At 44.5% G+C, this 115,343-nt stretch carries 99 protein-coding genes and 3 pseudogenes (1 of these 102 running past the window's edge); 24 read left to right on the top strand and 78 right to left on the bottom strand.

The annotated features are described in order from the left end of the window. From ACQCVE_RS06260 to ACQCVE_RS06225, 8 genes are all read right to left on the bottom strand, one after another. A protein-coding gene (locus ACQCVE_RS06260) for a glycosyltransferase (RefSeq protein WP_426862120.1) crosses the window boundary here: on the bottom strand, positions 1–748 show its 5' portion. It extends 356 nt beyond the left edge of the window; the window shows 748 of its 1,104 coding nt (coding positions 1–748); its start codon is at positions 746–748; the stop codon falls past the left edge of the window. Between the two features lie 12 nt (positions 749–760). Then, positions 761–1,879, bottom strand: coding sequence for a glycosyltransferase (locus ACQCVE_RS06255; protein WP_426862119.1), 1,119 nt, complete (start codon positions 1,877–1,879; stop codon positions 761–763). Positions 1,880–2,009: 130 nt separating this feature from the next. Beyond that, positions 2,010–2,933, bottom strand: coding sequence for an NAD-dependent epimerase/dehydratase family protein (locus ACQCVE_RS06250; RefSeq protein ID WP_426843356.1), 924 nt, complete (start codon positions 2,931–2,933; stop codon positions 2,010–2,012). 24 nt (positions 2,934–2,957) lie between these two features. Then, complete coding sequence (locus ACQCVE_RS06245; protein WP_426862140.1) at positions 2,958–3,662, bottom strand: sugar transferase; 705 nt, start codon at positions 3,660–3,662, stop codon at positions 2,958–2,960. 542 nt (positions 3,663–4,204) lie between these two features. Beyond that, positions 4,205–5,002 (bottom strand): SGNH/GDSL hydrolase family protein, encoded by a 798-nt coding sequence (locus ACQCVE_RS06240; RefSeq protein WP_426862118.1) that lies wholly within the window; start codon positions 5,000–5,002, stop codon positions 4,205–4,207. An 850-nt stretch (positions 5,003–5,852) separates the two neighbouring features. Next, on the bottom strand, positions 5,853–6,803 hold the full coding sequence (locus tag ACQCVE_RS06235) for a hypothetical protein (RefSeq protein WP_426862116.1): 951 nt from the start codon (positions 6,801–6,803) through the stop codon (positions 5,853–5,855). A gap of 226 nt (positions 6,804–7,029) precedes the next feature. Further along, complete coding sequence (locus tag ACQCVE_RS06230; RefSeq protein ID WP_426842941.1) at positions 7,030–7,362, bottom strand: hypothetical protein; 333 nt, start codon at positions 7,360–7,362, stop codon at positions 7,030–7,032. A 210-nt stretch (positions 7,363–7,572) separates the two neighbouring features. Further along, entirely contained in the window at positions 7,573–11,931 is a 4,359-nt protein-coding gene (locus ACQCVE_RS06225; protein ID WP_426862115.1) for a lamin tail domain-containing protein, read from the bottom strand. Between the two features lie 340 nt (positions 11,932–12,271). Here ACQCVE_RS06225 and ACQCVE_RS06220 point away from each other — a divergent pair, with 340 nt between their 5' ends. Next, positions 12,272–13,210: an LCP family protein gene (locus ACQCVE_RS06220; protein ID WP_426862113.1), complete on the top strand. Its 939-nt coding sequence runs from the start codon at positions 12,272–12,274 to the stop codon at positions 13,208–13,210. 891 nt (positions 13,211–14,101) lie between these two features. Then, entirely contained in the window at positions 14,102–16,957 is a 2,856-nt protein-coding gene (locus tag ACQCVE_RS06215) for an EAL domain-containing protein (protein WP_426862112.1), read from the top strand. Between the two features lie 56 nt (positions 16,958–17,013). On the opposite strand, the gene ACQCVE_RS06210 is transcribed toward ACQCVE_RS06215, so the two are convergent. Beyond that, a complete protein-coding gene (locus ACQCVE_RS06210; RefSeq protein ID WP_426842945.1) occupies positions 17,014–17,526 on the bottom strand; it encodes a competence protein ComK in 513 nt (170 codons plus the stop codon). Positions 17,527–19,228: 1,702 nt separating this feature from the next. Between ACQCVE_RS06210 and ACQCVE_RS06205 the strand changes: the two genes are divergently transcribed. Then, a complete protein-coding gene (locus ACQCVE_RS06205) occupies positions 19,229–19,861 on the top strand; it encodes a hypothetical protein (RefSeq protein WP_426862111.1) in 633 nt (210 codons plus the stop codon). A gap of 43 nt (positions 19,862–19,904) precedes the next feature. Here ACQCVE_RS06205 and ACQCVE_RS06200 read toward each other — a convergent pair whose 3' ends face one another. From ACQCVE_RS06200 to ACQCVE_RS06165, 8 genes are all read right to left on the bottom strand, one after another. After that, positions 19,905–20,726 (bottom strand): carbohydrate ABC transporter permease, encoded by an 822-nt coding sequence (locus tag ACQCVE_RS06200; RefSeq protein WP_426862110.1) that lies wholly within the window; start codon positions 20,724–20,726, stop codon positions 19,905–19,907. A gap of 1 nt (position 20,727) precedes the next feature. After that, the gene (locus tag ACQCVE_RS06195; protein WP_426862109.1) at positions 20,728–21,696 is read right to left on the bottom strand and encodes a carbohydrate ABC transporter permease; all 969 of its coding nucleotides are present in this window, start codon (positions 21,694–21,696) and stop codon (positions 20,728–20,730) included. Between the two features lie 56 nt (positions 21,697–21,752). After that, positions 21,753–23,018 carry an ABC transporter substrate-binding protein gene (locus tag ACQCVE_RS06190; RefSeq protein WP_426862107.1) on the bottom strand — a complete coding sequence of 422 codons (1,266 nt, stop codon included), beginning with the start codon at positions 23,016–23,018 and terminating at the stop codon, positions 21,753–21,755. A 96-nt stretch (positions 23,019–23,114) separates the two neighbouring features. Beyond that, positions 23,115–24,539 carry a response regulator transcription factor gene (locus ACQCVE_RS06185; protein WP_426842950.1) on the bottom strand — a complete coding sequence of 475 codons (1,425 nt, stop codon included), beginning with the start codon at positions 24,537–24,539 and terminating at the stop codon, positions 23,115–23,117. Then, positions 24,536–25,960, bottom strand: a complete 1,425-nt coding sequence (locus ACQCVE_RS06180) for a histidine kinase (RefSeq protein WP_426862106.1) — start codon at positions 25,958–25,960, stop codon at positions 24,536–24,538. The genes ACQCVE_RS06185 and ACQCVE_RS06180 overlap by 4 nt, the downstream gene beginning before the upstream one ends. Continuing rightward, positions 25,957–26,955 carry a sugar-binding protein gene (locus ACQCVE_RS06175; protein WP_426862105.1) on the bottom strand — a complete coding sequence of 333 codons (999 nt, stop codon included), beginning with the start codon at positions 26,953–26,955 and terminating at the stop codon, positions 25,957–25,959. Before ACQCVE_RS06175 ends, ACQCVE_RS06180 begins: the two co-directional genes overlap by 4 nt. A gap of 1,524 nt (positions 26,956–28,479) precedes the next feature. Further along, positions 28,480–28,701, bottom strand: coding sequence for a hypothetical protein (locus ACQCVE_RS06170; RefSeq protein ID WP_426842953.1), 222 nt, complete (start codon positions 28,699–28,701; stop codon positions 28,480–28,482). A gap of 59 nt (positions 28,702–28,760) precedes the next feature. Next, on the bottom strand, positions 28,761–28,934 hold the full coding sequence (locus ACQCVE_RS06165; protein ID WP_426862104.1) for a hypothetical protein: 174 nt from the start codon (positions 28,932–28,934) through the stop codon (positions 28,761–28,763). 108 nt (positions 28,935–29,042) lie between these two features. On the opposite strand from ACQCVE_RS06165, the gene ACQCVE_RS06160 reads away from it, so the two are divergent. The 4 genes and pseudogenes from ACQCVE_RS06160 to ACQCVE_RS06145 all read left to right on the top strand — a co-directional run bounded on the left by ACQCVE_RS06160 (position 29,043) and on the right by ACQCVE_RS06145 (position 32,707). After that, positions 29,043–30,320 carry a GTPase gene (locus ACQCVE_RS06160; protein ID WP_426862103.1) on the top strand — a complete coding sequence of 426 codons (1,278 nt, stop codon included), beginning with the start codon at positions 29,043–29,045 and terminating at the stop codon, positions 30,318–30,320. A 117-nt stretch (positions 30,321–30,437) separates the two neighbouring features. After that, positions 30,438–30,767, top strand: coding sequence for a helix-turn-helix domain-containing protein (locus ACQCVE_RS06155; RefSeq protein WP_426842956.1), 330 nt, complete (start codon positions 30,438–30,440; stop codon positions 30,765–30,767). 122 nt (positions 30,768–30,889) lie between these two features. Next, positions 30,890–30,958 (top strand): annotated as a pseudogene (locus tag ACQCVE_RS06150) (SEC-C metal-binding domain-containing protein); the annotation flags it as partial. A 21-nt stretch (positions 30,959–30,979) separates the two neighbouring features. Then, positions 30,980–32,707 (top strand): hypothetical protein, encoded by a 1,728-nt coding sequence (locus ACQCVE_RS06145; RefSeq protein WP_426862144.1) that lies wholly within the window; start codon positions 30,980–30,982, stop codon positions 32,705–32,707. Between the two features lie 390 nt (positions 32,708–33,097). On the opposite strand, the gene ACQCVE_RS06140 is transcribed toward ACQCVE_RS06145, so the two are convergent. Then, positions 33,098–33,484: a DUF2809 domain-containing protein gene (locus ACQCVE_RS06140; RefSeq protein WP_426862102.1), complete on the bottom strand. Its 387-nt coding sequence runs from the start codon at positions 33,482–33,484 to the stop codon at positions 33,098–33,100. A 185-nt stretch (positions 33,485–33,669) separates the two neighbouring features. Between ACQCVE_RS06140 and ACQCVE_RS06135 the strand changes: the two genes are divergently transcribed. Then, the gene (locus ACQCVE_RS06135) at positions 33,670–35,244 is read left to right on the top strand and encodes an L-lactate permease (RefSeq protein ID WP_426862101.1); all 1,575 of its coding nucleotides are present in this window, start codon (positions 33,670–33,672) and stop codon (positions 35,242–35,244) included. A gap of 259 nt (positions 35,245–35,503) precedes the next feature. Then, a complete protein-coding gene (locus ACQCVE_RS06130; protein ID WP_426862099.1) occupies positions 35,504–36,190 on the top strand; it encodes a coiled-coil domain-containing protein in 687 nt (228 codons plus the stop codon). 43 nt (positions 36,191–36,233) lie between these two features. On the opposite strand, the gene ACQCVE_RS06125 is transcribed toward ACQCVE_RS06130, so the two are convergent. Then, entirely contained in the window at positions 36,234–38,648 is a 2,415-nt protein-coding gene (locus tag ACQCVE_RS06125; protein WP_426862098.1) for an EAL domain-containing protein, read from the bottom strand. Between the two features lie 120 nt (positions 38,649–38,768). Between ACQCVE_RS06125 and ACQCVE_RS06120 the strand changes: the two genes are divergently transcribed. Together ACQCVE_RS06120 and ACQCVE_RS06115 are read left to right on the top strand one after the other, a co-directional pair. Further along, positions 38,769–39,092, top strand: coding sequence for a ribonuclease E inhibitor RraB (locus tag ACQCVE_RS06120; RefSeq protein WP_426862096.1), 324 nt, complete (start codon positions 38,769–38,771; stop codon positions 39,090–39,092). 748 nt (positions 39,093–39,840) lie between these two features. Then, positions 39,841–40,026, top strand: coding sequence for a hypothetical protein (locus tag ACQCVE_RS06115; protein WP_426842964.1), 186 nt, complete (start codon positions 39,841–39,843; stop codon positions 40,024–40,026). Between the two features lie 34 nt (positions 40,027–40,060). Here ACQCVE_RS06115 and ACQCVE_RS06110 read toward each other — a convergent pair whose 3' ends face one another. Then, positions 40,061–40,507, bottom strand: coding sequence for a hypothetical protein (locus ACQCVE_RS06110; protein ID WP_426862094.1), 447 nt, complete (start codon positions 40,505–40,507; stop codon positions 40,061–40,063). A 107-nt stretch (positions 40,508–40,614) separates the two neighbouring features. On the opposite strand from ACQCVE_RS06110, the gene ACQCVE_RS06105 reads away from it, so the two are divergent. From ACQCVE_RS06105 to ACQCVE_RS06090, 4 genes are all read left to right on the top strand, one after another. Beyond that, positions 40,615–40,941 (top strand): hypothetical protein, encoded by a 327-nt coding sequence (locus ACQCVE_RS06105; protein ID WP_426842967.1) that lies wholly within the window; start codon positions 40,615–40,617, stop codon positions 40,939–40,941. Next, positions 40,941–42,200: a glutathionylspermidine synthase family protein gene (locus ACQCVE_RS06100; RefSeq protein ID WP_426862092.1), complete on the top strand. Its 1,260-nt coding sequence runs from the start codon at positions 40,941–40,943 to the stop codon at positions 42,198–42,200. Before ACQCVE_RS06105 ends, ACQCVE_RS06100 begins: the two co-directional genes overlap by 1 nt. Continuing rightward, positions 42,200–42,634: a DUF350 domain-containing protein gene (locus ACQCVE_RS06095; protein ID WP_426842969.1), complete on the top strand. Its 435-nt coding sequence runs from the start codon at positions 42,200–42,202 to the stop codon at positions 42,632–42,634. Before ACQCVE_RS06100 ends, ACQCVE_RS06095 begins: the two co-directional genes overlap by 1 nt. A gap of 741 nt (positions 42,635–43,375) precedes the next feature. Beyond that, positions 43,376–43,825 (top strand): hypothetical protein, encoded by a 450-nt coding sequence (locus ACQCVE_RS06090; protein ID WP_426862090.1) that lies wholly within the window; start codon positions 43,376–43,378, stop codon positions 43,823–43,825. A 1,913-nt stretch (positions 43,826–45,738) separates the two neighbouring features. On the opposite strand, the gene ACQCVE_RS06085 is transcribed toward ACQCVE_RS06090, so the two are convergent. From ACQCVE_RS06085 to ACQCVE_RS06055, 7 genes are all read right to left on the bottom strand, one after another. Next, positions 45,739–45,933: a DUF6440 family protein gene (locus ACQCVE_RS06085; protein ID WP_426842972.1), complete on the bottom strand. Its 195-nt coding sequence runs from the start codon at positions 45,931–45,933 to the stop codon at positions 45,739–45,741. 24 nt (positions 45,934–45,957) lie between these two features. Then, positions 45,958–46,704 carry an ABC transporter permease gene (locus tag ACQCVE_RS06080; RefSeq protein ID WP_426862089.1) on the bottom strand — a complete coding sequence of 249 codons (747 nt, stop codon included), beginning with the start codon at positions 46,702–46,704 and terminating at the stop codon, positions 45,958–45,960. Then, positions 46,701–47,555, bottom strand: coding sequence for an ABC transporter ATP-binding protein (locus ACQCVE_RS06075; RefSeq protein ID WP_426862087.1), 855 nt, complete (start codon positions 47,553–47,555; stop codon positions 46,701–46,703). The genes ACQCVE_RS06080 and ACQCVE_RS06075 overlap by 4 nt, the downstream gene beginning before the upstream one ends. Before the next feature lie 173 nt (positions 47,556–47,728). Continuing rightward, the gene (locus ACQCVE_RS06070) at positions 47,729–48,727 is read right to left on the bottom strand and encodes a LytTR family transcriptional regulator DNA-binding domain-containing protein (protein ID WP_426842976.1); all 999 of its coding nucleotides are present in this window, start codon (positions 48,725–48,727) and stop codon (positions 47,729–47,731) included. Between the two features lie 535 nt (positions 48,728–49,262). Continuing rightward, the gene (locus ACQCVE_RS06065; RefSeq protein ID WP_426862085.1) at positions 49,263–49,646 is read right to left on the bottom strand and encodes a pre-toxin TG domain-containing protein; all 384 of its coding nucleotides are present in this window, start codon (positions 49,644–49,646) and stop codon (positions 49,263–49,265) included. Positions 49,647–49,707: 61 nt separating this feature from the next. Beyond that, positions 49,708–49,851: a hypothetical protein gene (locus tag ACQCVE_RS06060; RefSeq protein WP_426862083.1), complete on the bottom strand. Its 144-nt coding sequence runs from the start codon at positions 49,849–49,851 to the stop codon at positions 49,708–49,710. Positions 49,852–50,032: 181 nt separating this feature from the next. Continuing rightward, entirely contained in the window at positions 50,033–50,890 is an 858-nt protein-coding gene (locus ACQCVE_RS06055; protein ID WP_426862082.1) for an alpha/beta fold hydrolase, read from the bottom strand. A gap of 156 nt (positions 50,891–51,046) precedes the next feature. Between ACQCVE_RS06055 and ACQCVE_RS06050 the strand changes: the two genes are divergently transcribed. Further along, positions 51,047–51,631: a CGNR zinc finger domain-containing protein gene (locus ACQCVE_RS06050; protein WP_426862080.1), complete on the top strand. Its 585-nt coding sequence runs from the start codon at positions 51,047–51,049 to the stop codon at positions 51,629–51,631. Positions 51,632–52,281: 650 nt separating this feature from the next. Here ACQCVE_RS06050 and ACQCVE_RS06045 read toward each other — a convergent pair. From ACQCVE_RS06045 to ACQCVE_RS06030, 4 genes and pseudogenes are all read right to left on the bottom strand, one after another. Further along, positions 52,282–52,572, bottom strand: coding sequence for an ADP-ribosylglycohydrolase family protein (locus tag ACQCVE_RS06045; protein ID WP_426862079.1), 291 nt, complete (start codon positions 52,570–52,572; stop codon positions 52,282–52,284). 151 nt (positions 52,573–52,723) lie between these two features. Next, positions 52,724–52,975 carry a hypothetical protein gene (locus ACQCVE_RS06040; RefSeq protein WP_426842994.1) on the bottom strand — a complete coding sequence of 84 codons (252 nt, stop codon included), beginning with the start codon at positions 52,973–52,975 and terminating at the stop codon, positions 52,724–52,726. Between the two features lie 6 nt (positions 52,976–52,981). Beyond that, positions 52,982–54,364, bottom strand: a complete 1,383-nt coding sequence (locus ACQCVE_RS06035) for a pre-toxin TG domain-containing protein (protein ID WP_426862077.1) — start codon at positions 54,362–54,364, stop codon at positions 52,982–52,984. 242 nt (positions 54,365–54,606) lie between these two features. Further along, positions 54,607–55,152 (bottom strand): annotated as a pseudogene (locus tag ACQCVE_RS06030) (T6SS immunity protein Tdi1 domain-containing protein). Between the two features lie 151 nt (positions 55,153–55,303). Here ACQCVE_RS06030 and ACQCVE_RS06025 point away from each other — a divergent pair. From ACQCVE_RS06025 to ACQCVE_RS06015, 3 genes are read left to right on the top strand one after another with little or no spacing between them, the layout of a single operon-like run. Next, complete coding sequence (locus ACQCVE_RS06025) at positions 55,304–56,233, top strand: S8 family serine peptidase (protein ID WP_426862076.1); 930 nt, start codon at positions 55,304–55,306, stop codon at positions 56,231–56,233. A gap of 14 nt (positions 56,234–56,247) precedes the next feature. Next, on the top strand, positions 56,248–57,102 hold the full coding sequence (locus ACQCVE_RS06020) for an SAR2788 family putative toxin (RefSeq protein ID WP_426862074.1): 855 nt from the start codon (positions 56,248–56,250) through the stop codon (positions 57,100–57,102). An 11-nt stretch (positions 57,103–57,113) separates the two neighbouring features. After that, positions 57,114–57,671, top strand: coding sequence for a hypothetical protein (locus ACQCVE_RS06015; RefSeq protein ID WP_426862072.1), 558 nt, complete (start codon positions 57,114–57,116; stop codon positions 57,669–57,671). 448 nt (positions 57,672–58,119) lie between these two features. Here the strand turns inward: ACQCVE_RS06015 and ACQCVE_RS06010 are convergent, their stop codons facing one another. The 26 genes and pseudogenes from ACQCVE_RS06010 to ACQCVE_RS05885 all read right to left on the bottom strand — a co-directional run bounded on the left by ACQCVE_RS06010 (position 58,120) and on the right by ACQCVE_RS05885 (position 82,844). Further along, a complete protein-coding gene (locus tag ACQCVE_RS06010; protein WP_426862070.1) occupies positions 58,120–58,344 on the bottom strand; it encodes a polymorphic toxin type 15 domain-containing protein in 225 nt (74 codons plus the stop codon). After that, positions 58,305–58,997 (bottom strand): polymorphic toxin type 15 domain-containing protein, encoded by a 693-nt coding sequence (locus tag ACQCVE_RS06005; RefSeq protein WP_426862069.1) that lies wholly within the window; start codon positions 58,995–58,997, stop codon positions 58,305–58,307. Before ACQCVE_RS06005 ends, ACQCVE_RS06010 begins: the two co-directional genes overlap by 40 nt. 185 nt (positions 58,998–59,182) lie before the next feature. Further along, on the bottom strand, positions 59,183–60,331 hold the full coding sequence (locus ACQCVE_RS06000; protein ID WP_426862068.1) for a suppressor of fused domain protein: 1,149 nt from the start codon (positions 60,329–60,331) through the stop codon (positions 59,183–59,185). 6 nt (positions 60,332–60,337) lie between these two features. After that, complete coding sequence (locus ACQCVE_RS05995) at positions 60,338–62,314, bottom strand: T7SS effector LXG polymorphic toxin (protein WP_426862066.1); 1,977 nt, start codon at positions 62,312–62,314, stop codon at positions 60,338–60,340. Positions 62,315–62,336: 22 nt separating this feature from the next. Further along, positions 62,337–62,606: a YwqI/YxiC family protein gene (locus ACQCVE_RS05990; protein WP_426862064.1), complete on the bottom strand. Its 270-nt coding sequence runs from the start codon at positions 62,604–62,606 to the stop codon at positions 62,337–62,339. A gap of 531 nt (positions 62,607–63,137) precedes the next feature. Beyond that, positions 63,138–63,692: a hypothetical protein gene (locus ACQCVE_RS05985; protein WP_426862062.1), complete on the bottom strand. Its 555-nt coding sequence runs from the start codon at positions 63,690–63,692 to the stop codon at positions 63,138–63,140. 571 nt (positions 63,693–64,263) lie between these two features. After that, complete coding sequence (gene galE, locus ACQCVE_RS05980) at positions 64,264–65,304, bottom strand: UDP-glucose 4-epimerase GalE (RefSeq protein ID WP_426862060.1); 1,041 nt, start codon at positions 65,302–65,304, stop codon at positions 64,264–64,266. A 321-nt stretch (positions 65,305–65,625) separates the two neighbouring features. Then, a complete protein-coding gene (locus ACQCVE_RS05975) occupies positions 65,626–66,786 on the bottom strand; it encodes a polysaccharide pyruvyl transferase family protein (RefSeq protein WP_426862058.1) in 1,161 nt (386 codons plus the stop codon). Positions 66,787–66,830: 44 nt separating this feature from the next. Continuing rightward, positions 66,831–68,246, bottom strand: coding sequence for a lipopolysaccharide biosynthesis protein (locus ACQCVE_RS05970; protein ID WP_426862056.1), 1,416 nt, complete (start codon positions 68,244–68,246; stop codon positions 66,831–66,833). 123 nt (positions 68,247–68,369) lie between these two features. Continuing rightward, the gene (locus ACQCVE_RS05965; RefSeq protein ID WP_426862054.1) at positions 68,370–69,422 is read right to left on the bottom strand and encodes an N-acetylneuraminate synthase family protein; all 1,053 of its coding nucleotides are present in this window, start codon (positions 69,420–69,422) and stop codon (positions 68,370–68,372) included. A gap of 17 nt (positions 69,423–69,439) precedes the next feature. Continuing rightward, positions 69,440–71,071: a cytidylyltransferase domain-containing protein gene (locus ACQCVE_RS05960; protein WP_426862052.1), complete on the bottom strand. Its 1,632-nt coding sequence runs from the start codon at positions 71,069–71,071 to the stop codon at positions 69,440–69,442. Positions 71,072–71,296: 225 nt separating this feature from the next. Next, positions 71,297–72,667 (bottom strand): hypothetical protein, encoded by a 1,371-nt coding sequence (locus ACQCVE_RS05955; protein WP_426862050.1) that lies wholly within the window; start codon positions 72,665–72,667, stop codon positions 71,297–71,299. Positions 72,668–72,823: 156 nt separating this feature from the next. Further along, on the bottom strand, positions 72,824–73,651 hold the full coding sequence (locus ACQCVE_RS05950) for a glycosyltransferase family 2 protein (protein WP_426862048.1): 828 nt from the start codon (positions 73,649–73,651) through the stop codon (positions 72,824–72,826). A gap of 65 nt (positions 73,652–73,716) precedes the next feature. Further along, entirely contained in the window at positions 73,717–74,838 is a 1,122-nt protein-coding gene (locus ACQCVE_RS05945) for an EpsG family protein (protein ID WP_426862046.1), read from the bottom strand. A gap of 34 nt (positions 74,839–74,872) precedes the next feature. After that, the gene (locus tag ACQCVE_RS05940; RefSeq protein ID WP_426862045.1) at positions 74,873–75,967 is read right to left on the bottom strand and encodes a glycosyltransferase; all 1,095 of its coding nucleotides are present in this window, start codon (positions 75,965–75,967) and stop codon (positions 74,873–74,875) included. A gap of 259 nt (positions 75,968–76,226) precedes the next feature. Then, positions 76,227–76,907: a sugar transferase gene (locus ACQCVE_RS05935; RefSeq protein WP_426862043.1), complete on the bottom strand. Its 681-nt coding sequence runs from the start codon at positions 76,905–76,907 to the stop codon at positions 76,227–76,229. A 15-nt stretch (positions 76,908–76,922) separates the two neighbouring features. Continuing rightward, positions 76,923–77,810 carry a UTP--glucose-1-phosphate uridylyltransferase GalU gene (galU, locus tag ACQCVE_RS05930; protein WP_426862042.1) on the bottom strand — a complete coding sequence of 296 codons (888 nt, stop codon included), beginning with the start codon at positions 77,808–77,810 and terminating at the stop codon, positions 76,923–76,925. Between the two features lie 280 nt (positions 77,811–78,090). Next, the gene (locus tag ACQCVE_RS05925; RefSeq protein ID WP_426862040.1) at positions 78,091–78,189 is read right to left on the bottom strand and encodes a UDP binding domain-containing protein; all 99 of its coding nucleotides are present in this window, start codon (positions 78,187–78,189) and stop codon (positions 78,091–78,093) included. 36 nt (positions 78,190–78,225) lie between these two features. Next, positions 78,226–78,366 carry a hypothetical protein gene (locus ACQCVE_RS05920; protein ID WP_426862139.1) on the bottom strand — a complete coding sequence of 47 codons (141 nt, stop codon included), beginning with the start codon at positions 78,364–78,366 and terminating at the stop codon, positions 78,226–78,228. A 32-nt stretch (positions 78,367–78,398) separates the two neighbouring features. After that, positions 78,399–78,521, bottom strand: a pseudogene (locus ACQCVE_RS05915) (hypothetical protein); the annotation flags it as partial. Between the two features lie 522 nt (positions 78,522–79,043). Further along, positions 79,044–79,808, bottom strand: a complete 765-nt coding sequence (locus ACQCVE_RS05910) for a tyrosine-protein phosphatase (protein WP_426862039.1) — start codon at positions 79,806–79,808, stop codon at positions 79,044–79,046. A gap of 112 nt (positions 79,809–79,920) precedes the next feature. Further along, the gene (locus tag ACQCVE_RS05905; RefSeq protein ID WP_426862037.1) at positions 79,921–80,628 is read right to left on the bottom strand and encodes a CpsD/CapB family tyrosine-protein kinase; all 708 of its coding nucleotides are present in this window, start codon (positions 80,626–80,628) and stop codon (positions 79,921–79,923) included. After that, a complete protein-coding gene (locus tag ACQCVE_RS05900; protein ID WP_426862036.1) occupies positions 80,618–81,358 on the bottom strand; it encodes a YveK family protein in 741 nt (246 codons plus the stop codon). Before ACQCVE_RS05900 ends, ACQCVE_RS05905 begins: the two co-directional genes overlap by 11 nt. A 200-nt stretch (positions 81,359–81,558) precedes the next feature. Further along, positions 81,559–81,693 (bottom strand): hypothetical protein, encoded by a 135-nt coding sequence (locus ACQCVE_RS05895; RefSeq protein WP_426862035.1) that lies wholly within the window; start codon positions 81,691–81,693, stop codon positions 81,559–81,561. Between the two features lie 136 nt (positions 81,694–81,829). Beyond that, the gene (locus ACQCVE_RS05890) at positions 81,830–82,555 is read right to left on the bottom strand and encodes a hypothetical protein (protein ID WP_426862033.1); all 726 of its coding nucleotides are present in this window, start codon (positions 82,553–82,555) and stop codon (positions 81,830–81,832) included. Positions 82,556–82,703: 148 nt separating this feature from the next. Then, the gene (locus tag ACQCVE_RS05885; protein ID WP_426843023.1) at positions 82,704–82,844 is read right to left on the bottom strand and encodes a hypothetical protein; all 141 of its coding nucleotides are present in this window, start codon (positions 82,842–82,844) and stop codon (positions 82,704–82,706) included. A gap of 288 nt (positions 82,845–83,132) precedes the next feature. Between ACQCVE_RS05885 and ACQCVE_RS05880 the strand changes: the two genes are divergently transcribed. Further along, the gene (locus tag ACQCVE_RS05880; protein WP_426862138.1) at positions 83,133–84,722 is read left to right on the top strand and encodes an SWIM zinc finger family protein; all 1,590 of its coding nucleotides are present in this window, start codon (positions 83,133–83,135) and stop codon (positions 84,720–84,722) included. Next, positions 84,715–87,459: a DEAD/DEAH box helicase gene (locus tag ACQCVE_RS05875; protein ID WP_426862032.1), complete on the top strand. Its 2,745-nt coding sequence runs from the start codon at positions 84,715–84,717 to the stop codon at positions 87,457–87,459. The genes ACQCVE_RS05880 and ACQCVE_RS05875 overlap by 8 nt, the downstream gene beginning before the upstream one ends. Positions 87,460–87,975: 516 nt before the next feature. Here the strand turns inward: ACQCVE_RS05875 and ACQCVE_RS05870 are convergent. The 7 genes from ACQCVE_RS05870 to ACQCVE_RS05840 all read right to left on the bottom strand — a co-directional run bounded on the left by ACQCVE_RS05870 (position 87,976) and on the right by ACQCVE_RS05840 (position 99,860). Beyond that, on the bottom strand, positions 87,976–88,539 hold the full coding sequence (locus tag ACQCVE_RS05870; protein ID WP_426843025.1) for an REP-associated tyrosine transposase: 564 nt from the start codon (positions 88,537–88,539) through the stop codon (positions 87,976–87,978). Between the two features lie 809 nt (positions 88,540–89,348). Continuing rightward, complete coding sequence (gene essA, locus ACQCVE_RS05865) at positions 89,349–90,059, bottom strand: type VII secretion protein EssA (protein WP_426862031.1); 711 nt, start codon at positions 90,057–90,059, stop codon at positions 89,349–89,351. 34 nt (positions 90,060–90,093) lie between these two features. Then, a complete protein-coding gene (gene esaA, locus ACQCVE_RS05860) occupies positions 90,094–93,339 on the bottom strand; it encodes a type VII secretion protein EsaA (protein WP_426862029.1) in 3,246 nt (1,081 codons plus the stop codon). Continuing rightward, positions 93,336–97,802 (bottom strand): type VII secretion protein EssC, encoded by a 4,467-nt coding sequence (essC, locus tag ACQCVE_RS05855; RefSeq protein ID WP_426862028.1) that lies wholly within the window; start codon positions 97,800–97,802, stop codon positions 93,336–93,338. Before essC ends, esaA begins: the two co-directional genes overlap by 4 nt. An 81-nt stretch (positions 97,803–97,883) precedes the next feature. Further along, positions 97,884–99,221: a type VII secretion protein EssB gene (gene essB / locus ACQCVE_RS05850; protein ID WP_426843029.1), complete on the bottom strand. Its 1,338-nt coding sequence runs from the start codon at positions 99,219–99,221 to the stop codon at positions 97,884–97,886. Positions 99,222–99,235: 14 nt separating this feature from the next. Next, positions 99,236–99,475 carry an EsaB/YukD family protein gene (locus ACQCVE_RS05845; RefSeq protein ID WP_426843030.1) on the bottom strand — a complete coding sequence of 80 codons (240 nt, stop codon included), beginning with the start codon at positions 99,473–99,475 and terminating at the stop codon, positions 99,236–99,238. Between the two features lie 91 nt (positions 99,476–99,566). Next, entirely contained in the window at positions 99,567–99,860 is a 294-nt protein-coding gene (locus ACQCVE_RS05840) for a WXG100 family type VII secretion target (protein WP_426843031.1), read from the bottom strand. An 869-nt stretch (positions 99,861–100,729) separates the two neighbouring features. Here ACQCVE_RS05840 and ACQCVE_RS05835 point away from each other — a divergent pair. After that, a complete protein-coding gene (locus ACQCVE_RS05835) occupies positions 100,730–100,915 on the top strand; it encodes a hypothetical protein (RefSeq protein WP_426843032.1) in 186 nt (61 codons plus the stop codon). A gap of 72 nt (positions 100,916–100,987) precedes the next feature. Here the strand turns inward: ACQCVE_RS05835 and ACQCVE_RS05830 are convergent, their stop codons facing one another. After that, entirely contained in the window at positions 100,988–101,461 is a 474-nt protein-coding gene (locus ACQCVE_RS05830) for a hypothetical protein (protein WP_426862027.1), read from the bottom strand. 374 nt (positions 101,462–101,835) lie between these two features. On the opposite strand from ACQCVE_RS05830, the gene ACQCVE_RS05825 reads away from it, so the two are divergent. After that, entirely contained in the window at positions 101,836–102,552 is a 717-nt protein-coding gene (locus ACQCVE_RS05825; protein ID WP_426862026.1) for an STAS domain-containing protein, read from the top strand. A gap of 511 nt (positions 102,553–103,063) precedes the next feature. Here ACQCVE_RS05825 and ACQCVE_RS05820 read toward each other — a convergent pair. The 4 genes from ACQCVE_RS05820 to ssb form a co-directional block, all read right to left on the bottom strand. Further along, a complete protein-coding gene (locus ACQCVE_RS05820; protein ID WP_426862025.1) occupies positions 103,064–105,025 on the bottom strand; it encodes a methyl-accepting chemotaxis protein in 1,962 nt (653 codons plus the stop codon). A 124-nt stretch (positions 105,026–105,149) separates the two neighbouring features. Further along, positions 105,150–105,767: a DedA family protein gene (locus ACQCVE_RS05815; RefSeq protein ID WP_426843036.1), complete on the bottom strand. Its 618-nt coding sequence runs from the start codon at positions 105,765–105,767 to the stop codon at positions 105,150–105,152. A 124-nt stretch (positions 105,768–105,891) separates the two neighbouring features. Further along, positions 105,892–107,130 (bottom strand): MFS transporter, encoded by a 1,239-nt coding sequence (locus ACQCVE_RS05810; protein WP_426862024.1) that lies wholly within the window; start codon positions 107,128–107,130, stop codon positions 105,892–105,894. Positions 107,131–107,357: 227 nt separating this feature from the next. After that, positions 107,358–107,705 (bottom strand): single-stranded DNA-binding protein, encoded by a 348-nt coding sequence (gene ssb, locus ACQCVE_RS05805; RefSeq protein ID WP_426843038.1) that lies wholly within the window; start codon positions 107,703–107,705, stop codon positions 107,358–107,360. A gap of 229 nt (positions 107,706–107,934) precedes the next feature. Between ssb and ACQCVE_RS05800 the strand changes: the two genes are divergently transcribed. Next, positions 107,935–108,387, top strand: coding sequence for a YwpF family protein (locus tag ACQCVE_RS05800; RefSeq protein ID WP_426862023.1), 453 nt, complete (start codon positions 107,935–107,937; stop codon positions 108,385–108,387). A gap of 39 nt (positions 108,388–108,426) precedes the next feature. On the opposite strand, the gene ACQCVE_RS05795 is transcribed toward ACQCVE_RS05800, so the two are convergent. The 9 genes from ACQCVE_RS05795 to spoIIID all read right to left on the bottom strand — a co-directional run bounded on the left by ACQCVE_RS05795 (position 108,427) and on the right by spoIIID (position 115,339). Further along, on the bottom strand, positions 108,427–108,687 hold the full coding sequence (locus tag ACQCVE_RS05795) for a hypothetical protein (protein ID WP_426862022.1): 261 nt from the start codon (positions 108,685–108,687) through the stop codon (positions 108,427–108,429). A 231-nt stretch (positions 108,688–108,918) separates the two neighbouring features. Next, positions 108,919–109,353, bottom strand: a complete 435-nt coding sequence (fabZ, locus tag ACQCVE_RS05790) for a 3-hydroxyacyl-ACP dehydratase FabZ (RefSeq protein ID WP_426862021.1) — start codon at positions 109,351–109,353, stop codon at positions 108,919–108,921. An 81-nt stretch (positions 109,354–109,434) separates the two neighbouring features. Then, complete coding sequence (locus ACQCVE_RS05785) at positions 109,435–109,713, bottom strand: DNA-directed RNA polymerase subunit beta (RefSeq protein WP_426843042.1); 279 nt, start codon at positions 109,711–109,713, stop codon at positions 109,435–109,437. 21 nt (positions 109,714–109,734) lie between these two features. Continuing rightward, positions 109,735–110,547 carry a flagellar hook-basal body protein gene (locus tag ACQCVE_RS05780; RefSeq protein ID WP_426843043.1) on the bottom strand — a complete coding sequence of 271 codons (813 nt, stop codon included), beginning with the start codon at positions 110,545–110,547 and terminating at the stop codon, positions 109,735–109,737. A gap of 16 nt (positions 110,548–110,563) precedes the next feature. Then, a complete protein-coding gene (locus tag ACQCVE_RS05775; RefSeq protein WP_426843044.1) occupies positions 110,564–111,397 on the bottom strand; it encodes a flagellar hook-basal body protein in 834 nt (277 codons plus the stop codon). A 1,325-nt stretch (positions 111,398–112,722) separates the two neighbouring features. Then, on the bottom strand, positions 112,723–113,127 hold the full coding sequence (locus ACQCVE_RS05770; RefSeq protein ID WP_426862020.1) for a DUF6188 family protein: 405 nt from the start codon (positions 113,125–113,127) through the stop codon (positions 112,723–112,725). Between the two features lie 66 nt (positions 113,128–113,193). Then, positions 113,194–113,796, bottom strand: a complete 603-nt coding sequence (locus ACQCVE_RS05765) for a TetR/AcrR family transcriptional regulator (RefSeq protein ID WP_426843046.1) — start codon at positions 113,794–113,796, stop codon at positions 113,194–113,196. A 118-nt stretch (positions 113,797–113,914) separates the two neighbouring features. Next, on the bottom strand, positions 113,915–114,916 hold the full coding sequence (locus tag ACQCVE_RS05760; RefSeq protein WP_426843047.1) for a rod shape-determining protein: 1,002 nt from the start codon (positions 114,914–114,916) through the stop codon (positions 113,915–113,917). Positions 114,917–115,063: 147 nt separating this feature from the next. After that, positions 115,064–115,339: a sporulation transcriptional regulator SpoIIID gene (gene spoIIID, locus ACQCVE_RS05755; protein ID WP_426843048.1), complete on the bottom strand. Its 276-nt coding sequence runs from the start codon at positions 115,337–115,339 to the stop codon at positions 115,064–115,066. Between the last annotated feature and the right edge of the window lie 4 nt (positions 115,340–115,343).

The raw sequence follows: 115,343 nt of genomic DNA, 5'->3' as shown, positions 1-115,343 counted from the left end.
CATGCGGAACCCTCCCGTGGAATACGGTCTGACCATCAATTTTTAGAGATTTCGCCAGCTCCTGATATTCCTCAAGCTTTGGGCCGGGTCCGACAATTTCAAGCTTTGTCATTTCAAACGCTTCAGGAGGAACCATCTGTTTCAGCTCTGCATAGCCCTCCAGCAGGTAGCGGATCCCGTACTTTTCAGCCATCGTTTTCACAATTCCGAATGTAACGATCTCATTTGGTTTCCGGTCAGGGAGCGGCTTGAATTTTTCCATATCCACGCCGAATGGGGTGACATCAATAGGCTTGTTTGTATACTGCGCCGTCACTTCTTTCATAACGTGGCTTGTGGACCCGATAACATCCGCTTTGCCGAGCGCATACTTGACCATGTATGTATTCAGCTTTCCTTCTTTCGGAAAATCATAAATATCCATTCCCCATACTGAAATCATATAAGGGTGGAAGTTGGCCATTGCGCCGACAAGGCCATAGCTTGAAACATAATGACTATGAAGAATATCCGGGCGAAAGCTTTTAAGCTGCTGTTTGATTTCAGGCACGGTCAGAAAATAGGAAAGCTTGTTTGAAAACTTCAGCTTTAAATAATGTGTTTGGACATTGGGCCACATGGTACGGTCCTCGTGATCCGTGTGGCTGTCAAAACTGATATTCAGGACTTGATAGCCCTTGCTGTTGTAAAAACCCAGCCACTTTTTTGTATGAACATTATTTGCCGGAGCTAAAATGGCAATCTTCATTTCTTTCACCTCTTATTTGCGGGCCGCTGTCAGATCATGAGCAACCTTCTGAACCCTTGCATCCCAGCTGTTTTTTTCAAATGCATGCTCTTGAATGGAACGAACCAGTTCCTGATGAATTTCAGGCTTTAAGGCCTGCTTAACCGCTTCTGCGAAATCTTCCTTTGTAACGGCGGCAGTCACGCCAAAATGATTGTCCTCAATAAATCGTGATTGTGCGTCGCAATTCGTCGCGACAATCGGGAGGCTGTAGGACAAATATTCAAATAATTTTACCGGCATGGCAAAATCATGATACGTATTTTTTCTGTAAGGAATCAATGCCAAATCTGCCGTTTTGTATACTTCATGGAGCGCATCACCGGACAAGTGCTGAATGCTGATCCAGGGTTCATCCTTAAATTTCTGCACTTCAGGATATTTTTCAAATTCAAAATCCCGGCAGATGAATTGCAGTTTTACGTTTACGGCATCATGATTCAGAATCCTGAAGGCTTCAAGCATATTCAGTATGCCGGCAGTATCCGTGATTCCCCCGACATAAATCGCTGTCGGAACTTCCGGGAGTTCGTGGTTTCTGGATGTTGCATGTCCCATTCCGGGAGGAAGCTCATCAAAATCCTTTTCCCATTGAACAAAGCGGTTCATTTCCAGTGACGGAAGGTACAGCTTCTCTAATACTTTATGATACGTGCTTAACTCTTTTCTGTAAATATTTCTCATGATAGGAGTGAGCGCTTTTTTACGGAATGGCGGCACATACATATCGTCAAACTGCCAGTAAACATCCCGATAAAAGCAGCCAATCGCTACTCCGTTATCTTTTAGTTTTTTCCAAAAAGGATAATCCAATCCAACCGCCCGGGGAACGTGGTCCTTATCTGTCAGCCAGTAGGGCATTGTGCTCGTTTCCATGTAGCAGAATTGTGCATCCTTCACATCGTGATTTTCCAAGTACTCCCGGATTCGTTCTTTCCGGGCACGGGACTGGCCGGAGATGACAACAATTTTAAGGTTTTCCCTTTCTCCAAAGCGCGTAAAGGCCTCTACCATCCGTTTCGGGCGGACACCCGATCCGCTTCTTGGGTTTGTTTGAAGCTCATATGGAAAATAGACAATGGCGTGTTTCATGAGAATCTCCTCTATAGGTTAGTTTAACGGCTTGTTGACCTGCCGGCAGATATTTTTCCATAAAAAAATCTCCCGCTTCGCAATCCATTTAACCTGGTTTATGCGAATGGCAGCGGGAGATTTCGATCCATCATTTTGATGCACTTTTATAAAATTCCAGAGTGTTGGCAAGACCCTGTGGAAGCGTAACCTCAGCATTCCAGTCCAGGGCCAAAATGGTGTCGCTGTTGGATAGCACGCTATCCCTTATATCACCGCTGCGTTCTTCTTTGTAGACCGGATCAAGGCTGTTTCCGGAAATTTCGTTCATAAGGAAAAACAGTTCATTCACCGTAATTTTGTCCGCCGAGGATACATTTAAAATCCTGTTATCCCCGCTCGTTAATGCTTTCACATTCGCTTTTGCAACATCGCCTACATAGACAAAGTCACGCGTCTGTTCTCCATCACCAAAAATAAACGGTGCCTCTCCCCGTCCAAACGCCTCGGCAAAAATGGCAATAACGCCGCCTTCTCCAAGCGCATCCTGGCGCGGTCCGTATACGTTGCCGTAGCGGAGAATCGTAAAATCAATTCCATAAAGGATTTGCGCCATTTGAAGATATTTTTCTACAGCGAATTTGGACACGCCGTATGGAGCCATCGGCTTCGTCTCATGGTTTACGTCAACAGGAAGATACTCCGGATTTCCGTAAACGGCTGCCGAAGAAGCAAATACAATTTTGCGGACCCCGTGCTTCTTAGCACTTTCAATCACATGAAGAGAGCCCCTTATATTGATTTCCTCATCTGTAAAAGGATTTTCAATCGATCTGGGAACACTCACCTGCGCCGCCTGATGAATGATCGCTTCAGGCTGAAACTGTTCGACTGCCGCATCAAATTCCGGAGAATTAATGCTGCCTACAATATACTGTGCTTCTTTATTGACGTTTTGTTCTTTCCCTGTGCTCAGATCATCCACAACCATTACGTCGTGCTGCTCCTGCACCAATAGGTCTACAATATGCGAGCCGATAAATCCGCAGCCGCCTGTTACCAAAACTTTCATAATTGAGGGAATCCTCCTAGACAGATCTTACCTAGCGCCTTCACCAGTAAAGATAACACGTATTGTTTTGAAAATAATTTTCAGATCAAGTACAAGACTCATGTTGGAAATGTAGTACAAATCATGCTGCAGTTTTTCCTTTGGAGTTATATCGTAGCCTCCGTTCACCTGTGCCCACCCGGTTAACCCGGGCTTAACAGCAAGGCGATGAGCGAATCCTGGAATTTCACGTTCAAAAGCCTCTGCAAACATCGGGCGCTCAGGTCTTGGACCGATCAGGCTCATGTCCCCTCTCAGTACATTGTAAAACTGAGGCAGCTCATCGATGCGCGTTTTTCTGATGAAAGCTCCGATTTTCGTCACGCGGGGATCATTTTTAGATGCCCACTGCGCTCCGTTTTTTTCTGCGTCCGTCCTCATGGAACGAAGCTTGATTACGTTAAATTTATGTCCCTTTAATCCGACGCGCTCCTGAAAGAACAGCGCCGCACCCGGGGATTCCAACTTGATTGCAAGCATGGTTATGAGTACGATGGGTGCTGAGAATATAAGACCGATTATTGCTAAAAAAATATCCGTCAAACGTTTGCCATATTCGTTATATGCTGTCTTTTTCGGGTTAATTTCTGCTGTTTGTGCGTAGGCAACGGATTGATACTTACGATACAAATTGGATTCTGCCCGATTAATCGCCACCAAAATCACCTCTAAATTTCTTTCGGCTAACTTTATAATTTTTTGTGTCAAGTTTTAAGCTTGGTTCATGAATTCACTCATAAGAACAATATCACTTGTTAAAAAAAAGGTCAATAAAATTCAGAGTGAGGACATACTGTGCAATGAAACGTTCATAGACTGGACAAAATTAAAGGATCTGTACTGAAATGTGCAGCGCCCATAAAGCATGGACAAACCGCATCCTTTAGCAGTATACCCGGCTTTTGGTACTTGCAGTAATCTGCCTTTATTGTTTGAGTAAATCCAGCACTTAATGCGCCCGTTTTAAAGAGAACTCTGCATTAATCTGGATAACTGAAAGCAAGCGGGCCCAGCCACGCAAACATAAGGCTTCCTTGCCATACATATACATATGACGAACTGTTTCTGAAATGGTTGCATATGCCAGGTAAATTTTTTGTAAAGGAATGTGGGAATTTTCCCTTAAAATGATTCGCCGGTCTATTCGCTTTTGCGAGCACCGTTTTCTAAATTTTTTTTGAGGTGCGCCGCTAAGCTTCTTTACCCATCCTTTCGAATTTCCTAAACCCGCCTGATTATTTTTTGCTAATAAATACTTTCGCCAGGTATTCAGCCCAGGCACTATGCCCCTTAGAAGAAGGTCCATTCCCGTCTTCCTGCAGGTAAGCAGCCATCTCCTCAGAATCACCCGCCGGCCAGTTTTCCCAGTGGTTTAAAAAGGCATATCCTGCTTTATCCGCAAACTCCTGAAGCTGCTCCACTTCTTTTGGATAATAAATGGCATTCTGCAGAGGATAGGAAGGCTGTAGCATAATCACGGCATCCTTGCTTTGACTGCGGATCCCCTCAATCATCACAGAAAGGTTATCGAAGGTATTCCGAATGCCAACCTCTCCATTATCCTCAAGGATGAACGGCTCAAATAACAGAAGATCCGGCTTCGCTTCTGCTGCCTTGCTGTAAAGCTTTTCCCCGATTACCTCTTTGGACGTCTTATCCTTAATAAAAATAGTCTCGATCTCCAATAAGCCTGACGGGTACTCCGCTTTGATCTGTTCTGTAAACTGATTGGCCCAGGAATCCTTCTCGCCATAGGCAGTATCCGAACCGAACAGAACGAGCTTTGCCGGCTTCCCTGTCTTTTCCGCCTGAACGATTGCCTTAGCAGCGGCAGGAGGCAGGTTTTTCGTTAAACCTTCCGCTTCCCCCATCGCGTTTGCAGCCGGCTGATCAGCAGCTGGTGCGGTTTCAGCCAATGCTTTCCCCGAAACAGCCGATGTCTGACTTTCTATTTTTTCATTCCAATATAGTTTTCCTGCTGTAATTCCGCTGATTGATACGAGCGCAGTAAGAACGACCGCTGTCTTTTTCAAAGCATTTCCTCCATAGTCAAAGTAACTTTTGATAGTATACTACAAAACGTGGAAATATTGGGGAATTTGTCGAACATTTTACACGTATTTACAATGGGTGGGGGAGGCGGGTCTGGTGTAGGGGATTGGTTTGGTAGGGGAATGAACTTGGGGGCGGGGTGGTTTACTGGCGGAGGCGGGGGGAGAGAGCTTGGGGGCGGGGATTACTGGCGGGGTCTGTCCCGCACTGTGATAAAGGACTAAAGCTCCGGTACCATCCCGTCTATCCCTTGTGCCACAGAGCTTTCAAAACACTCGCCTCTGGCCCGCACTGCTTTAAAGCGTTAAGGACCAGGCACCGTGCCTGGCCCCACTTTCGCTGCCGTACTAAAGCTCCGGCACCGGATCTGCCGCCCCTTGCTGCATAAGGTCTCGTTACGTCATGTCTCTGTCCCCCACCTCTTTACAGCGGTGAAGCTCCGGCACCCGCCCGCTCTACCTGGTATTAAAAGGTGGCGATGCTGGTGCCTCCGACCCCCGTTACGGTAAAGCATCTGGGGTCAGAGGCAGAAGCTGGTTGTCCTTACTCTCTCAGCTGTTTTGATGGCATGGGGACGGAGAAGGGCTAGTAGACATAATTGGGGTCGGAGGCTGCCTCCGACCCGGATTTTCTGCCATTTCGGGGACAGAGGGGTGATCATGTCATCCCTTGTCGTTTATGAGTTCAACCAGAGCGGGGACAGAGGTTTAGTGCTTTAGCATAGCAAGGGACGGAGGTTTAGTGCTTTAGCATAGCAAGGGACGGAGGCAAGAAGTGCGTTTCAAAATAAAAGTGCTCAGAGCATAAACTCTGAGCACTTTGATCCTGTCCTTATTTCCCGTTGATGATTTCCCTCAATTGGACTTCATCTTCGTTCAAATCATTTAGGATTTGTTCTGGCAGCGGCTTGTACACGCCTGTTTTTTTCAGGTCCTCTGCTTTTTTCTTCAGAGCATCCAATTCAGGCAGCCGGGCTTTTGCTTCATCTTTCTGAGCCTGCTCTGATGACTGGGCCAGTTTGAACAATTCGCTCATGAGACGGTAGCGGGAGATTTCGTACATGGAACGGGCGATTTCTTTTTTGCCGGGCTGAATGTAGGCTTCCAGCAGCTGGTTTCGCGTCGTTCTTCCTGAAACGTAGCCGATTCGCTTGTCTGTTTCACTTATGTGCTTTTTCAGGTAATCATACATATTATTGGCATAATAAATGCTCTTGTCCTGAGCAATTAAAATTCTGTAGCCGTCAATGTAGGTAGAGGTATATTCACCTTCCACTACCGCTTCTTTTTTGAGCAGGGAATTGGTGATTTCCGGGTCGAGGGCTGGCAGGTTTGCTGATTTTTTCACTTCAGCTGTACGTCTTTTCAGCCGGTCCAAAACGCCGAGATCCTGATCAATTTTGTAATCGGGCGTGTAAATTCTCGTCTCCATTTTTTCCAGCAGACGGTATTGAGAGATCTCGTATGTTGTTTTATCCCTTGCAGCTTTAGCAGGGCTGATGTACTTTGTCAAAAGAGCCTGGCGCCTGCTTGCCCCTGAGACTTTTCCAATTAAAATTTCCGTCGATTTGATGGCGTTCAGTACTCCATTGTACTGACTGTCAATGACAGACATTTTTTTCGTTCCAATGGCTTGCTCATAAGCTTTTGTTTTTGCGGCCAAAGCGTTTCCGCTTTTGTCAGCCTGGACATAAGCCTGTGATGCAGCAACGGCGGCCGGGGCGGTATGGAATGCACTGATCAGCATAAACGTTCCGATTCCTGCCAGTAAAACTTTCTTCATTTTGTTCCTCCTATTGTGCTGTTATCTTTCTCACCGTAAGCTTGTTCTACCTTAAAGTATATAGGGGAATCGTCCCTTTTTACAGGGTAGAATTTCCTTTCATGAAAAACTTTACGTATTTTTTACGAAAAGACTGGTTACAGCGTCTGCTACAATCAAAGCCCCCTGTCCTCGCTGCTCTTAGCTCGGAGTCTCAGCCTTCCGCTCAACTCAACAGGTGTAAAAATTAATACTGCGCTTTAATAATTCCATAATTTACCTTACTGTTTTCAAGAGACGTTTTCCCTGAGGGCTTGACGATATAACAGCTCAAACCTGAAACCCTCTGTACGAGCCTTCCCCCCGCCTTTTGATGGGCAGTCGCAGAGATTGGTGTTTTGTATTTGATCATGAGCGTGTGCTGATCAAAGGGTTCTGATTGGTCTTTCGTTTTTACACTCTGGCTGCCGGCAAGCATTTCTTTAAGGGCGGTCTCTGTTTTTGGCCCTTTTTCCGCTGCTGCAGCAGAAGCTCCCGGCAAAGCCCCGATCATCAATACGGCTGCCATTACCATGCTCATGATTTTTCTATGGCTTCTTCACACTGTTACCCCCGGCATCTCATATGTGGAATATAATTCCACTAATGTAAATACGACGGACCCGGTCTATTTCCTTTCCCAAAAAAGCTATTTTTTATGCGACAATATATGAGAAAAATTTCCCGGGGAATGGAGATTGTGGTCACAAAAAGTCGGAGTGCAGGTAATCCTGCACTCCGGTGGCTCGCCTTATTTTTTCTTAAAGCTCCAGATGTCTGAAATGGTTCTGCCCGTATACCGGTCCCGTACTTCCGCATACCAGGAGTACTCTGATCCGGCCCTTAATCCATTCCACTTCACTGATGCCATGCCCCCGCTTTTGATTTTTTGTTTTTTACCGATCCGCTCATCCGTGAAAATGTTTACGGCGAAATAATCGGTTGCTACGCGTTTTTCCATTGGGGACAGATCCAGGTTTAACGTGAATTCATCTTTATTCGGGAAATCTTCAGGGTTATAAAAATTGTAATCATTCAAATAAGGAGAATACGTATTGACGATAATCCGGTTGTCATCTGCATCAAAGTGCAGCAGCCTCATATACCCTTGGCCGCCCTCTGGACCGGATTGATAGTCTGCAAGGATTTGCGGCACAGACCGGTCCGGTTTCCCGTCCCCATTGTCATCAATTTCATCGGTGTAAACCCGGCTCTCATGGTAGTGGCCGCTCAGCACCGCGATCACATTTTGATTTGGAACAACGATTTCCTGGAAAAGCTTTTCTCCCAGAGGGTGTCTGGTTCCGGTTGCCATTAAATACTCATGGAAATTAAGAATGGCTTTCCGGTCTGGATGCTCGCTCAGCACCTTATTCATCCAGGCAATGCTTTCATCATCCACGCCCCAGCCCATATACACCATGATGTAGTCATTTCCATTCGCAGAGATTAAATCATAGTGCCCTTTATTGTTTTGGTAGGATTCACCATAATGCGGCTGGTCTTTAAATCGGTTTTCACCAAAGTATTTCCAGTATTGGCTGTAGTCACTTGTTTTGTGATCAACATCGTGATTGCCTGCCAGGACCCCGTATGGAACGTTCGCATCCTCGAGCGTTTTCATATATTGATCGGCTGCTTTCCACTGGTAATCCTGGTTCGCCATATTGACGAGATCCCCGGTGTGAAAAACGTACTTAATTTTCATTTCTTCTTTTTTGTCTGCAATCCACTTTGTCTGTGAATCGTAAATGTGCGGATAGGTTTCTGAATAATACTGTGTATCCGATATCCAGACAAACGTATAATCATAGTCATCAGAGGAGGCTGGGATTTCATCCTGAATCATCACGTTAATTTTGCTGTCCTTTACGAAATCAGCGGCAGCCGCCTCTCCTTTAAGCTCAAAATCCTCTTTTCCTGCAATGGTCCCGTCAATGACAGACCAATGGGAAATGGAATGGTTCCAGGCGTACATCGTCACTTTACGGCCTTCCAGAGAATGTCCTTCCCACGAAAGCTCAATCCGGTCATTCTCATCGACGCTGCTATCCACTTTCACATCAAAGCGGTGATACGGAAACTCGGTGCTCGAGTCTGTTGTCACATATTGATTGTCATTCTTTTCTGTGAGTGCTCTCTCCTGATCAGTAAACGCTTTTTCCCCTTCCGGTACCTGGGTGGCAGGCGGCTCTGTTTCGGCTGTGTTTTTATAAGCGTTTACTTGCCCCTTGAGGCTCGCGTCATAGCGGAAACCTTTCAAAAAGGACACCGTTAAGTCATCACCTGTTGGATCCGAGGCCTGAACGGTCAGAATCGGATCACTCTTACCTTTTTCATTCATTTTCGGACTGATCAGGCGTGGCTGATTCGGGTTTTCAGCTGCTGTCTCAAAACGGATCGTCTGTTCTGCGGCATTCCCCGCTTTATCAGCTGCTTTTATATACAGGGTATGGTCTCCCGGTTCCATCTTTGAGGCAGATGCCTTTTGAGGAAGCTCAATGATTTTGCCATCCAATTTCACTTCTGTTTTGCTGATGCCGGAAAGCTTGTCTTTGACCCGCGCATCCAATTTAAATGAACCTTTGTATTCTTTTCCTTCTATTATATTAGGTTTTATCTCGGGAGCCGTATTATCCACGATGACGTTTCGCGTAAAGGACTGTTTTTCATACTTTACCGTCAGCTGGTGTTTGCCGTCCTTTACTTCTCCGGTATTCCATATGTAGGAGCTCGCCTGGAGGTGCTCATCCTTCAAATCAAAATGAAAATCCATCATTTTTGAGCCGCCTGCGCCATCTCCAATATTTACATTCTGATCCGGATCGGGGTGGGCAGGGTCATGAATAATTGTTCCGTCTCTAAGAATGAGCCGAGGATGCTTCATATCAAAATCGTCCCTGTTTTCAAGCGAGTCCATATCAAACGGGGTCGCCTTCGTCCCTGAACGGACAGTGATGACGTTGTCTCCGGCCTTAAGACGGCTCGGGTCTACCGGCACATATATGGTCTGCCAGTTCATAATAAAATCATCAAAAATGCGGAGGACATCGTCACCCATCGTAATCCCGTTTTGGAAAAACGTATTAACGTTGTTTACCTCAAAGGCAAAATAAGCTTCATGCTCAAGAGAGGGGGCTGCCTTCGCTGCAAAAGGATTTCCGTCCAACAAAAGCTGTCCACCCCGGGGAGCTGTCCTCAGAACTCGTTCCCCTGCTGCAAATTCCCCTTCTTTCAAGTTCATCCTTAGAGGGGATGAATCTAACGTGCTGGTAATCTTAACTGTGACCGGCCCGGTTTCAATTTCATTTTTCCCATCCGATACAACGAAATAATATTCAAGGGACTTTTTCCCGATTAGATCAGGAGAATAGACGGTATGGTGAAATAATGTATCATTGTAATCCTGCTTGATGATTTTTTCTTTGAATTCGCCGCTGTCTGTTCTCACATACAGCTTTACCGACTTCACTTCCTGGTCATCCAGCGCTTCTGCAGTAATCTTGAAATCCTTTAACTCGTCCGTTTCTGTTCGCTTTGTCAAATCCTCAATGGCCGGATTCTCTTGGTCATCCTTTATTTGCACAGGTGTAGACGGCACCTGGTAGGAACTGACCTTTCCGGGAGTGGCCGCTTCCTTCCCGGCGTTCACCTTAAGCTGTGTTTTAGATCCGTCCTGCGGAAACGTATAATTGATTCCTTTATCCGTCACCGGATCCAGCACATTTGGAACATCGTTGTAATACGCCACATTCACTTCCCTGCCGGCATTCGTGGCCACGACCAGTCCTCTCATTAACGTGTTGGACATGCCGTCGCTGTAAACCTTCACCAGCTCTTCATTTTCTTTAAGCGAACTCCCGTAATTCCGGTTAAAATCCGCTGTGGTTTTATCCCCGTTGGAGGAATTGATGATCCAGAACGTCAGCGTTTTTCCGGAAGGAATGACCACATCATCCGGAATAGACGGCCAGACGACATCTGTCGCCGCTTCGGCACCGGAACGATACTGAAGCTTATAGTTTTTGAAATTCACATCTTCGTTTGTATTGTTATAGACTTCAATGAATTCATAGCCATCTGCCGCTCCCGTATTCGATGAATTCGGGACCGCCTCCGTTATAAGCAGCGGAGGAACATTTTTAGGCTTGCCTTTTACCGGCTCTATCGCAACCGGGAACTCTTTTGTCTTCTCGGTGTTTTGCCCGTCGCTTGCTTCTATGTAGTACGTCATATCCGACACAGCTTCCATTCCCGGGATCTCGCCCTTGTATTCAGCCGGAGAACCCTGAGAGGCTTTCATCGGAACGGTTGAAAAATCAGACTGATCGGTCCGTTTATAATGGAGCTGCACCTGAGCAACCTTTTGGTCATCTGTAACCTCAGCCTGAACCGGCACAGGCGAAAAAGCTTTGCCGCCGGAAACTGGCTCATGCTTAATTTCAGGCGGTACGGAATCACTTTTCGTTTCCTTTAGTGCCTGCTCCTCATCTATTGCACCCGGTGTTGGAGCAGCCAGACGTTTATAGGTTTTCATTGCTGTGCCTGATTCTGGTGCTCTGAAATGGACATCAAGCCCCGCATCACTTATATCATCCATTGTATAAGAAGCGGATACGACTGAATCATCTCCGTCCTTGATTAAAAGGCCTCTGTCTCCTCCATTGTAAAATCCGGCAAATCCTTCTGTGAACGGAATCAGCTCATCCGCCGTGAGACGGACGCCGTACTGCTTATTAAAATCCTCTGCCGTTTTGCCGCCATTGTTGAACCATAGAACAGCGGATTTCCCAGGATCAATAACCTGATCAGGAATAGGAATTTCTTTGTCGCTTGCGGGGGTCTTTGTATACTGATAGATAAAGGTAAATTGAGATAAATCAATCGGAGCGTCTGTCGGATTATGCAGTTCGAAAAATTCATAGGAATCAGCCCCTGCATTATTTGGGGATATTTCTGTAATCAGCAGATGAGACGCCTTAGCCGGCTGGCCCATCGTCCGGTTAAATGCTTCTGCCGTAAGGTTAAAAAAGGAAGAAAGGAAACCAAAGCCGTTTACTAACAGAAAGATCGCTATCGAACCAATCCAGATCGCTGCATGTTTTCTCATACGTGCCTCCCGGTAGAAATAGTTAACATCATTTTACAAAACTGATGCTAAGCCATAACGGGGAGTTCTTTAAGGGTTCATTAATTTTCAGCGAAGGAACTTATTAGAAAAATTTACAATTTTCTTCTTGATTTCTGTTTGATATGTGAAACATTTCCTAGTCTCCATCCGTCTATATATACAGGACGAGAGAATCTGCAAACCTTCCTTTTAAGAATAATATTTTTAAAAAAGATAGACTTTTTCCTCAAATTATGTCAAAATTCTTTCAGTTACACTAACAATTCTATCCATTTATTCTATTGGACTGCATATATTTTAGAAACGAGGGCGAAAGTGATTGAGAACACAACAAAAGAAAAAGAAAAAAACCTGGCTGTGGGTGACGCTTTCTGTAATTGGTGTATTGCTGATCGGTTCAGCGCTGTATTTAGGCTATTTAATCAAACGGACGAACGATACAGTATCCGTCATTCAGGAAAAGGTAGACATCGAAAGTCTCGAGCCTCCTGCAGACCTGGCCAAAAAAGAACCCATTTCCATACTCCTGATGGGAGTGGATGAAAGACAAGGCGATGTCGGCCGCTCGGACTCCCTTATCTATATGACCGTAAACCCAAATAAAAAAGAAATGCACATGGTCAGCATCCCGCGGGATACGCGGACAGAAATCATCGGCCATAATACGACAGACAAAATCAATCACGCTTATGCGTTCGGCGGAACAAAAATGGCCATTGAAACCGTGCAGAACTTCCTCGGCGTCAATGTCGATTATTTTGTAAAAGTAAACATGGAGAGCTTCAAACAAATTGTCGACGCAGTCGGTGGCGTTGAAATTAATAACCACCTCGCATTCGAATACGAAGGCGAATCCTTCCAGGAAGGACCGACTCAGCTGGACGGGGAATCAGCACTCAAATACTCCAGAATGCGTTATGAAGATCCGGCAGGAGACACAGGCCGCCAGCTGCGTCAGCGAAAAATTATTGAAGCGGTCATCGCAAAAGGAGCCAACATTCAATCCATCAATAAATTCAGCGACATGCTTGGAGTTGTCGAAAACAACGTGAAAACGAACCTTTCCTTTGACGACATGTGGAACATGGTCTCAAACTACCGCGAAGCAAGCGGAACAATGGTTCAGCACACAATTGAAGGCAATGGAACGAAAATCGATGGCATCTGGTACCTTGAGGTGCCTGAAGAGAACCGCAACGCCATCACAGACAAACTAAAGGCCAGCCTGGAGATTGCTCCAAGCACAGCCAGCAAATGAGAACCCGGATGAACCGGGTTTTTTTCTTTGGAGCGGGGCAGGCTGCAGGGGGGGAGTTTAAATTTTTTTAGGTTCAATGTCTGACATTGGGGAGCGGCTGCATCGGACACCTTTGAAACATGATGCTGGGAAGCGGCTTAATAAGACATTTCTGAAACATGATACCGGGAAGCGGCTGCCTCCGTCCCCCGCTTTGCTAAAGCACTAAACCTCTGGCACCATATTGTATAAGACTTTGTCGCACAAGGGATGGTAAGGTCTTAGCTCCGTCCCCTCAGAGGCAGAAAATTGGGGACGGAGGATTCCTCCGTCCCCTATTATGTCAACCAATCTTGCTCTGTCCCTTAAGCCTTGAAAACGTTGCGAGAGTAGGTATCAGAGATTTCTGCCTCCTTCCCCCACTGCTTTACTGTGACGGGGGCCGGAGGAGAGCGCTCTGCGTTAAATCTGGAGCTGGCCGGGTCTGGCCCTCACCCTGATAAAGCATTAAAGCTCTGGCACTAACTCTGCATTCCTTTGTGCTGCAAGGGATTCGGAGCATCGGTCTCTGTCCCGCTCTGCATTAAAGCAGTGGGGGACTGGCACCGCGCCTGTCCCCACTTTCGCTGCCGTACTAAAGCTCCGGCACCTGATCTGCAGATCCTTGTCGTATAAGGGATTACGGCATAGTTTCTCTGTCCCCCATCCCTTTAGCGTACTAAATCTCCGGCACCATCACCCCACCACCAGATGAATCAGGCGCCGAATTCTCCTTTTCCAGAAAATAAACTAGGTATTTCGACTCATTTTTCTGGTTTGTATGTTTCTTCCTCTAGCGCAAAATTCCTATCCCCGCTTATAATAGCTTTGCAGACTTCAAAATTCGACAAAATAACCAATATGGTGATCCTATTGACCTTTCAAATTAAGAACCCCCTTAACTGGCTTGGTGTTGCTGTTCTAACTGCTTTGGCCATGCTGGGAAACTATTATTCCATCGAAATCTTTTTTGGCATTGACTTTCTTTTCGGTTCAATTTTTGTCTTTTTAATTGTTTATTGTTATGGCATCAAGCCGGGGCTGGCTGCTTCCGTCCTGGCAGGTGCAGCCACTTATTTTCTTTGGAATCATTTATTCGGTCTCGTTATCTTAACGGCGGAAAGTTTGTCAGTGTACTTGCTTTACCGAAAATACCGGGTGAATGTGGCCATTATGGATGGACTTTTTTGGCTTTTTATCGGAATTCCACTCGTTTTCTGGTTTTATTTCGGATTTCTCGACATGGATTTGCTCGATACAGCTATTGTAAGCCTCAAATATATGGTGAACGGGATTTTCAACTGCCTTGTTTTTTCCATCCTCTATCTTATGTATCAGCAGTACGTCTTAAAGAAAGCCCGGCCAAAAAGGTTTCAGGAGCTTTTGTTTATTACATTTACATCTGTTTTTCTAATTCCGACCGTGTTTCTTTTAGTTTATGAAGGCAGCAAAGAATACAGGGAAGAATTGGATAATATTAGCCAGTCTGCATCTCTTAAAACCCAGATGATCAAAAGCTCTCTGACCAACTGGGAATCGACCCATCGCGCCTCTCTAAATACTCTGCGCCTCTATATAACGAGCAGCAGCAATATGGACAGCCATTTGCGGGAGCTCGGCAGGACAATGCCATATGTGCAGGATATATATGTTTTTAACCAGCGCAAGGATTTGAACCATATCTACTCCGAGACTTCTAATCTGCCTTTTTACGATGTTAAGTTTTTAAAGCTGTCAGAACTGTATCCTTATGTTACCGATGTTTATTTTAATCATTTTACACGCGAGCAGATGACGAGCATCGTTGTCCCGATTCATGAAAAGAGCTATACAGGCTTTGCTGTGGCCACCTACCGCATGAAGGATTTGCTGGTGCTTCTGAACAACATGAAGCCGACGGAGAACATAGAAGTGAGTTTATACAATGAGCATGAGCTTAGCATGTTCCGCATTGGACAACTCAAAAACAATCAATTCGTGAGAACGGATGATTACTCCAAGCCATTTATCATGCAGCCTCTTGAGGATACAGGCTCAAACAAGATCAGCATGTGGAAGCAATCGTACTTAGCAGAAGTGGCTGAGGTGCCCGCCATTCCGTGGCGCCCTATGACAACAGTAAAAGTTGAACCTTACCAGAATGCGCTGTATGCCAGCTACACCCGTCTTTTAGGTATTGTGCTCATGATTATCGGCTTTTCCATTGCCATTGCCTATTACCTGAGCAGCGTGCTGGTCCGATCCATCCGGCAGCTGTCTAACATCACCGAACAGCTTTCCGCTTCAAAGCTGACACACCATAAGGCGTCCTGGCCAAAAACGAGCATTACAGAGGTTTCGCGGCTGATCAGGAGCTTTGAGCAGCTGATTACAGATTTTAACCGCGTGATGCAAGAGCTGCGGCAAAAGCAAAAAAAGCTTGAATACTTTGCTCATTTTGATGTCCTGACGAATATGCACAACCGGTATTCGTTTACAGAGCAGCTGGAAAAAGAGCTCCGTCTCGCCACACAGTTTGACCGCTCTGTAGCAATTATGTTCTGTGATCTGGACCGGTTCAAATTGATTAACGACTCTCTTGGACACGATACCGGAGACGAGCTGCTGAAGGAATTAGCCGATACGATCCGCAGAGTATGCGGAGAGCGGGCTATTCTCTGCAGACACGGCGGGGATGAGTTTTTGATTGCCCTTCCGAACAGCGGGGCGGAAGAAAGAAATCTTGAAGACATCTCAGCCCAGCTTCTGGAGGAAATGGCCAAACCGATTCTGATCGGGGACAATGAGGTGAGCGTAACCTGCAGCATTGGCATCAGTCTTTTTCCGCAGCATGCTGAGACCATCGATGACCTGATTTCTACAGCAGATATTGCCATGTACAGTGCGAAGGAAAAAGGAAAAAACACATATGAATTCTTCACACCCGAGCTAAACAATAATCTGGCCAGAAGAGTCGCCATTGAAAAAGAACTTCAGCGAGCTCTGGAATTAAACGAATTCACCTTATATTACCAGCCTCAGGTTTCCCTTGAAACGATGAAAATAACGGGTCTCGAGGCGCTGATCAGGTGGTATAATCCGAATCTCGGCCATGTCTCTCCCGGCGAATTTATTCCTGTTGCAGAAGAAACAGGAATTGTCCGGAAGCTTGGAGAATGGGTGATTGACCAGGCCGCAAGAGATCTGAAGGGGTTAATGGAATCCGGCATTCACGATATCAACGTGGCTGTAAATATTTCGATTAAACAGTTTTATCATGAATCCCTTCCGGAGTTTATCCTGAGCAAGCTGCAGGAGCATGGCGTACCAAGCTCTCTCTTTAAAATTGAAATAACAGAAAGTGTGGTCATTGATCATTTTGACCTTGTTCTTAATCAGCTTCACACCTTGAAGGAAGCAGGCATTCAAGTCGCACTCGATGATTTTGGAACCGGATTTTCTTCATTGAATTACTTGAAAATCCTGCCTATTGATATTGTTAAAATTGACCGTTCCTTTATCAAGGATATCCTATCCAATGAACAGGATGCCGCAATTGTACAAGCTATCATCCAGATTGCAGACAGCAAAAACCTGACCGTAATCGCAGAAGGCGTGGAAACAGCCGAGCATACTTCTTTCCTCCAATCAGTTGGCTGCCCCCAGGCCCAAGGTTACGTATTCAGCAGACCACAGCCAATCGAACAGCTTCTTGGTCGTCTTCTCCCTCTGCAGGAAGCGGCAAAATAGAAGAAAAGCCGGAGCAAAGAATCCCGGCTTTTCTTTGTGTGCTAACAAGCCTCATCTTAGAATGAATAATGGTCATCCTTCCAGGGCTTGGACTCCATTAAAATTTTTCTTCGCTGCTGATAGGCCAGAGCAAGCTGGGCCGTTTTCCCAACTTTGCTTGTTATGTATTCCTTCAGCAGCGGAATAAACAACGTTTCCCCATTCGAAAAGACAACAACCGACTTATTCTTATATGAGCGGACATCCTTCACATGATCCACTGCAAGCCAGATCACCTGATCACTCTTGGGTGACATCGAAGGGAACATATAAATATCATTAAACTCACAAACACACACAGGCAGAAGCTTTTGCCTCAGCAGAATCTCGCCTGAAGCTCTCAGCCTTCCTTCATAGCTGCTGCCGTAAAATACACAATTATCCTCAATAATAGCTGTAGCTGCTTTCTTATATTCAAGCTTTCCGTCATACTCATGGATAAGGGTAAAAACATTTCCATGCTCATCCCACTTGGATTCCAGAGCCATTGTCTTTCTCTTTATATAGTATTCATCAAAGACTTCCTCCACTCAGCTTCTCCCCTTAAACAATAATTCAATAATTGGTAAGATGACAGCAGTCAGCACAGCTGCTGAACACCACTCTTAACATGCATCCCCCGCACGGTATGTGTGTTAGGAGATTTTTTGAATGGACTTTCTGCTGATCACATCACACATCACCTCTGGAATAGTTTGTGAAAATAGTAAAATTTAACTATTTTCACATATTATTATATAAGACTGAAGAATGAGCATTTGTAATTATTTTGTAAAAATATTATTAAGGAAGGATTCTTATGCAGCCTCCCTATTTAAACGCAGAGGGAGGGAAAAACTCCTGGAAAAGGGCCTTCACTCCTTACTTGTAACCCTGCTTCGCCATATTTGACGGGGGATTATACGGCATCTTTTTATACGCGGAATATAAAAAATCATAAAGCCCAAAATTCTTGCTTTGGATTGAAAGTCAAAGGGATTTGACGGTTCGTTTTGCAGAAGTTTTATAGATATAAAGATTCCGAGCATCCAGCAAGTTATATGGCGTGCAGAAAGACGAATTGGATGGCGGAGAAATACCTATGGAGTGTCCCGGTCTCTGAGTATAAGCAGGAGGTGCACTCACCATGCCGGTACTTAATCTGACAGACTGGCTCATTTTTCAGTGGGAGCTCCCCTTCAACTCCGAATTTTCCCACTCCTAATTTATGCTGCTTAAACTGCTCGTTTGACTTTTTATCGCTCAACCCCCAGTACAATAGCTATTCTTGCGTGTTTTTTCCCTCTAGTGGCTCTGGAAAGGCCTGCGGAGTTCCATTATCATTTCCATAATCACCGCGCCCGTTTTCGGCTCATCCACTTCGCCAACTTGGAAATGAGCCGCTTAGAGATCTATGTCGTCTTCGGTACACGGGCTGCCACCGCGTTGCTCCGCATGCCTTGGTAGGCCGCCTGCCACCGTGTTGATTTGCTTGAACTGACTGCCACCGCGTTGCTCCGCTTGCCTCCGGGTACAACGGCTGAAACTGGAATGATTTGGTTGCCTCCGTCCCCTACTCCGCTAAAGGGCTAAAGCTCCGGCACCTGCTTCGATTACTCTTTGTGGCACAAGGGATTGAAGCGTTGCTGCTCCGGTACCGGTTAGCACAAAAAAAGGGGACGGAGGCTGCCTCCGTCCCCCATTATGTCTACTAAATTCTCTCCGGCACCAATCCATTAAAAGCCTTGCGCGAGACGGAGAGAGAGCTTCCTGCCTCTGGCCCCCAGCGCGGTGAAGAGGCGGGGGTCGGAGCAACGCAACGGTTTTTTTCTAGAACCCATTTCGGGCGGATTGGAGCCACGGGTTTTAACTGGAACCCATCTAGGGCGGCCGGGGGGCGGAGCAGCGGGTTTTAACTAGTATCCATTCCAGGCACCGGCAAGCTTTGGCGGGTTCTGATCTCTGCCCCAGACTTTGGTGGAGGGCTTAATCTCCGGCACTAGACGGTGCTCCGCTTATCCTCCTCCCTCCGGCACCGCCCCGGATGCTGCTCTTCCCGCCGCCCGCTGCTCTTTATCCCAGCTCCACCCGGGCACCCAAAATCACTTCCCAATCCCATGACTTTTCACTAACTACCGTTTGTTCGCCTCTGTGCCTGGATTGGCTAAAGCCTTACGGTACTGGCACCGCCCTCTTCCCTCCTCCATAGGATAACGCATACCAAAATGGGTTTCATTTTGAGGAGGACTCTATTTGAGGAAAGCTTTTGCCTTGCTGATTGCTGTATTTTTTATTTTAGGCGGATGTGTGGTCAATGAAAAGCCGCAGCAGGAGGAGAAACCGGCTGCTGTGGATAGAGAGCCTGCTGCGGATAAACCGGTGCAGGCTGAAGAGCCGGCCCGTGAGCCGGAAGAACCGCCTGCGCTGGAAGAGCCTGTTGTTCCGGAGGAGCCTTCTGCACCTGAAGAACCTGCGGCACCCGATGCGGATACGGAGAGCCTGGCTTATCTGACTGCGATTGAGCCGGTTCTTACCCAGCTTAGTGAGGGGCTTTTGATGTTTGGCCAGCTGAATATAGAGGCGAGCGGGGATCCTTCGCTTCTGACGGATTCGCGCTGGGTGGCTGAGATGGCGGAGTCCCTTTTGATGATGGAGGGGGCGAGTAAGGAGCTGAAGGGCATTGACGCTCCGCCGCAGATGGAGGAGGCTCATCACTACCTGCTTTTGGCGGGTGAGGAGATTGCTTATGTGGTGGAGAATTATCCGGAGGCAATTGATACGATGGACATTGTGGGAATTGAGCAGTGTACGGAAGCGCTTTTGAATGCCGGGGTGTATTTGGATAAGGCTGCTGTCCTGCTTGGCGGGGCACCGCCTTCCTATTAATAGATAACAGAAAAAAGGAGCGGACAGCTCCTTTTTTCATGCTTTAGCCTTTTACGGATCCGGCAAGCAATCCTTTTACGAAGTATTTGCCTAAAAAAATGTAGACGAGCAGGGTTGGCAGGGCGGCGAGCAGGGCGCCGGCCATTTGCACGTTCCATTGGACGATTTGGCTGCCGGATAGATTCTGGAGGGCGACCATGATGGGCTGCTGGCCGGAGGTGGTGATGGTGACGGCGAATAGAAATTCGTTCCAGATGTTGGTGAATTGCCAGATGGCGACGACGACGAAGCCTGTGATGGAGAGTGGAATCATGATGTGGCGGAAGATTCCGAGGAAGCTGGCGCCGTCGATTTTGGCGGATTCGATCATTTCGTCCGGAATGCTGGCGTAAAAGTTCCGGAACATGAGTGTTGTGATTGGAATTCCGTAGATGACGTGGACGAAGATCAGTCCTCCGATTGTGTTGTAAAGGCCGGCGTCACGCAGGAATTGGATTAATGGGATGAGGATGCTCTGATACGGAATAAACATACCGAAAAGGATCATCGTAAAGACGGCGTCTGCGCCGCGGAATTTCCATTTGGACAGGACGTAGCCGTTCATGGCTCCGAGCAGGGCGGACAGCAGGGTAGCTGGAATGACGAGATAAAACGAGTTCAGCAGGTTGGGTGCAAGCTTTTCGAATGCGGTGCCGTAGCTTGAGAAATCCAGAGCGGAGGGCAGGTTCCACATTCCGGCCAATGTGATCTGGTCGAGCGGCTTTAGGCTTGTGATGATCATGACGTAGACCGGCATGAGGAAAAACAGGCTCATTGCAAGGAGCAGCAGGTAAAGGATGGGTTTGCCGATTTGTCTTACTGCCATGTCAGGTCTCTCCTTTCCGGCTTGAAATTAGGTATGGAACGATAAAAATGGCGACGGTCAGGAGCATGATGATGGCGATGGCGGCCCCGTTTGCGTACATATTTCCCCGGAAGGTCGTTTCGAACATGTATACACCCGGTACATCGGTAACGAAGTTGGCTCCGGGACCAGTCATGGCGTAGATCAGGTCAAAAATTTTCAGCGAGATGTGGGCCATGATGATGATGACACTCACAGTAATCGGGCGCAGCAGGGGCAAAATGATTTTCCGGTAAATGGTGAATTCGCTTGCTCCGTCCATCCGTGCCGCTTCTCTTACTTCCTCTGAAATTCCGCGCAGTCCGGCAAGGTACATCGCGAGTGAGAAGCCGGTCATTTGCCAGACCGCTGCAAGGACGACAGCAAATAGGGCGGCAGGCAGCCCAAATTCAATGCTTCCCCACTTGAAGCCGGCGAGAATATCTGTGTCTGTGTACCATTTTGGCTGGATGCCGAAACTTTTCAGGAACAGGTTCACCCCGGTAGACGGATTTAAAATCCATTGCCATACAACTCCTGTTACAACAAACGATAAGGCCATCGGAAAAAAGAAGATGTTGCGGAAGATGGATTCTCCCTTGATTTTCTGATCAAGCAAAATGGCGAGCAGGATGCCCATGACAATCACCAGGCCAATAAAGAGGATGGTGAAGAACAGCGTATTTCTCAAATCTGCCTGAAAGCGGAAATCCTGAAACAGGAACAGATAGTTCTCTAGTCCTGCGAAGCTGAAATCAGGGACGAGGGAGTTCCAGCTGCTGACGGAAACGTATCCTGTCCAGCAGATAAATCCGTAGACAAAGATTAAAATGAGCAAAAATGATGGCAGCAGGAAACCGATGGCGGTCAAATGGTCCGCAGACAGCTTCCGCTTTTTAGCGGATTGCACCTTTACAGAGGGTGCGATCGGTGTTTCTTTGACTGTTTCCAAACCTTGCACCTCCAAAAATAAGGGCGACCCCCGGTTTGACCGGAGGCCTCACCCCGTTATTTGACTGCGTTGATAAATTGATCGGCGTCCTTTTGGGTAACGAAGATGTTCACGGCCTGGTTTACTTTTGTAACAAAGCCCTCCTCTGCAGCCGACCCGTGCGCAAGGCTCGGTGAAAGCTCAGCGGATTTGAAATCTTCAATGGTGTCTTTTCCATATTGGTCATATTTGCTGACATCCGCATCCGTACGTGCCGGGATAGAGCCCTTTAGCGGGTTGAAGGCATCCTGACCTTCAACGGAACCGAGTACAGATAAGAATTTTTTGACGTTTTCGGGATTGTCCACGCCCTTAGGAAGTCCGAACGTATCGGTAATCACGATGAATTTACCGTCTGTTCCAGGTGTGGCCGTGTAGCCGAAGTCTTCATTCACTTTCAGCTTCAAATCGTTTACGAAGTAGCCTTTAGCCCAGTCCCCCATCACGTTCATCGCTGCTTCACCGTTTGCTACGAGCTGGGAAGCGTCCTGCCAGTTGCGGGAGCTGTGGTCTTCGTTAACGTAATCCAGCATTTTTTTGTAGTTGTCGAGTGCTGTTTTTACTTTTGCATCATCCCATTTTAATTCACCATTAAATAATGCCCCGTAATCCTCTGTGCCGAGGGTGCCCAATAACACCGCCTCCAGAAGATGCGTTGCTGCCCACGGCTCCTTATCACCAAGAGCAAGCGGTGTAATGCCTTTTGCCTTCAAAGCATCAGCCACTTTGAAAAACTCTTCAAATGTAGCCGGCGGCTCAAGCCCATTGTCTTCGAATACTTTTTTGTTGTACCAAAGCACATTTCCACGATGAATATTTACAGGCACGGAGTAAATTTCGCCATCCTTAGACACAAGGTCAATTAACGATTCAGGGAATTTATCCATCCAGCCTTCTTTTTCGTAAAGATCATTCAGCGATTCCATTTTTCCTGCTTTAACCCAGCCTTCATTCAGTTCAGCACCGCCGTGAACCTGAAATGTGGCGGGCGGATCATTTCCTTGCATCCGGGAAGCAAGAACCGCCTTTGCATTCGTTCCGGCTCCTCCGGCAACCGCCGCATTTTCAAGCGGAACATCCGGGTGTTTTTCTTCAAACAGCTTGATCAGCGCTTTTAAGCCGTCCTCCTCACCTGCCCCGGTCCACCAGCTGAAGATATCTAATTTTCCTTCTTTTCCGCCGCCTTCCGCTTTTTCTCCGCTGGTCGAAGCATTGCCGCAGGCCGAGATAACAAGCGAGAAAAGTAACAATAATGCCAAAAAGAACCCCTTTTTCATCTTCATCCCCCTTGAAACGTTTTTTGAAAGCGTTAACAAGATTAATTATAAAGATAAAAAGCGGTTCATATTGGAACGATTCCCTGCACTTTTTTATGAAAATCAGGACTTTTTTATGATGTGTTTACGAAATTGCTTCGGGGTCTGCCCCGCTGTTTTCCTGAAAACACGGCTGAAATAGCTGGGGTCCCGGTATCCGACCGCATACGCAATTTCCTTTAAACTGAGGTCCCTGCCTGCGAGCAGCTCCTTTGCCCGCTTCATTCTAAGCTCTGTGACACAGTCAATAAAGGTCTGCCCGGTTTGCTCTTTGAAGATTTTCGTGAAATAAGTCGGGCTCAGGTTTGTCTGCCCGGCCACCTCCTCAAGCGTTATTGGCTCTGTAAAGTTGGCTTGAATATACTGTCTCGCTTTCACCGCGACCTCTTTTTCGCCTGCTGCCCATTGGACTTTTTCACAGAACGTATAGAGGATTTCCCTCAGTTCCTCCTGATTTCCGGCATTCATAAGCGGAACACGCTGGACATCGATCCCCTGCTTTTCAAGCTCATACTTTACAGCAGCGAGCCCTTCTTTCAGCGCTTCGATCTCCACTTGCGACCTGTCAAATAAAAGCAAGGCTTCCTCCGTTTTCCCCGAAAAAATGAGCGGCCGGAGCTTCTCAGCGAGGGACTGTGCCTCCCCTTCTTCCGATTCATGATAAAACCGGTAAGGAACATCCGCACCCGGTTCAATGGATTCCCAGGCAGCAAAGGCTTCCTGATAGGATTTCCACAGTTTTTTGAGAGACAGAACCGGGTAGCCGACTCCTGCTCGGCTTCCTTGAATCGAGAGCGTCATGGATCTTGCCAGCCGAAGTGCTGCCGTCCTCAGACCGGATTCTTCTTCCTCCGATGCAAGAAACAGATAGCTCATCCGATTGCCGTTCTGCTGTGTGCAAATATACGGAACAGGGGAATGCCGACCAAGAACAGGCTCTGCTTCCTTAGGCGAACAGCCGGAGAGAATCAGGAAAAACCCGCCCCTTATCCCGGGAAACAGCTGATGGAACCGGTCCACCTCTGCCGGAGCAGGATTCCGGTGGCTGAGCCGTTCTGCCAAATGCTTCTTCACGAGCTGAACAGCTTCTTCCTTTTCCAGAGAAGCGCTGCGCTCTCCCAAAATCTCCTTTTTGATTCGGAAAAGGGCTTCGATTGTTTCTTCTTTTTTTCCCGGCTTTAAAATGTACTCCTTGACCCCTTCCTTCATGGCTTCCTTCGCGTAGTCAAACGAATCATAGGCGGAAACCATAATAAAACGGATTTCCGGCTCGCTTACCCTTATTTTCCTGATCGCTTCCAGTCCATCCATGCCCGGCATTTTAATATCCATGAGCATTAGATCCGGCCGAAGCTTAGAGGCAAGCTCCACCGCCAGCCGGCCGTTCGCTGCCTCCCCGGCTACCTCAAATCCTGCCATGCTCTCTTCAATAAACTTGCGCATCGCCCTTCGCTCAATCATCTCATCGTCAACAATGACTACCTTCATCCCGCTTCCCCCAATCTGATTCGGATCGTCGTACCCTCTCCCTTTTTCGAATCAACCTGCAGCACATCTTTTCTTTTATAAAAAAGCTCAAGCCGCCTGATTACATTCCGCAGGCCGATCCCTGTTGAGTGACCGCTCCGGATGTCATGCTCATGCTCCTGCTGCTCAAAGATTCTATTAACCTGTTCGGCGGTCATCCCTTCCCCGTTGTCGCGTATTTCAATGACCGGGACGCCTTTTTCCGAAAAAATCCTCAAGCCAATTTCCCCGCCCGCTTCATTGTTTTCAACCCCGTGAATAAAGGCATTTTCCACAAGAGGCTGAAGCGTTAAGCTTGGAATCAGGCTCTCCAGACAGCTCTCGTCAATTTCCGTTTTAAATGTAATCCTGTCGGCGAATCTCGTTTTTTGAATATAAAAATACTCCTGAACGACACTTGCTTCCTCTGAGAGCGTGACGGTTTTATTCAAATCTCCAAGACTATACCGGAGCAGCTTTGAAACAGACTCAATCAGCCTGCTTGTGACTCCTGCATCTTCCAGATATGCCATCCGGGAAATCGTATTCAATGTATTAAATAAAAAATGCGGATTAATCTGATTTTGCAAATGCTTCAATTCGAGCTCCTTGAGCAGCTGATCCAGCTCGGATTTTTCCTCCATCTCTTCAATCAGCCGCTTTAAATTGCTGCGCATGTAATTGAACGACTCGCCGAGCACACTGATTTCATCCTTGGACTTCAGCCTAATCGGCGGTCCTTCAAACCGTCCCGAAGCAATTTCACGGGCAGCGCGCGACAGCTGACGGATCGGACGGGTCACCCCTCTTGAGAAAAAAAGTGCCAGCAGCAGCGCCAAAAGCAAGGTAGACGTGAAAAGACTCACCGCAAACCACTGAAACGCCTGGTTCCGCTCTTCCATACCCTGATAAAAAGTACGGTACTCAGACAATTCCATGTTCAGCAGCGTAAGCGTCGATTCCTGAAGATACGAGGAAATGCTCCGGACCTCCCTCAAATGAAGAAGATAGTCCTCGATCTGACTCGTATTCACCTCCCGGATGGTCTCCTCACTCTCCGTCAGCAGACTTTGCATCATATTCTTGTATTTTTGCAGCTGCGGGTCATCCACTCCTGCAGGCTTCTCTTCGTTCATTCGCTCCAAATTTCTGCTGAATGATTGCTTCACCTGTTCATATTCCCTGACAAACTTCCGATCCTTTTCCACCGCATAGCCATTGATTTTTTCGTAGATGGTATTCGCCTGCTGGGAAACTTCATTAAACAGGAGAAAGCCTTGAAAACTCTGGTGATACTCTGACACAATCCGGCTGCTGCTCAGATAGATGGAAAAGGTCACAACGTTAAACAGCGCGGCAAAAACGGAAAAGTAAACAAGCAGCTTATTGCGGATTGACTTCATTTTACCTGCGCCCCCTCCGGTTTTGACGGAATCAGCGGCAGATCCTGCTTCCGGATCACTTCCGTCCCGGTATGCTGAACCCCCTCCGGAGCCTTTCCCTGCTTAATTTGCAGCATCGTCTCGACCCCTTTATATCCCATCTCATACGGATACTGCACCACCGTTGCCTGAATCAAGCCCTCTTCCATGTATTGGAGCGTTTCCGGAAGAGTATCAAAGCTTACGACATACGCCTTCTTTTTCAGATATTCCATAACCTGCGCAATGCCAATTCCGTCAAGAGCGCTTGTTCCGTAAAAAGCGCTGAGATCGGGAAATTCCTTTACCAATTCGTACGCCGCCTTGACCGCACCCGCTTTCGTAATACTCGACTCTTTCGTATCCGCAACCCGGACCCGCGTCTCATTCTTCACCGCATCCAAAAACCCTTGAACCCGAAGCTTCTGGTGGGACGCCTCAAACCGGCCCGTTATAATCCCAACCGTCTGCGGCCCCCTCGTATCTGCAAGCAGCGCCTTCCCCGCCAAAAACCCCGCATAATAATTATCCGTCCCGATATACACCGCCCGATCGCTATTCGGTGCATCTGTATCAATCGTCACCACCGGAATCCCTTTCTGAACCGCCTTATTCAGCAAAGGCGTAAACTCCTCATCCACAATCCCCTGCGTCAGCAGCCCATCCACCTGGCCCGCAATCGCCATATCAATCGTCTTCAAATGCTCATCCATATTCGCCTGCTTCGGTCCAAGATACTCAAGCGTCACCCCATGCTTCACAGCCGCCGCCCTCGCCCCATCCTGGACCAGCTTCCAATACTCATTATCCAGCTCCTCCGGAATCAGCACAAAATGGTAAGCAGACTTCATCTTCATCTGCCCAGACACCGTCCCCGTCACATGAAACGTTTCCTTCCCATAATAAATCGTCAAAACCGCTGTCATCAAAAACGTAACCATAGCAGAAAAGTAAAGAAATCGTCTGAGGTACGCCATCTAAGGGCTCCTTTTGTAAGCGTTTTATTTCTATTGTAGGAGATTTGGAGGTGGTTGGGAAGAGGGGTTTTTGGCGGGGGGGGGTAGGGGTGGTTGCAGGCGGGGGTGGGGGTGGTTGGGGGGTGGGACCTGCGGGGCGTGGAGAGACCGGGAGTGCCTGGATCTGATCGGCTGAAGCGGGACGAGGCCGGGAGTGGCTGGACCTGATTTGCTGAAGCAGGGGGTGGCCGGGAGTGCCTGGCCCCCGCTCTGCTAAAGCATGAAAGCTCTGGCACCTCCTTTGCGAGGCCTTGGGGGATAAGACTTTATTAATCTAGGTCTCTGTCCCCACTTGCGGTGAAGCACATGGGGACAGGCACCGTGCCTGTCCCCACGTCTATTAGCGGATTAAAGCTCTGGCACCTGCACTTTAAACCCTTGCTGTGCAAGGGTTTTCGAGCACTTGTCTCTGTCCCTGAGTACGGTGAAGCACGAAAGCCCTGGCACCGCATTGAGTGGATCGTGAGGCTGGTCGGGAACTGATTGAAGGGGCGGGGATCGGCTTTGATCTGGTGAAAAAACACCTTTGCCTCCGACCCCCGCACTGCTAAAGCATGAAAGCTCCGGCACCATCCTTTACAACCCCTTACAGCACAAGGGTTTTGAGCGCTGCGGCTCCGTCCCCGAAAACGCATAATAAAGGGGTCGGAGGTTTCCTCCGTCCCCAGTTATGTCTACTAGCTTTCCTCCGTCCCCATTCCAGCTAATCCATTGCTGCAGAAGGACAGTGAGCATCCTGCCTCTGTCCCCTGATGCGGTGGTGCAACAAGGGTCGGAGGCAGACTTTTTCCAGATCCCCATGCGGTGATGCAACAAGGGTCGAAGGCAAACTTTTTTTCAGATCCCCATGCGGTGATGCAACAGGGATCGAAGGCAGACTTTTTTTCAGATCCCCATGCGGTGATTCAACAGGGATCGAAGGCAGACTTTTTTCAGATCCCCTACGGTGATGCAACAGGGATCGAGGGCAGACTTTTTTCAGATCCCATACGGTGATGCAACAAGGGTCGAAGGCAGACTTTTTCCAGATCCCCATGCGGTGGTGCAACAGGGGTGGAGCCTGCTTTATTTCAAATCTCCATGGAGTGATGCAACAAGGGTCGGAGGCAGACTTTTTCCAGATCCCCATGCGGTGATGCAACAGGGATCGAGGGCAGACTTTTTTCAGATCCCATACGGTGGTGCAACAAGGGTCGAAAGCAGACTTTTTCCAGATCCCCATGCGGTGATGCAACAGGGATCGAAGCCTGCCTTTTCCCCAATCCCCATGCGGTGGTGCAACAGGGATCGAAGCCTGCCTTTTCCCAAATCCCCATGCATGATGCATACAAGTTGCTTCTCCCAGCCCCCATGCGCCAATTCATCAGGGATCGAAGGCTTCCCTTTCCGGTGCTCTGTTTCTCACTGCCTGCAGAAAGGCCCTTCCCAATCCTTTTCTGCCAGAAGGGGACTCCATAAAAAAAAGAAGGGTTCCCCCTTCTTTGCTTATCTGCTGGTTGCTGCACTTTTCATTCTTCCAATGGCTAAGCCCATGGTGAGGGCGGCGGCGGCGGAGCCGAGGCCTGCGTAGATGAATTCGATTTGGCCTGTGCCGGATTGGAGCTGGCTGATTGTGTAATATCCTATAAATACGATCATTCCCAGGATTGAAACGTTCCGGACAAGCTTTAAATAGGCTAGATAGGCTGTGTGGTCAAAGTTAAACATCGGTACTACCTCTCAGTTCATCATAGTGGTAAAAGATGTAATACCCGTTTTGCGGGGTTTTAAACCTTTGTCTTGTTGTTTTTCCATTGGGTGAGGATAATATAGACTACGAGAAAATAAATACCGCTCGCGATGAGAAGCTTGGTTGTGTCGCTTCCAAAGATTGAGTAGAGGATGGGTCCGCCGCAGACGGCTGCGATTATGTACCACATCCAAAAAGATAAGTTGCTCATGGGATGCCTCCGTTTTTTGGTTTGTTTCCATTATACAGGCAATGGCGGAGGTTATATACCCATAGGAAAGCGGGTATGGATGAGTACTATGCTTAAGGAGGATGCAGCATGGAGAAATCCGGCAATGAGATTGAGTGGAGTGAGGTTTTGGCGCGGCTTCAGGATGAGCTGAGTGAGTTGAATGAGGATTTTAACCGGAATTTTATGATCCCGAACATTGTGCTGTCAGGGAAAACCGGAGTTGGAAAGAGTACGCTGATTAACGCGGTTTTTGGTTTTGATGAGGCGGAGACGGGTGTCGGACGGCCGGTTTCACAGGCTTTGACGGAGTACCGGATTCCGGAGGCGCCTGTTCATCTTTTTGACACGAAGGGGATGGAACTTGATTTAGAGCAGCGCGAGGTTTCGCGTAAGCAGATTGTGAGCGAGATCCGGAAGCGTGCGGCTTCGACGGATGCGGCGGATCATCTTCATATTATGTGGTATTGCATTTCGAATGAAAGCAGGCGGCTTGAGTCGACGGAGATTGAGTGGATCCGCAGCTTTGCCGAGTACATGCCGGTTATCGTTGTGCTGACTCAGACGTTTGATCACAATGAGGCGTTTTTTAAGTTTTTGCAAAAAGAATTGCCTCATTTGCCGATCTGCCGGGTGCTTGCGAAGGAAAAAGTGATGCTTGGGGAAGTCAGAATTCCGGCACATGGATTGACGCAGCTGATTGACCGGACGCTTGATGTGATTCCGGATGCGACGAAGCGCGCCTTTACCGCAGCTCAGAAGATTGAGGTGGAAAGGAAGATTGATTCGGCAAAAAAGCTCATCCAGGAGCGGCTCGACTCAAACAGCCCGGTGAGCTATAAAAATCTCGCCCATGCGGCGGAGGCTTTTCCGATCGGGATGGATGTGATGGGACGAAGCGCTGTGTATTTGTATATGGCGAGGGACATCATGACGGTTATGGGCATCCCTGTGAATCGCAATTTTTTGAGATTTACGAAGGAAGCGAAACCGCTCCTGCAATCAATCCTGCTGCCATTTGTCGCTTCTGAAGGCGGACGCGCACTCGGCAAGGCAGCCCTTAAGTACGGGACAAAGCAAATGAGCAAGGAAGGCGCATCTACCTTAGCCAAACTTGCCGGCAAAACCATCGGCAAGGCAAATATTCTCATTTCTCCGGTTGTCGGACTTGTAGCCGGGAGCTTTAACCGAAAAGTCACAGAGCTGATTGCCAGCTCATTCATTCATACGTGCGCAGACTTTTTAAGGCAGGAAATCCAATATAAAGATTACACCACTTCAGAAATTTTGGAGAAGCTTTCGGCTGGGATGAAGACAAGAATGGGTGCGGATAAAGAAAAAATTGAAGAAGCAACTGTAAAAAGCTGATTGTCCCGAAAGTAAAAAATTTGTCGAACAAAAATTGTCGAAATTGTTCTTTTTATAGCAATTTCCAATTCGTTATATGGTATTATAGAACCAAACATAGGATAGGATCTGGTAAATATGATTGGTGAACGTATTCGCAAATACCGCAAAGAACAAAATTTGTCGTTGTCAGAGCTTGCAAACCGTGCAGGTGTAGCCAAGTCTTATTTAAGCTCCATCGAACGGAACCTTCAGTCCAACCCTTCTATTTTATTTTTGGAAAAGGTCTCTTCTGTTCTGGGTGAGCCTGTGAATACATTGGTTAACGGAAGTGCGGCCGAAGACCAGGGGGATCTTGATAACGAATGGTCCAGTCTCGTCCGCGAAGCAATGCAGTCCGGTGTATCGAAGGAGCAGTTCAAAGAGTTCCTTGAATTCAACAAATGGAAAATTCGGGGCCTAGGTTAAAGTCCGGACCATCTGTCATCAGATGACCCGGGCTTTTTCTTTTTTTATCCATCCTTCCTCTAAGGTTGACCTGAGGACCTAAATCCATTTAACTTAATAGTAGTCTAAATAAAAAGGTGAGTATGATGTCGATTAACCGAAATGCTCCGTGTCCATGCGGCAGCGGGAAAAAATACAAGAAATGCTGTCTTAAAAATGAAGATGTTATTCATATGACAGAAGCCAGACTGGAACGATTTTATTGTCACAAGGCAGAGCTTGTTCACTTACTGCATGATTTTATCTATCATAAGCTGGATTTTATGCAATTGGAAAAGTACCGCAAGCAATTAAGAGACCGTTCTAATCAAACCATTCCCTATAACCGCGAAGAAGCCGTACTCGAATTTTGGCTGTACTTTTTCTGCCGTTTTGAAAACGGGAAGCGCGGGATCGAGCTGTTTGCAGAGTCTGCTCAAGGTAAGCTGAGTTCCCCCCATCAGGAAATGACCGAAGCCTGGGTTGCGCTGCGGCCGCGTCTTGTGCAGGCGGTCGATGCTTCGCAGGAACAGATTATGTTTAAAGATCTCTTTACAGACGAAACGTTTGAGGTCCCCCGTTCAGAGGAAAACACCGGCCAGTTCATTCCATGGTACGGTACCCTTTCCATGCTTGAGCCCTACGGAAATCAGCATATTTTTCATGGAGTCCGGGCTTTCACCACTCCTCAGGGACTGGATGCAGCCAAGAACATGACTGAAAAACGAATGAAGGAAAAGAACCTTTCTCACGAAGAGGTACTGCTTGATTATTATCTCGAAATTATGGCAGAGGTCGTTGAAAAGGAAAATGGCTTACAGAATGATCAAAGTCAGGAAACTGTCATTGAACGCTATGAAATAAGCTATCGAATTCACAATGAAAATTCTCTGTTTCAATTTTTACACACGAACAGCGAGTTCTTAATTGATGAATGGACCCCCGAAGAAAAATCAGTGAGCTGGGGCGGAAACTGGAAGCTTTATAAAGACAGTGAAATGAAAAAAAGCGCCAGAATCGGAGAGATTTACGGCTCCCTTGAAATTGAAGACGGCATGATGAAGCTGTCGGCGATAGGCAGCAAAAATGCGAGTGGCTTTAAAAAACTGATGGGGAAGACTGGTTCGGCAATTTCCCTAATAGACGAAACCTCCCAATCCATTAGCCTTCCTGTCAATGCTGAAATAAGCAATATGGTCTTTCAGCCTGAATCAGCGGATGACCATCATTTCGGATATTTTGCTCAGGCCATAATGAATATGGATCCTGATCAAAAAATCCCAATGTATGATTACCTCTCTCTTCGCGAATTGTGCGCAGCCGGCAGAGAAGCTGATGCGGAGCTGTGGCTGAGTCAATACGAGCACAACCTGTACAAGAACATAGATGTGGGGGCCTCCGGACAGACAGCGGATATGAACACGATTCGCAGGACCCTCGGACTTCCGGTGTCGCCATTTGTTTCAGGCAGTGAAGAAAGGACCTCATCCCTCAAACCGGCAAACCCGCCGAAAAAAGAGCGGTCCGTTGAAGTTCAGCAGGATGAGATTCCCTATTATGAACAACTCGGTTTCAGGCCGGATACCATCCAAAATTTCTATGCCCATGACCTGATGTCCTTTTACAGGGAAAAAGCCACAGGAAAATCAGTCAATACGGTGAGAAAATACCGCAACAACCTGTTGGATCTGCGGGAAATTCTTGAAATGAAGACCGCTGAAAGCTGGGAAGACTGCGGCCAGAAATTTTGGACCCGCCTGTTCAAAAAAGATCTGATCGGCCTTTATTACGATACAAGCAAAACCCAGCGCAAGGACTTTGCAAGCACCATGAAGGCACTAGCCAAGTGGATTGATGATAAAGAAGGAACAGAGCTGTCTACCCTTGTGGAGGAAGCGATTAGGAAGACGGAGTTTATATAATGATGGTGGCCCTCTGCCGTTTGGCGGGGGGTTTTTGTATTTTGAGAAGCGGGGCAGTTGGCGGGGTTAGCGGCGGTAGCGGCGGGTAGCGGCGGTGCCTGGCCCCACTTGCTTCACCGCAGCGGGGGGCGGAGGGACTGCTTTCCAATTCCTTCTACAGCAAGCATTTCCGGGGGCGGTGCCGGAGCTTTAGTACGGTAAAATTCTCGGGGACAGGCACGGTGCCTGGCCCCACTCGTTTCACCGCAGCAGGGGACGGAGGACCTGCTTTCCAGCGCCTTGCGCTGCAAGCATTTCCGGAGGCGGTGCCGGAGCTTTAGTACAGTAAAATTTTCGGGGACAGGCCCCACCCTATTGCAGGGCGGAGCCTCTCCTGTAGACCATTGGAAATCAATCGATTCCCCTCTTCCACTTCCATTCCATCACCGCACAAAGCGCAATCCCTATGCCATACGCTGCTAAATCAGTCCAAAGAAACCCATACCCGAGCACAAGTCCGCCGAGCATCGTGTCCCGGATCTCATTGAGCCAAGACGTTTGAATCAGCTGACTGCACTCGGTCAGTAAGCAGTACAGGGCAGCGATACTTGCAATGAGGGAGGTTTTTTTTCTGTTAAAGAGAAAGGCGAAGCCAACAAAGACCATAGCGGCCCAGAGTGCATCACCCAAATAAGCATTGACCCAGCCGGGGAGATATATGGAAAGCCTCCGGGAGAGCAATCCCATCGCTATGACTAAGATCATCACTGCGGCATAAATAATCCGGTTTCGGTGCATAGCATACTCCTTTTATTAAACTTTGCAGAGCTGACTTCTATTATAGCTTTCTTGTAAAATAACGGTTGTTTTTTTCTGAAAGAAGAGTAAAATATTACATGTGAAGGACTTCACAAAACAAACTATATTTTTTGGCTGTTCTTGTGAATCTTTTCACATAAAAGATTAAAAAGGAGCCGATTGCTATGCTGTCACCTTCCCTGAATCCCTTTGACAATTTGCTGCTTTCCTCTTTGACTGCTGCTGTACCGATTGTATTGTTTCTTTTATGCTTGACCGTCTTTAAGATGAAAGGAATTTATGCTGCTTTCCTGAATTTGGGGGTTACATTCCTTATTGCCGCTCTGATTTTCAAACTTCCCCTGCCTGAAGCTGCAGGAAGTGTGGTCCAGGGAGCAATCCAAGGGATGTGGCCGATTGGCTATATCATCGTGATGGCTGTGTGGCTTTACAAGATTTCTGTTGAATCAGGAAAATTTGAAGTGCTGCGGGCAAGTATTGGAGGAATTTCAAATGATAAACGCATTCAGCTTCTGCTGATCGGCTTCTGTTTTAACGCGTTTTTGGAAGGGGCAGCGGGATTTGGGGTACCCATTGCGATCTGCGCTGTACTGCTTGTCTCTCTTGGGTTTAAACCGCTTGAGGCAGCCATGCTGTGCCTGATTGCAAACGGCGCTTCCGGTGCGTTCGGTGCCATTGGAATTCCGGTAGCCATTACGGGAACTCTGAACCTCGAAGGCAATGTGACTGCCATGGATGTATCGATGCTGACAGCTCTGACTCTCCCAATCATCAACTTTACGATTCCATTTTTACTTATTTTTCTGCTGAACGGGCTTAAAGGAATAAAGGATGTGCTCCCGGCAATCCTTGTCGTATCTTCTATTTATACAATCTCCCAGGCAATCATTACAGTATTTTTAGGACCTGAGCTTGCTGATATCATTCCTTCTTTGATGGCTATGGGTGCACTGGCTTTATTCTTAAGGAAGTGGAAGCCTAAACACCTTCTTCTGCATGGCGAACAGCAGACTGAGATAAAAAAATACCCGCTTCAGGAAGTGATTAAGGCGTGGTCTCCTTTTTACTTATTAAGTCTCTTCGTCCTGATCTGGAGTCTTCCCGCATTTAAGACCCTGTTTGCGGAGGGCGGACCACTGGCCTTTACCAAAATAACTTTCCCTATCCCGGGGTCAAGCCTGATCTCCGCTCTGGACTTAGTCAGTGCTACAGGAACCGCGATATTACTGGCTGTCTTAACCACTATTTTGACTGCGAAAGGCTTTGGATTTGCAAAAGGCTTTGCCTTGTTTACCAAAACCATCTCCGAATTCTGGATTCCGATCCTTATGATCTGCTTCATTCTTGGCATTGCAAAGCTGATGACCTATGCAGGAATGACAGCCGTTCTCGGTGAAGCAATGGCCACAACCGGCGGAGCCTTCCCGCTGCTTGCTCCCATTCTCGGCTGGATTGGCGTATTTATGACCGGCTCAGTCGTGAACAATAATACGTTATTCGCCCCCATGCAGGCTACAGCAGCCACAATCCTTGGGACCAATCCCGCTCTGCTCGTATCCGCAAACACAGCAGGCGGCGTTATGGCAAAACTGATCTCTCCGCAATCGATTGCCATTGCAGCCGCTGCTGTCGGTGAAACAGGAAAGGAAGCGGACCTTATGAAAATGACGATTAAATACAGCTTCGGTCTGCTGGCGTTTGTCTGTGTGTGGACGTTTATCCTGTCTTTATTTTTCTAAGGGAGAGGTGAAGCTAAAAGCGTAGAAACGGCTTCTGCTTTAGCGAAGCCGTTTTTTCTAGTTTAAAAATTCTTTAAAAAGAACTAAATACCTAGAAATAATAAGAGAATAAGAGAAATACAGAGAAAAAGTCCTGTTTTATTCTTTAAAAAGAACATTTTGGCTATTTATGAGACTTTTGTATTTAGATCAAAAGGTTTATGATCATCTTGTGTTCTTCATAAAGAACAATAAACGAAATGTACAGGAGGAATTATTCATGGGATTTATTTCTGGAAAAGTATTTGCGGGGATTATGGCAGGAACCTTAACCGTTTCAGCAGTAGCTTACACTGGAGCAACTTTCATGGACGAAATCAAAATGAACGTCGATAAGCTTCAGGACCGTATTCTCTTAACGGCAGATGAAGCAGCAAGCAAGATCGGAACAGCTAATTCTACAATCAATCAGAAAAACCTTGAAATTGATCGCTTAGAAGGGGAAGTAGACCGTTTAAATGAGCAGCTAGGGAAAGCAAATACAGCGGTTACTAAAGGAAATGAAGAAGTAACTAAAGCAAACGGAGATATCGCAAAAGCTAATGAGGATATGGAAAGTGTTAAGTCACTGACAGCTAAAGCAGTTAGCGAACTAGATAAAGATGTCATCAGCGAGAGGGTAGTAGATCATAGTGATGTTCAAGTAGTCGGTGAAGCACTTGTATTTACAGTCGTTACAAATCAAGACGAACCTAAAGACGGAGAAAACGAAAGAACACTTCGTTTATCTAATCCAAATGGAGTTCCTGTAAACGTTACAGTTACTGGAACGGTAAAAGGCCAGATTTACAGCGGGGAAATTGCCGGCGGAGATGTCATGTACTTTAAAAAGAACAATACCGGTGAAATGCTGAAGCTTTCTTATACTGTTCCAGGTACAGGGGAAGTTAAAAACGTCACGAAGTAATGAAAATGAGGATTCATCCACATGAGATGAATCCTCTTTCCATTTATATTGCCTGGTTTTCCAGCAGCACCTGCATTTCCTCCGGTGGGATCGGGCGGCTGAAATAGTAGCCTTGAGCTTCGTTGCATTGTTTTTTCTGAAGGAAGTGGAGCTGTTCCTCTGTTTCGACGCCTTCGGCAATGACCTTCAGGTTCAGGTTGTGGGCCATGTTGATGATGGTGTCCACGAGCGATGCGTCTTTTGGGTCTGTATAGATGTTTCGTGTAAAGGTTTGGTCGATTTTCAGGGTGTTGATTGGAAATGTTTTCAGATAGCTGAGTGATGAGTAGCCTGTGCCAAAGTCATCGATGGAAAGGTGAATCCCCATATCCCTCAGCTGCTGCATTTTCATAACGGCATGCTCAGAGTCCTGGATGATGCTCTCTGTGAGCTCCAGCTCTAAATATTGCGGTTCAAGGTTTGCGTGCGCTAAAATATTGCTCACCTTTTCAACGAGATTGCTTTGCTTAAATTGCAGGGAGGAGATATTGACCGCTATCCTTAATGGCGGGTAGCCGTTATTTTGCCATGATTTGTTTTGAAAACATGCCTCACGCAGCACCCATTCTCCAATCGGGATAATCAGGCCGGTTTCTTCTGCGATTGGGATGAATTCCGCAGGGGATATGAGTCCCCATTCCGGGTGATGCCACCGCAGCAGCGCCTCAGCTCCAATCAGCTTACCGGTTTTGACCTCTACCTGCGGCTGATAGACGACCTTTAGCTCTTTTTGCTGCAGAGCTTTGCGGAGACCGGTTTCGAGCTTCATTTTTTTCGAGATGAGTTCATTCATGATTGGGGCATAAAACTGAAAGCTGTTTTTCCCTTGCTCCTTCACCCGGTACATGGCGGTATCCGCATTTTTTATCAGGCTCTCGATTTCTTTTCCATCAGAGGGGTACATGGCAATTCCGATGGACGGAGTGACAAACAGTTCATGCCCGTTGACGAGGATGGATTGGTGGAAAAGGTCAATCACCTTTTGGGCTTTCTTTGTCGCTTCGCTTGATGTTGCGTGCGGGAAGAGAATAATAAATTCATCTCCCCCCTGCCTGCAGACGGTATCTGATTTTCCAACGGCGGATTGAATCCGGGCCGCTACTTCAATCAGCAATAAATCTCCTGAATCATGACCTAGTGTATCGTTGATATTTTTAAAGCGGTCTAAATCAATAAACAGAACGGCGAGGGTGTGCTTCGTTTCATCTGCCTGATCAATCGCCGAGGATAAGCGGTCATTGAACAATAGCCTGTTCGGCAGTCCCGTCAATGCGTCCCGATACACCATTTGATTTATTTTTTCCTCGTTTCGCTTCCGCTCCGTTATATCCCGGATGATGCTGCTGAGAAAGGTTTTCCCCTCTTCCTTCCAGGAAGCAAGAGACAGTTCAATGGGAAATTCGGTTCCCTGTTTATTCAGACCGAAAAGCTCCATTGTTCTTCCGATAACCTTAGCGGTTCCTGTCGAAAGATAGCGCTCCATGCCTTTTTGGTGGGCTTCTTTAAACCGGTCAGGAATGATCAGCTGCAGTCTTTTGCCAAGAATCTCGGCCTCTTCAAAGCCAAACATGCGCTGGGCCCCCATATTCCATGAGATGATCTCCCCTTTAGAATCAGCTAAGATAATGGCATCATTCGCTGACTCAATGACTGATCGGAATTTCCGTTCTGACCGAATCGATTGATATTCAAACCGCCGGTCGACAAAAATACTGATAAAGACAGCGCTGAGTATGATCAGGATGCCAAAAGCAACCGAGTAGGCTAATATGGTGCTGTCAAAGCCCCCTTGCATCTGATGGCCGTCGTGGGAGTGTGGTTTGAATTTCGCTGCAGCCATCCCTGTATAATGCATTCCGGATATCGCAAACCCCATGAGTACAGCGCTTCCGGCTTTGCTTTTCCAAATCCCGGGCTGATTGTAGCGCTGGCTTACGTATTGCAGGAGGTATAAAGCCACGATGGAGGCTGCGAAAGCAATGATGGCCGAAAGTGACCAGAGGAACGGATCATATTCAATATCCGCCGCCATTTCCATCGCTTCCATCCCCGTATAATGCATCGACACAATACCTGCTGCCATAAACAGGGCCCCCCATGCATTTTGCCGCAGCCCCTGAGCAGGCCGGCTTATGATATAGAGCGCCAAGGCAGAGGCAATAATCGCCGGAATAATGGACAGGACAACCCATCCGAGATGATAGGAAACAGGAATGGATAAATGAAACGCAAGCATGGCAACAAAATGCATCGCCCAAATGCCAAGCCCCATCGCTATGGCACCGGATGAAAGCCAGATATAGCGGGCTGGAGGCCTGGCCCGGCTCACTTTTATGCTCAAATCAAGGGCAGCGAACGAGGCCATCACTGCAATAATAATCGATAAAATGACAATGGGGATATGATATACATGTTCCATCTATGTAAAAGTCTCCTTCGTATTATCCTTTCCCCTTATATCGGCAAATCCCGGGGTTTTTTAAAGAGAACGGGTTCCGTATAATTAGACATAAACAAACAATAGATGGGAGAATCCTGCATGAAATTTCCAAAAGATGAAGACGGCAAGATTTTAAAGATGCTCTATAAAGAGGGAGTGGACTTCAGCAAGCCTCAAAACGTTGACTTTTTCATTGCTGTCCCAGACCAGGTAAGCGGCCAGGCGGTTGCTGGAGCTTTGAAAGAAGAAGGGATTAACAGCGAGCTGGAAATGGATGAGGAATTGGAGGAATGGACCGTTGCTTGCTTTATTCAACTGATGCTTACGTATGAGAACATTACCGGCATACAGGAGCGTCTTCAGGAATTATGTGAGCCTTATGGGGGAGAGGTCGATGGCTGGGGCGTGATGATGGAGGATTGAGCTGGTTTGCTGGCTGGGATGGATTGGCGGACGGCGAGGAAGCACGAACCTTGTCGAAAAGTCGATGGGTGGGGTTCGATGATATCGAGGATTGAGCTGGTTTGCTGGTTAGGATGGGAGTGGCGGGCGGCGAGTGGACCAACCTTATCGAAAAGTCGATGGGTGGGGTTCGATGATATCGAGGATTGAGCTGGTTTGCTGGTTAGGATGGGAGTGGCGGGCGGCGAGTGGACCAACCTTATCGGAAAGTCGATGGGTGTGGTTTGATGATTGAGGATTAAGCTGGTTTGCTGGCTGGGATGGGCATTGCGGACGGCGAGGAAGCACGAACCTTGTCGAAAAGTCGATATAATTTGATTTCGGTCGATTTATACAGATTTCGGCCGATATATTTCCATTTCGATCGATTTCCCGTCATTTTCGGTCGATAAAGCAAAAGTACGGTCGATATCCTGATAGGGCACCCTCCGGAATAGCTAAAACCAGTTAAAAAAACAGGCGAAAAAAAAGGATGAGCATACAAATTGAGGAATCGCCCCCCAATAACGAAGAATCTGCTGTATAAAGACGGTAAAATCATACCAGCCATGGCCTTCCAACCGAAGAACCCAATGAACTCTGGGGTAGATTGTATCCTTCATCATCTGACCCTGAATCTTAATCACACCACCCAATCCCTGCATTTTTCCATAAGCATGCATAAAATGTCTCCTCCGCCACATCCTAAGCAAAAAAGGAGGAACGAATCATGAAGCTAAAAAAATGGATGACTTTATCGGCAGCTTCTCTTTTAAGCATAGGACTGCTTGCCGGATGCAATGCGCCAAATGATGAAGAAGAACCCGATCCGACAGAGGAGCCGTCAGAACAAAATGATGAGATGAACAAGAATGATGACAAGGACGAGCTGCAAGAAGAACAGGAAAGCAAGTAAACTGGAGAAGGCGGGTAAGACCGCCTTTTTTTAATTAAACCCTCTCCCCCGTCTCCCTCACATAAAGCACATACATCAGCCGGTCCTGATCCATTTCCGCACTGACTCTTTCGTATTCCTTTCCTTCCAGAACGAGATAGGTATTATCCAGGTATGAGAACACTTCGACATGGTCAAAGCACGGCAAAAACATGATTTCGGGGCTTTCTGCGTATTCTTTATAAAGACGGACCTCCACTCCGAGGCGCCGTTCGGCTTCTGCCTGGCGGAATGGCTTTTCGTCGTCGCTTTTTTTCACGTAAATGACGAAGCTGCTGTCTTTTAAAAAAGAGCTCGTTGTCTCATAGACGGTTCCTTCCAATATGAAAAAATCACAGTTCCGTCTGCAAAAGATCTGGAGCGGTTCCAGGTCATCAAAATGGTAGATAGCCGGGTAGCCTTGGGATGGATCATTCAAACGGTACTCTAGCTTTCGTTTCATCGGTCAGCACTTCCTTTCTTCCCTTATTATATATGGAAGAATGTGTTTTTTTCAGAAAAAATTATGATACACTTCATTAAGACGGTATTGAAAAGGAGGTCCAGCAAATGAGGAAGACGGAACGAATGATGAAACAAGTGCTCGTTACAGCGACAGCCTCCATATTCGCGATCGGGATGTCCGGCTGCTCCTCCCAGTCGGCCGACCGCCCTGATCCGCCGGATGATCAGTCTTGTGATGACTGGGAGTGGGATAACGAGTTAGAGGTTTGGGAATGCGACGATGACCGAAGCCCGCATTATGGCCACTTTTTTTACGGCGGCGCATTTTTTGCCACTGCGAATGCTTTGAAAAAAAGCTCCAAATACAAATCGTATGTAAAGGGCGGAAAATCCGGAATTGGAAGCGGAACGAGAGGCGGCTTCGGCGGATAATGAGAGCAAGAAACGCCAGTCATGAACAAAAGCGGCAGGCCTTTTACGAAACGGTTCCCGCCTTCTGGCACGACCTGTTCGGTGAGCCCTACGCCCTTTATGACGTATACAGCATAACCGAGGAAGAAGCGGCTGCCATCCGAACGGCAACGGACCGGATAGCAGCGATTTATGACAAAACCGCTCCCCTCCTCCGTTCACTGCCGGATGAGACCCTGACCGAGCTTGGAATCCCTGCAGAATCGATCCCATACATAAAAACAAAGCCCTTAACTCAGGAGGGAGTCATCCGGCGGGTGGATCTTGTCAAGACTCCGGACGGGTGGAAGCACTTTGAAATAAACGCCGATACTCCGACCTTTATTTATGAGCTGTTTCATGTAAACGGGCTTGCAGCCAGGCATTTCGGCTATAAGGATCCAAATGCCGGGTCCGAGCTTGCCCTGCAAACCGCCATCCGCCGTGCCGTCCGGGAGCTTTGGAACAGCCGTCAGGCTCCAAAGGTTGTTTTTACCGCCCACTCGGACCATGAAGAGGATTGGAACACCGCCCTTTACCTCGGCCGGACGTTTGGCTACCCGCACGAAACCATCCCTCTCGATCAGCTCCAGCTTATTGAAGAGGAAGGCCTGTTCACTCCTGATGGGGAAAAAATTGATATTCTGTACCGGCAAACCTATCCGATTGAGCATTTGATAAACGACAAAAGCGAGGACGGCACAGCCATCGGCATCGAGCTGCTGAAGCTTGTCAAGGATGAAAAGCTTGCGGTGATCAACCCGCTCTCTTCTTTTCTGCTCCAGTCCAAAGCTGTCCAGGCGCTGATCTGGGGATTGCATGAAAGCAATCATGCGTTTTTTAACGAAACCGAGCATGAATGGATCCGGGACCACTATCTGCCTACTTACCTGGAAAACGAGCCCTTCTTGAAAAAAGGCGTCAAATATGTAGAAAAACCCGCTTTCGGAAGAGAAGGAGATACCATCACCGTTTTCGGACCAGACGGCCAGCCGCTTGAAGCGAACAAGCTGAAAACCTATGATGATTCGCTAAAGGTTTATCAGCAGCATCAGGATCTCCCAGCCGCCGCGATTCAAACGCCATTCGGGAAAGAAACAGCCCGTCTGCTCATCGGATCATTTGTAATCGGGCAAAAAGCAGAAGCATTTGGAATAAGAGCCGGAAGCGCCATCACCGGAAACGAAGCCTGCTTTCTCCCGGCAGGCATCAAGCCAATCAAAAAAGGAGCGGATCAATAATGGACGCGTTGCTTCACACACTCACCTATTTAGGAATCGGGCTCGCCTTTTTAATCGCAGGCGCCTTCCTTTTCAGCATCACCACCAAAATGAGCGAGCGTAAGCAAATACTAGAGCAAGCAAATACCGCAGCCGCCATCAAACTCGGCGGCAAAATACTCGGACTCGCCGTCGTCATCTGGGCCGCCGCCCAATACTCGCTGAACCTTCTCGACTACACTTTATGGAGCGCATTCGGAATCGCCGCTCAAATCCTGTCATACTGGATCGTCGAGCACCTTCTCTTCCCGAAAATCTCCCTCGCCAGGAAAGTCGAGGAAGGGAACAAAGCAGTAGCCATTCTTTTGTTTATCATCTCAGTTTCAGTCGGACTCATCATTGCCGGCGCGCTTTCGTATGATGCAGTCTACGAGATGCTTAAGGATCAGGCTTAAGCAGGAGTTGGCGGTTGAGCAGTTGGGATTTGGCAGTTGGATGTTTTCTTGTAGTGAGACGTGGAAGGGGGATCCGGCCTTTCGCGTCTCTTTTTTGTGGTTTTTTGGCTTCGGATGAGTGTGCGGGCTTATTATTTACTTTTCCGCCTGTCTTTTGGGGGTTCTTAGGGTGTTTTGAGGCGGTATTAAGCAGGATTTCGGCCCAGGTTTGGTCCTGGAAATTATTTATTGTCCGAACTCTTCGTTTTATTGTCCGTACTTTTAATTTATTGTCCGTACTTTCATTTTATTGTCCATACTCCGCATTATATTGTCCGTACTTTTCATATAAAGACTTTTCGACTAAATTCGACAGATTGGGCGGACTGATTGGTTGCCGGGTCCTTCTGTTTTGAGTTACAAGCTGTACTAAGTCGGTTAAACGATTCAGATTCCGGCTTGTTTGTTACCGGTTCCTTCTGCTTTTGAGCTGCAAGCTGGACCGAGGCAGTTGAACAATTGTAGTTTTATAAAAAAGATTGTCCATATAAATAAAGTTTGTTTATAAATCCTGTATTCATGTGAAGGATTATTCCTAGTTCCACAATCGGGGCCAGATTATGGAGTAAATTGATATGAGAATATACGATTCAAGAAGAAATATATAATGGTTATACTATTAAAAAGGGCTTACATATGGAAGACTATAAGTTAATAGCCTAATTAAGTTATTAATTATGACAAGAAAAGAGGGGAAGATGAGTGAAAGGTGAATTAGTAAGTCGTAAGATGGGTGGATGGTGTTGGTATGGTATTAACACATTTAGAGAAACAGATAATGTAGGTAAATTTATGACTTTTGTACAAGAGGATATTTCAAATGAAACGCAAGAATTAATACTTAAGGCAATCAAACAAGGTGTCACTCCATTAGTTAAACATACTGATCCAGATATGCTTGCTTTTAATCCATTTGCAAAGGATGGCTCATTGGTGATTATTTGGTATTCTACTGATGATGAAAAGGCTCTAAAGGGTGTAGCTAAATTTTTGGTTGATAATGGGTTAGTACCGAAAACTAAGGCCGGTAAATATTATAATATTTCATTTAAATATGACGAACAAACTCGAAATGGTAAATATGGCGATCAATTTAAACCGTCCATTTCTTTAAAAGATTTAATGGATTTGAATACTGGGGAATTCTATTAAATTATTTAAGTAACATAAAGGGGTTTACGATCACTAATTCTTTACTCTTTATATTGGAGCTGTATAGATAGGGAATGATCAAACTTTTTTATAAAAGAATGAGTCAATTAAAAAAATTTAGAGCGTGTTTTGATCATTCCTCTTTACAAAACACGCTCTTTTCTATGATCGTTTATCAAGGTTATTAATATCGATTTGATCAAACTTTATTTTAAAGCAACAACAATCCGGATTTCAGCCCGGGTTTGGTCCTGGAAATTTTTTATTGTCCGTACTCTTCGTTTTATTGTCCGTACTCTTCATTTTATTGTCCGTACTTTTGTTTTATTGTCCGTACTCCGCAATATATTGTCCGTACTTTTCATATAAAGACTTTTCGACTAAATTCGACAGATTGGGCGGACTGATTGGTTGCCGGGTCCTTCTGTTTTGAGTTACAAGCTGTACTAAGTCAGTTAAACGATCCAGATTTCGGCTTGTTTGTTACCGGTTCCTTCTGCTTTTGAGCTGCAAGCTGGACCGAGTCGGTTGAACAATCCGGATTTCAGCCCGGGTTTGGTCCTGGAAATTTTTTATTGTCCGTACTCTTCGTTTTATTGTCCGTACTTTTAATTTATTGTCCGTACTTTCGTTTTATTGTCCGTACTCCGCATTATATAGTCCGTACTTTTCATATAAAGACTTTTCGACCAAATTCGACAGATTGGGCGGACTGATTGGTTGCCGGGTCCTTCTGTTTTTGAGTTACAAGCTGTACTAAGTCGGTTAAACGATCCAGATTTCGGCTTGTTTGTTACCGGTTCCTTCTGGTTTTGAGCTGCAAGCTGGACCGAGTCGGTTGAACAATCCGGATTTCAGCCCGGGTTTGGTCCTAGAAATTTTTTATTGTCCGTACTCTTCGTTTTATTGTCCTTACTTTTGTTTTATTGTCCGTACTCCGCAATATATTGTCCGTACTTTTCATATAAAGACTTTTCGACTAAACTCGACAGGCTGGGCGGGCTCATTGGTTGCCGGGTCCTTCTGTTTTTGAGTTACAAGCTGTACTAAGTCGGTTAAACGATCCAGATTTCGGCTCATTGGTTGCCGGGTCCTTCTGCTTTTGACCTGCAAGCTGCACCGGGGCGCATCATAATCCGGATTTCGGCCCCCCGGGTTTGGTCCCGGAAATTTTTTATTGTCCCGTACTTTTGTCCTTCCGCCCAACCAATTATTTTCTCAATAGATTACTTCCAATTACGTCAACCGAGAACTCCTTCAGGACCCCACTCCGAATCTCTCTATGACACTGTCACCGCTTTGAACAGCTGATTGAAGCAGTTGATAAGAAACTTAGTGTAAGCTGTATGTCGGATTTTCCTGTGTCAATAAACGCTTCGCCTCGTTCCCGGTCGAGAGATTCCCTCATCCGGTTGGAGTATCAGCTCCGGGCATTTGCGTTCACAGCTTTCCGGATTGAATAAGAAATCGCAATGGAAATAAATCTTTTCATATTCAGCGCCTCAAGTCCTCTAATCTGTCTCCGACCATATAAACAGGAATGTACCCCTGTATGTATTCCTTCACCTGCCAATAGCCATAAATCCTGGGTCTTTCAAAGTGCTTTGGTAGATACATCTTTAAAACCTTTGACTTTTTTCGCAATGAAAAGTGACGATTTTTTCTCATGGAAATCCCGCCCTGATATGTCATGCTATTACAGTCCCACATCCCCCATTTAGGAAGTGATTTGCATGATTAAGTATACATTAGCTAATCTTATAGCGGGTGCTGTGGTTTTCGCACTTCTCGCTTACTTTCACTTACCCATCCATGCGAGGGATTACCTGGCTTTGATTTTCTGGATTCTGGTAGCCGGGAATGCTTTGCATTATATGCTGTTTTTGAGGAGGAGGAGATAGATAGCTCTCTTTTTACTTCTCCTCAACGGGTTCAACGATTACGTTTCCGTTTTCATCCAGTAGCGGGGTGAGAGCACAGCCTTGAGAATTCCACGTATATAAATAGTTTACACCTGTTTCACGATCTACCCAGATATAGATTAAGCCTTGCTGAGAATTTTGCACGTGCCTTTCTTCAAAACGTTTTTCTTTTTTGCTTCGAAACATTTTCGTATCATTCCTTTCGAATTGTTAATGATCCAAGCCATTTTTCTTGTAAGCGTAAATGAAAATGCCCAGAGTAATAACGAACCAGCCGAAGAGGACACTGCTGTCTGTCAGGTTCCATTGGTATCCGCTTTCCGAGAAAATCCTGTTGGAATAGTTGGTTAACACGCCCGTATACGTGTAGTTTAGCATATCCGATAAATCCTCCTGTAAGAGTTTTATTGCCGGAACGGAGGTTAAAAGTAAGGTGATGGGCATGGTGAGCAGTGATGTTTGGGCCTGATTTTTTGTAAATATGCCTATGATGTAGCCGATGAGCAGACTGATTATGCTAGCCGCAGTTGTAATCAGCAAGTAACTTCCAAATTGAATCTCGCCGAATGAGGATCCGCTTACGGGAATCATCACTATATTGACGGTGATAAGGATCAGCAGGGGCGGCAGCAACGTGCCTATTAAGTACTCTAACCCGTTTACAGAAGAAGTCATCAGCACTCTCAGTGTGTTTTTTTCCTTTTCTTCTGCTAAAGGGCCGCTGCTCATTGAAATACCGGCTATGGCGATATTAAAAACGATTCCGAAGCTAAGTACGAATGCATTCGTTGAGAAGCTTACTCCGTTTTTGTTTACATCTAAGTCAGGCATGATATTTTTCAACGCAAAAACAAACCCTAATGCAAGGAGCGGCCCCAGCATGACACCCGTATTATTCAGTATCGTTTGAAGCTTCATTCCTGCGATGGCTCTGATTTTCCTGAATGAAACCTTCATAGTAATCCCCTCCCCGTTAATTCCAAGAAAACTCTTTCCAGCGTGGGCTCATTTGAGTGGATTGTGACAAGCTCATCATCCGCCATCCACTGATTGATTGCTTCCCTTGATTCTTCAGAATGGGGCAGCGTGAATTCCCTCTCATCCTTTAATACAATATGGTAGCTTTTGTTTTGATTGTACTTAAGGCTTAGAGCCCTGGGAGAACCATGCTCCACAATGAGTCCATCATTCAGGAGGGCAACGTGATCGCAAAGTTTCGTGGCCTCATCCATGTTATGGGTCGTAAGGAAAATAGCGGTCCCGCTCTCTTTCAGTTCAAATAACAGCTCATGAACGGCTGCAGCCGTGCTGGGATCCAATCCGCTCGTTGGTTCATCTAAGAAAAGCACCTTCGGCTGATGCAATAGAGCTCTTGCAAGAACTAAGCGCTGAGTCATTCCTTTTGATAATTGATTGGCCAATTTATTTCTGTGTTCAAACAACCCCACTCTTTTTAAAAGATGATCGATTCGTTCTTTCTCAACGCGTAAAATTTTCGCAAAAAGCTTTAAATTACTGTAGACGGTCATTCTTTCATACAATCCGCTGTTGTCTGTAACGATGCCTACCTGTTCATAAATCTGTTCATTTATTTTTTCAACAGGCTTACCCAAAACCGCTGCTGTACCCGAGGATTGCGCTAATTGGCCGGTCAAGATTTTAATCGTGGTGGTTTTCCCGGAACCAGAGGGTCCGAGAAAACCAAAAATTTCACCCGAAAGAACGGAAAAGCTGAGATTTTTCAGAGCCACTTCGTCTTTGAACGTTTTGCTGATCTGTTCAACGTCAATCACTGTCGTTTTTTCCATTGGCTTCTCTCCTTTTCTTTTTTAAGGGAGCGTTGTTTTACGCTGCCCCATCTGCTTATTAGTTTAGATAAAAGCACAGGAAAAGTCGTAAAATTCCGTTGAACGGTACGTATAGAAAGTTCAAATCCAGCAAAAAGAGGGTGAATTGAACTCATTTCACCCTCAACTGTACTCTAAAAAGCAATTAATTGTTTCATATCTTCCAAACGGTTCCGGGAAAGGGGGAGTTTTACGTGGGGATGGCCCTTTAAAATTAGCGTATAGCTATTTTTTGAATAACTGATCAGCTCAGACACCCGTTGCAGATTAACTAAGTATGACCGGTGACACCTGAAAAATCCAAATTTACTTAATCTTTCTTCCAGTTCATTCATCGTTAAATCGGTTGGGAAGTATTCATCATCAATGCGCAGATTGCTGACACTATTGATGCTTTCAATAAAATCAATTTCATCAGGGCTGAAAAAGATCGTCTTATCAGCCAATTTACACGTCACTTTAAAGACGTTGTTTGGCTTAATCGGCTTACTTTCATAGTCCTCCTCTGAATCAGACTCCGTTTCGTTAGCAAGGTCTGTTCGCTCCAGTCCGGTGAATCGGTTATAGCGGTAAATTTCACTGCTCAAAAGCAGCAGATCTTCTATCGAATTGGACGTAAACAATGTGGCTGCATCCCCTACCCGAATCTGGGCCAATGCTTTTAAATACAAATCAATTCCTTCCCCTGTGGAATTGCTGAGAGGGTTCTCAATTAATAGAACATCCGGGGAAAATAAGAACATCCTGAATAAACTAACCCTTTTCTTCTGATCCCCTGTCAGCTTCTTGATTTTTGTCCGCCAAACATCCAATAGAGAGAATTGTGCAATGTATTCTTCAAGAGGGTGAGGAAAATCTGCAAGTTCTTTAAAAAAGTTCAGGTAGCTTTGAACCGATAAAGTCTCGTATAACCCATCATCTTTTTTATCGGATAAAATCTTTCCCGCTTCTCTTCGGATATGCCCGCTGGAAGGCGGAAGCTCTCCCATTATTAAATCGAAAAGGATTGCACTCTCTTCACTGGACATTTTTATTCCGATTTGGGAGGTTTTATCGACTGCTAAGTTTAGATTCTTTAAGATCGTACGATGGTCTTCCTGTTTCATCACGTTTTCTAATGAAATGAATGACATGCTATACTCACTTTCTTTTTCTTATTTATGTACATTATACTTTAAGGCCCTGCTGCGATTGAAATTTTAGACCCTATCCTTTCTCATTTTAAGAGAAAAAGACTGAACGGACCAAATAACCGCTGGTAACTCAATGGCTCCGATCACCATACAAGCCAGCAATCGGACAGCATGAATATCAAAAAGCAAAAATCCAAAAACAGCTGTCAAAAAAACAAGGATTGGTATGATGTATGACACATAAACAAACGTTTGTTTATGGTTTGCCTTCCATTTGTTCCTGGCTGCTGCCAGGGCCGTCCAGGCTGACGGAATGGCTATTACACTGAAAACAATTGATGCTGCAGAAAGGAATGAGTTCCTGGTTTTACTATGATTTTAATTGACTGTTCACCCTGTGTTCCTATATTCCTCCCTATTAGAACTATATAAGCATCTGGGTAGCTAAAGGAGATTTTTTATTTAACCATGCTTCATCAACTAAGGAAAGTATTATACAGTATGGTTAGCTTTATTGGGTTTGGTTCAGCATGTGCTAAAACATGTTTAACTCTATTTCCAAACTTTTTATCGGGACCAATCCACCAGATGAAGTCCATGTACCATTTTTATTTTTAGTGAGTTTTCCAAGGTTAGAATTAACTATACCCCTACCCTCAACCTTCTTCGTCTCCTTATTCAAGACACCCCACAAGTCATCCCCTTTTCGGACCAGCTTAGAGCCGCCTTTGATAAGGAAGCCTCCGAATAGGCCGAGGGCGCCGACTCCCCTGGTGATGCTGTCTACTTCTTTTTGCGTGATGGGGTTGAAGCCGGTGGCTGCTTCGACGCCTCCTTTTATGTTGGAGCTTACGGGGAGGAAGTCAACGATGATTGGTTTAACTACGATATTAAAAATACCCTCGAACCGGATGTTCAATTCGACACTCCACCCACTAAAAAAACCTTGAACAAACATGTTCAAGGGCAATAACTTTCATTTATTTAATAATTTTCTCTGTTGGTGGTTCAGGGCTTTGGATAGTAGAAATGTTACTTAGTATTTGTTCTTTTAGCCTGATAATATTTGGCAACAATTTTTCAGGCATTAAACTTTGAATATCTTCTAATTCACAACCATCCATTAGAGGCATACCCATCCTTCGCGGATCATCATAAAGTGAAATTTCCACTAATGAACCTTTCTTTGCAATTATATAAACGACTTTCCTCACTAGTAGGATACACTAAAATATCAATTGAGCCGCCTTTGATAAGGAATCCATATTTTTCTATTTCAATACCTTAAAATGAATTGTTCTCCCATTACAGACGGTCTTGCAAGAACTGTTTAATTAAATTAGCGCTTGTTTTCAAATCTTCTTCTAGTGGGAAATGGCCAGTATTTAATAAATGCACTTCGCAGTCATCTAGATCCCTCTGAAATGCTAAAGCACCTTCGGGTCCGAAAAACATGTCATTTTTGCCCCATATAGCTAGTGCAGGCGGCTGGTATGTCCTGAAGAATTCCTGCCAGTTTGGATACTGTTTTACGTTGTTTCTATAGTCATATTGCAAAGCAAGCTGTATCTCGTCATTTCCGGGACGATCCAAAACAAACTGATCCATATTCCAAGCATCCGGACTAATATGTTCTGGGTTACGAGTACCATTTGTATATTGATGCTTTGTAAAGTCTGCTGATAAAAGGAATCTAATGTTATTCTTATTGTCCTCATTAGGATTATCCCAATATGTGCGTACAGGGTCCCAAGCAGGCATTAACCCCTCCTCATAAGCATTTCCGTTTTGGGTTACAATGGCCTGAATACGCTCAGGGTGTTCGCATGCCAGCCTGAACCCTACAGGAGCACCATAATCATGGACGTAAATACCAAATTTCTCTAAGTTTAATTGCTCGACAAACTCATTAATGAGAAGGGCATAGTTACTAAATGTATATTCAAATTCATTTATTTCTGGCTGATCGCTATTCCCAAAACCCGGATAGTCTGGTGCCACAACATGAAATTTCTCCATTAATTCGGGTATTAAGTTTCTATACATATGCGAAGAGGAAGGAAAACCATGAAGCAGCAAAATTGTGGGATTTTCCTTTTGACCTGCTTCCCGATAGAAGATATTTACACCCTTAACACGAACAGTTTTGTGACTGACCATCATATTACCACCTCATACATTTTTATTTTGGATTTGATACTTAAATCGGATTATATAACCTCTAAAAATTATTTTAGAAGTTATAATTTAGGTTACATGACTATTTATAACTTGTCAAATTTATTTTAGTGGTTATAATTGTGGTGAGGTGATAAAATTATGGATAAATCAATATTCACTTTAGGTGGGACTTCATGGATCAACCTTGTCAATACCATTTACATCTCTAATAAACAAGAGATTGACATCTTAGCTACTGAATCAAGTGCGTTTCAATGGATGAAGGAAAATAATCTATTGCGAGAGTCTGATATAGTAGCTTTCGAAAAAAAAGAATTACTGGATTCCTTAATTGTTGAGCTTCGATCAATCCGTACTCTTTGTACCACCGTATTGTCTGAGATCGAACAAAGAGGAGAGCTTTCGCTAAATACAATCAATAGAATAAAAAAAGCTGTCGAAAAGCTGCAAGTCAGCCTAACCATACATTCAGATAGTGAAAAATTGAAGATGACAACTGAAGGGGAAACCGTTGAAGATCACGTAATGTACAACATCATGGATTCTATTATGAATACGTTTAAAAAACCTTCTCTCGAGCGTATTCGGAAGTGTAATCATGAAGAATGCAGACTCTATTTCGTCGATACATCTAAAGCAGGAAAGAGACGCTGGTGCAGCATGGAATTGTGCGGCAACCGCAAAAAAGCAGCCGAGTTTTATTCGAAGAAAAAGAAACAGTAATCCTAGCAGCAATTTATCTGGTCAGGAGACGACTAAAAGATTTTGTTTGTCACACCATGGGCATCTATTCAGAATGATTAAAATAAGATGCTGAAGTACGAAAACTGTCCCATGCTTCAAATAAAACATCCTTAAAAGAGATACAACGTCAAAGAAATCCTATTTAGCAATTGCCCCAGATTGACAGCCTCAAGGTTAGTGACAGCAGTAAATCAGGCGAATAATACAATTAGACTTCTTCAAGGTTGAGCCCGCGCCTGAATAATCCAAGTATTAAAAATAACAGCAGTGAATTACTGGACCAATCATAATAAACACGTTACTTGAGTATGTGGTATTTTTCGTGTTATAAAAATACAAAGGAGTTATAAATTGGGTTTTAGAACGATGTTATTGGTCGCCGTATTAATCGGATTTTTCACTGGTTTTTTACGGGCTGGTTCAACGACAGAGTCTATGATTTGGTTGATCCTTGGAATTTCTGGGGTGCTTGGTGTATTAACCCATGGAATGAGCAGGGAGGAAACAATGAGTAGGATAAGAAATCTATTATCTTAGGAGAAATTCAGTAAATAAGCACAATTCCTCGCCTTTTATTGATCTATATACGCAAAAAGCAGTCCGGTGATATCCTGGACTGCTTTTCGTTTCTACACGTCTCCTTCTTTCAGGGCTTTTGCAGCACAGAACTCAAAAAATCGGTTTAGAAGACCATCTATGTCTTGTTTTCTTGCAATTGCATCCATCCAGCCGGAGGGAATGTCCCTATAATAGATTCCTGCTAACGTCCCTGTTATGGAGCCTACCGTATCTGTGTCGTCTCCCAAATTTACCGCCTTTAAGACTGCTTCCTGAAACGAATGTGAATGTCCGAGTGTCCATATGGCGGCTTCCAAGGAATGAACGACATATCCATCAGAGCGGATTTCCCCTTCTGGCAAATGGAAGAATTCGCGGTCAAATAGACAGTTTTAATAAAAATTAAAGTAAAAAAACCTTGAAAGGCATTTACCTAATCAAGGTTTTTATATTGTGCTATATCTCTTGCATACCTATATCTAATAAAAAATCTATATAAACATAAGCAGGCAATTAAGATTCAATAGTTGTTCGATCAACAAAATTTTGATTTTCTTTAATAATCATTCTTGAAAGTCGTCTTCCTGCTCTTTTAAAGAAAAATTCATCAGCGAACTCTTTTGAATTAATTTGCGACAATTGGTTGATAACTCCATTTATTTTATCATATTCAATTCGTCCCATTAAATCTTCATTCGGTCCATATTGATAAACTACCCTATCTTCATCCTCAAATTCCTTCAACATTATTATAAAAACCGCCATGAATCTTCACTCCTCATAGTTTTTCTCCCAATTCCATGGTCTTCCAGATTCTATTGTTTTGTCATGAGCTGTTCTATAATTAGTCTGGAATATACCCTCAAATTTTGACTCGAAAATTTCGTGATGTAATAATTGTATATCAGCATCTACTTGTTTCCCATCTATCAATCTTTGCCATGCTTGACCAAGTTCGTAATCCGGATCAAATCTCCCAACTCCATGATCCTTTATATGAGAGTTATTAAAAACATGATCTTTAATCCTTTGTATTCTAGCAACAGAAAAGCCTGAATTTTTAGCTATAGCGTTCACATCTTCTGTTCCTAGATTTCTAAATTTTTCATACATCTCTTCTGCAATAGCTTCTTCCTTAAAGAACTGCTCTGGGGATATATTTCTTCCACCAGTTTCACCATATTGTATAGAACTATCCATACCCTTATTCAAAGCCTTAAATGCACCCGTCTCCTTATCCACCCTACCCACCACATCATCCGCTTTCCGGACAAATTGTTTCGGTATGGTTTTAACTGCTTTAATACCAGGTTTGATTGGACGGGTATATGCCCCGCCTACAATTGTGAGGGCAGCTGCGGCTTTATCAAAACCAGAGAGTTTTTCTCCGGTAATGGTATTTACACCGGAGTTGACTTCTACAGCAGATTTGATGTTTGAGGCAATGGGGATTCCGTCCACCCATGCTGATGCAGATTGCTTTCTTTCTAGATCCGATACTTTTTTGAAAGTAAGAAGGTCATGACCGGTAAGCATTTTTACTTGATCTTGTAATCCCATTGTGGCTGGGTTTGAGTTTAAAGTCACTTCTGCAGAATGTCTGAAATGTTCTCCCCAATCAAACTTTTTCTTCACAAACTTGCCTTTGGGGACCACTTTTGCAATACTTCTTTCGTTTATTTTTGCAAATTTTAAAAATTTATTCTCTTTATTCCCTTTGCCTTGTCCGGTCTCTTTGTACCCCTTTGGATTAACGGCAACACCATTTTCCACATTAACATTTTTTGCGTACGCCGTACTATAAGGCGCCTTATCCGCTAATTTTCTCAGCCCGCCTTTATCAATTATGTGTGCCGCTCCCCCTGCAGCCCCCATTGTCAACCCGCCCCAGAGTGCGTTCATGCGTTGTTCTTCCGTCAGCTGGTTGCCGAACATGTCGGTGCCGGTGCCGAATTCCCAGGCGCTGTTGCCGGTGTAGAGGCCGTAGATGCCTTTTTCGGTTTTGCTGAGGATTTCCATGCCTTTGGTGGTTTTGTAGGCGTCCAGGGAGTGGGTGGCGGCGTTCATGGGTTTGGCGGTTTTGATGACGCCGCTTCCGCCTTTAGCGAGGCGACCTTCCCACCCTAAGACGGGGATGTAGACGGCTGCCGCCACCCCTCAAGAAGTTTCCCGTTTTGCTTTGTAGAGGTCGGCGCCAGTTGTTTCGTACTGAACCACGGTAGTAGATGGTGACTTTAAGCTGTTAAAGCAATGCTTGTTATTCAGTTCCTTATTAACTAGAAAAAGCTCCCTATCAAAAATTCAAGAAAGCTTTAACTAATCCACTTTTTCCGATTCTGGTCAATAAGTTATTCTTGGTAGTGAAAAGTATTACTTCCATGTAAAAATATTTAATATTACTGAACTGGTCCCATAAATTCAGTAATAACTAAAATATGTTCCTTTAATTTGACTTTTTTCAAATTCTCTACATTCTCTGCTCCACCTAAACCTAACAGAGGGGTGTAACCAAAACATTCGTCATAATTAGGAGTACCGTATTTACTAGATGCTTTAGGATAAGGACGCCACATTAGTTCATCATCCATAAAGTCGTCTTCTTTTATGTCATCTAAAAAGAATTCAAATCCAGATGCAACTACACTAACCTCCCCTTTCCTAAAATTTAATAAGTTTACATACTTTCCTTTTTCCTACACTATAATATCACCCATAGCAGTAGTAAAAATAGGGATCGCTTGGTCGTGCCTTAAATAACTACTTTCTAAAATATCTAAATAATCATCAGGATTAATAATTTTCAAAAAATCATTTGCTAGAGTACCAAAACCATAGTTTTCCCATACATCAACTAATTCTTTAGGAAGTATATTCTGATATTTTAAAACAACATTTTGATCAACTGTTTCATATTTAATGAAATCGCTAAGTATCGTTTTCAATCAAAACTCTCCTTTGATTATTGAGATAATTTAACATTTAAATAATTATAATATTTTTAACCCATCTAATTTTTTAATACTAGTAAAAAAGATTGACTTGGATATATTTTGATAATATAGTAATTTTATGTAAATTGTAAAGGAGTGTTAGATGAAGAGAAAAATAGTAGCTTTTTTAATACTTGGTTTAATGTTTCTTTTAGTAATAATAATTAATTTAGATATGGAGATGAGAGAGGGAGAAAATACCCACAGTAAAGTTGATATTGATTACGATAAAAAACAGTATGTCCCATGGGGAGTAAACCTTATAGGAAATATTAAAGGTGCTAATAGTAAAGTTGTTAAGGTAGCAATATTAGACAGTGGGATAGAAAAAGCACATCCGGATTTAGAAGGAAAGGTTGTTAAGGAATTTAATGCAACTGATCCAGATAATCCCTCTAGAGATGTGCTTGGACACGGTACAGCTGTTGCTGGAATAATTACAGCTAATGATAATGATCGGGGAATCCTTGGTGTTACTCAAAATGTAGAAATTTACTCAGTAAAGGTCATTAAAGATGATGGGAAAATAGATAGGGAACATTTCTTAAATGGTTTGGCTTGGGCAATTTCACAAAATGTAGATGTAATTAACCTAAGTTTAGGTTTTCAAAAGAATTTCCCAGAATTACAAAAACTTGTGGAGACAGCAATAAATAAGGGGATAATCGTTGTTGCAGCAAGTGGAAATGCTCATGGCATGAATTCTCAATATCCAGCAAGGTATCATAAAGTTATTTCAGTAGGAGCCGTTGATAAAAATTTGAAGCCAACAAACTTTACGGCAACCGGTAAAGTGGACTTTGTTGCTCCTGGAGTAGACATATTATCAATCAATAGGAATGGTTATTCCCATTTTGACGGAACTTCTTTCTCTGTAGGCTACATTACTGGGATAGTAGCCGAAATACTGTCGAGAGAGAGCATAAATAAAAATGAGAAAATAGTTTCAGATGTAAAAGAGCAATTAGAAAAAATGTCTAGTAAGTCTGAAATAAATAAAAGTGTTGGACACGGTGTACCTAAATTTAAATAAAGAGGTTGATATTTGTGAAAAAACAGTTCTTTAATAACTTTATTGTTTTACTTGTAATTACATTGATTTTTAGTTCATTACCGTTAAATACTGTATTCGCTGAAGGGAATACAACAAATAATAGTCTTCAAGAGACTGTATTAACGAATACACTAGAAAAAGAGCTTGAAGAAGAAAATATTTCATTGGAGAATTTGGAGCTAACTACAGAGGAACTAATAGTAGAAACATCTCTGGAGACTGCAAATGATGAAAGTGCAGATGCCACTATCGTAGTTGAAGCTGGTTCTGATATTATTAAGGTGAACACTGAAGAAGTTGATGAGGATGGAAAAGTTACACAAAAAGAATACGATGTAAAAATAGAACAAAGCTCAGAAGATGAAATTGAGGCTAATTTCGAAGATGTAGATACCGGTGAAGAATACAACTTTGATTCAGAAGAAGGTTCTGCATCTCTAGTTTTCTTAATACCATTAGGGTTGGTCATGACGCCTGCTGTTTTAACTGCTCTATTTCACACCGGAGCCATGATTATTGTGGGTGGAGCTGCATATGTAATTGCTACTCAAGCAAATAAAAGTAAAAGCTATTATCATTTTGCTGCTACTGTAAAAAGCGGGGGAGTTTATATTGGTAAAGGTCTAAGTAAAGCTTCTGCAGTAGCAAGAATAAAATCAGGTAGAGATACTTGGTCAACATCTAGTAATCAAGCAAAAGGTGTTGCGGCATCTGCAAACCCTAGTGGTAAACCGATTAATGAAGTTGATACTAGATACGGAAAACCTAGAAAAGGATATTACTATCACTGGCATCCATACAAAAGAACACCAAAGGCACATGCATTTTATGGCGGCCCAGTTAAATAAAGGAGATATTAATGTTGGATTATAAGAATCTACTAAACAAATATTTAAAAAGGCAATCTGCTTTATTCTTCACTAAAGAGGAAGTTGAACAAAGGATTGTCAGAAAATTCAAGGGCGAAGAATTTTCAAAAACTGAAGTTTTAGATTTGGTAAATGATGATCAATTAGTATATTCTAAGATATACAAGTGTCTTGTCATCGATGACCCACAAATATTAAATAAGTATTTTTCACCGAATGAAAAAAGCTACCATAATGAACAAATTGAGGATAATCAAGAAAATCCATTAGATTTCTCAAAGGTTAAAGAAAAGGAACATAATTATAATCATCTTCTCCTGGATGAGCAAGAAGGGAGAAGAGTTGATATTTTTCTTGAAAGCACGAATGGGAAATATGTTACAAACTTCATTGTAAGAGATAGATGTGAACAAATTAGTAGATATATTAATGCTCTAGTTTTAGGTGCGGTTATTCAAGAAGGTAGCGACGGAATCCAAGCAGATATTGAGGATGAGTATTTTCAGTTTTACTTGGAAAATCTCAATATGTTCGGTTTTTTAGATTAAAAAACGAAACTTATTAAAATCCTGATATGGATTTCTTGTTCCAGATTTGAAAGATTGTCGAATGAATTTAGCTTAGACTCCTTTTAAAAAGGAGTCTTTTATTTTCTGTGATTTATTATCCTGAATTTTACATGTTAATGGTAATTTATATGCTATATTTTAAGAGGGGATAAAGGAGCAATATAATTGCTCTTAGAGGTAGTCGAACATATTATAACAATGAAACGTAGAAAAAACTTTGAAATTGTAGATAAAAAGACAGCGATATTCTTCTTAATTTCTATAATCCTTTCAATAGTAAACATCCTCTTAACAATTTTCATTGATAGTAGTTTCATTTTAATACCGTTGATTGTGAGTCTCATCATATTTTTAATTAGCCTAAAAAGGTTAGATAAGAAAATTATAAAAGCAAGAAGATTGGAAAGTAAGACTGAGAACAAACAACTTAGAAATTGGATTGAGCAAAATTATTATTATAATCACTCGTCTTTCGCTCTTCTGGTAACATATTCTTTGCAATATCTAAAATTTGCTCGTCCACAATATCTATTCTATATTTCCATTGTGATCCAATCGAGGAATTTATTCTTTTATCTCCTAGTCCACCAATAATGTCTACTCTTCCTCCGGCTATTTGATCGGGATTATGAAGTGCTGCTTTTGTTTCCATCCATTCTGAAGCTTCCTTAGTTGCATCTGCTCTTGAAAGACCTTGTTTTCTTCAGAAATTTTATCTTTCAGAGCTTCTTGTCTAGCCATTTTTTGAGCTGCATTTCCCTCTATTGCTCTACCTTCAGCTATATATCTATCCCTATTCTTTAGATACTCATCAACCGTTAATTCATTCATACCTATTTCTTGATCTTTTAGTTGCCTGGCATACTCTTCTGAATCGTGTTTAACATTCTTCTTAAAATTAACTTCAATTTCTTTAATTCTAGGTGCAGCACTTAAATGTTTTGCATTACCAGTACCCTTATTTACCTTCCCACCACCAAAATCATCCTCAAGCTTCCGGCTCTCCATACTTAGAGTTTTGACGGATTCCCCAGTTGTAGTAACGACCTCTCGCCTCACTACCACTGGAACATCTACCTTAGCCAGTTCCCTACCTGTTGCTACGTGGGCCCGCTTAGCTGCGCCTGGGGTTTCTTTGATAAATTGGTGGGCTTTCGTGCCAACTTGTTTTCCGATTTGTTTCATGTTGTTCTGTGCTTTTGCGACGTAGTCTTTCGCGTATGCCGTACTATAAGGCGCCTTATCCGCTAATTTCCTCAGCCCGCCTTTATCAATAATGTGTGCCGCTTCCCCTGCAGCCCCCATTGTCAAACGCCTCAAAGTGCATTCTGCCGCTGTTCTTTGGTGAGTTGGTTGCCGAACATATCCTTGAACAAAAAGAACACCTGTTGTCCCATTGACAATCAAGTGTTCATTAGTATTTTATATCCTCTAGCCTAGGTTTTTAATCTAATAAAAAGCTCCTGAGAACACGGTATCTTCTGTAACAATTACATTAAACCAACATTTATCCGATTGATGTCCAAAACGTCTGTTATCCCATTATCTTTCATTTGGTCAAGTAGATATTGATGTCCCTTTTCTAATGCAAGATTCCTTTCTTCTTCATAAATAGGAACAAGTGTAAAAAACTGTACGTCCCCTTTTTTAGTCATTACATCCTTTAATCCTATTTCATAGGGTTTACATATCATTACGCTTGATAACTTTGTGTTGTCTGCAAATGGCTGAGGAGGCTCACCATTAGGAATTATTACTCCTTCTTCAATCCAGCCGTCATAGATGTGCGGAATATGAGCAACTTTCTTTAACCATTCAAGAGGCCAATACTTCTCTTGCTCTTTACTATTCTCTTTATCAATGATCCAACCTGATGGCAATTTTATTAATACCTCTGCATACTTATATACACCTTCATCGTTAGAATAATCCATCGGCTCACTACTCATACCAGTAGTCACGAGTGTTAAAAATTCTTTATTCTTTGATGGAGGGATTACGTTTACATTTATTTCCACTCTACTACCAGGAACAATTTCATGAATAGTTTTATCAACAGAACCTAAGTGATGCTTAATATACTTAATTATCTCGTCTTGATGATGTTTTTCAATGTTTGTATCTTTCGTAGTTGAAGACGGTTCATTTAGATTTTTTAACAGGTCAATTATTTCTGATTGCCCATGCTCCTTAGCAAAAGATAATGCATCCATTTCTCTCATTGAATCACCATTATATTTAACTGCAGTATCTATACCACTTTCAATTAACAGTTTTGCGGTATCTACATGGCCGTTGCTTATTGAACCAAACAATGGATTTCTTTCAGGCTCACTAACATCCATATCAGCCCCGCAAGATATCAAATACTTTACTATTTCAATATGCCCTGCAGAGGCTGCTTCATTTAATGCACCTCCGCCATACGCTCCTCCATTCCTATTAACATCTGCACCTAGGTCTATGAGTGTTTTTACAATATCTAACTCTCCTCTTGAAGCTGCAACATGAAGCCATGTACCAAATGGTGTCTCCATATTTAAAAGATGGGAATTAGAACCTATTATTTCGACTACCTTACCAGTATCGCTTTTTTTAATCGCTACCCGAATGTCTTTTGCCAATTGTAGGTTATCCAACTACAGTCACTTCCTTCTTTTAGCAATATCACCTAGTTTTTCAAGCATCTCTACCATGTCATCTCTATCTCCACCTGCATCCTTTACTTTCTTTATATTTTCAACTACATTTCTTAATGCTTCAATTCCATGTTGTCCCTTGACTCTGTTTGGAGCCCAGACAAGATTTTCAAGCCCTGAAATTGGGTCTATATCATATTCTATTAATATTTCTTGACCTTCTTTTACTAGTTCCTTTTGTTCTTTCCCATTTCCTTTTTTAAAAACTATATGATGTGCATGTGGGTCATACATATCTTCAGGAGGAGCACCTTTATTTTTCCTTAAGTAAGCACCATAATCAATCTGGTCTATATTTCGGGCCGTACTAGTCTTACTCCCACTAAACTCATTATCAATTTTACCAGAATTCATGCCTTCTATCATATCCCCAAGCCGCTTCTTCTCCACATCCACAACTGGTATTCTTACACCATTTGCATCCATAGAGTAAACCCGGACGGATGAAGGTACATTGATATTTGCCATCTTCTTTGTTACTTGATTTACGGCTCCTTTTGTGTGGGTGGCCAGTTTATTGGCTGCATTGGCGGAGCTTCGAAGGGCGTCTTCTGCTTTAGAGCCTACCCGGTTGCCCATTTGTTTCAGCGTCTGATTCGCTTTGCCGGTTTGTTCTTTGACGTATGCCGTACTATAAGGCGCCTTATCCGCTAATTTCCTCAGCCCGCCTTTATCAATAATGTGTGCCGCTCCCCCGGCAGCCCCCATTGTCAACCCGCCCCAGAGTGAGTTCATGCGTTGTTCTTCCGTCAGCTGGTTGCCGAACATGTCGGTGCCGGTGCCGAATTCCCAGGCGCTGTTGCCGGTGTAGAGGCCGTAGATGCCTTTTTCGGTTTTGCTGAGGATTTCCATGCCTTTGGTGGTTTTGTAGGCGTCCAGGGAGTGGGTGGCGGCGTTCATGGTTTTGGCGGTTTTGACGATGGCGGCTCCGCCTTTTATGGCGCGGCCGGCCCAGCCGACAACAGGGATGAAGCCGGCGGCTGCCATGGCGCCGGCGGCTACGCGCTCGGCCTCGGAGAGCTTGCGGCCGGTTACGGGATCGACCCCGGTTGTGGCGCGTACGGTATCGTTGTAGCCGCTGACTTCTCCGGCGAACACCTTCGTGCCTTCCCACGCCTTTTCGTACCAAGGTTTGTTTTTCTCGGCTTCGATCCGGGCCTGCTCCTCGGCGATCCGGGCTTTTTCGGCGGCAATTTCTGCGCGGACCTCGTCCGCTTTTTTCTCCCGGTACTGGAAGGCGTTGATGTATTCATCCATTCGTTCCCGCGCATCATGGACGTCATGCTTTTTGTAGGCTTCCACGCTGAAGTTCATCGGCTGGGCCGTTCCGCCCTGAACCGTCGCTTCAATGATGGCGCCGTATCCGATTTGAATGGTCATCATGGCTTTGGTAACACCGTCTGTATAGGCGGGAGTCATCACTTGGTCATCCAGTGTGTTGACCGCTTCCACCGTTTCCGCCCTTTTCTCATCCGCCTTCTTCATCTTCTCATCAAAGGTCTCGGTTGAAAAGGCGGTCAGGGGCACGAGGTCCTGGATGCCTTCCAAAATTTTGGCGATGTCTTCCTGCTGGGCCGCGACCAGGTCGTTACTCTTCTTCGATCCGCTCTCCAGCTGCTCCTCGAGAAAAGGAACGGTCACCCTCGTTCCCTCTCCGATGGTGTAGTCGGACATATGTTTAGGAATGCTTTCCAGAAAACTTGTCAGGAATTCAATCAGGTTTTTCCAGTCGGAGACGAGCGCCATATGCGCCTGGAAAAAGCTTTTGATGTTGTCCGCGCCCTTCCCCTGGAATTCCCCATTGTCCGCGAGCATTCCCATTTTGCCCTTCAGGTCGGTAAGCTTTTCATCCAGATCGCTGTAGAGCTTCTTTCTTTCTTCCATGGCTGAAGTCAACTTGTCAGCATCATATATTTTTTCCATCCCTCACGCTGCCTTTCTCCCGTTACTTGCTCGTAATGGCTTCGTCCTGCTCCTTCAGGGACGTCACATTGGACTTCGTATCCGCAATGTTCTGCCGGACCGCCTTCACATACAGCTCAAGCTGCTCATGGATCGCTTTCTCATTCTCAAACCAGGCATCCGTATACGAAAGCTTATTATCCCCCACAGCTGAATCCGAAGGGGCAGAAATTGCCACTGAATCCAGCGCCTTCTCAATCTCCTCCAGCTGGCTCATCACCTGAGCATGATCCAATTTAATTGTTTTCGACATCCTAAACAGCCTCCTGCCTCATTCTATGAAACCGTTACTCTAGCAAAAGTCAAAATCCCCTATTATCCACCTAAAATTTTATCATTATTTACCATATTTCCCTATTGGCAGAAAGTCACACTTCTGTTTTGAAAGATTGTGAAAATAGGAAGGTGTACCTGATATTTGGAGGAGGTGCGTGATGAAATGGACCTACAGTGTGAAAGGATAGAGGGATAGAGAGGGAAAAAAACAAGCCCGCTCAAGTAAGCAGGCTTGTTTCTTTATTCACCTTTATATAATACTGCAGTCCTCGAACTCTCCAGTTGTCCCGGCTTCGTTACGGTTACGTAAATCTTTCCAGCCATTTCCTCAAGCTGTTTAATGGAGTTGGATGCTGAAGTGCCTGGCGAAGCGATTTGTCCAAGCAGCGTTCCTTTGGAGGAGGCATTGTAGACTTTTACAATATCTCCTTATACAAGACCGGTGACAGACACCCGATCTGATTCCCCTATTGTATTGGTGACCTTCACCTGGGACGTTCTATCTGCATTATTCAGGGAGATTCAGGTTAATGCTGAGGAAAAAAATGTATCGAAAAGGAAGCGCGAGAACCGTCCCCGTGCTTCCCGTTTCATACAGCTGTGGAGAATCCAGATCCAACTGACTCTCCTCATTCTCCAAAATCTGATCCTCAACAATATCTACGACATTCGGAGAATTATACAGGTTCTTCAAAGTCTCCAAATCTACCTCAACATATAGATAAGGAACTGTATCAAACGTTTTTACACTCTTCTTCTCTGCTCTGCTAAGCGTATCCAGCTCACCAATCGTTTCATCCTGAACCTGCTGAATTCGATCACGCTGCTCAAGCTTATCATCTGCACTTAAAGAGCCCTCCACCGAGAACGACTCATTTAATCTAACAATCACCTGCAGCTTCCCCTTGCTTGCCACCTTATTCAGCAATTCCGTTTGTTTATCGGCAGCAGGTACAATCACCTGCTCCCCTCCGCTTGCAGCAGCAAGGTTTAGCGGTGTAATCAATCCATAAATCAATAAAACGGCTATTAATAGCATTGAGAATATGCGGTTTGTTTTCATATGGTCCCCCTAGATTTGATCTAGGGTAATTATATAATTTTTGGTTATTTTTAACTAGGTCTTCTTTATTATTTAATTACTTTTTTAGGAAATTATTAAAATTTTGAAAAATTCTTGCGAAAAAGTAATTTTAACTCTTTGACATTAATGTTTAATAATTAATCTAAGCATGAATGGTCATTAAAAGTTGTGAAGTTTATTTATTACTTAGAGGAATATGAAGTGTGAAACTTAGAGGGCTTTGCTGTATTCTTCAGTATTTGTAAGAGGAAATAAAAGTGTTAATATTAGCACAAAAAGATCCTTTAATTTTATACATAATCTGGTTTTATTCACCAATTTCTGGACCGGCAATATCGTCATCTTTCGGTAATTTATTTTTGACAAAAACAATTCTATAATAAACAGTTAATTACTTTCAAAGTTTTAGCGCTGTGGATTAGAGATTTAATATTAATAGCAGCTGTATTGCTGATTGATTTCCAAATGATGGATAAAAACACCTGCCTATGAAAAAGGAACGAGGGCAATTAAATCACTCGCTCCCATTTTCAATTTCTTTAATTCCCGTCTAAATTATTTTAACCCTTACCTCATCCTTAGCAACATACCCATCCGGGTTCTTCTCCTGCCATCTCCAAGAATCCAGGCACATCTCATCCAGGTTCTTTTCTGCTTTCCAACCGAGCTCTTTCTCTGCTTTTGATGGATCTGCGAAACATTCGGCAATGTCACCTTGTCTGCGTGACGTGATGGAATAAGGGATTTTTTGACCGGACGCTTTTTCAAAGGCAGTTACCATCTCAAGAACACTATATCCTTTACCAGTGCCGAGATTATAAGCTTCCACCCCTGTTGCTGACTTTAATTTTTCAAGGGCTTTGATATGCCCTTTCGCAAGGTCGACGACGTGAATGTAGTCTCTCACACCAGTGCCGTCAGAAGTTGGATAGTCATTACCAAAAATTTTCAGCTCAGGCAGCTTTCCTGTGGCAACCTGCGTAATGTAAGGCATCAGGTTATTCGGACTACCCTTAGGATCTTCCCCGATCAGACCGCTTTTGTCCGCTCCAATTGGATTAAAATAACGAAGGCAGGCAATGCTCCACTCGTTATTGGACACGTAAAGATCTCCCAAAATTTCTTCAATCATCAGCTTTGAACGGCCGTAAGGATTTGTGGCAGACAAGGGAAAGGCTTCTGAGATCGGAACTTCTTTAGGAACACCGTAAACCGTTGCAGAAGAACTAAAAACGAGATTATGAACACAATGCTTTTTCATGATTTCTATCAGAATCAGTGTACCCGTTATATTATTATTATAATAGTAAGTAGGTTTTTCGATTGATTCCCCTACAGCTTTTAATCCGGCAAAATGCACAACGATTTCAACATCATTTTCTTTAAAAACGTTATCTATTCCTTCTCTATCAAGCAAATCAATTTCGTAGACTTTAAATGTTTTGCCCGTTATTTCTTTTACCCGGTTTAACGATTCTTTACTGCTGTTTGAAAAATTGTCCAAAACGATAATTTCATAGTTTGCTTTAAGCAATTCAATACATGTATGGCTGCCGATATAGCCTGCTCCGCCTGTTACTAGAATAGACACTTTATAATAACATCCTTTCAAAACATCCTAAATGCAACTTAATACTTAATATAGATATACTACTAGACGACCTACAAATGGTTTAAAAACTTCAAGAACAATTGATTGTTGTGTTTCTAGACATTATACTGCTGGGTTTATCAGTTCTATATAGTTTTACGATATCGTAGCAATCACTATTGCTGTGATTTTTTTCTACTAGTGCTCCTTCTCAAAAGATTACTTTTTTGTTTTTAAAATCACACAAAAAACACCCTATAGAAAAAGCACTTTATAAGTGTCTATTCTATAAGGTAAATTTAAAGAACATAATGTATTTTTTCAATTACAACTATTGTTTGTCATATTCTTAATAAATCTTTCCATAACTTTATAGTGGTCATCTATAAAGTTAGATACATCTTGAAAACGTTGATAACCCTGTGTATCTAACTCATTAATTAATATGTTTATATCATTAACTATATTAACATTAAGTTTAAATCCTAATTTTCTATAAATTGATAAAATGCGTGCGTTTTTATTAAATCTACCAAATAACTTAGAATATACTTTTGAAGCTCTATACGCATCGATACCTGGAGAATTTAGTGCATCTGAGACACCGTTTCCTCGACCGTCTTCATGAAGCAATATACTTGGTAACCTTTTACTTAAGAAGTATATATGTGCGTGAACTCGATATCCAATATGAAGGTCACATTCATCGTAGAAATTTAAATTAGACGCATCAAATGAAACATCAACAATTCTTGCTCCGATTTTTTTGGCAGCATCTGCTATTTTTTTTGTATTCCTTGCATCATTTTCTGGAGTATATTCATCCACAGTACCAATTCCTCGATGAAATGATACAATGATTTCCGAGTTAGAATACTTGTTTCTTAAAAACTTTAATACTTCAATACTTTGATTAGAAAATACTTCGTCTTGAGCCGGCGTGTAAACAATACGTTTAATTTCTTTTGGAGCAACAAACTTCTTCCCGATTGAATTTAAGTCGTACCAAACAGGACAACCTGTCATAGTGACATTATTATAGCCATTATTTTTTAGAGTTCTCTCTGTTTGATAATCTCTACAACTCATTCCCGCAGAAGTATGATTCATCAGTTCTAACATTTGCTTAGCTGAATTAGTAAATTCATACAGTTTCTCAGTAGTTCTATCTCCTGGAATACCTTTCCACCCCGCTCCAAGAGTATGAATTGGAACTTTAATTTCCTTAAGATCTTTCACCAATTTGTATACTCCAGGAAACATATTCATTTGGAATCCTGGTCCACCCAATATAATGATCCCTTCGCTATTGTTCACAAATTCAATATCATCCATCTGCTTCCAATGCGGGAGTATTACATACTCAAACTCTGGAGCAATTCTATTTAATAAAGCAGTTGCTCTTTCTGTTATCAGAAAATCTCCTACATTTTTTTTTGCTCCTGATAATGCAATATAGTATTTTTTATTATTTTCAGGCACTTTTCTCATCCTTCCGATTTATAAAACGTTAATTTATAGAACACTTATAATTTATAAGAATTGGTTTCTTTAAATAGAACTTGCTTTCCGTATTTTTTGAATAATACAAAAGCAATAATTATTATAGTAATTATGACAGTTAAATAGTTGTTAAGTAACCAGACAAAGGCTAAATTCGCCAATAATAAAATTTGAGCTATATAAAGCATTTTTCCTTCTACTTTAAAATGCTCTTTTGTATAATGATTAGCATATCTTTTTACAAAGTAGAATTCAAAGAAATATGCTATATAAGCTGCAATAGCAGCCCCTGTAATTCCTATTAAAGGGATAAAAAGTAAGTTTAAAATGATATTAGATATAGCTGTTATTACAGTAATAATGGCCACATTTTTCATCTTTTTATAATATATTAAGGAAGATACAGATAAAATATAACCTAAATGCCATATTGTTCCTCCAAAAAGAAACCAGACAAATAAATAACTTGATTTATATGATTCACCTCCAAAGTTATTAATAAAGAAAGGTATTAGTATTAGCCCAAATAGGCTCAGAATTAATAAAGCTAGAACAACTGTTTCAAATATTTTGGAGTAATAATTTTGTTTTAATTGATTTTTCTTTAACAATTTAAAGAACTTAGGGGAATATGCCATGTTAAATGATGTAACAAGCATCATAAGACCTATATTGAATTGGGAGCCAATTGAGTAAATACCCAACTCAAATAGATTTAAGTATCGCTCAATTAACACCCTATCTCCTACACTATTAATCCAACCTGCTAAGAAGTGTGGAATTAAAGGTATTGCTAATGCTAATGAACTTGTGATGTAAACTAGTTTGCATTCGCGAAACTTAAGTCTTGTAAATTTAAATAAATATATAATATAAAAAATCCCCATTAAAAATCTTGCATATATTATTGCTTGGAGACTTCCAACAGCACCCATATTTTTTTCTATTAGTAGGTAAATTGTTAAAATAACAATGAGTATCGTTTCAACAGCATTAAATGTCACATATTTAACCGGCTGCTCTTTTATTCTTAATAAAGTTAATGGAATTGTCGGGAATACGCTTAAAAAACTGAGTAGAATCATATATCCAAAATACGGATCTGAAGGTATATTATTAAATAAATATGGCGTAATGAATACCTCTAAGTTTAACAGCACCCAACTTAGTAGAGTTGAGAAGGCGATTAAAAATAGAAATACTGAAAGAATAAAACCTTGTTTTTCATCGTCATTTTCATAATCTATATAAGAACGTGTTACACTGGTCCTTAATGAAGTCAAATAAAATATAGAAAGTACACTTACTAAAGCATTAATTGTTTGAACCAATCCATATTCTTCAGGACTCAAATACTTCATATATATAGGAAGCATAATAAATACTATTAACTTTGGAAGCATAGTTCCTATAGTGTATATTATTGTATTTTTTAACAAAACTCTTTCCATCACCTTAAATTTTTATTTAAAAAAAATACTATTGTATGAGATGTAAAAAGCATAAAGAACTCAGCAATTTTTTTCACTGAGTTCCTTTTAACTTGATAATCAAATCAGATCTTATAGCATTTCCCAAATTAAAATATCGTCTTCCTTGATATTCAATTTTGCTTCACGTCCGATGACTAAATCTAAATATTTTGGAGATATCCCCACCCCAGGTCGTTTCCATGTTATCATTTCTTCCGTAATGATTGTACCTTTTGCTATATCTTGAGTAGCTACCAAACTCCTACGAGCATATTTAATTGCTTGTTCTTCTGACTTTAGAGGTTCTTTATAATACTGCCCCAAAACATTATTAACAACTCTCATATTATTCTTAAATGTTTTTATATCATTTGCGTCCATTGCGTGATAATGGTCATTACCTTCCAATGTTTTATCGTAGGTATAATGTTTTTCTATGATCCTTGCCCCTAAAAACGCAGCTGTATTAAGTGTCATCATTGATGGATCAGCTACTGTATGATCAGAATAGCCAATTACATATTGAGGATAAACATTTTTTAAATGTTTAATCATATTTATATGGGCATCTTCATCTTTTGTAGGATAAGAAAGCACGCAATGTAACAAAGAAATTTGAGAGTTACCTTCATCTTCAATTACTCTAACTGCCTCATCTATTTCTCCTAATGTGGAAGCACCCGTTGATAGAATAACTGGTTTTTGATATCTAGCAATTCGCCTTATAAATGGGTGGTTCGTCAAATCAGCGGAAGCAATTTTAAATGCTGGCATTAATTCATTAAGAAAGTCTGCTGAATCACTGTCAAATGGTGTCGACATAAAATCAATTTGACACTGCTTACAGTAATCCGCTAAGACCTTATACTCTTCTATCCAAAAAGAATCATATTTTTTGAACAATTCATATTGAGATTCCGATTTCTCCTTTGTACGGTCCCAATATGCTGGAGAGTTCTTGGATGCTAATTTTTCTGCCTTATAAGTTTGAAACTTAATCGCGTCAGCACCTGCTTCAGCAGCTTCACGAATCATTGACTTTGCAATATTAATATCGCCACCATGATTTACACCCGCTTCTACTATTAAATATACTTCTTGTCCATCTCTAGTTATTTTTTTTCCGTTAATTGTAAGGTTCACAATACCACTCCTTATTTCTATTTTTTAAAGATAATATCCGTTACGCGCTTTAAACCATTAGTTAAATCATGGTTTAACATTCTTTTATTCATTTTTCTTCTTAAATCTTCATCAATAACTAGTCGATCTAGAGTATTTAAAATATCATCTTCACTATTCTCTAGATGTATCCCTAAGTTAACAAAACCATTGTAATTGTGACCAAATAAATGAGTCATTTCCCTATAATTTTGAGCAATAATTATTGCCGGAGTGCCTACCATAGCAATTTCATACATTGTTCGTCCAGCAGAAGAAAATATTATATCTGCATTCAACATAAACTCTGCTATATTTTTAACAGAACGGCATATTGTTACTTCTTTTGAAAGCTTGTTAATTTTTTCATTTAATGCATCTTCATAAGTATAACCGGGACCTAGAATAATAGTAACCTTAAAATCATGTTTAGATTTAGTGATTGAATTAAGAGTTTTTAATGTCAAGTTATTAGGGTCAGTCCCGCCATAAGTTAATAAAATATTATTAACCTTTGAAGCAATTTTTTTAGGCTTAATATTTAGAAACTCATTTCTTGCACAATAATATTTTTCACCTGTAAAGAAGTTACCACTAGGTACTGAGCCAGGATATAATGCGTTAAATACAGCATCTGCGTACTCAGCTCCACTACCTAAATCTTCAAAATTAAAAACTTTTATTCCCATTTCTTTTAAGTTTAGTATATATTCTTTTTTAGTATCTAGGATATCATTTATAATTATATCAGGTTTAATTTCACTAATTTTATGCATTGCATTGTCATCGAATGTTTCAACTGTAAAATTTTGACTTTTAACAATATCGATTCCTAATTGATGCTGGTTGTTCATAAGAAAGATTAACTCATGGTCCATAATACCATTTGCCAATGTAAGAGAACGATAAATATGGCCTAGTCCAATTTCTTTATAACCATCGACTCTAATAATAACCCTTTTTTTATTTAGTAATTTTTCAGCAATCCACCAATCCATTGGTGAGTCTATATCCACTCTTTCATTTTTATCAACTTCATAGAGACTAATCTTATCACCTATCCGATTATTGGGAGTTATCACGTTCCTTTTTGAAGCTAACACAGCACCAGTTTCACGGTATTCAAAAGGTAAATATTGTCTATTTTTCCTTTCGGAATAATTTGGAATGTACGTATTATCCTGTTTCTTCCACGACAAGTGGCGATCATCGAAGGCTGTCAATACAGTATCCAATTGTTCTTCTATTAATTTTTTTAGAATACTATCAATAGTTTCTGTTTTTAATAATGGAGACGTGGGTTGAATAGTAACAATATAATCATACGCTTTTTCTTGTTGCTCAATCTTTTGGACAGCATCGTAAATAACAGGATCAAGTGGCACTTCATCAGAGGCTAAATTTTCCGGTCTTAAAATTACTTCTGCACCATACTCTCTAGCAATGTTAGCAATTTCATCATCATCGGTTGAAACTATAACTTTACTAATAAAAAGAGATTTTTTTGCAGCTTGAATTGTATAAGCAATTAATGGCTTTCCGTTTAAATGACGAACATTTTTCCGTGGAATTGCTTTAGACCCCCCTCTCGCTGGAATAATTGCAACGATATTATAACCACAGTTATTCATATACACATCACCTTTTTATATTAGTTACATAGTATTTGAATTACTCCATGATGCAAAGTTATAGAATAAAAATTTTCTCCCAACATACAATAATTTTTCGTGTGATTCATTTCTAATTTGCTGTATGTGACAACACACTAGATTGTAACTAATTAAGCAAATATATTTAAGTCATTAATTAATTATTTGTTATTTAAATGGGGAAAAACACTTATTATTACAAGTTTAATTAAAAAAATACTTTTCGTTAAATGTAACATTATCACTGTAATTATTTAGGGCTTTAATCAACTCGTTAGTATTATTCACTGCAATAACATGTTTATTTTTAATTAGGTCATTCATATATTCTATACCGGGTAATCGAACAAGTATTGTTTTACAATTCAAGGAAAGTCCTTCAAAAATTGCTGTTGAATATACACCGATTAAGAATTCTGATTCAGAAAAGTATTCATACAAATTTTTTATGTTGTTATCTACAACTGTAAAATTTGGGAGTTTCTCAGCTTTAATTAAAAAAGGGTACAATGTTCTCCATTGGTTGTATTCTCTGGGATGTAATTTGTAAATAAATTGATAGTCTGATAACATCCTAGCTGAATTGTACGTAAATTCCGATAAAGTATCCCCAATTGTTCCCTGTGAAATAACTAGAACTTGTTTTTTAGTCTTTGAATATCCTTTATAGGCTTCAATCCTCTGTTGCATATAAGGAAATCCATAAGAAATAATATTTTCTTTGCTGATCGGATAACTTACAGAATCTCTCCAATAATCACCAAATACATATAATTTATCTGGAAAATAGTTAACTTTTTCCTTATCAACTGGAAAACTATATCCTAAATGAAATGGTGTTATTACACCATGTTGGATTTCTATAACTTCAATCCCATAATCTTTGGCAGCAGCTATAAGTGGCATATTACTATAGGAAACTACAAGATATAAAAGCTTAGGTTTCTTTTTTATTAAAATATTAGTAAAAAAATTATATTTCAATTTAAAAATAAATATTTTCTTATAAAACATTCTTCTAAAATCAAAGTTAATATCAAATGTAGTTTTAAATAGAGTTTGTAGTTTATCTATTGTTTCTCTCTCTTGATTATTAAACAAAAACAGATTGAAAGGAAATTTAATGGCAGATTCTATATAAAAGTAATCCATATAACTTCTATTCGGATCTTTAGTGCTACTATAGTGTTTGTTTAGGTAAGGATACTCAACAACAAAGAATTCATTAGGATCCATGTTATCTAATAAATCCTTTGTATAAATGTCTATATATTCATTATTAACTTTAACTTTTCTTTCGTGGTCCAATACCATAACATCACCACTATAAGAATTGGAAAAAGGATTTTTCTTAATGGCGTTAAATATAAACATCTGAGCATTTTTTATTTGTTTCACTGTTGAAATTTCTGGGTATTCACCTTGTCCATATAACTCTAATTCTTTTGCTATCCTAACAAATACAGTAAATCTAACAATCTCCCATACTTTAATACCCTTAATTTTGATATCAAACAAGTTAAAATCTTCTTCAAGCTTCCATATTTTTTCGCATATATCTTTAATTGTTTTCATTTTAAGTCTCCAATAACTAAATTTCCGATTTCTAAGCTAGTAATATTTAGAGTCTATTTGTATAATGCTTAATTTTACTTCTAAATTATTCAACTAAATCATCCAGAAGAATAAGATTAGGAATTAATTACCATGTTACAGAAATTTCACTGTCATTTATTTATTCAAAATCATCTTTTTAAGTTTTTGCCTTATTATTTGAGGAAATAAACCATATAGAAATTTTAATAAAACAAATAGTATACCAAAGTAGTCTTTTTCACTTACGAGCGCTTTAAAAGATAACTTAAATATGCTCAATGCGTAGCTATAGGGTTTTTTATTTTCAAAGTTTTGATTTTCATGTATCCTCTTAATACAAGTTTTCCCAGTGAAATATCCTATTTTTATTTTATTCATTCTCAATCTTACCCATAGTTCATAGTCAATAAGTTTATTAAAATTTTCGTTATAACCACCCAAATCTTGTATTACCTTCTTTTTATAAATTACTGAACTATGATTGACTGGATTATATCTTCCAACCTTATGAGTGATATCTATGATTTTGTTAGATATATTTTCAATCAAATTTATAGAATTATCAATATCATTCCCAATTATTAGAGAAAAATTTGTACATATTAAACCAAATTCACTATTTTCCTTAATATTGTTTAATTGGATATCTAAGTGTCTTTTTTCCCACAAATCATCTGCATCTAAGTTAGCTATGTATGGAGATCTAGCTTTGTTAAGGGCAAAATTTAACGCTTTAGACCTTCCCATACTATTCATATTATATATTTTAATATTCAAATCTTTATTATCTATTTTGAAATTTTCCAATACATTTTTAGTATTATCTGTTGAACCATCATTTACTATTACAATTTCATAATTTTTAAAGGTTTGACCTTTTATACTATTTAATGTGTTTAATATAGTAGTATCACCATTAAAGACTGTAATAATAACTGATATATCCGGATTAGTTGGTCCCAATCATGCTCTCTCCCGTACGAATTATTCTATTGGTTTTAAGTGAAAATGAAACTTCTATTTTTGTATTAGAATTCAAAAAGAGTATAAGGAACTATACCGTGAATATTATTAATTAGCCGTAAAGTAAAATAAAGTAATAAGAATGCAATAATTAACACCGCCATTAAAAATCCGTAGGTTTTCTTATCATGATTAAATAATAAATGGAGAAGAATTGAGTAAAAGTAAATATTAAAACATGAAAAGTATACTTGGATTCTATCAATTGCCTCTATACCAGCTAATGAATAAAGACACAAATTGACTACAACTATATTAGTACTTAAGTTATATAATTTATTATTTATGTTTATACTATCTTTGTACCTCGAAAAGTATAACGAAAATACAACAATTATCATTTGTATAATTACAGGTAATAGTTGCAACAATCCTTTCTCTTTATTCACTCCAAAAAAGAACGCTTCTCTACCTGAATATTTTTCTCCATAAAACCCGGAAAAATAGCTTATTATTTCTCCTGCTTGATTTTTAAATTCCGGAATGAAATATAAGAATATAGTTAAAAGGAATAGCGGGATAACAAACCTAGGATTGATTTTTTTTGAGGGTATTAAAAGTAACACCAAAAGGAAAATGGCGCTAGTATGAAATAAAAAAGCAATAAAAATAATTAACAAGAACTTTATTTTATCAAATCTATTGTTAGTTACTAAGTATTCTACAAAACAAAAGATAAGTGAAACGGCAATCATTTGACGGATTTGATTGTAACTTGCGAAATACGTATATGATAAAATAAGAACTAGGACACTTATTAAGTAATTGGGGGTATTTTTTTTTATACCTTGAAAAATAAAATTCAAGAAAATAAAATATACTACAAACGAAAAAATTACGAATGAATTAAATTGAGCTACTAAATTAAAAATAAATTGGACACCTAATTCTATTCCGCCATAAGACTGATTGACGAAAAAATTGTAGTACATTGGATAATCTGATCCAACTTCTATGCCTTTAAAAGCTGCTAGACTTAATAAGATTACAAACCATATATATAGTGTGATATTGTTTTTATCAACAAATATTTCATTATTATCGAACTTACTACTTCTTATAACCATTGTCCTCGAAATAAATAAAAAATAGACTATTATTAGAGGTAAGAATAAATATACAAACATTTATTTCTCCTTATACTTCTCTGTCGATATTATTTCAACCAGTTTCATAAATTTTAGACAAATTTTTTATCATTACATTCGAACTTAAGTGTTCTTTGTAGAACCTATAGGAATTATTAGATAAACAATCCCATTTATTCTGATTAAGAATAATACTTTGAATAAGGTTAAAAACATGATCATAGTTATCATGCTTAAATAAGTATCCGTTTTCCCCATCTTTCAACAAATCTGTATGACCTACAATGTCACTTAAAATGACAGGTAATTTATAGGACATAGCTTCGATCACTGAGAATGGTAATCCCTCATAATAAGATGTCGAGAAATATAAATCTGCGTTAGATAGAACTTCCTTTTTATTATCTGTAAAACCAATGAATTTTATTTGATTGTTAAGTTTATATTGTTCTACTTTTCTTCTTGATTCATCCAACAATTCTCCACTACCTGCCCAGATAAATTGAGCATTAATTCCTTTGTCTAAAAAAAACTTGGCCATTTCAATAAATCCAAAAGGATTTTTTTGGTCGTCTACTCTTGCCAAATTTAGTATTGTAAACTTTCTGTTTACATTATGTTTCACATGATTAAAGTTCGGATCCTCAACCCCATTAAATATGACAACAGATTTTTCCTGTAATACCAAACCATATTTTAGTGCTTCTTTTTCCTCACTATTCGAAACATGAATAACTTTGTTGCATATATAATTTATTTTCCTCTCAACATTCATTGTTAATTTTTTTAATAATTTATTCATTGACTTAAAAGAGTAATATCCGTGTGGAGTATAGATATATGAAATTCCTCGATTAAAAAAGGAATAAATATATATTAACAAACCAGAAAATGTACTATTTGCATGAATTAAATCAATATTATTCTTTTTAACTAACTCATGAATCTTTTTTATAGCAATTATTAATTTAATTGGGGATTTTCCGAATGACAAACTATCATCTACAATATAGTCTTTGTTAATCTTCATACCTTTTTCTAAACGTTTTGAACTAACTAGGACTAGGAAATTAGCATTTTGAAATAGTTTTTTATTTGAATTTATGGAATCAACATATGTCTTAACTCCACCGCCATAAGCTTCACAGAGTATTAGTACATTTTTCAAATTTAAGCCACCTTTTTAATATAGATATTGTTAAAGCCAGTGAATTGACCTTTATTCCTCACCTAAATTTTGATTAATTCTATTTTTTTTTATATTTAAGTTAAAAAGATAAAAGATTACAATTGCAATTGATCATGAAAGTTAGAATAGTTACTATTGAGATGAATTTCGGGTTGCTGACCCTAATAAAACTCTAATACCTTCAACGTTTTTTGTATACTATATGCAACATATGTTCTTAGCTATTCTTTACCTAGCGTTAAAATGCATTTTTCGATCCAAAAAGCACAATGACTGTTTTACATAGAATCTTAATGTCCGTAATAATAGACTGATTTTTAATGTAGTGAATATCCATCTCAACCATTTCCTGAAAACCTACGCTGTTTCTAGCGCTTACCTGCCATACTCCTGTGCAGCCCGGTGTAACAAATAGTCGCTGTCTATCATAATCCGTATATTCAGCGACCTCTCTTGGAAGAGGAGGGCGGGGTCCTACGAGACTCATCTCACCCTTTAGTACATTAAATAGCTGAGGCAATTCATCAATACTTGTTTTCCTGATGAGCTTTCCAACCTTTGTAATTCTAGGATCATTTTTCATCTTGAACATCGCACCGGTTACTTCATTTAAAGAAAGCAATTCTTTCAGTCTCTCTTCCGCATCACTTACCATCGATCTAAATTTGTACATATTAAACTCTTCTCCATTCTTCCCTACTCGCTTCTGAGTAAAAAAGACAGGTCCTTTAGGATCTTCAAGCTTAATTGCTATGGCTACAACAATAAATAAAAGACTTAAAAGTATAATTCCCAGAAGTGCTCCTGTTACGTCCATAGAGCGCTTGACAAGTTTGTAAGTAGACGTTGTTGTAACGAAATCAACGGTTGTATTATGATGCGAGGACTGTGCAGTACTTTCCTTTGCCCACTGTGACATTTCTGCGTCACTTCCTTAACTTTGTAATTTAAGACTTTCCTGTTCAATCAGTTTTTGCATGAGTTCAATTAGATCCGTTTTAAGGTCTTCATGCTGAAGGGCAAATTCAATGGTCGTCTGGATGAAGCCGAATTTTTCACCCACATCATATCGCTTTCCAGCAAAATCATAAGCATAAACACGCTGCTGCTCGTTTAATTTCTGAATCGCATCTGTTAGCTGAATTTCCCCGCCCGCACCCGTCTCCTGATGCTCTAAAAGTTCAAAGATTTCTGGAGTTAACACATATCGTCCCATAATTGCCAGATTTGAAGGGGCTGTACCCAGCTTTGGCTTTTCTACAAACCGGTTAACTTGATAAAGTTGCCCTTCTTTAGTTAATGGATCAATAATCCCATAACGGTGCGTTTTATCATCTCCAACGGTTTGAACGCCAATGACAGATGAGCCAGTGTTGTCATATTCCTTGATTAACTGCTTTAAGCATGGCGTTTCGGCTTGCACAATGTCATCGCCAAGCAAAACTGCGAACGGCTCGCTGCCGATGAATTTACGGGCACACCATACGGCGTGTCCAAGGCCTTTCGGTTCTTTTTGACGAATATAATGGATATTAATTCCAGATGAATGCTTTACTTTTTCTAGCAAGTCATACTTTTCTTTTTCAAAGAGATTTTGTTCCAGTTCAAAGTTGTGATCAAAATGATCTTCAATCGCTCTTTTTCCTTTGCCTGTTACAATAATAAGGTCTTCAATTCCAGATTCGATGGCTTCTTCGATAATATATTGAATAGTAGGCTTATCGACAATCGGGAGCATTTCCTTTGGCATTGCTTTTGTGGCGGGTAAGAAACGTGTCCCTAACCCTGCAGCTGGAATAATTGCTTTTTTTACTTTTTTCAATTAAAACGCCCCTTTCATTGAATATACAGCTGGTAACTTAAGCGTATAATCGTTTTTCGTCCAATTGAGTGATTCCAGGTTGTAATCCTTAACTACTTCAAGCTCCAAACATTACTGCCATCGCAGATGATAGGTAATTTCATTTGTTCTCGGAATAAGTTCGTACCTAAGTCCTTAAATTCTTTCCAAGTGCAGCATCTGCATTTATTAAGCTCCAGTTGCATTTCATATAAGATCAATTTTTGTATTTTCTTTGCATTTGACTTTGCAAAAAGATTTATTAGATAAGGTTACCGTCTTTTTCAGTCAAATGTTTTAGGATGAAGATTGAAGCTGCCTCTCTCATGTCATCTGTGTTTGGTTTGAATGCTAAGCCCATAATTGCTATCTTCTTATCTCAAATCTGTCCTCAAGTTTATGCAATAAAATCTCCTGCTGTTTTTAATAAACACTGACTACTTTCTATATTTCCTGCAAACTGAATAAATGCTTTGGTATCCTTTTGAAAACATGATCCACCGTTTCTAGTTCCTGGATACAGGAACTGAGAGCCAATTCTGCTGTCCTAGCCCAATCCGTTTGCACATCTTCATCGTTTGTATTTAATTTTTCACAGAAATTTGATATCTTATCAATAAAACTGATCCCAGATGTAAGGAATATATTTGCTGAGGTTTTAATTATTTTTGCGCTTCGAATTTCCGTCTTCAATATTGTAAGATATGTCAGGTTGGCAGATTCGTCTTCATTCTCAGGTGTGCCTTCAGCTATGCAAGTAACATCAGTACCTTCAAAACCCTCGACATGATCCGTTGTGAAATAAATCTCTTTTCATTGATGTACTCAACATTAGTTCATCCGGACCGGTTCAAAGATTGGGTGTATCCCTGCTTTAATTTTCATCTACCTTTTTAGATTCAATATCAATAGATGAATAGTGTGGCCAATCTCAAGAAGACGGTTGCCGGATACAAGACCGACATATCCAGTTCCTACAACTACAATTTTCATGTTAATTCACCTTTTCCCTAACATTTTTCATTAAAATAGTTAACGGAAAATCGTTCTCACCGTAACAATCTTTCGTTAACTATCTTAAAAATTTAATAAAGAAGGGCATTTAACCCATCCTCACACCGCACTACTGACGACAAGCGTCTAAGGTTTGCACCCACAGTGCGGCCGAGTGTCTCCGTTGATAGAGGTTAGGAGGCATCACCTTTTAATGATTGTTTAGAAGATTCCTAAGAACTTTTTCTTTTTGATCCGTTCCGGGTTTTGCTTGTACACGGTTTGATTTTCGATGAGCAGCTCGGCGTTTTCCTTAAAATAGTAGGCTGCCTGCCGGCCGAATTCTTTGCTGATTTCGGAATAGGCGTCTGTCATATAAAATCCTCTTGAGCTGGTGTTATGGGCATCTGATGCGATGAAGTGGGCCTGTTGGGCTTCGATTAGGTCCAGGGACAGCTTTTTGATTTTTTTGCCGAAGCCGCCAGCGATACTGCCTGCGGTGACTTGGGTTAAGGCACCTTTTTTGACAAGGTTGTAAAGTATATCCGGGTTTTGCATGATTTCGCTATTTCGTTCGGGATGGACGATGATTGGAGTGAGTCCGGCCATTTGGATGTCGAATAGTAGCTTTTCTGCGTATCTTGGTACATGACCTGTTGGCATTTCGATAAAGAGATAGTTCGAGTCGTTTAAGGCAAGGATCTCCTCTTTCTGCAGATCCTCCAGAATGTCCCCGTAAATACGGGTTTCCTGGCCTGGAAGAATGGTGAGCGGAATGTTTGCTTCGGTTAGTGCTTTGTTCGCTGCTTCTGTTCTTACTAGGATGTCTGACTTTATATTGATATATTTCCCGTTTTGATGATGGGGGGTTGCGATGATCTTCGTGATCCCCTCATCGACCGCTGCTTTTGCCATCTCAATGGTGTCTGTGAGCGTTTGTGCCCCATCATCAATCCCCGGGAGAATATGACTGTGAAGATCAATCAAGTAAATCCACCTCTTTTTCCCTACAACTTTTGAATTATTGGTTTCAAAAAAATAACACAAGGGTAATACTACCATGCCTGGAATTGTCGGGAAAGGGGTGGATTTTGTCGAATTATGACTTTTTTACCCCATAATAATAATAGTAGTGAGAATCTTCCTGTTTTTTGTTATTTAATACCGCTCCAAGAATTTTCGCATTGGCATTTTGAAGAAGCTCTTTTGCTTTTTGAGCTTTATCGGTTTCCGTTTTGCCGCTTCCCACTACGAGAACGACTCCGTCCGTTTGGTTAGACAGAACCTGGGCATCGGTTACAGCCAAAACTGGCGGCGTATCAAAAATAACTAGGTGATACATTTTCTTCGCTTCCTCAAGCAGTGCTCTCATGTTGCGGGAGGCGAGAAGCTCAGATGGGTTCGGCGGAATCGGACCGCTCGTCAGCACATCCAGGCTGTCGACAGATGTCGTTTGAATGGCATGGTCCAGCATGACCTGCTTTGTCAGCACATTCGTTAAGCCTGTATGGTTTTCTGCGTTAAATGTATAGTGAACCGTCGGCTTTCTAAGGTCTCCATCGATAAGAAGTACCCGTTTTCCCTGCTGCGCAAATACTACAGCGAGGTTCGCGACCGTTGTTGATTTCCCTTCACCCGGTCCGGCGGAGGTCACAATCATGGAATTTAATTCGTTTTCCACATTGGAGAACTCAATGTTCGTCCGGATCGTCCGGTATTGCTCTGAAATCGGTGATTTCGGGTCTGTCATGGATATAAGGCTGCGGTTCTGCAGCTGGAAAATTTGCTGGCGGTCTTTACGAGCCATATGTCTCACCTCTGTAGCTTTTCACTTTGGCGTTTCGTTCCTGGGCTTGTGCTTGTTCATCCAGGTTGATTGTCGTGATGGCTCCAAGAACCGGCAGTCCAAGAAGCTTTTCGATATCCTGTTCGGTCTTGATGGTGTTATCCAGGTATTCAAGAAGGAATGCTGCTCCCACACCGGCCATTAAACCGACTACCATGGCGATCGCCATATTCAAAACCGGTTTCGGCTTAATTGGAGATGGATCCTCTCCCATTTCGGCAACCGATAGGATACTTACGTTATCTACATTCATGATCGTTTTTACTTCCTGCTGAAACACTTTTGCCGTTGCGTTGGCGATGGCTGCTGCCTGTGCAGGGTTTTCGTCCTCTACCGTTACGGTGAAGACTTGGGAATCTTTTTCGCTTGCGACTGAAATGGTTTCACTTAAATCGATGTTTTCCAATTTTAGCTGATCTTTTACTTTATCGATGACAGCCGGGCTTTTAATGATGACGCTGTAGGTGTTGATGAGCTGTACATTCGTTTGAATCTGGTTGAATTGATACATTTCCTGATCGTTTTTGGATTGGTTGACTAGGATCTGCGTGGACGACTGATAGATGGGGGTTAAGAAAAAGTAACTGATGATTCCGCTCGTTGCGGTGGCAAGAGCCGTGATGATGAATATGAGTGCTAGCCGCTTTTTCAGCGTCTGAAACAGCTCTTTTAAGCTGATGGTTTCTTCCATGATGACCTCCGATGTTCGTAAACTAGTAACAATACATGCTATTATAATTGGCAAATTTACATTTTTCCACAAGTTTCAGGAAAAAGATACAAATTATTTACAAAGGTACAAAAAATGAGTGAGCGTCTACCATTTTCCAAAACTGCTAAATTTGACAAAACTCCAATAAAAATCCGGCCAGCGAACTGACCGGTTCTGCTTTACAGATTATGGGACAGCAGGGTGATCGCGGCCCCTGCGAGAATCGTAATGACAGGAATCGCAATGACGATCATTTGATTTTTGCGCTTTTTCTTCTGCTCTGCTTCTTCTGGTGTCAGCCACATATTGGACATATCTTCTCTCTCCTTAATCAAAGGTTTCTAGCATCCACTTGATTTATCGGAAAGATTCGACAGGTTCTTGTAGGTCTATTTTACTATATACACGCAAATCCCGCAATGTTTGGATGTTGCGTGATTTTCAGGCTGGTTAAAAAAGGAACGAGTTGCTGAGGCTGTCTTCAATGGCTTCCAGAACGCCTTTGCCCACCACGTACATCACGATTGTGAAAATGATATTCAGGATGAGGCCGGCGTAAAATAGATCGAGCCCGCCATTTGAACGGCTTTTAAAGTTTGTCAGTGTGTAGTTAAGTGCCAGGAAAAATCCTGCGAGGCCGAGGCCGGCGAAAATTCCTGCCAGGGAATCCGCCTGGATGAATGTGCTGATCAGTGCAGCTGCGAACAGGGCTACAGGGACGATCAAATACGTTCCGAATACAGCGGACGACTCAGAAAAACGGGTGTTCACTCTTGCCATTTTCAGGCATGCAAAGACAGCTCCTGCCATGACGGCTACAATGAGGAAAAGAGTAATGGCCGGCATGAGCACAACGGTCTCAAATGGAACCCGGATAAACGACTGGCGGTTTGCGATGATAAAGGCGATAAGGGGAAGGATTAATGCATACAGGGCCATCGTAATCGCCGCATTCGTGAAATCACGCTGCGTTGCATTCTCTGCTGCTTTTACCGGGGATTTTAGGGCTCTGGCGAAATAAGAAAAATAAAGGCCGCTTAGTTCTTTTCCTTTTTGGACATAAGCATTCGGGGCTGCCGGCTGTACCGCGGCTGCATTTCCGCCCATTAGAGCGGCTCCGCATGATCCGCAGAAGCTGCCGTCCTGCTGCTGGGTGCTGCATACTGAACAAGTCAATGGATATCTCTCCTTTTATTTAGGTCAAAGGAATTATACCAAAAGACTCATGTTCTAGGGTAGCTTTTTTGTAAAATTTATGTAAAGACAGAAAAAGAGTCCGGGGCGGGTGTCCGGACTCTTTTTTATCATGTATGGCGATCCTGATCTAGGATGCGTAGACTTTTTTCATTTGCAAGATGATTTCCTCTAGCATTTCTTTCGTCGATACGTTTCTTTGCTCGCCGGTGCGGTAGGCGTGCATAAGGATTTGCAGAAACTCTTCTTGCTTCATCTGCTTCATGTCCATTGTTCGTCGTTCCCTCTCATTTTACAGTTTTATACAATCTGGCATGAAAAACATTATAAAGCCGGATTGCTGGATTGGCAACAGGAAATTATTTTCTTCGAGTTGTTCTGACAATTAAGTCCCCGCTTTTTCCTTTTTCGAAACCTTTTAACGAAACATTTTTCTACGTTATAATATAGGAATGGATACTTTCTTTGGAAGTGCCTATTGTGCTAGGACTTTTAAAGATTTCGATAAGCGGGCGTGCCATTTGTCCCTTCCGCCCGAAAGGAGAGATTTCTTTTGCTGATGCGAGACCTTGATAAGGAGCGCGTTCTGCTGACGGCTGAACGGCTGCGGACGATTTTAAATCCGGCTGATGAGGAAGACCGGAATCTTGTGAAAAAAGGGCTGATTTTATACCGCCAGGGAAGTGTCTATAATGTAAATGTTTCCGCCGAGCGGATTTCTGCGAAGGTGCAGGATGTCGCTCCTGTGTCGGTTACGCTTGATTTGGATTTTGTGCAGGCCAGCAGCTGTTCCTGTCCTGCGGACGGGTTTTGCCGTCATTTAATGGCTGCTTTTTTGTATGTATATGCGAGCGCGGATCGCATCGGAACGTTTGTGGACGCGTGGAAAGAGGATACAGCCGCCCAAATGATGCTGAATATGAAAAAGGCGAGTGACCTGCTGAAAGCCCAATTCCGGCTCAAGGATGACTCGATTGAAAACTGGTATCAGTTTTTTGAAATGGAATATGAAAAGCTGCCAGTCAAAACAATGCAGAGCCTGTATCATCAGTATTTTTACAAGCTGAAGCAGCGCGCCCCGAAGAAAATGGAGCTAAAGCGGCTCTTTACCATTCATTTAGGTCTGATCACGATTGAAAAGATGCTCGAGAGCTACAAGCGGACGAGGGCAAAGGATGCTTCGCTTCAGCATATGGCGCAGGTGTACCTCAATCATATGGAGCATGCGATCGAGCTTGAGCTTGATGAGATGTCCCGCTATGCGACGCCGTTCGCGCTCGATCCGCTGCTTGAGGAAAGCATGGACTATTTCCGCCGGCTGCTCGATGTGCCGGAGGTATTTTATCCGTCAGCGCTTCCCATTTATAAAATGCTTTGGGAGGAGCTTCTGAACCGGCCAAAATGGCTCGAGAAGGAGTATGAAAAGCTGACGTCCCATTACAGGGACGGCGGGATTGAATCCCGATATCTATACGGCATGCTCCAGATTCTCTTTCTTCTAAAGCGGGATGAGGAGCTGATCGGCATTCTCCGGGACGGGGGGAGCCTCCTTTTCCCCGGCTCTCTCAACTGGGTCCATGAGCTTGCCCACACCGAGAACTGGCGCCGGCTCGAAAAGTGGATGCCTTATTTGATTGAAAACATCCCGGGCTACGTCCAGTCGGACTTATCCAAGGTGGAGCTGAGACGGGGAGCTGAGCTTCTGCTTGCCGCTGTCGGGTCCTACGCAGATGAAAAACAGGCAGATGAGCTGTATGAGCAGGCCTGCCGGGACTTGCTGCCGCTCAGCTTTAATGAATATGAACACCTCCTCTCCATGGATGAACGCTACTACGAATGGGCAGAGCTGAATATGCTGCTGGGGTACCCGGTTTATGAGGTCGAGGGGTATTACCTGGATGAAGCGGAGAAAAATGAACCGGAAGCGGTGCTTGCCCTTTACAAGCAGACGATTTCCCTCGAGATGGAGATCCGCAACCGGGAGAGCTACAAGCGGGCAGTCCGGTTGCTGAAAAAAGTGAAGCGCCTCTATAAAAAGCTGAAGAATGAAGAGGAATGGGAAGACTATTTGGATATGCTCCAGGAACGGTACAAACGGCTGCGGGCCTTCCGGGAAGAACTCGTGAAAGGGAAGCTGATTGATGGATAGGTCTTTGCGATACGAACTTCATATAGAACAGACAGAAGACTGGCATTTTACCGTTTGGGCCACTAAGGGGGACGAGGTGCCGGTGAGCCTCCATGAGATGCGGCGGGTTTTTTTCACCTGGCATGAATCCTCTCATCATGGGACGAATCTCGAGGATATTACGTTTATCGGCACTCCTGCCTTTCTGCTGTCGCCGTGGATGACGGCCGAGCTGATCGGACATGATTCGTTCAATTCGATGGCCGGGATTACGGTTCACGATCAGGGCTTGCAGCCAGCGGCGAAGCGCATTTATGAGCTTGTCGCAGACGGCGCGTATATGCCGGATTATGAGGTATGGAAAAAAGGAATCAGCGGATGGAAGCCTGCTGGTGCTGATCTGGAAGGGTTTGCGGCGGAGTGGTTTTCCGCGGCGGTGACCGATTTGATTTCCATGAAAAAGAGTCTGCGCACAGCGTGGGGAGAGATTACCGATGCCCATCCGGTGCTCACGAATTTTACGGGTTATTTTTTGGATGAAAAGGATTGGCTTGAGCGGATCGGCTGGTATGTGGACGAGAAGCCGTTTACGATCGGGCTGCGCCTGAACGAGCCGGAGTATGATGGCGGCGAGTGGCGCCTTGAGGTGCTGCTCCGGAGCAAGAAGCGGCTGGATGATCTGCATGTGTATGAAGGTCCCGGCAGCCTCCCGCGCGGCTGGAAGGGCTTTGCCGATGACGTCGAGCGGGAGCTGGACCGGTTTCAGCAGGCTGTGCCGTTCTTAAGCTTTACCGGCGGAGTGACGCTCGTAACCGAGGACGAGGCGTGGATGTTTTTGACGGAGTCGAGCGAAACGCTCGTGAATATGGGGATTGAGATTCTGCTGCCATCGTGGTGGCAGGTTGTGAAGGAATCGCAGATGATGGTGAAGGCGAAGCTCTCCTCCACCCCGCGCGGACAGTCCTTTGTCGGCATGAATACGCTCGTTGATTTTAACTGGCGGTTCGCGACGAACGGAGTGGAGATGTCGGAGGAGGATTTTAACCGGCTCGTGAATGACCAGCGCAAGCTCGTGCAGATCCGCGGCCAGTGGATCAAGCTGGACCCGGCGTTTATTCAGCAGGTGAAGACGCTCTTGAAAAAGGCGGAAAAGGAAGGGCTGCACGTCTCCGATGTGCTTCACCAGGAGCTTGCCGGCGAACGGGATGACGAGACCGGTGAGGCCGGCGGCGCGTTTGAAAACATTGAGATCGAGCTCAGCAAGCAGATGCGCGGCATCATGAAGAGGCTGACGACGATGAGCAGCGAGAAAACGTATGATGTTCCTGGCGATTTCCTTGGAAATTTGCGGCCTTATCAGCAGCAGGGCGTGGATTGGCTGCTGGGCTTGCGTGAGAACCGGTTCGGGGCGTGCCTCGCCGACGACATGGGACTCGGAAAAACGATTCAGATGATCGCCTACTTTACGTATGTAAAGGCAGTCGAAAAGCCCGATACGCCGGCCCTGATTATCGCCCCGACGTCCGTTCTCGGCAACTGGCAAAAAGAGATCGAGAAGTTTGCGCCTCATTTGAAGGTGAGGCTGCACTATGGCCCGATGAGGTCGCGCGGTGAGCTGTTCGGCGCGAGTGTGCTCGGTCAGGATATTGTGCTGACGTCGTACGGGCTTGCCCACTCCGATCTCGAGGACTTGGAGCAGGTGACGTGGAGCTCGGTATGCATCGATGAAGCGCAGAACATCAAAAATGCCCACACGAAGCAATCGCGGGCGATCCGGAAGCTGAAGGGTGAGCAGCATATCGCCCTGACCGGAACGCCGATGGAAAACCGCCTGACCGAGCTGTGGTCCATTTTTGACTTTATTAACCGCGGGTACCTCGGCAGCCTGCACTCGTTTCATAAGAAATTCGTACTGCCGATTGAGAAGGACCGCGAGACCGGGCTCGTCGAGCAGCTGCGGAAATACATCCGCCCCTTCCTGCTGAGACGGACAAAGCGCGATGAACAGGTCGCACTGAACCTGCCAGAAAAGCTCGAGCAGAAGGAATACATCCCGCTTACCGTCGAGCAGGCGTCGATGTATGAGCAGGTCGTGAAGGATACATTTGAACAGGTCGCCCAGGTCGCCGGGATGCAGCGCAAGGCGCTGATCCTGAAGATGCTCGGCAAGCTGAAGCAAATTTGCGATCACCCGGCGCTCTACTTGAAGGAACTGTCACCGAGCAAGGTGGTGGAACGGTCCAATAAGATGGAAAAACTGATCGAGCTCGTGTCCGCGATCCGGGAGCAGGACGAAAGCTGCCTGATTTTCACCCAGTATATCGGAATGGGCGAAATGATGAAAAAGCTGCTCGAGCGCTCATTCGGCGATGGCGTCCTGTTCCTAAACGGCAGCGTCGCCAAAACCGAACGCGATCGGATGGTCGAACGCTTCCAAAGCCGCGATATTCCGTTCCTGATCCTGTCGCTTAAAGCGGGCGGAACCGGACTGAACCTGACCGCCGCCAACCACGTCATCCACTTCGACCGCTGGTGGAACCCAGCCGTCGAAAACCAGGCAACCGACAGAGCCTACCGCATCGGCCAAGAACGGTTCGTCCACGTGCACAAGCTCATCACAACCGGCACGATCGAAGAGAAAATCGACGGCATGCTGGATAAGAAGCAGTCGCTGAATGACGAGATCCTGGCGAGCGAGAATTGGATTACGGAGCTGAGTACGGATGAGCTGGAGGAATTGTTTAGTTTGACGGTGTAGGTGTGGGGTGGCTTTGGGGTCTGGCCCGACTTGCTTTAACGTGTGTGGGGACGGAGGCATTGGTGGCTGAACCCTTGCGCAGCAAGAGGTTTCAGGGGGTGGTGCCGGAGCTTTAGTTCGGTAGTGAAGTGCGGGACAGGCACCGTGCCTGTCCCCACTTGCTTTAACGCATGTGGGTACGGAGACTAAAGAACTGTATCCTTTGTGCAGCAAGTCTTTGCAGAGATGGTGCCAGAGCTTTAGTTCGGTAGCGAAGTGCGGGTCTGGCACCAGCAAAATTTACTCCTATGTACGAAAACCAAAATAGGCAGCCATGCGGCTGCCTATTTTCTATAACGACATTATGTTAGCAAACAAATTTCGAGCGGGTTTTCGGCTCGTTCGGGGCGGCGGCTTGCCGCAAATGGGACAGGAACCTGCGGGGTGTAGGCGTTAGCCGTACAGCCCGCGGTTATCGGCCCATTTAGTCCCGAAGCGACGCGTACGGCCTGACAGAAAGGCGGGTTTCCTTTCTGATCAGTCCGTAGCGCTGCCGCCCTGCAAAGGCCTTTTTAATTCGACAAAGCGCTGATAGTTTTTCTCAAACGGCTTCGGAAAAAGGGCGAGGTGTTTTTCTTTCGTGAGATATGGATTTGGATGGTTGCGGATGTAGCTCTCGTAGCTGCTCCAGAGGTATTCAGCCGGATTGTAGACGAGGCTTGCTTTTACGGGATTCATGTGGATGTAGCGGCTTGTTTCTTTGAATTGATAATCGTCTGCAATTTCAGCAGCATCGAATCTTCCCTGAAAGAGGTGGCCTTCGTATTTGTGACGGTGGTTCACAAACACGGCGTAGCGGGAATGAAGGACCCGGATAATGGTGCCAAGCGGGTCGCGTCCGGTTTCCAGAAGGAGATGAATGTGGTTGGACATGAGGCAGTAGGCATGAAGTTTGAATGGGTAGGCTGTTCGGACTTCACCGATCAGTTCTAAGTATTTTTCACGGTCCTTTTTGTAGTGAAAGATTTCCATTCTACGGTTTCCTCTGGCTGTGACGTGGTAGAAAGTGTGGGGCTTCCAGTTTCTCGGTTTGCGCGGCATTGGTTAAAACTCCTTTCTATGGTTGGGTTTAGAATAGCTTTGGGGACAGAGATGGTCAAATGAGGATTTTTCGGTTTTGGGGCGGAGAAAGGTAGTTTTACTAGTCTTGTGGTGGGGTGGGGTTGGTGCCTTGGTGCCTGGCCCCACTTGTTTTAACGCATGTGGGGTCAGAGGCTTGGGCGGTGAAAGCCTTGTGTGGTGCGCAATTGGAGAGGTGGTGCCGGAGCTTTAGTTCGGTAGTGGAGTGCGGGTCTGGAACGGTGCCTGGCCCCACTTGCTTTAACGCATGCGGGGTCAGAGGCTTGGGCGATGAAAGCCTTGTACAGCAAGCGATTGGAGAGGTGGTGCCGGAGCTTTAGTTCGGTAATGGAGTGCGGGTCTGGAACGGTGCTGCCAGATCCTGCAAATGGCGATTTTTCGCAAAGAAAGTTAGTTTTACTAGTTTTGTGGTGGGGTTGGTGCCTGGCCCTACTTGCTTTAACGCATGTGGGGCCAGAGACTTGGGCGGTGAAAGCCTTGTGTGGCGCGCAATTGGAGAGGTGGTGCCGGAGCTTTAGTTCGGTAGTGGAGTGCGGGTCTGGCACGGTGCCTGGCCCCACTTGCTTTAACGCATGCGGGGTCAGAGGCTTGGGCGGTGAAAGCCTTGTGCAGCAAGCGATTGGAGAGGTGGTGCCGGAGCTTTAGTTCGGTAGTGGAGTGCGGGTCTGGCACGGTGCCGCCGGAGCCTTTCCTCGCCGGACTCCGCCTCTGACGTCACCGCAAAAAACCAAAAAAAACAAAGCCCCCACACGCCAGGCTTTGTTCATTTGTTACAGTTCTTCTTTTTTCCCTGCTGTCATTCTCGGGATGATCAGGACGAGGATCAGCAGGAGGCCGATGCCGATGATGATCATGTAGAGGATGGTGAGGGATGAGGTGGCTTGTTCGGCTTCCTGCAGCTCTTCTTCGGTGGCCGGTGTGGCGGCGGTTTGGAATAGCTGGTCGCTGTTTAGGAAGAGTTCGAGCTGTTTGGCTTTGGCGCCGGTTGTGTCGTTTTCGATGCTGTAGGCGGTGAAGAGTTCGTTTCTGATTTCTTTGAATGGGTCTGGGTCGGGCATGGTGAAGACCAGGTCTTTTTGGGCTTCGGGTATGGCTTGGCGTTTGTTGTAGAGTGATTCGTCTTTGAAGTAGTCGGTTTTTGGTTTGATGGTTTCTTTTTGATAGATGTTGGGTTCCAGGTCTTCGATGTCGATGGTGCCGGTTTCTTCTGCTGATGCAGGTGCCGCTGGAATTAGGAAGAAAAGGGCCGCTGAGAGCAGTGCGGCCATTTTCCAGTTGTTTGTGGGTTTTGCTTTTCCGATGGGTTTCGTACCCTGGATTGATTTTGTGCTTTCGATGGTTTCCCTGGTTTTAATGGTGCCGACCGTTTCCATGTAACCCATGGTTTTCGTGGTTCCGGTCGTTTCCATAGAACCCATGGTTTTCATGGTTCCGGTGATTTCCATAGAACCCATGGTTTTCGTGTTTCCGGTGGTTTTCATGTGCCCGTTCCCTCCTGGGTCATGGCGTTGTTGGTTAGGCTTCTTGTGCTTCCTTGGCTTCGCGGTTGTCGATGATCGTTTTGATGATGATCGGCACGATGGTCAGGATGACAAGAATTCCTCCGAGGACGAGTGCGGCTTCCGTGAATAGGTTGCTTGCATCTTCCTGGATGGAGATGTAGACGGCTGACATTGGGTCGCTGAATGTAAAGTTTGGCACGGTCAGGGACAGGAGCGGGCTGACAAACAGGGCGATGATGGCGATGTTTGCGAGCATGCCGGCTGTGTTCCCGAGCATGTAGGCGACCCGGATGATGCTTGATGCTGTGAGCAGGAGCAGAATGGTGAAGATGGACCATTGGATGGCTCTGTCTTCAGGCAATGAGTAGATGTCTGCTCCGAATAGGCTGATGATGAGTCCTGCGATGATGTTGAGCAGGATGAAGAGCGGTGCGCTCAGCCAGATTGGTGCTGCTTTGAAATAGGTGCTGAAGAATCCGATCAGCAGGCTTGTGAGCATGACGATGACCAGGATGACGACCGGTGGTACGGATTTGGCTTGTTCGATTGGTTCGTCGCCTGAGATTTGGATTGGGCTTGCGAGATGCTCGTAGACGTAGCCGTTGTCCTGGCCGTCGACGTCGGTGTTGCTGAGGACGTCGAAGATTTGGTCGCGGGATTGTTCGGTTGCTTCTACGTTGGCTGCCCATTTGGCGTTGAGTTCGTCGGATTCTTCCTGGACTTCGTCTACTTTTTCGAATAGCTCGTCGGTGTAGGTGACGATGCCGGATTGCCGTTCGCCGAGGCTTCCGAGCAGGCTGTTCATTTGGCCGATTTGGGTGGCGACGCTTTGGCTTCCGCTCACCAGGCCGCTTTCGCTTGCTGCCGGCTGTTCGGGTGCTGGTGCAGGGCTGTTTTGGCCGAGTACGGGTTCACCGCCTGGTGACTGGATTTGGGCGAGCAGGTCGGTTGATGTCGTCTGGATGGCTGCAATTTCTTCCATCATGGCGGCTTCGGCGTCTGTTGTGGCCAGGTTGTATTCTTCTACATAGCCTCTGAGCGATTCTTCGAGACGGGACAGTTCAAGCTGGACGGATGGGAGAAGGGTTTTGATGTCTTCTGCCGGTTTGGTTACGGACTCTTCGGGTTTCAGGAGGTCCGTTGTCTGGGTGTCCAGGTTTTCGTTGCCCATGACGGTGTCGATGGCGGACTGGTCATTGCTGTATAGCTTTTTCAAGGTTTCGTCGTATGCGTCAAGCTTTGCATAGTATTGCAGCAGGGCTGTGGTGTCCTGGTTCGTGATCGGGTTTTCAAAGAGTTCTTCCAGAGCTGTTCTGCGTTCCTCTGACAGGTTGGAGGATTCCAGAATGGCGCGCTCTTTTGCTTCGATGGACTGGACGGCTCCATCCATGCTGCCGCGGACGGCTGCGAGCTGCTCGGACAGCATTTCATAGCCTTCTAGGAGCTGGCCGTAGGCTTCTTTCCATTTGCTGTTGTTTTCGCTGACCTGTTCAAACCTTTTTTCGAAATCCGCCAGCTGTTTGGCGAGGGTTTCATATTCTTTTGTCAGCTTGGCGATCTGTTCGAGCAGGCCGTCGCTGTTCTTTTCAGAGAGCTGCTGTTCGATTTGCTTTGCTTTTTCGGCAATTCCGCCGAGTCCTTCCGCTACGGAAACGGCTTCCTGCGGTTTAGGATCCGGAATGGCGTTCAGTGTTTCCTGAAGGGCTTTTGCTTCGTTTTCGATTTCGGTCAGTGCTTTTCTTTGTTCCCCAAAATCACCGCCGCCTTCTTCGTCTTTTACCTGTTCAAATTCTTCAAACAGGGAGAATGCTGCAATCGACATATTGACAGGGGCTGGATCCGCTCCGGGAATTTCAGGGAGTTCTGGGAGTTCTGGAATTCCTTCGTTCCCTGGTGTTCCGGAGTCATCCGGGTTGCCCGGCTGGTCTGGATTATTTGGCCCGTCCGGGTTCGGGCTGCCCGGGTCGTCTGGATTACCTGGCTCGTCCGGGTTTTGGTTATCCGGGTTTTGGTTATCCAGGTTTGGGTTGCCTGGGTTATCAGGATTTCCCGGTTCATCCGGATTGCCTGGGTCGTCCGGGTCGGGGTTGCCTGGGTTATCCGGGTCTCCCGGTTCGTCTGGTTCGCCTGGTTCGTCAGGTGTGTCCGGCAGATCTGGGGTTTCCGGTTCTTCGGTTTCTTTTTCAAGCTCGGCTCTCAGCGGCTGCATGTCCTGCTGGAGCTGGGTGAGGCTGTTTTGGTTGACGGCTTTCTGGTAGAGCTCCATGTACTGGGTGTAGACGGTTTGCAGTTCGGTTTCCTGGTTTCGGGATTGCTCCTGGAGGCTGCGCTCGAGCTCGCTGATGCTTGTGTTTCCGGCATTGAGCGATTCGTTGGCTGCGAACAGTTCGTCATAGTAGGCGTTTGTCTGGGCTGCGAACATGCCGGCGGAGCCGGTGTTTGTTTCAGTGTAGCTCAGCATGGTGTTTTGCAGGTCGGACAGCGATTGCTGCTGGACCTCGTTCATGAGGGAAATTTGGTTTTCCCGGTAATCACGGTAGTCGTTGACGTAGCCTAAGAATCCTTCGAGGCTTTGGGCCAGTTCTTCTGCGCTTTGCTCGCGGTCAGGAGCTTCTTTGGAGGCGTCGGCCATTGTTCCCTGAAGCTGCTGGAGCATTTCCTGCTGGTTCTGGATCTCCTCTGCCAGTCCTTTGGAGCTTGGCTTGTAGAAGGCGACCATTGTTGCCTGGAAGTTTTCTTCTTTTTCAAGGATATCGTCGAATTTTTCTTTTACATCGTCCATTTCCTGGGCAATGGAATCCCAGTAGATGATGGACATGGTTTTGCTTGCGCGGTCAGATGCTTCCTTGATTTCACCGAGGACCTTTTCTTTGTCGACGGCTGTGAGCTGGTCTTTTACCTTGAAATTGAATTCCGCTTTTTCGGGTGCTTCGCTTTCGTAGGTCATAATGTTTTCTGTAAAGTCGCTCGGGATGTAGACAACCGCATCGTAGGAGTCGTTTTTCAGGCCGTTTTCGGCTTCACTGCGGGTCGTATCGATCCATTCGTAGCTGGAGTCTTTTTTGAAGACCGGGAATACTTCCTTTCCGAGGTCCCCCTCGCTGCCGTTTTCTTCATTGACGACAGCGATGGCTTTGGCTGATTTGTTCCGGATCTCCATCGGATTTTCTCCGATTGTCTGGAAAAACAGGGCAGGGACGGCAAGAATGAGAATGACAGCCATGATCATTTTCATCATACGTTTTGTTTGTTCCGTCATGAATAGATCTTCCTTTCAATTGCGCTTAGAGGAATTTGTATTTTGGTCACTTTTCCGTTGTCTGCATAGTAGCCGAAGCCTGCGCTGATTTCTTGTTCTTTGCGGTCATACGGCAGCTGCACGAGCGATTGTTCGGATTTTTTCATTAAAATAATAGCCTGGCGGACCTGCTTGAGTTCAGATGATAAAGCGTCGAAGCCTTTTGATATTTCGTTCGGATTTCCTGAAGCAATGATATTAAAGCCAAGGTGGCCGTAATTTTTCATAGCCTTTGACAGGCGGTCCAGCAAGAGCGGCTCAGCGGCCTGCAGGAATCTTCCATAGCCGTCGATGGCAAGGATCAGCGGCGGGAACAACAGGTCCCCGGCTTTTCCATCCTGAACGGCCTGGACATACTGTCTGTCCCGTTCATTTAGGACCGCTTCGGTTTGATCGAGCCATGCTGTGATGCTTTCCTTCGATTCGACGTAATCCACCCGATCCTCGGAGGCGTAGCTTGAGAGGCCGCGGTCGATGGAGTCAAATACCGCGATCCGGTCTTCCTGTGTTTTCAGAACGGTATTGATAATGACTTTAAGCACATTGGTTTTCCCTTTTTGAGCCTGGGCGATGATGAGGCAGTGCTTGTTTTTCAGCAGGTTCAGGCTGACTGGCTGCACAAGCTCCTCATGAAGCCCGATTGGAATGATGCCTGGCTTTGGCTGGGTCTCGACGTATTGGGTAAAGGTAATCGTCGAGAGCTCGGACGGGAGCATCGGCACCGGCTTCGGACGCTTACAGCTGCTGTATTTTTCAACAAGCATCTGGATATCCTCTTTAAGCTGATCCATCATTTCATAGTCATCTGCTCCGTCAGCCGGCAGGAACATTTGGGCAAAGTAGGTTTGATCCTTCTTGATGAAGGCCCGTCCAGGCAAGGCTTCCATATCATATGGAGGCTTGCCGATGATGCCGAACGCCTCGGAGCTGTCGAGCATATAATGGACAATTTTTGTTTTCAGGTTGTTCATCATGGCATGGCGGACGGAGTTCCCTCTTGACGCTGTGAGGATCATGAACAATCCGAGTGACTGCCCGTCGCGGAGCAGCTGGTTGATTTCTGTTTCCAGATCATACATTTCTTCGCGGATGATATCGAAGTTTTCGATGGCGAGCATGATGATTGGAAGCTTATTGTCGTTCAGGTTGTTGTACATTTTGATGCTGCTCACTTCATGCTGCTGGAACAGCTTTTTCCGGCGGGTTAGCTCTTCTTTAATAAGCACCATGAATTTCTCAATTTTACGCGGCTGGTCCATGAGCAGATAGTCCGCTGTATGCGGAAGCTGTCTGAGCGGAAGGAGCGCGCCGTTGCCGAAGTCGAGCATGTAGATGTGCAGCTCCTCCGGAGTCAGCTTGGCGGCCATTCCCATCAGAAGCGTCATGACGGAAACGGATTTCCCGTAGCCTGACGTTCCGAAAATACCGATGCTGCCATCGTCGATCATCTTGTAGGAGAACGGAGTCTGGCTTTGCTTTTCCGGTTCATCGATCATGCCCATCACCACTTCATTTTGCGGCTCGGACATGTAGGCGATTCTTGAAAGGCGCTCTTCAAGCGGCGGCAGCCACGGGCTTGCGAGCTTTTTGATGCCGAGCTTTTTTTGGGTCTCTTCAATTTTCCCGACGACCACTTCGATTTCAGTCTGAGCGTCCCGCTTTTTCTCTGCCGTTCCGGACAGGTCGGAGAGCGGAACGAAGCCAAGGTCTGTGACGAGGGCAACCTCATCCTCGCCTTCCTGCGTTTCTTCGTTGTAAGGCGCGCCGCTCCATGCGGATTGGAACAGCTCGTACACCTCGTTGTTTCCAACCTGCAGGTATCCGCGTCCTGTAACGGTGATGGCAGCAGCGTCCGCATTTTTTAAAATTTCCTTACTGTCACTTGCATCCTGGACTTTGAGGGCGACACGGAAACGGGCGTTGCTCCAGATCTGGTTATCAATGACGCCGGTCGGCTTCTGGGTCGCGAGGATCAGATGGACCCCGAGGCTACGTCCAATCCGGGCAGCACTGACCATTTCCCGGATAAAGTCCGGCTCTTCACTCTTCAGCTCGGCGAACTCATCGGAGATCAGGAACAGATGGGGAAGCGGGAGCTCCGCTTCGCCTTTTTTGTAAAGCTTCGTATAGTCATTGATGTGATTCACTAAGTACTGATCAAACAGCCGCTGACGGCGCTTCAGTTCGCTTTTAATGGAGGCGAGTGCCCGAGCGCTGAAGTTTTTGCTGCCTTCAATGTTTGTAATCGTCCCAAGCAAATGGGGCATGTTTTTAAACGGCTGTGCCATTCCGCCCCCCTTATAGTCGATCAGGAGGAACGCCACCTCGTGTGGATGAAAGTGCGCGGCGAGCGACAGGATGTACGTCTGCAAAAATTCACTTTTTCCGGATCCCGTCGTACCGGCGAGCAAGCCGTGGGGCCCGTGTGCTTTTTCATGAAGGTTCAGCTCGACAACATCCTCTTTCCCTTTCAGCCCGATCGGTACGGCAAGGGATTTTGCGGACTCCCTCGTGAGCCAGTTCTGCTCAATCGGAAGCTCGTCCACTTCCTTTGCATTGAACATGCCAAGGAAGGAGACGCTGTTCGGAATCGAGTTGGTCATTCCGGTTTGGTGATCGAGCGTCCGGAGTGTCCGTGCAAACGTTTCGTTGTTTTCCATTGTATGGTGATCAAGGGCAAACGGAATTTGGACCGCCTTCTTTTCCTTAATCAGAATGTCGCCTTCATTTTCATTCACATAGCGGACGAGGGTATGAATATGCTCGGTCAGGCTTTCTTTATTTTCAGCTGCAAAAATCGCCGAAATGCCGATGTTCCTGTTTTCACCTTCCAGGTATTCAAGGATCACATGGTCGGCAATGAGCTGATGGTTGGCCACGATAAAGACGATATGAGGCGAAAAGATCAGCTCTTTATCCTCCTGAATATCCCGCTCGCGGATCAGCTCGTACAGCGAGGACAGAAGCTGATCGCGCGTCTGCTCGTTGTAGATCAGCCCCTTAGCATAGGCATGCGGCAGCTGGAAATGCGGCAGCCATTTTACCCACTGCCAGTCCTCATACTCTTTTTCATCAAAAATGAAAACGAAGCGGAGGTCATGATAGCTGTGGAAAAAAGCAAGCTGTCCAATGAGCTGATGAAGCTCTTTTTTCACGATTTTTTCTTTTCCAATCAGTCCCATGGCCCCTTCTTTCAGGCTCACAGGAATCGGAACAGGCCCGATTTCCTTGTAGGCTTCTTCAAGCTCCTGCGACTGTTCAAGCAGGTCATCGATTTCCCTGTTTGCCAGGTCTGATGAGCTCATTGAAACGGTATAGCTGGACGGACTCTTGCCGTTTCCGATTCTGAGCTGCAGAAAATCGGCGCTTTCAAGTGTCCGCTCCCAGATCCGGTCGGAGATATCCTCGGTCATGTATTTCATTTTTTCAAAGGAAGGAAAATGATAGAAAAGGACGTTTTTCTGTTTTTCGGCAAGCTCCTGCAGTTGCTTTCTGGAACGCTCGAGATAGGCAGCGTAAACGCGCACGCGTCTCGCTTCCCTTCGTTTTCTCGTTTTACGGTCTTTGAAATATTGGGTAGAAGATGTAATAAGGGTCATTCCGAACATCGCCATTGTGATGATAATATAGATGCCCCGCGGCTGGATGAGAGCGACGAGCCCCATCAGGATCAGCATCACAAGCGGCGGCAGAATAATGAGCCAGAGCCCCCGGTTGCTGTCATCCGATTCCTGAAGCGGCATGTTCAGGTTTACTTTTTCCTCCGGCAGCTCGTAAATCATCCTCGGTGTGCGCCGGTAAACCGGATACTTCTTCTTCATTTCACTTTCTGGCTTTTCAATTTTCGGAAGCGAAGTCCGGAATTCCTGCAGATCGCTGACGGAAAGAATATCCTGATCCGTAAAGTGGACAGTCATAAAGCCCCACAGCAGAATATCTCCAACCTGCAGATCGGTTGTTTCTGTAACACTGTGCCCATTTTTATAAAGATGCTTGCTGCTGGATTCGATGACCCAGCCGTCTTCTGCTTTTCTCAATCTGAACCAGCCGTCTGAGGTCGGGCTTGAGCTTGCGATCTGCGCATCCTCATCCTGTGAGAAAAGGATTTCATGCTGATACCCGGTAAAAAGCGGCTTTGCCTCCACCGGATCAGGCGTTAGACAGAGAACAAGGGTCTGCCCGGCTTCTTCCCACACGAATGAGCCTTTTTCAGGAAGGCTTCCTGACTTTTCTCCATTGTGGAAAACCGAAAATTCTCCACTGCCCTCTTCTTTTTCCAGTTCAAGGGATCCTGATGAAAATGGAAACGAACGCACAGTGACCGTGTCCGTGAACTCAGGACCAATCGTCAGAGAACGGGTGGATATACTGGATATGGTATATGGCTGATAAGTCCGCTGATAAAAGACCCATAACGTGCTCATAAGAAGCTACCTCCTAGAAATGGTGCAAATAAAGGCCGGCCGCCTCAGGCTAATAGGCGGGACGGTTTGATTCCTGTTCTGTTAAGAAGCCGGCTTTTTCTCTTTTTCTTGCGCTTCCTGCTTTTCTTTCTCGGCTGCCGCTTTTGCTTCGGCCTCTTCCTTCGCCTTTGCTTCAGCCTCTTCCCTTGCCTTTTCTTCTTCCTGAGCCTGTTTCTTCTGCTCTTCTTCTTCCTTTGCATCTTCTTCCGCTTTCTTTATAGCGTCCTGCTCTTTTTTGTAGTCTTCAATTTCCTGCTGCAGATCGTCAAGCTTGGCCTGCTTCTCTTCACCCTTCAGCTCGTCGCTCGCTCTTACTTCTGCTTCATAATTAATGAGCGCATAAACGATCGAGAACTGATCGCGCAGCGTGCGGGCAATCTCCAGCGCCTGCTCATTATTGCCGCGGCCGATATGAATCCAGTAATCAAAAAACTGGGCATTCGTTTCCGGACTGATCTGGCCGAGGAGACTCTCCCGCTGCTCCTCCGTCAGCTTGGCTTTCGTGGTTGAGATGATGGAAGTGGCAAGCTGATATTTGACAATGTCCGGCATATCTTCCGCTTCATAGCGGTCAAGCGTATCAATGACACTGCTGAACTCACGGTTTTGAAAATACTCTCCGCTTTTAATGTAAGCCTCCGCCTGCGGCTGCAGGAAAAAGACAGAGTAAACGGTATAAATCAGGGCTGGAATCAGTAAAACCAAAAATCCGAGTGAAACGTAGCGGAAGGTTTTCCACTTCTTGTTCGGGATATGTACGAGACTCCGCTCATCGTCCTCAAGCTTTTCAATCTTCCGGCTGATGAGCGCAGAAAGATCCTCCGGTGTTTTGGTTTCAAAAATTTCTTTCACCAACGGAGAGACCTGAAGCGTTTCATGAAATTTAATGTACTGTTCAAAGGAAAACTTACTGTCCACTGCCGCTGCAATCACCGCTCTGACCTCCTGCCAGACCCGGTCATCATCCTTCTCGTAGGGAGGGAGGCTTTCTCTTACGCCGTAATGGAGGAAATCAGGGGCAAGACCTTTTGAGATTGCCAGATTATCAGGCGAAACAATCAAATGCAGGCGCGCATAAGAATGCGCCTTCACTTTTTCGACAAGCTGGTGGGCAAACACCCATTTGCTGTGCCGGTCCTTCTCCAGCAAATCTTGAAAATTTTGATAGGAAGGGGCGGGCCGGGCCGTGATGATCATCTCATCATCCGTCATTTGGATGCTTCGGTCAATGTCACCGCCAAGACTTTCAAGCATCGCCACTTCAAGCGCACTGTCAAGCTTGATCTTTTCCTGCTGAAAAATAAAGGTTCGCTGTGTGCCGTCTTTTTCTACTTTGCATTCGAGCTGGTGCTCTAAATAATCAAGTTCTTTTTCTGCCATGTGTTCCGGCTCCTTTAGAGTATTTCAAGTCGATCTCCAGTCATAATTCCGCTCTCCGCAAGCTGCCGGTCACCAGGGATGACCTTCTGCTTATTCGGAATGCGAACCCAATGCCCTTCTCGAGGTGGGTCAGAAATGCATTTAGCCTGCCAGACAATATCAATCATTTTTTTTACTGAATGATAGTCTGATAGGCGAAGGTCAAATACTTCTCCCGTATAATGTTTTAAGTCTACAGTCACTTCTATATACATGCCTTTTCACCTCAAAAATGAAGAGGCGCCATAATCCGCGAAGAATATGGCGCCTCCTAGCGTCTTTGCTGGATTAATCGTTTGCTGTCAATTAGCCGCGGATTTTGTTCGCAATCTCTTCATCAGCATCACGCAATGCGTTCGCTGTATTTTGAAGCTGCTGGCTTACTTCATCAAGCATTGTTTGCATTTCAACAAGGGATGGCTTTAAACGCTCCCACTGATCAGCGAAAGCTGTGCTTGAGCTACCTTTCCAAACTCCGCTAAGATCAGAGATTTTACCTGAAATACGTCCTACCTGTTCGCCCACACCCTGGCTCTCTGCGCTAAACTCCTGGGACTTCGTTTCAAGATCTTGCGGTGTTACTTGAATTAAACCTGACATTCTTCAACATCTCCCTTACGTGAATTTACTTTAATTGTAAAATTAAACAGCACCTAATTTCAATTGTTACTTAGAAATTAGTAGAAAATTGGTTAATTCTATCTACTTATACCCGAAATTGGAAGTGATAAACTATAAATAAAGAGGATATTTTTCTTATTTTCTTTCGTAAATTGTACCCAACTGCTCATTTCGACAGAAAATTTAGATAAAACTAATTTTGTAAAATAGTGGTGCTTTGTTTACGAGATTGTTAGAAACGTATTGTCGAAGTAACGGGATTGTTATGTTTGTTATGATCTATGTACAATCACCTCCGTAGCCTTTGTAAGAGGAATGGACTTCCTTTCACACCATATATTCCCACTTGGTTTTTTGGGTAAACCATTATTTTGGGGGATTTTGGGTGGGGGTGGACAGGGACTGGCGGGGACGGCGGTGGTGGTGGCGCGGGCGGACGGTGGTGGTGGCGCGGGCGGACGGTGGTAAAGGCGGCGGCGGCGGGGCCTGGCCCGCTCTTCACTGCAGGACTAAAGCTCCGGCACCTTGTCTTCAAACGCTTGCGGGACAAGGGGCTGGATGCATTGGTCTCTGTCCCCCGCTGCGGTGAAGCGTGTGGGGCCAGGCGCGGTGCCTGGCCCGTGTTACGGCAGCGAACTAAAGCTCCGGCACCTTGCTTCGGATCCCTTGCGGCCCAAGGGGCTGGCCGCATTGGTCTCTGTCCCCCGCTGCGGTGAAGCGTGTGGGGCCAGGCACCTTCAGCGTCCAAAACGGTAATTTTACCAATTCAAGAAAAAAAGATGGATGTCCAAACAGGAAGATTTGGTAGAGCATACTATAAATAGAATTCGTATAAGGAGGTATGGTTTATGGCTGGCGATAATACGGCTGCTGCCAAAAAGAAACCGTGCGGATGCGGGGGGAAACCTGTGCTGCAAGCAAAGATCATTGTAAAGAGTGGCAGTAAAAGTTCCTCTGGCAAATCTGCTTCAAACTACTATAAAAAAAAGCCTTGGTATACCCGCTTTTTAGATAGATTGAAAGCTCTCTTTTAAGAGCTTGCTTTGTTCATAACAGCAAGCAGGCCCCGGCAATTCTGCTGCCTGGGCCTGCTTCATTCAAAATGATTATTCAGCTGTAAACGGGCACTCGAATACGGGCTGACCTGTCACTGTAACCGTATCATTATCTGTATCAAGGACAATTTGCAGATTCTCGATCGTAAAGGATTCACAAGGCAGTTCCGGCGGGCAGGATTTTTCACAGTAGTAGCAGATTTGGGACCCGATATCATATGGAATCACCAACGTAATAATTTCCGGTACCGGACAGTTTTCTCCATCAAAAACCGGAAGTGCTATCGTAAAGATAAGATTCCCTGAATACCGAACATAATATAGGTCTAGTGAGCATCGGAGTGTCTGTCCGCAAACTTCAACCTCTGCTTCTGCGGAGCAGCAGCCTTTATCTTCATTTAAATTGATCGGGCAGCTATATATTGTTGGAGTACCGATTCTGGCAACACATGGAGGAATCGCAAACGTTTCGTTGATTGGTAAAAGTTCTGTGCTGCAAGGACAATCATTTAAACAATTATACATATTTATGCCTCTTTTCAACATGATATTCCAAAACTCTTATTTGGAACTCACCATATGGTATTCATTTTGATAGAGACTGCTTGGCCGTATATCCCGAAAAAAGGTTATCATTACCAAAATTGGCACTTATCATTGGTGCCTTTTACTTTATAAATATTCCAAAGGTGTCCATTCTATCAATTTAGCTTACCAGGATTTATTTCGTTTATCCCTCCAGCATATCGGGCAGCTGGTTTGACAGGGCTTTTGACGAAGATTGTCTAATATAATGGATCTTTGTTTGAACGCTAAAAATATTACAGATCTGCTGCCCAAACATGAGCAGAAAAGGATGAGGATTGCTTGACGAAGCAGCAGAAAAGATTTTAACTTTCATGGGTAGAATTGTCCCGATTAACACTCTTTTACTAGCGAAAAACGAGCAGAAATTCAATAAGATTGAAAAGGTCTTAAACCAGGACAGGATTTTGTTAACAATAGGGGAGAGCTCGCCTTTTGAAGATACATTCTGCAAATTGAGTGTAGATTATGGCGATCGCGTCCTGCTCATTCATGATTTGAATCAGCATAACAGGATGAAGGACATGTCCGTTACCCGTAATTTAAAGGGAGGAAGCTTTATTGGCATTCCTATCAACTTCAGTACCGGGGAGATCTACGGAACCATCTGCGGACTGGATGTACAAAACGTGCAATTCGAGGAAGAACACGTAGAGCTATTCACTACAATGGCTTCCCTCTTAAGCTATGTTCTCGATTTGGATAGAGTCAATCGGGAAGTAGAGGAACTATCCGCTCCGGCGGTTCCGCTTACAAAATACATAGCCGTTCTGCCCATTATTGGAGACATTAGTGAAAAGAGGGCAGACATCATTATTAAGTCGACCTTGAAGCAAAGCTCCGACCGCCACCTTCAATATCTCATTCTGGATTTATCTGGAATTATCAGGATGAACAAAGAGGTCATGCATCACCTCCTGCAATTGGTCAAGATGCTGGAAATAATCGGGGTAACCCTAATCTTGACTGGTTCCTTCAAGAACATGCGCGAAATATGGTTCAAAGCAATTTGCTGGCGGATGGAATTTTAGCGAAAAAATCACTGGAAGCGGCTTTATCGCATATTGGATTTGCTTTAGTAGAAAAAAATAGTTTATACAGGGGAGACGTCCTTCGGTTGGGGTTTTTTTTGATAATCTAAGCATCGTTTTCCTCCGTCCCACGCCCCGATAAAGCAGCAAAGCTCTGGCACCACCTTCCAGTACCCTTACAGCGGGAAGGGGTTGCTGTGATCTTGCTCCGTCCCCTTTTTTGTGGAAAATTGGGGACGGAGGCAGCCTCCGTCCCCCGCTCTGATAAAGCAGCAAAGCTCTGGCACCACTTTCAAGCAGCCTTACGGCGATAATGGGTTCCAAGGTTCTTGCTCCGTCCCCATTTCTGCAGAAAATTGGGGTCGGAGGCAGACGTGATTTTACTCCTATGTTCCATACCAAGCAAACGCAACTTTCTATTTTCACGTGGTCTATACTAAAGAAACCGCGACTCTCTATATTAATCTCCTAAAAAAGCTAACCCCACAAACACAGGTTAGCTTCTTTTCTATTATTTGGTTTTGAATGCTGCTACTTCCTTTTGCAGGTCAGCGGCGAGGTCGGCGAGCTGGCTGATGGATTGGCCGATTTCTTCGATGGAAGAGAATTGCTGCTGTGCTCCGGCTGCGACTTGCTGGGTGGAGCTTGCGGATTCGGTGGCGATGCTGGCCATTTCTTCTACTGATGCTGTGACTTCTTCTGAGCTTGCGGACATTTGCTCGGCGGTTGCTGAGACTTCCTGGATTTGGGTGTTGACGTTTTCGACTGCTTTTTGAATGGAGTCGAAGTTTTCTCCGGTTTCTTTCATGAGCTTGATTCCGCCGGCAGCTTGCTCTTTTTCTTTGTCCATGTTGGTCATGACCAGGTCGGTTCTTTTTTGGATGGAGCGGATGAGAGCTGTGATTTGCTCGGCTGATTGCTTGGAGCCCTCTGCCAGTTTTCTTACTTCGTCAGCTACGACGGCGAAGCCTTTGCCGTGTTCTCCTGCCCTTGCTGCTTCGATGGCTGCATTGAGTGCGAGCAGGTTGGTTTGCTCGGAGATGGCGGTGATGACGTCGACGATTTGATTGATTTCTTCTGATTTGTCTCCCAGCTCTTTTACGTGGCGGGTGGTTTCTTCGACGGATACATAGATTTCATCCATTTGTTTGACGGCTCGTTCGATAAAGACGCTGCCTTTTTGGGTCTGTTCAGCGGCTTCTGAGACGGAATGGGAGACCGATCCTGCGCGCTCCGCTACGTATTGAACACCGGTTGCGATTTCCTGGATCGCTTTGGCGGTTTCTTCGGTGCTGACCATCTGGGTTTCAGCACCTTCTGATAGCTCGTCAACGGATTGAGCAATTTCCTTTGTGATGCCGCTGACCTGAATGGCGGTATTTTTCACCTGTTCAGAAGAGGCAGCGAGAGTGCCGGATGAGTGTTCGATTTGTGAAATCAAGTTCCGTAAAGAATCAATCATCATATTGAATGCAGAACCGAGCTGGCCGAGGTCATCTTTGGACCGCACCTGTGCCTTTTCCGTCAGATCTCCCTGGCTGACCTTGCTTGCGATGGCTGACAGGTTTCGGATCGGACGCACGATTGCGCGAATGGTGAAATAGTTAAAAAGAGTTCCAACAACAAGAAACACACCTATTACGGTGATCATGTTTACCAGAATGGGAGCTGACTGTTCGGAATATTCGGAGGTATCCATTGTCCCGAGTATTTTCCAGCCGGTCTGTTCGTTCGTCTCAAACATCATCGCTTTGTTTGCACCGTTGAATGTGTAGGTGAAATTGCCTTTGTCCGATTGATAAATAGGTTCACTAATGCTTTTATCCAGCATTTCACCTGGCTGAAGAGTTGGATGAACGACAACCTTCCCATCTTTGTCGAGGATGCTCGGGTATCCTTTATTTCCTATTTTTGTCTCAAGAGAGGTTTTAGCAAGTACATTTAAATCGATATCCATTGCCATAACGCCATTTCCATCTGCTAATGTGCTTGCAATGGTTACAACGGTTTTGCCGCTGACTGCATCTTTATATGGACTGGTTACGATGGAGTCTCCTTTATTCGCTACTGCTTCTTTATACCAATCTCGTTCTGTCGGATTGAACCCATCCGGGAACTCGGAACGGGGAAAGCTGTATATGCTGCCTTCGTTTGTTCCGACATAAGTGAACACCACTTCCTGGAAAGTGTTGCTAATGTAGCCTAACCGTTCATTCATGTAGGCTTCGTCCTCAAGCGCACTGCTGCTGATGGTTTTCGAGAACAATTCTACAACATCCCGTTTATTTTGAAAAAATTCATCCGTCAGTCCATTTAAGAGATGAACCTGCTGTCCTGCGGCTGATTCAATTTGGTCTTGCACTTCATTTTTGGCTGTTAAGTATCCAAATACCCCTATTGAAACAGTGGGAATTAAAAGGAGCACAAAAGCGAAGATAATTAGTCGATTGCGGATTTTCATATTTTTGAACATGGGCATGCACTCCTATGCTGAGTTATAAGTACATGCTATTTATCGACAATTCCCGCTAGTTTTCAAGGTGATTTTGTGAATTATTTCACTTATTGAAAAAAGAGGACCGCATTGGCCCCCTTAATTAACCCTGTTTGTACTTTTTCCTTCTTCTCACGTACCAGACAACCACCATAACAAGCAGGATGGCCAGGATGGCATAGATGAAGTTTGAATAGATGCTCATGTACTCGCCGATTTTTGGCCACGCTTCTCCGAGCATGGAACCAAGGATGACGAGGAGCGTATTCCAGATCAATGTACCGATTGTGGTGTAGATGAGGAAGAGCCAGACGTTCATGTTTGACATGCCGGCCGGGATGGAGATGACACTTCGGACGAAGGGAACCATCCGGCAAAAGAATACGGTCCACTTCCCGTATTTATCAAACCAGGCGTCGCCCCGGTGAATTTCTTTTTTGGAAACAAGAAGAATGTGTCCATATTTGTCCACGAATTTCTCAAGCTGTTCAACGTCCAGCAGCCTGCCGACGTAGTAGAGGATGATGGCTCCGAGAACTGAACCTCCAGTTGCAGCTGCAATGACTCCGGGGATTGTTAAGCCGGAGGTCGTCGTCATGAAGCCTCCAAACGGCAAGATCACCTCTGAGGGAATCGGAGGGAAAATATTTTCTAGGGCAATCATTAAAAAGATTCCCAAGTACCCAAATTGCTCCATAAATTGCGTAATCCAGTTATCCATTTAAAATCCTCCTGTAATGATGTGACCGTCCCCGAAACCATTAGTACGGATGAGAGCCTAAAAGGTTTCAATATTCCTTTAAAAGAATTCCCAAACCTGGCACGGGGCAAACAAGCGTCCATCTTTATAAAATCTCATCTCTTCTTTTTAAATAGCGGTATAAATAAAACGTAATGACCGAGCACGCAATGCCGCAGACGGCGATAAAGTAAAAACCGGCCTGAAGCCCGGCGAGCAGGCTGCTTTTCGGGATCTGTACAGCTGAAACGTAAGTCTCGGTGATGGAGATGACCCCGCCGATGGCGTAGTTTCCCAATACACCGCTGATTCCCACAATGGTTACAACTACGGTAATGGCTGCGTCAGTGCCGCTCCTGTACCGCCTGGCGATGAATGCATTGGCTGTCGGATAGACTGGCGCCACTCCTGCTCCGGCAATCGCAATGAGGATCGCTCCTCGTTCCCCAAAGTATATTCCGGCTATAATCAGCACGCTGAAAAGGGCGGAAAACAGGATGATCGACAAGAGGTAGCCGATCTTATCTGTGATTGGTCCGAGAATTAATCTGGCAAAGGTGAAGAAGAGGAAAAAAGCTGAAAGCATTTTGGACGCTTCAAGGGTACTCCATCCAAAGCCGTTTTCCAGGTAATGGATCAGCCATCCTCCAACGGACAGCTCGGCAATAACCCCGAGCGAAAGCAAAAGCGAGATGAGCCAGATGACCGGATCGCGGAGCAGCCTTTTTACAGAAAGCGGTTCTTCCTCTTCCATTGGCTGTTCTGCAAACCTCGTGTAGAAGGCCGGGATCATGGGCAGTACGCATAGAGCAAGAATCACGGCGTACATTCCCCTCCAGTCCAGTACCACTCCTCCTATCGTCAGTTCCATTACACCTGTTGCAATCATAGGAGCTGCAATCGAGCTTAACCCGTAAAAGAAATGGGCCAGATTCATCATCGTCCCGGTGTTCTTTACAAAGATGCGCGTGGCGATGAGCGCCAGTACAATCTCAAGCATCCCGTTCCCTATGTAGAGAAGAAAATAGGCGCCGGAAAGGGCTTCGAAATTCCGGGAAAAATAGATGAGGACCCCTGATAAAGCCATTAAACCGAAAGTTAATTGAGTGACTGTTTTTAATCCCCAGTGGCGGGTGAGATAGGCTGTAAATGAGCAGGCAATCAGAAAACCGAGGGAATTGATTGCGAACAAGTGGCCGATCTGCCACTCCTCCAGCTGAAAATCTGCTTGAATCCGCGGGACAGCCGGCCCTCTGATATTTTCTGATAAGCCGAATAACAGGAAGCCTGTAAACACGATGGTGATTTGTATGATTACATGGAGTCTTTTGTTTGCAGGCAGCATACCGTTCCTCCGTTTTTTCTTTCCACTGACAACCTTACCTGTTTTTACGGATTTCGTGAAGGGTTTTTTTGATGAATAATTGAGAAAGCGCAGTTCTGTAATGCCGCAGCGCTAAAGAAACAATTTATTTAAATGAAAGAACCAGCCGATTGGTCATCAGCTGGTTAAAATTGAGGGGGTTTGAGGCAGTTTGGGATTTTTTCTAAGCGGAGGGGTTGTAAGAAGGATTAAGCTTCTTGTTCAGCGAGCTCCCGCGGTCTGCCGCTCATGAAGCGTACAGAGTCAGCGACAACTTCTGTGACGTATACCATTTTGCGTTCGCTGTTTTCATACTTCCGGGATTGGACTCTCCCCGTGACGCCTATGATCGAGCCCTTTTGACAGTAGTTGGCGGTGTTTTCAGCGGTTCTTCTCCAGAGGGTGCAATTAACGAAGTCTGTTTCGATTTCACCGGCGGCATTTTTGAAATTCCGGCTGACTGCGAGGGTGATATGGGCGACAGCTGCACCGTCTTTCGTATAGCGGATTTCCGGATCCTTCGTCAGCCTGCCGACTAATGTTACATGATTGATCATCCTGATTCTCCTTTCTTTCGTATTCCTCCGTATTGTACCGGACGAAAGCACAAAGGGAAAATCAGGAAAAATCACTTTTAGAGCTCTATAGCTTTCCCTTTGCCCGCATGAACATCCACATTTATTTATTTGCAGCGGTCATTTATCGATTTTCACAAAAAGAAAGAAAAATGATCGGCTGTGTTATACTAAGGAAAACAACTGGAAAACAATGCGGAGGTGGATGGCTTTGAAGACGTTTAAGCTTGTTTCCTTGAAAATTGCACGGATTGATGAGAGCGGCCTGCACTACGATGAAATTTCGCTGGCTGATGGTCTTGTGATTAATAAAAAGGATGGAGAAAATGACTGGCTTCTTGAAGCCTTGATCAGCAGCGTCCATTTAGAACGGTTCAAAAAGCTGCAGGAAGAAAAGGAAGACCATACTCTGGTCATCACCATTTCCAAGCGGACGAACACCCCCGCTAAACTAAAAGCCCGGGTGAGGAACATTGTAGAGCTGGAAAACAATTTGGTTTCTGTGCTGTTTTCAGGAAAAATTGCGGCAAACCGGCCGACGGGCAATGCGGAGAAGATATTGACCGAGCTTGTGGACGAGGGGCTGGAAGGGGAAGACCTTTTACAGGCTTTTTCCGCCAAGCTTCATAAGACAGAGGAGCAGGAAACCGTTTCTTCCAAGTAAAAGAGCCAGTCACCTATGACTGGCTTCTTCATTTCCCGATCAGTCGGTCATCATATCCCGCTTCATTTTCTTTTCCTGCTGTCTTTCCGTATCCTTGTTTAGATCGGCGTCTTGTTCATCTGGACGGTTTCCGTTTCTGATTTCTTCAGGATCCATATTTTCAGGCTCCATATTGTAGTTCTCCTGTTCGACGGGCGGGTCTTCTTCCATTTTTTCTTCCGGATCCGGGTCATCTGCACAGCCAGTAGCGAGTCCTGCCGTCAGAACAAGCCCAGATAGTAAACCAGCGATTTTTTTCATACTGCATGCTCCTTTCATGGTGGCGTTTTTCACCATTAGCTTGCCCCATCAAAAAAAGGCTCATTCGAAGGAGGATTTTCATGAAATACGCAGCTGCAATCCTAGCGGGACTCACTATATTTTTTGCCCGTGAACGTAAAGCGAAGGCGCCAACGAAAAAAGCGTGACTCCCTGTTTAGGAGATCACGCTTTTTTGTCATTCCTTATTTTCGCTAAGGGGCCGCTTTTTTCTTACTCCTGCTTATCACCCAGTGCAAAGGTGATTTCTGCTTCGCAGGCGACCTCTCCATCAACGGTTGCCACGGCTTTCCCTTTGCCGATTTTCCCGCGCGCACGGGTGATTTCAACCTCTAACCGCAGCTGATCCCCCGGGACGACCTGTTTTTTAAAACGGCAGCTGTCAATTCCGGCGAAAAAGGCAAGCCGGCCCCTGTTCTCTTCTTTGATCAGCATCGCAACGGCCCCTACCTGAGCGAGGGCTTCCACAATTAAGACACCCGGCATGACCTGGTAATCCGGAAAGTGCCCGTTAAAAAACTCTTCATTTGCAGAAACATTTTTGATTCCGACAGCACGGACTCCTTCTTCCACTTCAAGGACGCGGTCCACGAGCAAAAACGGATAGCGGTGAGGAATGATTTCTTTAATCTGCTGGATATCAAGCATATAGCATGGCTCCTTTCAACTACCTATATGTATACGGCAAAAGGAAGGCGCATCCCTTCCTTTTGCATAAAGAGTATAGACTTATCCGGCCTCTTTTTCAACCAGGTCAATGATGTGCTGCCATGTAGATGGCTTCAGAACATCCAGCGGGTTTCCGTCCCCAATCACTCCGTAACCGACCATCGCTCCGGCAATCGCAGCCAAAAGGAACACTCCCATTACAATTAAGAGACGCAGCCAGATCGGAAAAAGCCGGATTTTGATTTTTTCCGCAGGTTGAACTTCCTCTTTAACCGTATCGTTTGCTTTCTTTTCCTGCTTATACTTTTCACGGGTCATGGACGCGTTTTTGGAAGACATGTGAAAACCCCTTTACCTGAATTAGCGGACTGAGTTGATTAATCCCAGCATCTGATCGCCGATTGAGATGGATTTTGCATTGAATTGGTAGGCCCGCTGCGAAACGAGCATATCGGTCATTTCCTTGGAAATATCGACATTGGATGATTCAAGAGCCTTCTGTTCAACAGAGATCTGACCGCGAAGTGCACCACCCAGACTGGTAATGGCCGTCTGATCTTCCGGATTGACCAGCGCGAACAGGTTCCCGCCCGCCTGAATCAGGGACTGCGGCTTATTGGCCTGGATGATTCCGAGATTAACGGAGCCAACAGGCTGACCTTCGGCATTTAATGCCGTCATGGTACCTGAAGACGAAATCCGGAAGTCCTGTGCGGCTGCATTAAAAAGAATCGGCTCATTGTTCTCATCGGTAATTCTGTGGCCGCTTGCGTTAACGACCGCCAGCCTTCCGTCTGCTTCAGCGGAAAGGTATAGAGCGCCATCCCTCGTGAAACGGGTCTGGCCATCCGCTTGCACAGTCAAAAACTGGCCGGGTTTTGTAAAGGAAAAATCCAGATTCCGGTCCGTTACTTTGACCGGTCCCTGAGTAAAAATAATGGATTGCATCAGCTGTGCCCCGACTCCCTGGCGTATCCCGAAATCGGTGGAGCGGCCGGCCTCTTTCGTTTCGTCCGGCTGGTTGTCATATTGCTGGCGCACAAGCTCGCCGAACGTCGTTTGTGTCCGCTTGAAGCCTTGAGTATCCACGTTGGCTATATTATGCCCAATTGCATCAAGCTGCTTTTGGACCTGATTCATCGTATTGGAAGCTGCAATCATGGAGTTCAGCATAGGTGGTTCCTCCTCATTAGCTTAGCCTGCCAATTTCATTCACAGCTTTATCAAGACTGCGGTCATATGCCTGCAGTACTTTCTGGTTCGCCTCAAATGAACGGTAGGCAGTCATCATTTCTGTATAGGCACGAGCCGTATCGACATTGGAGCCTTCAATAAATCCTTGCTTCAGTGAGTAGCCGACATTTGGATTTCCCGCGGCTGAAGGCAGGCCGGTTTCATCCGCTGTCCTGAACAGGCCATTGTTTTCCTTCACAAGATTACGGACATCCTCCGCAAACCGAACATCAATCTGCGCGCCTTCCTGTCCGTTCATTCTGATACGTCCATCTGCGAGAACCTCGTAATCGCCTTCCACTGTAATTGGGGTACCGTCTGTGGAAAGCACGGGAATGCCCTGGGAGGTCAGCTGATTTTGGTCATTTAATGTAAAATGGCTGTTGCGCGTATAGCGGACCTGTCCATCCGGAAGACTGACGGCAAAAAGGAGGAATCCCTTCATGCCCGTTTCTTCATTATTAGGCACAGCTTCTTCAAGCAATGCTATATCTGATGGGAGACCGGTTTCTTTCATATCACCTTGGGTAAATTGGGGAACAAGTTCCTGAACGTATGCACCTGTATTTAACGTGCCGATTGGCGTTTGGATTCCGAAATTCATGGGGGTCTGGGTTGGAGCGTCTTTTCCTTCCATTCTGCTTAACAGCATTTCAGGGAAAGCACGGATTGCCGACTGATCTGACTTATAGCCCGGCGTATTCACATTTGCGATGTTATTCGACAGCATTTCTGTCCGCTTCTGTTGCGAAAGCATGCCGGCCGCAGCCGTATAGAGCCCTCGTAGCATAGTTCACCTCATATCGGCGCAATGGAAAGCGCCTTTTTTCCTATCTTCTATTATAAATGACAAATCCATAAAACTCCTACTTTATTTTTTTCGACAATTTCCTACATTTCTTTAGAGAAAACCCTGCAAAATTCGACAAAATGTCGTATAATGGCCTTGGAACATCAATCAGGTTCCCCTTTCAAATTGTGTATGGTCCGGTGTTTCGTTCCCACGATACCGGATCCCTTTGGCACCGCATCTTCTGCACTGACTTGTTCAGGGCGGGGGTGGGTGTCTTTTTTTTTGGGTGGGTTGGGGGATTGGTGGAGGTGGGGGTGGGGGTGGGGGTGGTGCCTGGCCCGCTGTTCGCTAATAGACTAAAGCTCCGGCACCGACTCTCCTAGCCCTTGCTGCACAAGGGTTCGCGCTCGCCGGTCTCTGTCCCCACTCGCGGTGAAGCATGTGGGGTCTGGCACGGTGCCTGGCCCGCTTTCCGCTACCAAACTAAAGCTCCGGCACCGACTCCTCTAGCCCTTGCTGCACAAGGGCTCGTGCTCGCCGGTCTCTGTCCCCACTTGCGGTGAAGCATGTGGGGTCTGGCACGCGTGCATCAGGTGTACAGCCTGCATGTACCCGGCGTACCCGCCCTGTACCCGGCATGCATCCGGCCTAAAGCCGGCAGTCCAGGGTGGGCGGGCACGATACACAGTTCACGGTCCGCACCACACCTACTTTTTGCTGGTTGCCTCCGTCCCCCGCTCTGCTAAAGCGCTAAACCTCCGTCCCCACTTTAAACGGACCCATAGCACACAACGGATTTCAGGCTCTTGCCTCCGTCCCCATTTTTCGGAAAGAAGGGGTCGGAGGATGCCTCCGACCCTGATTATGTCTACTCATATTGCTCTGTCCCCACACTGGTCAAAGCGTTGGAGGAGAAGGAAGAATGGCTTTCTGCCTCTGGCCCCCATTGCTTTACCGTAACAGGGGTCGGAGGCAGGCACCGGGGGCGGTGCCTGGCCCGCTTTCCGCTACCAAACTAAAGCTCCGGCACCGACTCTCCTAGCCCTTGCTGCACAAGGGTTCGCGCTCGCCGGTCTCTGTCCCCACTCGCGGTGAAGCATGTGGGGTCTGGCACGGTGCCTGGCCCGCTTTCCGCTACCAAACTAAAGCTCCGGCACTGACTCCCCTAGTCCTTGCTGCACAAGGGTTTGCGCTCGCCGGTCTCTGTCCCCACTTGCGGTGAAGCATGTGGGGTCTGGCACGCGTGCGCGCAAAGCTCAACGCGCGCGGGCACCTTGCTTAACCAAAAAAAACCAGACAGCAACGAGCGCTGTCCAGCTTGTTTATGATATATTTTCCACTTCGCCGCCGGGCAGCGATATGAAGGAGAAGTCGTTTTCTCCGAATAGCTCCCAGCCTTCGAATGAGGCGCTGTTGTGGAAGATATCGAGGGTGGCTTGGTTTGCTGTTTTGAGGCGGAGGATTTCGGCTTCTTTCCACCAGCAGATATCGGTGATTTCGTGTCCGGCCAGATGGGTGATGAGGGTGTTTAAGTATTCATCTGCTGAGCTCGGAGTTTGGAAGTCGGTTTGGCCGACGATAATGCGTCCGTTTAGTTTGAGGCGCCATGGACATTCGATGACGAGGCCGCCGTTTGAGAACTTCAGGATGAGGGGAAGCGGTTTGCCGTTTTCGATTTTGGTTATTTCTTGCCCTTTGAAGTAAGGAAAATGAAGGTCTTCGTTCATGGTCATTCCTCCGTCTTCTTTCCGCTCCTTATCAGTTGATAAGGGGCTTGTATGTAGTAGCCTGAATTAATCGTTTGACGCTAACCCGTTAAGTATGACTTGAGTGTAAATCGCTGCACGCCGGTCGAGCGTGCTGATGCTGTCAGGGAGCGGATGGCTGAGCATGCTCATGAGCAGGTGGGAATAGATGTCGGTGCTGGCTCCGAGCGTTTCCGGATCTTTGACACTGCCTTCCTCTGCGGCTCTGACGAAGATGGATGAAATGGGGACCTGGTAAGCCTCCCACCAGCTTTGGCGGATCAGCAGCTGGTCTTCCTCTGTCATTTCGTATTCTATATCGTGAAACATTTGGCTTAATTTTTTGGGCTGATGGAGCAGGATGTAGCGGATGACGCGAAATAAAGAGTCTTCTAGTGCCGTATGCCGTTTGATGATGCGCTGGAGGGCTACTTTCATTTCGTATAAGTAATTTCTTACGACTTCTACGTAGAGGTTTTTTTTGCTGGGAAAGTGATGATATAGGGCTGGCTGTGTGAGGCCGCATGCGTCCGCTATTTTTCTCGTGGAGATGGCCCGGTACCCATATTCCATGAAGAGTCCTTCCGCTGCCTTGATGATGTTTCTTCGGGTATGTCCCATATCGGCTGCGGCGTTTTGTTTGGGTGCCATTCAATTGCCTTCCCTTCTGTTGCTTATCATATGATAAGATTGTAAGCTTTTGATTTGTTTTTTGTCAACCGCTATAGAAAAAGCCCGATTCTGTAACTGAATCGGGCTTTTCTTTTATTTAGACGAGTTTTCTTTTGGCTAATCTGTCGACGTTGTCGAGCATGATTCCTGTTCCGACTGCTACGCAGTCCATTGGATTTTCTGCTACGAGCACCGGTACTTTCAGTTCTTCGGCCATGAGCTGGTCAATTCCGTTCAGGAGGGCTCCGCCGCCTGTCAGGATGATGCCCCGGTCGATGATGTCAGCTGACAGCTCAGGCGGTGTGCGTTCGAGGACGCTTTTGGCTGCCTGAACGATGACCGCTACGGATTCTCTTAGGGTTTGTTCGATTTCTTCAGATGTTACGGTAATGGTCCGCGGCAATCCGCTTACCATGTCACGGCCGCGGATTGCAATTTCTTCCTGACGTGCGCCTGGGAATACCGTTGCAACCTTGATCTTAATGTCTTCAGAGGTACGTTCGCCGATTAACAGCTTGTACTCTCTTTTAATATGATTGAGGATTTCAGCATCGAACTTGTCCCCTGCCATTTTAATGGAAGAGGCGGTGACAATATCGCCCATGGAAAGCACAGCAATATCAGTCGTTCCACCGCCTATATCCACAACCATATTTCCGCTTGGCTGGAAGATGTCCATGCCGGCGCCGATGGCAGCAACCTTAGGTTCTTCTTCCAGAAAAACGTTTTTGCTGCCGCTTTTTTCCGCTGCTTCCCGAATCGCCTTCTGTTCTACAGAGGTGATGTTGGTCGGGCAGCAGATCAGCATGCGCGGTTTCGAAAAAATACCTTTTACATTCAGCTTGTTAATGAAGTGCTTCAGCATCGCTTCCGTCACTTCAAAATCAGCAATGACTCCATCTTTTAACGGACGGATGGCAACGATGTTCCCAGGCGTACGTCCTACCATTCTTCTTGCTTCTTCACCGACAGCAAGCACTTTTCCGGTGTTTTTATCCATTGCGACTACGGAAGGTTCGTTTAGTACAATGCCCTTCCCTTTAACATGTATCAGTACATTCGCTGTACCGAGATCAATTCCTATATCCCTAGCAAACATTGTTCCGTTTTCCTCCTTGCAAATCACGATTCCCGTGTATATCCATAATTGCACCCAATTACATATTGTATCACAGAATACAAATTATAGGCGATATTTGTTAAGAATCTACACAATTTTCAGGGATTGGATTTACAAAAAGCTTCCTTATTTAACCGTTTCTTCGGCAAGGATATCTTCTTTGCGGTATTTCAGCTTTGTTGCTTCTCCGCCTCTTAGATGACGGATGGATTTATGATAATCCAGGATTTCTTTGACCTCTGCTGCCAGTTCCGGGTTAATTTCAGGCAAGCGCTCTGTCAGATCTTTATGGACTGTACTTTTGGAAACCCCAAACTCTTTCGCAATGACGCGAACTGTTTTTTTAGTCTCCACGATATACTTTCCAATCTTGATTGTACGTTCTTTGATGTAATCGTGCACACCA

This window comes from Metabacillus sp. 113a (assembly GCF_050107635.1).
Lineage (GTDB): Bacteria > Bacillota > Bacilli > Bacillales > Bacillaceae > Metabacillus_B.
The sequence above is the reverse complement of the archived record's forward strand: the minus strand, read 5'-3'. Positions and strand labels throughout refer to the sequence as shown.

What these genes read in the sequence shown, in the direction of transcription:
- ACQCVE_RS05955 (WP_426862050.1), bottom strand. Translation starts at nt 72,667, where the DNA reads ATGAAAACAATTAAAGATATATGCGAAAAAATATGGAAGCTTGAAGAA.
- ACQCVE_RS06225 (WP_426862115.1), bottom strand. Translation starts at nt 11,931, where the DNA reads ATGAGAAAACATGCAGCGATCTGGATTGGTTCGATAGCGATCTTTCTG.
- ACQCVE_RS05945 (WP_426862046.1), bottom strand. Translation starts at nt 74,838, where the DNA reads ATGTTTGTATATTTATTCTTACCTCTAATAATAGTCTATTTTTTATTT.
- ACQCVE_RS06155 (WP_426842956.1), top strand. Translation starts at nt 30,438, where the DNA reads ATGATTGGTGAACGTATTCGCAAATACCGCAAAGAACAAAATTTGTCG.
- ACQCVE_RS05770 (WP_426862020.1), bottom strand. Translation starts at nt 113,127, where the DNA reads ATGAACGAAGACCTTCATTTTCCTTACTTCAAAGGGCAAGAAATAACC.
- ACQCVE_RS05985 (WP_426862062.1), bottom strand. Translation starts at nt 63,692, where the DNA reads ATGAAAACAAACCGCATATTCTCAATGCTATTAATAGCCGTTTTATTG.
- ACQCVE_RS05960 (WP_426862052.1), bottom strand. Translation starts at nt 71,071, where the DNA reads ATGAATAACTGTGGTTATAATATCGTTGCAATTATTCCAGCGAGAGGG.
- ACQCVE_RS06060 (WP_426862083.1), bottom strand. Translation starts at nt 49,851, where the DNA reads ATGGATGGTTGTGAATTAGAAGATATTCAAAGTTTAATGCCTGAAAAA.
- ACQCVE_RS06050 (WP_426862080.1), top strand. Translation starts at nt 51,047, where the DNA reads ATGGATAAATCAATATTCACTTTAGGTGGGACTTCATGGATCAACCTT.
- ACQCVE_RS06160 (WP_426862103.1), top strand. Translation starts at nt 29,043, where the DNA reads ATGGAGAAATCCGGCAATGAGATTGAGTGGAGTGAGGTTTTGGCGCGG.
- ACQCVE_RS05810 (WP_426862024.1), bottom strand. Translation starts at nt 107,130, where the DNA reads ATGCTGCCTGCAAACAAAAGACTCCATGTAATCATACAAATCACCATC.
- ACQCVE_RS05835 (WP_426843032.1), top strand. Translation starts at nt 100,730, where the DNA reads ATGGCTGGCGATAATACGGCTGCTGCCAAAAAGAAACCGTGCGGATGC.
- ssb (WP_426843038.1), bottom strand. Translation starts at nt 107,705, where the DNA reads ATGATCAATCATGTAACATTAGTCGGCAGGCTGACGAAGGATCCGGAA.
- ACQCVE_RS06190 (WP_426862107.1), bottom strand. Translation starts at nt 23,018, where the DNA reads ATGAAGATGAAAAAGGGGTTCTTTTTGGCATTATTGTTACTTTTCTCG.
- esaA (WP_426862029.1), bottom strand. Translation starts at nt 93,339, where the DNA reads ATGACGGAACAAACAAAACGTATGATGAAAATGATCATGGCTGTCATT.
- ACQCVE_RS05765 (WP_426843046.1), bottom strand. Translation starts at nt 113,796, where the DNA reads ATGGCACCCAAACAAAACGCCGCAGCCGATATGGGACATACCCGAAGA.
- ACQCVE_RS06180 (WP_426862106.1), bottom strand. Translation starts at nt 25,960, where the DNA reads ATGAAGTCAATCCGCAATAAGCTGCTTGTTTACTTTTCCGTTTTTGCC.
- ACQCVE_RS05795 (WP_426862022.1), bottom strand. Translation starts at nt 108,687, where the DNA reads ATGAAAAAAATCGCTGGTTTACTATCTGGGCTTGTTCTGACGGCAGGA.
- ACQCVE_RS06235 (WP_426862116.1), bottom strand. Translation starts at nt 6,803, where the DNA reads ATGAAGAAAGTTTTACTGGCAGGAATCGGAACGTTTATGCTGATCAGT.
- ACQCVE_RS05885 (WP_426843023.1), bottom strand. Translation starts at nt 82,844, where the DNA reads ATGGACATGAAGCAGATGAAGCAAGAAGAGTTTCTGCAAATCCTTATG.
- ACQCVE_RS06055 (WP_426862082.1), bottom strand. Translation starts at nt 50,890, where the DNA reads ATGATGGTCAGTCACAAAACTGTTCGTGTTAAGGGTGTAAATATCTTC.
- essB (WP_426843029.1), bottom strand. Translation starts at nt 99,221, where the DNA reads ATGGCAGAAAAAGAACTTGATTATTTAGAGCACCAGCTCGAATGCAAA.
- ACQCVE_RS06100 (WP_426862092.1), top strand. Translation starts at nt 40,941, where the DNA reads ATGAGAGCAAGAAACGCCAGTCATGAACAAAAGCGGCAGGCCTTTTAC.
- ACQCVE_RS06070 (WP_426842976.1), bottom strand. Translation starts at nt 48,727, where the DNA reads ATGTCATTCATTTCATTAGAAAACGTGATGAAACAGGAAGACCATCGT.
- ACQCVE_RS06015 (WP_426862072.1), top strand. Translation starts at nt 57,114, where the DNA reads ATGTTGGATTATAAGAATCTACTAAACAAATATTTAAAAAGGCAATCT.
- ACQCVE_RS05900 (WP_426862036.1), bottom strand. Translation starts at nt 81,358, where the DNA reads ATGGAAGAAACCATCAGCTTAAAAGAGCTGTTTCAGACGCTGAAAAAG.
- ACQCVE_RS06230 (WP_426842941.1), bottom strand. Translation starts at nt 7,362, where the DNA reads ATGAGCATGGTAATGGCAGCCGTATTGATGATCGGGGCTTTGCCGGGA.
- ACQCVE_RS06080 (WP_426862089.1), bottom strand. Translation starts at nt 46,704, where the DNA reads ATGAAGGTTTCATTCAGGAAAATCAGAGCCATCGCAGGAATGAAGCTT.
- ACQCVE_RS05815 (WP_426843036.1), bottom strand. Translation starts at nt 105,767, where the DNA reads ATGGATAACTGGATTACGCAATTTATGGAGCAATTTGGGTACTTGGGA.
- ACQCVE_RS06095 (WP_426842969.1), top strand. Translation starts at nt 42,200, where the DNA reads ATGGACGCGTTGCTTCACACACTCACCTATTTAGGAATCGGGCTCGCC.
- ACQCVE_RS05925 (WP_426862040.1), bottom strand. Translation starts at nt 78,189, where the DNA reads ATGGGCTTAGCATTCAAACCAAACACAGATGACATGAGAGAGGCAGCT.
- ACQCVE_RS05905 (WP_426862037.1), bottom strand. Translation starts at nt 80,628, where the DNA reads ATGGCTCGTAAAGACCGCCAGCAAATTTTCCAGCTGCAGAACCGCAGC.
- ACQCVE_RS06040 (WP_426842994.1), bottom strand. Translation starts at nt 52,975, where the DNA reads ATGGCGGTTTTTATAATAATGTTGAAGGAATTTGAGGATGAAGATAGG.
- ACQCVE_RS06145 (WP_426862144.1), top strand. Translation starts at nt 30,980, where the DNA reads ATGACAGAAGCCAGACTGGAACGATTTTATTGTCACAAGGCAGAGCTT.
- ACQCVE_RS05760 (WP_426843047.1), bottom strand. Translation starts at nt 114,916, where the DNA reads ATGTTTGCTAGGGATATAGGAATTGATCTCGGTACAGCGAATGTACTG.
- ACQCVE_RS06135 (WP_426862101.1), top strand. Translation starts at nt 33,670, where the DNA reads ATGCTGTCACCTTCCCTGAATCCCTTTGACAATTTGCTGCTTTCCTCT.
- ACQCVE_RS06005 (WP_426862069.1), bottom strand. Translation starts at nt 58,997, where the DNA reads ATGGGGGCTGCAGGGGAAGCGGCACACATTATTGATAAAGGCGGGCTG.
- ACQCVE_RS05820 (WP_426862025.1), bottom strand. Translation starts at nt 105,025, where the DNA reads ATGTTCAAAAATATGAAAATCCGCAATCGACTAATTATCTTCGCTTTT.
- ACQCVE_RS05935 (WP_426862043.1), bottom strand. Translation starts at nt 76,907, where the DNA reads ATGTCACAGTGGGCAAAGGAAAGTACTGCACAGTCCTCGCATCATAAT.
- ACQCVE_RS05990 (WP_426862064.1), bottom strand. Translation starts at nt 62,606, where the DNA reads ATGTCGAAAACAATTAAATTGGATCATGCTCAGGTGATGAGCCAGCTG.
- ACQCVE_RS05870 (WP_426843025.1), bottom strand. Translation starts at nt 88,539, where the DNA reads ATGCCGCGCAAACCGAGAAACTGGAAGCCCCACACTTTCTACCACGTC.
- ACQCVE_RS06200 (WP_426862110.1), bottom strand. Translation starts at nt 20,726, where the DNA reads ATGGCAGTAAGACAAATCGGCAAACCCATCCTTTACCTGCTGCTCCTT.
- ACQCVE_RS06140 (WP_426862102.1), bottom strand. Translation starts at nt 33,484, where the DNA reads ATGCACCGAAACCGGATTATTTATGCCGCAGTGATGATCTTAGTCATA.
- essC (WP_426862028.1), bottom strand. Translation starts at nt 97,802, where the DNA reads ATGAGCACGTTATGGGTCTTTTATCAGCGGACTTATCAGCCATATACC.
- ACQCVE_RS05825 (WP_426862026.1), top strand. Translation starts at nt 101,836, where the DNA reads ATGGGTAGAATTGTCCCGATTAACACTCTTTTACTAGCGAAAAACGAG.
- ACQCVE_RS05995 (WP_426862066.1), bottom strand. Translation starts at nt 62,314, where the DNA reads ATGGAAAAAATATATGATGCTGACAAGTTGACTTCAGCCATGGAAGAA.
- ACQCVE_RS06170 (WP_426842953.1), bottom strand. Translation starts at nt 28,701, where the DNA reads ATGTTTAACTTTGACCACACAGCCTATCTAGCCTATTTAAAGCTTGTC.
- ACQCVE_RS06165 (WP_426862104.1), bottom strand. Translation starts at nt 28,934, where the DNA reads ATGAGCAACTTATCTTTTTGGATGTGGTACATAATCGCAGCCGTCTGC.
- ACQCVE_RS06105 (WP_426842967.1), top strand. Translation starts at nt 40,615, where the DNA reads ATGAGGAAGACGGAACGAATGATGAAACAAGTGCTCGTTACAGCGACA.
- ACQCVE_RS06115 (WP_426842964.1), top strand. Translation starts at nt 39,841, where the DNA reads ATGAAGCTAAAAAAATGGATGACTTTATCGGCAGCTTCTCTTTTAAGC.
- ACQCVE_RS06025 (WP_426862076.1), top strand. Translation starts at nt 55,304, where the DNA reads ATGAAGAGAAAAATAGTAGCTTTTTTAATACTTGGTTTAATGTTTCTT.
- ACQCVE_RS06085 (WP_426842972.1), bottom strand. Translation starts at nt 45,933, where the DNA reads ATGTTTCGAAGCAAAAAAGAAAAACGTTTTGAAGAAAGGCACGTGCAA.
- ACQCVE_RS05895 (WP_426862035.1), bottom strand. Translation starts at nt 81,693, where the DNA reads ATGTCCAATATGTGGCTGACACCAGAAGAAGCAGAGCAGAAGAAAAAG.
- ACQCVE_RS05845 (WP_426843030.1), bottom strand. Translation starts at nt 99,475, where the DNA reads ATGTATATAGAAGTGACTGTAGACTTAAAACATTATACGGGAGAAGTA.
- essA (WP_426862031.1), bottom strand. Translation starts at nt 90,059, where the DNA reads ATGAAAACCACCGGAAACACGAAAACCATGGGTTCTATGGAAATCACC.
- ACQCVE_RS06185 (WP_426842950.1), bottom strand. Translation starts at nt 24,539, where the DNA reads ATGAAGGTAGTCATTGTTGACGATGAGATGATTGAGCGAAGGGCGATG.
- ACQCVE_RS05875 (WP_426862032.1), top strand. Translation starts at nt 84,715, where the DNA reads ATGGATAGGTCTTTGCGATACGAACTTCATATAGAACAGACAGAAGAC.
- ACQCVE_RS06175 (WP_426862105.1), bottom strand. Translation starts at nt 26,955, where the DNA reads ATGGCGTACCTCAGACGATTTCTTTACTTTTCTGCTATGGTTACGTTT.
- ACQCVE_RS05785 (WP_426843042.1), bottom strand. Translation starts at nt 109,713, where the DNA reads ATGTCTTCCAAAAACGCGTCCATGACCCGTGAAAAGTATAAGCAGGAA.
- ACQCVE_RS05880 (WP_426862138.1), top strand. Translation starts at nt 83,133, where the DNA reads ATGCGAGACCTTGATAAGGAGCGCGTTCTGCTGACGGCTGAACGGCTG.
- ACQCVE_RS06125 (WP_426862098.1), bottom strand. Translation starts at nt 38,648, where the DNA reads ATGGAACATGTATATCATATCCCCATTGTCATTTTATCGATTATTATT.
- ACQCVE_RS06130 (WP_426862099.1), top strand. Translation starts at nt 35,504, where the DNA reads ATGGGATTTATTTCTGGAAAAGTATTTGCGGGGATTATGGCAGGAACC.
- ACQCVE_RS06010 (WP_426862070.1), bottom strand. Translation starts at nt 58,344, where the DNA reads ATGGAAACAAAAGCAGCACTTCATAATCCCGATCAAATAGCCGGAGGA.
- ACQCVE_RS06075 (WP_426862087.1), bottom strand. Translation starts at nt 47,555, where the DNA reads ATGGAAAAAACGACAGTGATTGACGTTGAACAGATCAGCAAAACGTTC.
- ACQCVE_RS05840 (WP_426843031.1), bottom strand. Translation starts at nt 99,860, where the DNA reads ATGTCAGGTTTAATTCAAGTAACACCGCAAGATCTTGAAACGAAGTCC.
- ACQCVE_RS06255 (WP_426862119.1), bottom strand. Translation starts at nt 1,879, where the DNA reads ATGAAACACGCCATTGTCTATTTTCCATATGAGCTTCAAACAAACCCA.
- ACQCVE_RS05780 (WP_426843043.1), bottom strand. Translation starts at nt 110,547, where the DNA reads ATGCTGAACTCCATGATTGCAGCTTCCAATACGATGAATCAGGTCCAA.
- ACQCVE_RS06110 (WP_426862094.1), bottom strand. Translation starts at nt 40,507, where the DNA reads ATGAAACGAAAGCTAGAGTACCGTTTGAATGATCCATCCCAAGGCTAC.
- ACQCVE_RS06120 (WP_426862096.1), top strand. Translation starts at nt 38,769, where the DNA reads ATGAAATTTCCAAAAGATGAAGACGGCAAGATTTTAAAGATGCTCTAT.
- ACQCVE_RS05830 (WP_426862027.1), bottom strand. Translation starts at nt 101,461, where the DNA reads ATGTATAATTGTTTAAATGATTGTCCTTGCAGCACAGAACTTTTACCA.
- ACQCVE_RS05775 (WP_426843044.1), bottom strand. Translation starts at nt 111,397, where the DNA reads ATGCTACGAGGGCTCTATACGGCTGCGGCCGGCATGCTTTCGCAACAG.
- fabZ (WP_426862021.1), bottom strand. Translation starts at nt 109,353, where the DNA reads ATGCTTGATATCCAGCAGATTAAAGAAATCATTCCTCACCGCTATCCG.